96 protein-coding genes, 2 pseudogenes and 2 riboswitches (1 of these 100 running past the window's edge) are annotated in these 115,343 nt (G+C 45.7%); of the genes and pseudogenes, 66 read left to right on the forward strand and 32 right to left on the reverse strand.

The annotated features are described in order from the left end of the window. Positions 1–203 precede the first annotated feature (203 nt). The 16 genes from FQV30_RS00425 (at position 204) to FQV30_RS00500 (ending at position 18,966) form a co-directional block, all read left to right on the forward strand. Positions 204–1,163, forward strand: a complete 960-nt coding sequence (locus FQV30_RS00425; RefSeq protein WP_146498179.1) for a YybS family protein — start codon at positions 204–206, stop codon at positions 1,161–1,163. A 14-nt stretch (positions 1,164–1,177) separates the two neighbouring features. After that, a complete protein-coding gene (locus FQV30_RS00430) occupies positions 1,178–3,154 on the forward strand; it encodes a DHH family phosphoesterase (RefSeq protein ID WP_146498180.1) in 1,977 nt (658 codons plus the stop codon). Then, on the forward strand, positions 3,151–3,600 hold the full coding sequence (gene rplI / locus FQV30_RS00435; RefSeq protein WP_146498181.1) for a 50S ribosomal protein L9: 450 nt from the start codon (positions 3,151–3,153) through the stop codon (positions 3,598–3,600). The genes FQV30_RS00430 and rplI overlap by 4 nt, the downstream gene beginning before the upstream one ends. Before the next feature lie 12 nt (positions 3,601–3,612). Next, positions 3,613–4,968, forward strand: a complete 1,356-nt coding sequence (dnaB, locus tag FQV30_RS00440) for a replicative DNA helicase (protein WP_146498182.1) — start codon at positions 3,613–3,615, stop codon at positions 4,966–4,968. Between the two features lie 131 nt (positions 4,969–5,099). After that, positions 5,100–6,386 (forward strand): adenylosuccinate synthase, encoded by a 1,287-nt coding sequence (locus FQV30_RS00445; protein ID WP_146498183.1) that lies wholly within the window; start codon positions 5,100–5,102, stop codon positions 6,384–6,386. Positions 6,387–6,837: 451 nt separating this feature from the next. Next, the gene (locus tag FQV30_RS00450; RefSeq protein ID WP_146498184.1) at positions 6,838–8,127 is read left to right on the forward strand and encodes a M23 family metallopeptidase; all 1,290 of its coding nucleotides are present in this window, start codon (positions 6,838–6,840) and stop codon (positions 8,125–8,127) included. Between the two features lie 188 nt (positions 8,128–8,315). Continuing rightward, a complete protein-coding gene (yycF, locus tag FQV30_RS00455; protein WP_146498185.1) occupies positions 8,316–9,023 on the forward strand; it encodes a response regulator YycF in 708 nt (235 codons plus the stop codon). 5 nt (positions 9,024–9,028) lie between these two features. Further along, complete coding sequence (gene walK, locus FQV30_RS00460; RefSeq protein ID WP_146498186.1) at positions 9,029–10,858, forward strand: cell wall metabolism sensor histidine kinase WalK; 1,830 nt, start codon at positions 9,029–9,031, stop codon at positions 10,856–10,858. Continuing rightward, a complete protein-coding gene (locus FQV30_RS00465) occupies positions 10,855–12,177 on the forward strand; it encodes a YycH family regulatory protein (protein ID WP_146498187.1) in 1,323 nt (440 codons plus the stop codon). Before walK ends, FQV30_RS00465 begins: the two co-directional genes overlap by 4 nt. Continuing rightward, positions 12,155–12,973 carry a two-component system regulatory protein YycI gene (locus tag FQV30_RS00470; protein ID WP_255473269.1) on the forward strand — a complete coding sequence of 273 codons (819 nt, stop codon included), beginning with the start codon at positions 12,155–12,157 and terminating at the stop codon, positions 12,971–12,973. Before FQV30_RS00465 ends, FQV30_RS00470 begins: the two co-directional genes overlap by 23 nt. Positions 12,974–12,985: 12 nt before the next feature. Continuing rightward, positions 12,986–13,774, forward strand: coding sequence for an MBL fold metallo-hydrolase (locus FQV30_RS00475; protein ID WP_146498189.1), 789 nt, complete (start codon positions 12,986–12,988; stop codon positions 13,772–13,774). A 308-nt stretch (positions 13,775–14,082) separates the two neighbouring features. Further along, entirely contained in the window at positions 14,083–15,300 is a 1,218-nt protein-coding gene (locus FQV30_RS00480; RefSeq protein ID WP_146498190.1) for a S1C family serine protease, read from the forward strand. 230 nt (positions 15,301–15,530) lie between these two features. Next, positions 15,531–16,034, forward strand: a complete 504-nt coding sequence (locus tag FQV30_RS00485; RefSeq protein WP_146498191.1) for a DinB family protein — start codon at positions 15,531–15,533, stop codon at positions 16,032–16,034. Positions 16,035–16,329: 295 nt separating this feature from the next. Next, entirely contained in the window at positions 16,330–16,494 is a 165-nt protein-coding gene (locus FQV30_RS00490) for a CxxH/CxxC protein (RefSeq protein WP_146498192.1), read from the forward strand. A 90-nt stretch (positions 16,495–16,584) separates the two neighbouring features. Then, on the forward strand, positions 16,585–17,064 hold the full coding sequence (gene rlmH / locus FQV30_RS00495; protein ID WP_146498193.1) for a 23S rRNA (pseudouridine(1915)-N(3))-methyltransferase RlmH: 480 nt from the start codon (positions 16,585–16,587) through the stop codon (positions 17,062–17,064). 393 nt (positions 17,065–17,457) lie between these two features. Beyond that, entirely contained in the window at positions 17,458–18,966 is a 1,509-nt protein-coding gene (locus tag FQV30_RS00500) for a DUF1846 domain-containing protein (RefSeq protein ID WP_146498194.1), read from the forward strand. Between the two features lie 383 nt (positions 18,967–19,349). Here the strand turns inward: FQV30_RS00500 and FQV30_RS00505 are convergent, their stop codons facing one another. After that, positions 19,350–19,769, reverse strand: coding sequence for a GlcG/HbpS family heme-binding protein (locus tag FQV30_RS00505; RefSeq protein ID WP_146498195.1), 420 nt, complete (start codon positions 19,767–19,769; stop codon positions 19,350–19,352). Between the two features lie 45 nt (positions 19,770–19,814). Beyond that, entirely contained in the window at positions 19,815–21,029 is a 1,215-nt protein-coding gene (gene fdhA / locus FQV30_RS00510) for a formaldehyde dehydrogenase, glutathione-independent (RefSeq protein ID WP_146498196.1), read from the reverse strand. 219 nt (positions 21,030–21,248) lie between these two features. Here fdhA and FQV30_RS00515 point away from each other — a divergent pair, with 219 nt between their 5' ends. The 3 genes from FQV30_RS00515 to FQV30_RS00525 all read left to right on the forward strand — a co-directional run bounded on the left by FQV30_RS00515 (position 21,249) and on the right by FQV30_RS00525 (position 23,643). Next, positions 21,249–21,620: a winged helix-turn-helix transcriptional regulator gene (locus FQV30_RS00515; RefSeq protein ID WP_146498197.1), complete on the forward strand. Its 372-nt coding sequence runs from the start codon at positions 21,249–21,251 to the stop codon at positions 21,618–21,620. Between the two features lie 279 nt (positions 21,621–21,899). Continuing rightward, positions 21,900–23,090, forward strand: a complete 1,191-nt coding sequence (locus FQV30_RS00520) for a DUF4317 domain-containing protein (protein ID WP_146498198.1) — start codon at positions 21,900–21,902, stop codon at positions 23,088–23,090. A gap of 70 nt (positions 23,091–23,160) precedes the next feature. Continuing rightward, positions 23,161–23,643: a nucleoside deaminase gene (locus FQV30_RS00525; protein WP_146498199.1), complete on the forward strand. Its 483-nt coding sequence runs from the start codon at positions 23,161–23,163 to the stop codon at positions 23,641–23,643. 89 nt (positions 23,644–23,732) lie between these two features. Here the strand turns inward: FQV30_RS00525 and ahpF are convergent, their stop codons facing one another. Beyond that, the gene (gene ahpF, locus FQV30_RS00530) at positions 23,733–25,280 is read right to left on the reverse strand and encodes an alkyl hydroperoxide reductase subunit F (RefSeq protein ID WP_146498200.1); all 1,548 of its coding nucleotides are present in this window, start codon (positions 25,278–25,280) and stop codon (positions 23,733–23,735) included. A 12-nt stretch (positions 25,281–25,292) separates the two neighbouring features. Then, positions 25,293–25,862 carry an alkyl hydroperoxide reductase subunit C gene (gene ahpC, locus FQV30_RS00535; RefSeq protein ID WP_146498201.1) on the reverse strand — a complete coding sequence of 190 codons (570 nt, stop codon included), beginning with the start codon at positions 25,860–25,862 and terminating at the stop codon, positions 25,293–25,295. Between the two features lie 486 nt (positions 25,863–26,348). Between ahpC and FQV30_RS00540 the strand changes: the two genes are divergently transcribed. Next, positions 26,349–26,843 carry an LURP-one-related/scramblase family protein gene (locus FQV30_RS00540; protein ID WP_146498202.1) on the forward strand — a complete coding sequence of 165 codons (495 nt, stop codon included), beginning with the start codon at positions 26,349–26,351 and terminating at the stop codon, positions 26,841–26,843. 93 nt (positions 26,844–26,936) lie between these two features. Here FQV30_RS00540 and FQV30_RS00545 read toward each other — a convergent pair whose 3' ends face one another. After that, on the reverse strand, positions 26,937–27,506 hold the full coding sequence (locus FQV30_RS00545; RefSeq protein WP_146498203.1) for a YdeI/OmpD-associated family protein: 570 nt from the start codon (positions 27,504–27,506) through the stop codon (positions 26,937–26,939). Positions 27,507–27,708: 202 nt separating this feature from the next. Between FQV30_RS00545 and FQV30_RS00550 the strand changes: the two genes are divergently transcribed. Next, the gene (locus FQV30_RS00550) at positions 27,709–28,227 is read left to right on the forward strand and encodes an NUDIX hydrolase (protein ID WP_146498204.1); all 519 of its coding nucleotides are present in this window, start codon (positions 27,709–27,711) and stop codon (positions 28,225–28,227) included. Between the two features lie 51 nt (positions 28,228–28,278). On the opposite strand, the gene FQV30_RS00555 is transcribed toward FQV30_RS00550, so the two are convergent. Further along, positions 28,279–28,821 (reverse strand): cysteine hydrolase family protein, encoded by a 543-nt coding sequence (locus FQV30_RS00555; RefSeq protein ID WP_146498205.1) that lies wholly within the window; start codon positions 28,819–28,821, stop codon positions 28,279–28,281. A gap of 143 nt (positions 28,822–28,964) precedes the next feature. Here FQV30_RS00555 and FQV30_RS00560 point away from each other — a divergent pair, with 143 nt between their 5' ends. The 5 genes from FQV30_RS00560 (at position 28,965) to FQV30_RS00580 (ending at position 36,089) form a co-directional block, all read left to right on the forward strand. Continuing rightward, on the forward strand, positions 28,965–29,753 hold the full coding sequence (locus FQV30_RS00560; protein WP_255473270.1) for a nitroreductase family protein: 789 nt from the start codon (positions 28,965–28,967) through the stop codon (positions 29,751–29,753). Positions 29,754–29,824: 71 nt separating this feature from the next. Beyond that, positions 29,825–30,100 carry a hypothetical protein gene (locus FQV30_RS00565; protein WP_146498207.1) on the forward strand — a complete coding sequence of 92 codons (276 nt, stop codon included), beginning with the start codon at positions 29,825–29,827 and terminating at the stop codon, positions 30,098–30,100. Between the two features lie 440 nt (positions 30,101–30,540). Then, positions 30,541–32,466 (forward strand): PTS mannitol transporter subunit IICBA, encoded by a 1,926-nt coding sequence (locus tag FQV30_RS00570; RefSeq protein ID WP_146498208.1) that lies wholly within the window; start codon positions 30,541–30,543, stop codon positions 32,464–32,466. Positions 32,467–32,841: 375 nt separating this feature from the next. Then, on the forward strand, positions 32,842–34,929 hold the full coding sequence (locus FQV30_RS00575; RefSeq protein ID WP_146498209.1) for a BglG family transcription antiterminator: 2,088 nt from the start codon (positions 32,842–32,844) through the stop codon (positions 34,927–34,929). A 5-nt stretch (positions 34,930–34,934) separates the two neighbouring features. Further along, entirely contained in the window at positions 34,935–36,089 is a 1,155-nt protein-coding gene (locus FQV30_RS00580; RefSeq protein ID WP_146499522.1) for a mannitol-1-phosphate 5-dehydrogenase, read from the forward strand. A gap of 103 nt (positions 36,090–36,192) precedes the next feature. Here FQV30_RS00580 and FQV30_RS00585 read toward each other — a convergent pair whose 3' ends face one another. Then, complete coding sequence (locus tag FQV30_RS00585) at positions 36,193–36,564, reverse strand: VOC family protein (protein WP_146498210.1); 372 nt, start codon at positions 36,562–36,564, stop codon at positions 36,193–36,195. Between the two features lie 208 nt (positions 36,565–36,772). Between FQV30_RS00585 and FQV30_RS00590 the strand changes: the two genes are divergently transcribed. Beyond that, complete coding sequence (locus FQV30_RS00590; protein ID WP_146498211.1) at positions 36,773–38,332, forward strand: histidine kinase N-terminal 7TM domain-containing diguanylate cyclase; 1,560 nt, start codon at positions 36,773–36,775, stop codon at positions 38,330–38,332. A gap of 187 nt (positions 38,333–38,519) precedes the next feature. Next, positions 38,520–40,091 carry a malate:quinone oxidoreductase gene (locus FQV30_RS00595; RefSeq protein WP_146498212.1) on the forward strand — a complete coding sequence of 524 codons (1,572 nt, stop codon included), beginning with the start codon at positions 38,520–38,522 and terminating at the stop codon, positions 40,089–40,091. Between the two features lie 171 nt (positions 40,092–40,262). On the opposite strand, the gene solA is transcribed toward FQV30_RS00595, so the two are convergent. Beyond that, positions 40,263–41,414, reverse strand: a complete 1,152-nt coding sequence (gene solA / locus FQV30_RS00600) for an N-methyl-L-tryptophan oxidase (protein WP_146498213.1) — start codon at positions 41,412–41,414, stop codon at positions 40,263–40,265. Between the two features lie 295 nt (positions 41,415–41,709). Continuing rightward, a riboswitch (SAM riboswitch) is annotated at positions 41,710–41,814 on the forward strand. Positions 41,815–42,085: 271 nt separating this feature from the next. Between solA and FQV30_RS00605 the strand changes: the two genes are divergently transcribed. From FQV30_RS00605 to FQV30_RS00625, 5 genes are all read left to right on the forward strand, one after another. Next, positions 42,086–42,898, forward strand: coding sequence for a transporter substrate-binding domain-containing protein (locus tag FQV30_RS00605; protein ID WP_146498214.1), 813 nt, complete (start codon positions 42,086–42,088; stop codon positions 42,896–42,898). A 21-nt stretch (positions 42,899–42,919) separates the two neighbouring features. Next, a complete protein-coding gene (locus FQV30_RS00610) occupies positions 42,920–43,642 on the forward strand; it encodes an amino acid ABC transporter permease (protein WP_146498215.1) in 723 nt (240 codons plus the stop codon). Beyond that, positions 43,639–44,379 (forward strand): amino acid ABC transporter ATP-binding protein, encoded by a 741-nt coding sequence (locus tag FQV30_RS00615; protein WP_146498216.1) that lies wholly within the window; start codon positions 43,639–43,641, stop codon positions 44,377–44,379. The genes FQV30_RS00610 and FQV30_RS00615 overlap by 4 nt, the downstream gene beginning before the upstream one ends. A 42-nt stretch (positions 44,380–44,421) precedes the next feature. Continuing rightward, positions 44,422–45,357, forward strand: a complete 936-nt coding sequence (gene mmuM / locus FQV30_RS00620; protein ID WP_146498217.1) for a homocysteine S-methyltransferase — start codon at positions 44,422–44,424, stop codon at positions 45,355–45,357. A gap of 415 nt (positions 45,358–45,772) precedes the next feature. Next, positions 45,773–47,044, forward strand: a complete 1,272-nt coding sequence (locus tag FQV30_RS00625; RefSeq protein ID WP_146498218.1) for an OFA family MFS transporter — start codon at positions 45,773–45,775, stop codon at positions 47,042–47,044. A 172-nt stretch (positions 47,045–47,216) separates the two neighbouring features. Here the strand turns inward: FQV30_RS00625 and FQV30_RS00630 are convergent, their stop codons facing one another. Beyond that, positions 47,217–47,756 (reverse strand): ECF transporter S component, encoded by a 540-nt coding sequence (locus FQV30_RS00630; protein ID WP_146498219.1) that lies wholly within the window; start codon positions 47,754–47,756, stop codon positions 47,217–47,219. A 274-nt stretch (positions 47,757–48,030) separates the two neighbouring features. Here FQV30_RS00630 and FQV30_RS00635 point away from each other — a divergent pair, with 274 nt between their 5' ends. From FQV30_RS00635 to FQV30_RS00665, 7 genes and pseudogenes are all read left to right on the forward strand, one after another. Beyond that, positions 48,031–50,091 (forward strand): ATP-binding protein, encoded by a 2,061-nt coding sequence (locus tag FQV30_RS00635; RefSeq protein ID WP_146498220.1) that lies wholly within the window; start codon positions 48,031–48,033, stop codon positions 50,089–50,091. A 69-nt stretch (positions 50,092–50,160) separates the two neighbouring features. Beyond that, positions 50,161–50,295, forward strand: a pseudogene (locus tag FQV30_RS18300) (GntR family transcriptional regulator); the annotation flags it as partial. Positions 50,296–50,710: 415 nt separating this feature from the next. Further along, on the forward strand, positions 50,711–52,240 hold the full coding sequence (gene nikA, locus FQV30_RS00645) for a nickel ABC transporter substrate-binding protein (protein ID WP_146498221.1): 1,530 nt from the start codon (positions 50,711–50,713) through the stop codon (positions 52,238–52,240). Continuing rightward, positions 52,241–53,194 (forward strand): nickel ABC transporter permease, encoded by a 954-nt coding sequence (nikB, locus tag FQV30_RS00650; RefSeq protein ID WP_146498222.1) that lies wholly within the window; start codon positions 52,241–52,243, stop codon positions 53,192–53,194. Next, positions 53,185–54,024, forward strand: coding sequence for a nickel transporter permease (gene nikC, locus FQV30_RS00655; protein WP_146498223.1), 840 nt, complete (start codon positions 53,185–53,187; stop codon positions 54,022–54,024). Before nikB ends, nikC begins: the two co-directional genes overlap by 10 nt. Continuing rightward, positions 54,021–54,815: an ABC transporter ATP-binding protein gene (locus FQV30_RS00660; protein ID WP_146498224.1), complete on the forward strand. Its 795-nt coding sequence runs from the start codon at positions 54,021–54,023 to the stop codon at positions 54,813–54,815. The genes nikC and FQV30_RS00660 overlap by 4 nt, the downstream gene beginning before the upstream one ends. Further along, on the forward strand, positions 54,812–55,576 hold the full coding sequence (locus tag FQV30_RS00665; RefSeq protein ID WP_146498225.1) for an ABC transporter ATP-binding protein: 765 nt from the start codon (positions 54,812–54,814) through the stop codon (positions 55,574–55,576). The genes FQV30_RS00660 and FQV30_RS00665 overlap by 4 nt, the downstream gene beginning before the upstream one ends. A 50-nt stretch (positions 55,577–55,626) precedes the next feature. Here the strand turns inward: FQV30_RS00665 and FQV30_RS00670 are convergent, their stop codons facing one another. Further along, complete coding sequence (locus tag FQV30_RS00670; RefSeq protein ID WP_146498226.1) at positions 55,627–57,282, reverse strand: alkaline phosphatase; 1,656 nt, start codon at positions 57,280–57,282, stop codon at positions 55,627–55,629. 366 nt (positions 57,283–57,648) lie between these two features. On the opposite strand from FQV30_RS00670, the gene FQV30_RS00675 reads away from it, so the two are divergent. Both FQV30_RS00675 and FQV30_RS00680 read left to right on the forward strand, forming a co-directional pair. Next, positions 57,649–58,068 (forward strand): (4Fe-4S)-binding protein, encoded by a 420-nt coding sequence (locus FQV30_RS00675; RefSeq protein WP_146498227.1) that lies wholly within the window; start codon positions 57,649–57,651, stop codon positions 58,066–58,068. Next, on the forward strand, positions 58,068–58,343 hold the full coding sequence (locus FQV30_RS00680) for a GNAT family N-acetyltransferase (protein ID WP_146498228.1): 276 nt from the start codon (positions 58,068–58,070) through the stop codon (positions 58,341–58,343). Before FQV30_RS00675 ends, FQV30_RS00680 begins: the two co-directional genes overlap by 1 nt. 114 nt (positions 58,344–58,457) lie before the next feature. Here FQV30_RS00680 and ytvA read toward each other — a convergent pair whose 3' ends face one another. Continuing rightward, positions 58,458–59,231, reverse strand: a complete 774-nt coding sequence (gene ytvA / locus FQV30_RS00685; RefSeq protein ID WP_255473271.1) for a YtvA family blue-light photoreceptor — start codon at positions 59,229–59,231, stop codon at positions 58,458–58,460. A gap of 552 nt (positions 59,232–59,783) precedes the next feature. On the opposite strand from ytvA, the gene FQV30_RS00690 reads away from it, so the two are divergent. Beyond that, positions 59,784–60,722 (forward strand): Gfo/Idh/MocA family protein, encoded by a 939-nt coding sequence (locus FQV30_RS00690; RefSeq protein WP_146498230.1) that lies wholly within the window; start codon positions 59,784–59,786, stop codon positions 60,720–60,722. Between the two features lie 58 nt (positions 60,723–60,780). Here FQV30_RS00690 and FQV30_RS00695 read toward each other — a convergent pair whose 3' ends face one another. From FQV30_RS00695 to glcT, 3 genes are all read right to left on the reverse strand, one after another. Then, a complete protein-coding gene (locus FQV30_RS00695) occupies positions 60,781–61,572 on the reverse strand; it encodes an endonuclease/exonuclease/phosphatase family protein (protein ID WP_146498231.1) in 792 nt (263 codons plus the stop codon). 111 nt (positions 61,573–61,683) lie between these two features. Beyond that, complete coding sequence (gene ptsG / locus FQV30_RS00700; RefSeq protein ID WP_146498232.1) at positions 61,684–63,753, reverse strand: glucose-specific PTS transporter subunit IIBC; 2,070 nt, start codon at positions 63,751–63,753, stop codon at positions 61,684–61,686. A 175-nt stretch (positions 63,754–63,928) separates the two neighbouring features. Further along, entirely contained in the window at positions 63,929–64,771 is an 843-nt protein-coding gene (gene glcT / locus FQV30_RS00705) for a glucose PTS transporter transcription antiterminator GlcT (RefSeq protein ID WP_146498233.1), read from the reverse strand. A gap of 239 nt (positions 64,772–65,010) precedes the next feature. Between glcT and FQV30_RS00710 the strand changes: the two genes are divergently transcribed. Continuing rightward, positions 65,011–65,877 carry an HAD family hydrolase gene (locus tag FQV30_RS00710; RefSeq protein ID WP_146498234.1) on the forward strand — a complete coding sequence of 289 codons (867 nt, stop codon included), beginning with the start codon at positions 65,011–65,013 and terminating at the stop codon, positions 65,875–65,877. Positions 65,878–65,935: 58 nt separating this feature from the next. On the opposite strand, the gene FQV30_RS00715 is transcribed toward FQV30_RS00710, so the two are convergent. Beyond that, positions 65,936–67,864 (reverse strand): S9 family peptidase, encoded by a 1,929-nt coding sequence (locus tag FQV30_RS00715; RefSeq protein ID WP_146498235.1) that lies wholly within the window; start codon positions 67,862–67,864, stop codon positions 65,936–65,938. A gap of 191 nt (positions 67,865–68,055) precedes the next feature. On the opposite strand from FQV30_RS00715, the gene FQV30_RS00720 reads away from it, so the two are divergent. Continuing rightward, complete coding sequence (locus FQV30_RS00720) at positions 68,056–68,625, forward strand: histidine phosphatase family protein (protein ID WP_146498236.1); 570 nt, start codon at positions 68,056–68,058, stop codon at positions 68,623–68,625. A gap of 219 nt (positions 68,626–68,844) precedes the next feature. Next, positions 68,845–69,819 carry a thioredoxin-disulfide reductase gene (gene trxB, locus FQV30_RS00725; RefSeq protein WP_146498237.1) on the forward strand — a complete coding sequence of 325 codons (975 nt, stop codon included), beginning with the start codon at positions 68,845–68,847 and terminating at the stop codon, positions 69,817–69,819. Positions 69,820–69,965: 146 nt separating this feature from the next. Here the strand turns inward: trxB and FQV30_RS00730 are convergent, their stop codons facing one another. Then, positions 69,966–70,673, reverse strand: a complete 708-nt coding sequence (locus FQV30_RS00730) for a hypothetical protein (RefSeq protein ID WP_146498238.1) — start codon at positions 70,671–70,673, stop codon at positions 69,966–69,968. 204 nt (positions 70,674–70,877) lie between these two features. Between FQV30_RS00730 and FQV30_RS00735 the strand changes: the two genes are divergently transcribed. Further along, positions 70,878–71,843, forward strand: a complete 966-nt coding sequence (locus FQV30_RS00735) for a bile acid:sodium symporter family protein (RefSeq protein ID WP_146498239.1) — start codon at positions 70,878–70,880, stop codon at positions 71,841–71,843. Here the strand turns inward: FQV30_RS00735 and FQV30_RS00740 are convergent. Further along, positions 71,840–73,051 (reverse strand): MFS transporter, encoded by a 1,212-nt coding sequence (locus FQV30_RS00740; RefSeq protein WP_146498240.1) that lies wholly within the window; start codon positions 73,049–73,051, stop codon positions 71,840–71,842. The two genes, FQV30_RS00735 and FQV30_RS00740, sit on opposite strands and share 4 nt — an antisense overlap. 387 nt (positions 73,052–73,438) lie before the next feature. On the opposite strand from FQV30_RS00740, the gene FQV30_RS00745 reads away from it, so the two are divergent. The 3 genes from FQV30_RS00745 (at position 73,439) to FQV30_RS00755 (ending at position 77,225) form a co-directional block, all read left to right on the forward strand. Beyond that, positions 73,439–75,175 (forward strand): DNA/RNA non-specific endonuclease, encoded by a 1,737-nt coding sequence (locus tag FQV30_RS00745; protein WP_146498241.1) that lies wholly within the window; start codon positions 73,439–73,441, stop codon positions 75,173–75,175. A 181-nt stretch (positions 75,176–75,356) separates the two neighbouring features. Further along, complete coding sequence (locus FQV30_RS00750; RefSeq protein WP_146498242.1) at positions 75,357–76,733, forward strand: PepSY-associated TM helix domain-containing protein; 1,377 nt, start codon at positions 75,357–75,359, stop codon at positions 76,731–76,733. 21 nt (positions 76,734–76,754) lie between these two features. Further along, positions 76,755–77,225, forward strand: coding sequence for a FixH family protein (locus FQV30_RS00755; protein ID WP_146498243.1), 471 nt, complete (start codon positions 76,755–76,757; stop codon positions 77,223–77,225). 221 nt (positions 77,226–77,446) lie between these two features. Here the strand turns inward: FQV30_RS00755 and FQV30_RS00760 are convergent, their stop codons facing one another. Next, positions 77,447–79,573: a sensor domain-containing protein gene (locus FQV30_RS00760; RefSeq protein ID WP_146498244.1), complete on the reverse strand. Its 2,127-nt coding sequence runs from the start codon at positions 79,571–79,573 to the stop codon at positions 77,447–77,449. A gap of 59 nt (positions 79,574–79,632) precedes the next feature. Further along, entirely contained in the window at positions 79,633–81,222 is a 1,590-nt protein-coding gene (locus FQV30_RS00765; RefSeq protein WP_146498245.1) for a sensor domain-containing diguanylate cyclase, read from the reverse strand. 409 nt (positions 81,223–81,631) lie between these two features. On the opposite strand from FQV30_RS00765, the gene FQV30_RS00770 reads away from it, so the two are divergent. Further along, a complete protein-coding gene (locus tag FQV30_RS00770; protein WP_370512342.1) occupies positions 81,632–84,709 on the forward strand; it encodes an SNF2 helicase associated domain-containing protein in 3,078 nt (1,025 codons plus the stop codon). An 81-nt stretch (positions 84,710–84,790) separates the two neighbouring features. Here FQV30_RS00770 and FQV30_RS00775 read toward each other — a convergent pair whose 3' ends face one another. From FQV30_RS00775 to FQV30_RS00805, 7 genes are all read right to left on the reverse strand, one after another. Further along, the gene (locus FQV30_RS00775; RefSeq protein ID WP_146498246.1) at positions 84,791–85,579 is read right to left on the reverse strand and encodes a YkuS family protein; all 789 of its coding nucleotides are present in this window, start codon (positions 85,577–85,579) and stop codon (positions 84,791–84,793) included. A 157-nt stretch (positions 85,580–85,736) separates the two neighbouring features. Beyond that, positions 85,737–87,290, reverse strand: coding sequence for a polyamine aminopropyltransferase (locus tag FQV30_RS00780; protein ID WP_146498247.1), 1,554 nt, complete (start codon positions 87,288–87,290; stop codon positions 85,737–85,739). 12 nt (positions 87,291–87,302) lie between these two features. After that, complete coding sequence (locus FQV30_RS00785) at positions 87,303–87,698, reverse strand: DUF350 domain-containing protein (protein ID WP_146498248.1); 396 nt, start codon at positions 87,696–87,698, stop codon at positions 87,303–87,305. Between the two features lie 23 nt (positions 87,699–87,721). After that, positions 87,722–88,270: a DUF4247 domain-containing protein gene (locus FQV30_RS00790; RefSeq protein ID WP_186725480.1), complete on the reverse strand. Its 549-nt coding sequence runs from the start codon at positions 88,268–88,270 to the stop codon at positions 87,722–87,724. 60 nt (positions 88,271–88,330) lie between these two features. Further along, positions 88,331–89,002 (reverse strand): PspA/IM30 family protein, encoded by a 672-nt coding sequence (locus FQV30_RS00795; protein WP_146498250.1) that lies wholly within the window; start codon positions 89,000–89,002, stop codon positions 88,331–88,333. Positions 89,003–89,021: 19 nt separating this feature from the next. Next, a complete protein-coding gene (locus tag FQV30_RS00800) occupies positions 89,022–89,531 on the reverse strand; it encodes a DUF4178 domain-containing protein (protein WP_146498251.1) in 510 nt (169 codons plus the stop codon). 375 nt (positions 89,532–89,906) lie between these two features. Then, positions 89,907–90,725: an aldo/keto reductase gene (locus FQV30_RS00805; protein ID WP_146498252.1), complete on the reverse strand. Its 819-nt coding sequence runs from the start codon at positions 90,723–90,725 to the stop codon at positions 89,907–89,909. 162 nt (positions 90,726–90,887) lie between these two features. Between FQV30_RS00805 and FQV30_RS00810 the strand changes: the two genes are divergently transcribed. Beyond that, positions 90,888–92,066, forward strand: coding sequence for an ROK family transcriptional regulator (locus tag FQV30_RS00810; RefSeq protein ID WP_146498253.1), 1,179 nt, complete (start codon positions 90,888–90,890; stop codon positions 92,064–92,066). 29 nt (positions 92,067–92,095) lie between these two features. Here the strand turns inward: FQV30_RS00810 and FQV30_RS00815 are convergent, their stop codons facing one another. From FQV30_RS00815 to FQV30_RS00835, 5 genes are all read right to left on the reverse strand, one after another. Then, positions 92,096–93,133 carry an aldose epimerase family protein gene (locus FQV30_RS00815; RefSeq protein ID WP_146498254.1) on the reverse strand — a complete coding sequence of 346 codons (1,038 nt, stop codon included), beginning with the start codon at positions 93,131–93,133 and terminating at the stop codon, positions 92,096–92,098. A gap of 12 nt (positions 93,134–93,145) precedes the next feature. Continuing rightward, complete coding sequence (galT, locus tag FQV30_RS00820; RefSeq protein WP_370512343.1) at positions 93,146–94,645, reverse strand: UDP-glucose--hexose-1-phosphate uridylyltransferase; 1,500 nt, start codon at positions 94,643–94,645, stop codon at positions 93,146–93,148. Beyond that, complete coding sequence (gene galE / locus FQV30_RS00825; RefSeq protein WP_146498256.1) at positions 94,629–95,624, reverse strand: UDP-glucose 4-epimerase GalE; 996 nt, start codon at positions 95,622–95,624, stop codon at positions 94,629–94,631. The genes galT and galE overlap by 17 nt, the downstream gene beginning before the upstream one ends. A gap of 14 nt (positions 95,625–95,638) precedes the next feature. After that, positions 95,639–96,808 carry a galactokinase gene (locus FQV30_RS00830; protein ID WP_146498257.1) on the reverse strand — a complete coding sequence of 390 codons (1,170 nt, stop codon included), beginning with the start codon at positions 96,806–96,808 and terminating at the stop codon, positions 95,639–95,641. A 307-nt stretch (positions 96,809–97,115) separates the two neighbouring features. Then, entirely contained in the window at positions 97,116–98,141 is a 1,026-nt protein-coding gene (locus FQV30_RS00835; protein WP_146498258.1) for an alpha/beta fold hydrolase, read from the reverse strand. 163 nt (positions 98,142–98,304) lie between these two features. On the opposite strand from FQV30_RS00835, the gene mnmH reads away from it, so the two are divergent. Continuing rightward, on the forward strand, positions 98,305–99,363 hold the full coding sequence (gene mnmH / locus FQV30_RS00840; protein WP_146498259.1) for a tRNA 2-selenouridine(34) synthase MnmH: 1,059 nt from the start codon (positions 98,305–98,307) through the stop codon (positions 99,361–99,363). 80 nt (positions 99,364–99,443) lie between these two features. Beyond that, positions 99,444–99,737: pseudogene (locus FQV30_RS00845) on the forward strand (zinc ribbon domain-containing protein YjdM); the annotation flags it as partial. A 61-nt stretch (positions 99,738–99,798) separates the two neighbouring features. Here FQV30_RS00845 and FQV30_RS00850 read toward each other — a convergent pair. Beyond that, a complete protein-coding gene (locus FQV30_RS00850; RefSeq protein WP_146498261.1) occupies positions 99,799–100,863 on the reverse strand; it encodes a DctP family TRAP transporter solute-binding subunit in 1,065 nt (354 codons plus the stop codon). Between the two features lie 76 nt (positions 100,864–100,939). Between FQV30_RS00850 and FQV30_RS00855 the strand changes: the two genes are divergently transcribed. From FQV30_RS00855 to FQV30_RS00910, 12 genes are all read left to right on the forward strand, one after another. Continuing rightward, positions 100,940–102,541 (forward strand): ATP-binding protein, encoded by a 1,602-nt coding sequence (locus tag FQV30_RS00855; protein WP_146498262.1) that lies wholly within the window; start codon positions 100,940–100,942, stop codon positions 102,539–102,541. Beyond that, positions 102,531–103,226, forward strand: coding sequence for a response regulator (locus tag FQV30_RS00860; protein ID WP_146498263.1), 696 nt, complete (start codon positions 102,531–102,533; stop codon positions 103,224–103,226). The genes FQV30_RS00855 and FQV30_RS00860 overlap by 11 nt, the downstream gene beginning before the upstream one ends. 178 nt (positions 103,227–103,404) lie before the next feature. Then, complete coding sequence (dctP, locus tag FQV30_RS00865) at positions 103,405–104,703, forward strand: C4-dicarboxylate transporter DctP (RefSeq protein WP_146498264.1); 1,299 nt, start codon at positions 103,405–103,407, stop codon at positions 104,701–104,703. A gap of 462 nt (positions 104,704–105,165) precedes the next feature. Further along, positions 105,166–105,735, forward strand: a complete 570-nt coding sequence (locus tag FQV30_RS00870; protein ID WP_146498265.1) for a class I SAM-dependent methyltransferase — start codon at positions 105,166–105,168, stop codon at positions 105,733–105,735. Positions 105,736–105,891: 156 nt separating this feature from the next. Then, positions 105,892–106,506 (forward strand): NUDIX hydrolase, encoded by a 615-nt coding sequence (locus tag FQV30_RS00875; protein ID WP_146498266.1) that lies wholly within the window; start codon positions 105,892–105,894, stop codon positions 106,504–106,506. Between the two features lie 21 nt (positions 106,507–106,527). Further along, positions 106,528–107,601, forward strand: coding sequence for a branched-chain amino acid aminotransferase (locus tag FQV30_RS00880; RefSeq protein WP_146498267.1), 1,074 nt, complete (start codon positions 106,528–106,530; stop codon positions 107,599–107,601). 14 nt (positions 107,602–107,615) lie between these two features. Beyond that, positions 107,616–108,488 carry a proline iminopeptidase-family hydrolase gene (locus FQV30_RS00885; protein ID WP_146498268.1) on the forward strand — a complete coding sequence of 291 codons (873 nt, stop codon included), beginning with the start codon at positions 107,616–107,618 and terminating at the stop codon, positions 108,486–108,488. Between the two features lie 249 nt (positions 108,489–108,737). Beyond that, positions 108,738–109,949, forward strand: coding sequence for a multidrug effflux MFS transporter (locus FQV30_RS00890; RefSeq protein ID WP_146498269.1), 1,212 nt, complete (start codon positions 108,738–108,740; stop codon positions 109,947–109,949). Between the two features lie 228 nt (positions 109,950–110,177). Continuing rightward, positions 110,178–111,761, forward strand: a complete 1,584-nt coding sequence (locus FQV30_RS00895) for a histidine kinase N-terminal 7TM domain-containing diguanylate cyclase (RefSeq protein ID WP_186725481.1) — start codon at positions 110,178–110,180, stop codon at positions 111,759–111,761. Between the two features lie 120 nt (positions 111,762–111,881). Beyond that, the gene (locus tag FQV30_RS00900) at positions 111,882–112,769 is read left to right on the forward strand and encodes a DUF8171 family membrane protein (protein ID WP_146498271.1); all 888 of its coding nucleotides are present in this window, start codon (positions 111,882–111,884) and stop codon (positions 112,767–112,769) included. A gap of 180 nt (positions 112,770–112,949) precedes the next feature. Further along, positions 112,950–114,329, forward strand: a complete 1,380-nt coding sequence (locus tag FQV30_RS00905; RefSeq protein WP_146498272.1) for an alkaline phosphatase — start codon at positions 112,950–112,952, stop codon at positions 114,327–114,329. A 69-nt stretch (positions 114,330–114,398) separates the two neighbouring features. Next, positions 114,399–115,085, forward strand: coding sequence for a DUF4352 domain-containing protein (locus tag FQV30_RS00910; RefSeq protein WP_146498273.1), 687 nt, complete (start codon positions 114,399–114,401; stop codon positions 115,083–115,085). Between the two features lie 159 nt (positions 115,086–115,244). Next, positions 115,245–115,343: riboswitch (Lysine riboswitch) on the forward strand; it runs 85 nt beyond the window's last position.

The raw sequence follows: 115,343 nt of genomic DNA on the forward strand, positions 1-115,343 counted from the left end.
CTCATATCATGGCACTTCTACCGTTTGTTGCGGAAGAAAGATAAGATTAAAACACAAGAAGGCCGGGAAACCGGTCTTCTTTTTTATTCGCGTTTTTATGAAGAGAAGGCAGTTGTCCGCCGTCGGCTTTTTTGTTCACGTTCCCCAATCATGTTACAATTGGAAGGATGAAATAAACCCGAAAGAAGGGGAAAAATAGTCGAATGCAAAATCAACAAACAAGACAACTTACTAACGGTGCGATGATGGCGGCAGTATTTACTGTATTGCTGGCAATTTCAGTATATGTGCCTCTGTTGAATGTCATCACCACCTTATTCTTGGGATTGCCGATTGCTTGGTACAGCGCAAAATATCCATGGAGGCCCAGTTTGCTTTTAGCAGTCGTCAGCTTGGTCCTATCGTTTATCGTGGGCGGTCTTTTATCTCTGCCGCTGGCGCTTGTCTACGTGCCGCTCGGGGTTTCGATCGGTCTTTCCATTCATTACGGGAAAAGCAAACTATTCATGTTTTTATGTGCAGGAATTGTCCTGCTCATTTCGACCATGCTGCAGTATATGGCATCAATCGTACTGTTTGGCATCAATGTACTGGAAGAATCCATTACAATGATGCAGCAGTCGTATGCGCGGGCTGGGGATTTGCTTGGGCGCTTGGGCGCTACCGCGGATCAAATGGAACAATACAACAAAGCGGTCAGCGACATGGAATTTTTAGTGGAAACACTGCTGCCTACTTTGCTCGTCGCTTCTGTCTTCCTTCTCGTTTGGCTGATGTTGTTGTTCTATTTGCCGGTGTTAAAGCGGCTTGGTACGGCGGTGCCGAAATTTCCGCCTTTTCGGGATATGAAACTGCCGAAAAGTGTATTATGGTATTACTTAATCGTATTGCTGGCTTCCATGCTGTCTGATTTCCAGCCTGGAACGATGGCTTATATGATCTTTATCAATGCGTCCGTGCTGCTTCAAATGCTGTTATTCCTGCAAGGGGTATCGTTTTACCACTTTTACATCAAGCAGGAAGGCTGGCCGAAGTGGGTGGCGGTTATCGTTACCTTCCTTGCTTTGCCGCTGCAATCGTTTACGAGCATAGTCGGAATCGTGGATCTCGGATTTGATATCCGGGGGTGGGTTAAGCGGGCACACGAGTTTAAAGGAAAATGAGGAGCTGAAGAATAATGTCGGCTTTTTTTAGAAAGAGGAAACTTCGATATCCGCTTATTGCGCTATTGCTGCTGGGCTTAGCCGCAGCGATTCTGATTTCAAGCAGGTCGGAATGGATAGCGGGAATTTTTGTCCTGCTGTTTGGCATCGCTTTTGCCGCTGCGTGGGTGATAGAGAAGAAGACTTATGAAGCGACTGAGCAGCATATTGAGACGCTGTCCTACCGGATGAAAAAAGTCGGAGAAGAAGCGTTGCTTGAAATGCCAATCGGAATTTTACTGGTAAATGAAGAATTTGATATTGAATGGGCCAACCCGTATATGACGTCTACATTGGAGTATGACTCACTGATCGGCGAATCCTTGTTTTCTTTATCGGAAGATTTTCTTCCTTTGACAACATCCAATGAAGCAACAGAGACCACTATCACATTGGGCGACCGCAAATATCGGGTCTATTATAGAGTGAACGACCGGCTGTTTTACTTGTTCGATATTACAGAACAAGTGGAAATCGAAACTTTGTATTATGCAGACCGGACAGTGATCGGGATTTTGTTTATCGACAACTATGATGAATTGTCGCAGGGAATGGATGACCAGACCCGCAGCAATCTGAATAGCCTGGTGACATCTTTGATCAACGACTGGGGAGCAAAGCATGGGATTTTCGTTAAGCGTGTTCAATCAGACCGCTTTATGGCGATTTTCAACGAGTCCATTTTGAAAGAGCTGGAAAAATCAAAATTTGCGATTTTAGATGATATCCGCGAAGTGACGTCAAAAGACAACTTGGCGCTGACGCTAAGCATCGGTGTGGGAGCGGGATCTGCTTCTCTCGTTGAACTTGGCAGCATGGCGCAGTCCGGCCTTGACCTAGTTCTCGGCCGAGGCGGCGACCAAGTGGCGATCAAAAACCCAAGCGGCAAAGTGAAATTCTATGGCGGCAAGACGAACCCGGTCGAAAAACGGACACGGGTTCGGGCACGCGTTATCTCGCACGCATTGCGAGACTTGATCCAGGAAAGTGACCAAGTGTTCATCATGGGCCATAAAATGCCCGATATGGATGCGATTGGAGCTGCGGTCGGTGTAGCGAAAATGGCTGCAATGAACAAAGTAAAAGGCAGCATCGTGCTGGATTTCGACGAATACGACCGCAGCGTCATGCGCTTGATGAAAGAAATTGAAGAAGATGAAGTTTTGTTCAATCAATTCATCACACCGGAAGAAGCGATTGCCACAATGACCGACAATTCGCTGTTAGTCATTGTGGATACCCACAAACCGTCCATGGTCATTGATGAACGGCTGCTTCAGCGAATGGAGCGGGTGGTCATCATCGACCATCACCGAAGAGGCGAAGAATTCATCACCAATACGATGCTGGTTTACATGGAACCGTACGCTTCCTCGACGGCCGAACTTGTGACTGAATTGATCGAATATCAGCCGAAACATGAAAAGTTGTCGATGCTTGAAGCGACCGCCATGCTTGCCGGAATCATTGTCGATACAAAAAGCTTTACACTTCGCACCGGGGCTCGTACATTTGAAGCAGCTTCCTATTTACGGGCAAACGGAGCCGATACAGTTCTTGTTCAACGATTGCTGAAAGAAGATATGGAAACGTATTTAGAACGCGCGAAAATCGTTGAAACGGTCGAATTCGTGGCCGATGGCATCGCTATTGCCAAAGGCGAACCCGGAAAAATTTACAGCCCTGTGCTGATTGCACAAACGGCCGATATTTTACTGACGATGAAAGACGTCAACGCTTCTTTCGTTATTGCAGAACGCGGGGAAAATGGCGTCGGCATCAGCGCCCGTTCGCTTGGAGAAGTGAATGTTCAGCTAATTATGGAAAACCTTGGCGGCGGTGGCCATTTAACAAATGCCGCAACGCAATTATCGGATGCAACGGTCCAAGAAGCCGTTGAACTTCTAAAAAATGCTATTGAGGAACATTATGAAGGGGGACAAACCGAATGAAAGTTATATTTTTGAAAGATGTAAAAGGCAGAGGCAAAAAAGGCGAAATCAAAAACGTGGCGGATGGCTATGCACACAACTTCTTGTTGAAAAACAACTATGCCATTGAAGCCAACCAAGCAGCTATCAGCCAGTTGGACGGACAGAAGAAAAAAGAGCAAAAGCTGTCTGAACAGGAATTGCAGGAAGCGAAAGGACTGAAAGACAAGCTTGAAGCTTTGACAGTTGAACTGAAAGCAAAATCAGGCGAAGGCGGCCGGTTGTTCGGTTCGATTACGACAAAGCAAGTGGCAAACGAATTGGAGAAAAAGCACGGCATCAAAATCGATAAACGCAAAATGGAGCTGGATGACGCCATCCGCTCACTGGGTTACACGAATATTCCGGTGAAAATCCACCAAGAAGTAACAGCTACGCTCAAAGTCCACGTAACTGAAGAAGCGTAAGGAGATGCACCGATGAACGAAACAATAGATCGAGTTCCTCCGCATAACCAAGAAGCCGAACAATCGGTTATTGGGGCCATCTTTTTAGAACCGCAGTCGCTGATTACCGTAGCGGAAATCGTCATGCCGGAAGATTTTTATCGCATTGCGCACCAAAAAATCTTCCAGACGATGCTGACGCTGTCAGACCACGGAAAAGCGATTGACGTGGTAACGGTGACCGAAGAGCTGTCTGTGAAAAAAGAGCTGGAAGATGTCGGCGGATTGTCTTATTTGATGGAAATTGCCAATGCTGTGCCTACTGCGGCAAACGTTGCGCATTATGCCCATATCGTGGAAGAAAAGGCGCTTTTGCGCCGGCTCATCCGTGTGGCAACGTCAATTGTGGAAGACGGCTTTACGCGTGAAGATGAAGTAGGCGCATTGCTCGTTGAAGCAGAGAAGAAGATGATGGAAGTATCAAACCGGAAAAATGCCGGTGACTTTATCCATATTAAAGATGTATTGGTCAAAACGTATGATAATATCGAGTTGTTGCACACACGAAAAGGGGACGTTACAGGAATTCCAACAGGTTTCCGGGACCTTGATAAGATGACGGCAGGGTTCCAGCGAAACGATTTGATTATCGTAGCGGCGCGGCCTTCTGTCGGTAAGACTGCATTCGCCTTGAACGTCGCCCAGAACGTGGCGACACGGGCAGATGAAAACGTCGCGATCTTCAGTCTGGAGATGGGGGCGGAGCAGCTGGTCATGCGGATGCTTTGTGCCGAAGGAAACATCGATGCACAAATCATGCGGACCGGGGCGCTTCAAAACGAAGACTGGCGGAAATTGACGATGGCAATGGGGAGCCTCTCCAATGCGGGAATTTTCATTGATGATACGCCAGGGATCCGGGTCAATGACATCCGGGCAAAATGCCGGCGCCTGAAGCAAGAGCATGGCCTTGGGATGATCATGATCGATTATTTGCAGTTGATCCAAGGACCAGGGCGCGCAGGAGAAAACCGCCAGCAGGAAGTATCGGATATTTCCCGTTCTTTAAAAGGATTGGCGCGTGAACTGGAAGTTCCGGTTATCGCTTTGTCTCAGTTATCCCGGGGTGTGGAACAGCGCCAGGATAAACGGCCGATGATGTCGGATTTGCGGGAATCCGGAAGTATCGAGCAGGACGCCGATATCGTTTCTTTCCTATACCGTGAAGATTACTACGACAAAGAAACCGAAGACCAGAACGTGATTGAGATCATCATAGCGAAACAGCGTAACGGCCCAACCGGTACTGTAAAACTGGCTTTCGTAAAAGAATACAACAAATTCGTCACCATCGACTGGAGCCAGCACGAAGGTGGAGACGGATACTAAACACGAACGTTTAATGTGAAAACACATTTTTACGTTCGTGTTTTCTTTTGATTTTGATTGACTGAAGCGCTTTTCATTGATACAATTAACACGGTTTGAGATAGGGCATATGCCTAACGGAGGTGCGGACGATGACATCAATCGTAGTAGTAGGAACGCAATGGGGAGACGAAGGAAAAGGGAAAATCACCGATTTTCTATCTGAGCACGCAGAAGTGATTGCGCGCTACCAAGGCGGGAACAACGCCGGCCATACTATTATTTTCGGCGGAGAAACGTATAAACTGCATTTGATTCCTTCGGGGATTTTTTATAAAGACAAAATTTCAGTGATCGGCAACGGCATGGTCGTGGACCCGAAAGCGCTTGTAAAAGAACTAAAAGGTTTGCACGCACGCGGCATCACGACAGAAAACTTGCGCATTTCCAACCGTGCGCACGTCATATTGCCATACCATATCAAACAGGATGAAGTGGAAGAAGCGCGCCGCGGCGCAAATAAGATCGGTACCACTGGAAAAGGCATCGGGCCAGCCTACATGGATAAAGCAGCGCGTGTCGGCATCCGTATGGCGGACTTGTTGGACCATGAAGTATTCGAAGAGAAGCTTCGCATGAACTTGAATGAAAAAAACCGCATGTTCGAAAAGTTTTATGAAACAGACGGATTTACGGTTGAAGAAATCATGGAAGAGTATTATTCATATGGCCAGGAAATTGCGCAGTATGTTACCGATACTTCAAAAGTGTTGAACGACGCTGTAGACAATGGACGCCGTGTGCTGTTTGAAGGCGCCCAAGGGGTCATGCTTGATATCGACCAAGGTACATATCCATTCGTTACTTCATCCAACCCGGTAGCTGGCGGCGTTACAATCGGTGCTGGAGTAGGGCCAACCGCTATCCAACACGTTATCGGTGTATGTAAAGCCTACACTTCCCGCGTTGGTGACGGACCGTTCCCGACCGAGCTGTTTGATGAAGTCGGAAACAAAATCCGTGAAGTCGGAAAAGAATATGGAACGACAACAGGACGCCCGCGCCGCATCGGCTGGTTTGACAGCGTCGTGGTGCGCCACGCAAGACGCGTCAGCGGCTTGACTGACTTGACTGTCAACTCGATTGACGTATTGACAGGCCTTGAAACGGTGAAGATCTGTACGGCTTACCGCTACCAAGGGGAACTGATCACGGAATACCCGGCGAACTTGCGCATGCTGGCGGATTGCGAACCGGTATATGAAGAGCTTCCAGGCTGGACAGAAGATGTGACAGGATGCAAATCATTGGATGAACTTCCTGTAAATGCCCGCCACTATTTGGAGCGCATTGCACAACTTACTGGCGTGCAAATCTCCATCTTCTCAGTAGGGCCTGACCGCAACCAAACGAACATCGTCACAAGCGTTTGGCGATAAGTAAAGTTAACAAAAAAGCTGAAACCGTTATAGCGGTTTCAGCTTTTTTGCTTGTTGGGGAATTCTTTAGAGGCGCCAAGGGACGAAAGTTATTATTCTGCAAATCAGCTGCGGCTTTCTGGCAATTCTTTTTCTTTGTATAGGATACTGCAACAAAACCGCCACATTTCAAACGCTGTTCCTAATGGAAATATGACAAATATGACAGAAGACAAGCTTGTTTTTAAAGCTTAACAGAAGCGGAAACAGAAATTTTAGGCCTTTGAATGGACAGCAATCTTGTGTTATCCCGACTGAATAGAAATTATTGCCTCCAATAATACGGTTTCTTTACGAATAGCGAGTGCAAGCTGATTCGAAATGGGAACGTGTTAGAGTAGGAAAGGTTATCCGAAAAAGAGGCTTTAAGAGCGGCGCTGCCGCAATTACGGAAGGGGTCACAAAAGAAGCAATGAACTACTTTGACAAAACGGGCATGCCTTTCAGCAGCTCGCTCATTTTGAAAGCGGCCATAGTATTTGTTTTGCTGTTGGCAAGCTTTACTGTCCACCCAGCATCTGCCAAACCGACAAACGAAGATGAGTTGAAAACCATCTTTCATTTATATAATAGCGGCGATTATATCGGCGCTGTGTCACATGAGGAATCGGTCGACTTGTTGATCGAAGAGAAAATTGAAAAAGTGGACGTTCCGGTAGAGAACTTGAATCTTCAGCCAAGTGAAGATTTCAACATTATAGAGGAACGTGTTTTTGAATCGGCTGTCCCGAATGAACAGGAAACAATAGTGCAGCTCAACCAGCACTTGGCCATTAAAGCGGCATCATTCGCCCTTGCGGTCAATGATGAAATTGCAGTCTATTTGAAGGACCAGAAAGCTTATGATGAGACCGTCCGCCAATTGAAGCTGGCGTTTGTTTCTCCAGAAGAGCTTGAAGCATGGGAAGCCGCCCAGGACTCCACTGAAACACTTCCCGAATTGAAAGCGGGAGAGACGCGTGTAACCGGTTTGGCGTTCGGCGAAAAAATTTCCGGCTATTCGCTGCAGGCGGCGCCGGAGCAAGTGATGGCTGTCGAACAAGCGGTCGAGTTCCTGTTGAATGAACGGGGAGTAAACGTCCATGTCAGCAAAGAACAGAAAATCGAAGAAGTTTACAAGCACGATACCGCTGAAAAAGAAGATGGGAACCTTTATATTGGCGAGTCAAAAGTCAAAGTGGAAGGCAAAGACGGCAAGAAAGAATTGACGTTTGCGATTCGGGAAGAAAACGGCCAAGAAGTGGAACGGCAAGAAACCGCTATGGAAATCACCGAAAAACCGGTCGGCGAAGTGGTCTTGAAAGGAACAAAAGAACTGCCATCTGTAGGCACCGGGAAATTCGAATGGCCAGCGGAAGGCGGCTATATTTCCAGCAAGAGAGGAAAGCGCTGGGGACGCTGGCACAACGGCATTGATATTGCCCGTCCTGAAGGATTTGCCATCAAAGCGGCAGACCACGGCATTGTCAAAGCAGCAGGCCCAGCAGGCACGCTTGGCAACCGGGTCATCATCGACCACCAAAACGGCTATGAAACAATCTACGGCCATTTGAAGTCGATTGATGTCAAGAAAGGGCAAAAGGTCCAAGCGGGAACAAAATTAGGGAAGATGGGGTCTACCGGCCGTTCAACCGGCGTCCATCTGCATTTTGAAATTTCATTGGACGGGAAAACGAAAAATCCTCTGCGTTATATCAAATGAAGAAATAGGAGACTGGCCTTATTCGGGGTTGGTCTCTTTTCCATTTCCCCCTTATTTCCCGGGAAATACCTTGAAAAGAGTAAGAGATGCGAAACAGCCTCAACAGTGATAAAGTATAGGGAGATATGAATAAGAAACGGGTAGAATTTCGTGCCGGAAAAGGCCGGGAAATAGAGGGGAGAATAACGATGAGCAAAACGATTTTAGTTGTAGACGATGAAAAGCCGATTGCAGATATTCTGCAATTTAACTTGAAAAAAGAAGGTTTCGATGTGGTATGTGCCTATGATGGAGATGAAGCCATCAAATTGGCCGGAGAAATTCTGCCGGATCTCATGCTGCTTGATATCATGCTGCCGAATCGCGACGGCATGGAAGTATGCCGCGAAATCCGCAAAAAGTTCGATTTTCCGATCATTATGCTGACTGCGAAAGATTCGGAGATCGATAAAGTGCTGGGCCTTGAGCTTGGCGCCGATGATTATGTCACCAAACCATTCTCAACGCGGGAATTGATTGCGCGGGTAAAAGCGAACTTGCGCCGTCAAAGCGTTGTGCCGACGGAAGACGAAAGCCCTCAATCGAATGAAATCCAAGTAGGCTCTTTAACGATTCAGCCCGATGCTTACATGGTCTTGAAACGCGAAGAAACCATTGAATTGACCCATCGTGAATTTGAATTGCTCCATTATCTTGGGAAGCACATCGGCCAAGTGATGACACGTGAACATTTGCTGCAGACGGTGTGGGGCTATGATTATTTCGGGGACGTACGTACAGTGGATGTGACAATTCGCCGCTTGCGCGAAAAAATCGAAGACAACCCAAGCCATCCGACGTGGATTGTGACACGCCGCGGTGTAGGGTATTATTTGCGAAATCCTGAACAGGAGTAGGATAAATGCAGAAAGTTAGTTTTTTTAAATCGATTCACGTGAAATTTGTGCTGATTTACATCTTGCTGATTGTTTTGGCGATGCAGATAATCGGCCTTTATTTTGCGCAGCAACTTGAAGAAACGCTTAGTGAGAACTTTCAAAATTCCATCGAAGACCGCATGAACATCATCGAATTCAGCGTCCGGGAAGAAATGGTCAGAAACCGGACCGATGAGGATTTGACTTTGGAACAAAGCCTTCGTTCTGTCTTGAATGGGTTTCAATCGGATGATGTCAATGAAATACGGGTGATCGATTCCCGGTATAACATATTGGCGTCTTCTGAGGCCGACAACCAAGTCCTGGTCGGCCAGCGCTCAACGCATGAATTGGTGAGGCAGTCGACGACCGAGGAAAAAGTGAAGGAAAGAACGTATGTCACCAAGGACCGGCCGAACGACCGGGTATGGGTCCGTGTCCAGCCGATCAAAGCGGCTGGCGGTGAACTGCTCGGTACTCTTTATAGCGAAGCGGTCATTGAAAATGTTTACGACCAAATGGATGAAATCAATTCCATTTTGGCCGGCGGTACAGCCATCTCGCTGTTGATAACTGCCATATTAGGGGTATTGGTGGCACAAACCATTTCCCGGCCGATATCGGATATGCGGAAACAAGCGCAAGCCATGGCGAAAGGCAATTTCTCCAGGAAAGTGCGGGTTTACGGAGATGATGAAATAGGCCAGTTGGCAAGGGCTTTCAATCATTTGACCAACCGATTGCAGGAATCCCAGCAGTCAACGGAAAGTGAACGGCGCAAGCTGGCGTCCATTTTATCGAATATGACGGATGGCGTTCTATCGACCGACCGAAGAGGGCGCGTTATCCTGATCAATGACCCAGCGCTCCGGCTATTGGATGTTTCACGTGAAACGGTCATCAACCGCCCGCTGACAATGGTGCTGGGCCTGGATTCAGAATATACGTTTGAAGATTTGATTCACCTGAAAGAAACGATAACGCTCGATTTCAGTACGAAAGATCAAACCACCTTGCTGCGGACCAGTTTTTCGGTCATCCAAAAAGAAACGGGCTTTGTAAACGGCCTGATTGCCGTTTTGCACGATAATACAGAGCAGGAAAAAATCGATATGGAGCGCCGGGAATTTGTGGCGAACGTTTCCCATGAATTGCGGACGCCGCTGACGACGATGCGCAGTTATTTGGAAGCTCTTGCTGAAGGCGCTTGGCAAGACCCGGATCTTGCACCGAACTTTTTGAACGTGACACAGACAGAGACCGAGCGGATGATCCGACTTGTCAACGATTTGCTCAAGCTGTCCAAAATGGATTCCAGTGAAACCGAGATGAACAAAGAAATCATTGAGTTCAACCGATTCTTCAACCGGATCATCGACCGCTTTGAGATGTCGAAATCGCAAAATGTCCATTTCGAGCGGCATTTGCCGGAGGAACAGTATTTTGTTGAGATTGATCCGGATAAATTGACGCAAGTAATCGACAACATCATTTCCAATGCCTTGAAATATTCGCCTGAAGGCGGAACCATCCGTTTCGCGATGACGGTGGAAGAAGGGGCGCTGCAAATCCGGATCAGCGACCAGGGAATGGGTATACCGAAAGAAAATATCGAACGGATTTTCGACCGTTTCTACCGTGTGGACCGGGCGCGTTCCCGCGAAATGGGCGGCACCGGACTCGGGTTGGCCATTTCAAAAGAAATGATCCACGCACACGGTGGCTCTATCTGGGCGAAGAGCGCCTATGGAAGAGGGACAACAATCTTCTTCACATTGCCTTTTGAAATAGACGATGGAGGTGAGTGGGAATGAAATACGTTGAACAAGTAAAATCGGTTGTTTTGTTTTTGCTTATTCTTCTCAGTTTCGCTTTGACTTTTACCATCTGGACGTTTACCCCTTCGTTTGACCTGATTGAAACGACACCCGCAGTGGATGTTTCAATCGGGGACAAACGGACCGTCGAACAAGTGGTCCGGCCGACTAAAGTGCTGTACCACCAAGAAGATAAAGTAACTGGGACCACCAACCGAAAAGGCATTGATCCGCTTCTCACTTCGATGAAGTTGTGGCAAATCCATGATGTGACGGAAAAGGAAAAAAAGGCATCGGCGAACACACTGCAGTCCTATATGCACCAGCCGAACCGGGTAATTTTATATTATCCGGGAAGTGTGCCTTTGCCGGTATTCGATGCAATGGTGAATATTACAGATGAGACGATTCCGGAAGCTTCGTTTGACCGGGTTGTCATAGAAATGGCCACTATTGAACAGACCCAGATCAAGATCTATTTTATCAATTCGGTCTCTGGAAGGGTCCATGAAGGAAGTGTATCGGTAAGCGAAGTGGGCCAGTTTGAAACCGACGTTTTGGACAGAGCAAAAGATGTATATGTCACGAACGACGACATTGGTGAGTTGCCGATTTACGTGCCGGAAAAAGCGATGAACAAAGTGGTATATCCTTATCTTTTGGAAGAAGTGACGCATGAAAACTTCCGTTCCGCTTTGTTTGAAAATCCATCCAATGTGAATTCATCCGGCGATGCGACAAATGAAAAATATACGGATGACACGGGCGCAATCATGCGTTTTGACGACAACCGGAAAAGTTTGAGCTATGTCAAACCAAGAGCCGAAACATCAGATCCGGGAATTCCATCGGAACTGATTTTCAGCACGATTGATTACGTCAACGACCACGGAGGCTGGACCAACGAATACCGGTTTTTTGGCATTGAACCGCTCACGCAGCAAGTTTATTACCGGTTATTTTTAGATAACTTGCCGGTATTCAGTACATCAACGGCCACGGAATTGGAACTGAAATGGGGCATGATTGACGGAACCGAGCAAGTTTTCCGTTATATCCGGCCATACTATGTATTGCAGTCGACGGCGCAGACCAGCACAGAAATGCTTGAACCGGGGACGGCTGCACTAGACGCCATCAGCCGCCTGAGTGAAAAAGAACGGAAAAAAGTGACGGACATTTCGCCGGTTTACGAATTGACGCAGACGGGCGAGAAGCTGATCACTTTCCAAGCGGCTTGGTATTACAAAATAGAAGGAACTTGGCTAAAGCTTTCCGAAGAAGCGCTAGGAGGTGGGAAAGTTGGATTGGAGTAAAACCAAAACCATTTTCATCATCGTCTTTTCCATTTTGAATGTCTTTTTGTATTCTTTGTACTTGGACCGTTATACGGAGTATGAAAAAGTAGAAGTTCTTGGGAACGACTCTTCGTCAGTTGAAGAAAAGCTCAAGGAAGATAACATTTCCTACGGCAATCTTCCGGAATCCGTTGAACCCGAACCTTATATCAATGCCCAGATGAACGAATTCGAAAGCAGTGAGATCCCCGCTGGCAATCAGCAGGGGCGCATCATTGGAGAAAATCTTCTGCGTGTGGATTTCAGGCAGCCGATGCCTTTAGGGGCTGAAGCGAACGGAAAAACTTTGACGGCTTTTGTTGAAGAGAACATTGACCAAGGGGAAGCTTATGTTTTTTGGGAGATGAACCAAGCTGAAAACAAAGCCGTCTTTTTTCAAAAGGTCAACGGAAAGACCCTTTACTATAGCGACAATGGCCGCTTGACGCTTTTCTGGAATGATGAAGGCGAAGTGACAGGATTCGAACAAACAATCTATGAAAACGTGGAATTGGGCGAACAGCCGAAGGAATTGATTCCTCCGATCCAAGCGATTTACACGCTTTACACAAGAGGGGTCCTGCCGGCGAATTCAACGATTGATTCCACGGAAATCGGGTATTCGGTGTATGTCCAGGTTTCTGAAAACGCCCGCATGTTCCTGCCTACATGGCGCATAAGCGCAACACTTGCAGATGGCACGAAAGAAGAGTATTTTATAAATGCGGTAAACAACGGCATCGTTGAATTAGAGGCGGAAGAAGCAGTAAAATAAGGAGTTTTTTATATGCGTTTTAGTGTATTAGCAAGCGGCTCAAGCGGCAATGCTATTTATATAGAGAATGACCAGCACTCGTTTTTGGTGGATGTGGGTTTGAGCGGCCGCAAAATGGAGGAGCTGTTTGCATCCATCGGCAAAAAGATGAGCAGCCTGGATGGCATTCTTGTGACTCACGAGCACAGTGACCACATCAAAGGAATCGGCATTGTGGCACGCAAATACAACGTGCCCATTTATGCCAATGAAAAAACATGGGCGGCTATGGACGGGCTTGTAGGTGCCGTTCCGGTGGAGCAGCGATTTCATTTTCCGATGGATACGGTGAAGACATTCGGTTCCATTGACATCGAATCGTTTGCGGTGTCCCATGATGCGGCTGACCCAATGTTTTATGTATTCCATGAAAACGGCCGCAAGCTGGCGCTTATCACGGATACGGGGTATGTCAGCGACCGGATGAAAGGCGTTATCCAGGCAGCGGATTCATTCGTTTTTGAAAGCAACCACGATGTGGGCATGCTGCAGATGGGCCGGTACCCGTGGTCGGTTAAACGGCGCATTTTGAGCGATGTCGGACACGTGTCGAATGAAGATGCGGCGGTGGCGATGAGTGAAGTGATGGCTGAAAAGCCGACGCGCATTTATTTGTCGCATTTGAGCAAAGACAACAATATGAAGGATTTGGCGCGCATGAGCGTGGAGCAGACGCTGCAGACAAAAGGCATCATTGTCGGGGAATATGTCGATTTGCTCGATACGGACGCCAATGTGCCGACGCCTTTGGTGACAGTTTAGAGGTTGAAGAAATCGCTCCAGGCGGACGCTTTCCGCGGACTGACTGCCGAGCCTCCTCGCGCTGCGCACTGCGGGGTCTTGGCAGTCAGTTTTTCCGCTGGAGTCGCCGCCCTCCGCTCTTTCTTTTAAGAGTATTAGGGGAATTCCAGCTGCATGCTATTTAGAAGAATAATCAATAAAAATCAGCCGGAGCATTTTGCTTCCGGTTTTTTCTTTTGTCTAAGTTCACAGAATTGTCGGGCTGTTGGTTGATTAGCGCTGTTGGAATACGGTTATATATAGGTAAAGACAATGGGAGGATGAAGTGTATGGGATATTATAATGATCCGCCGCCCAGCCGCAGCAGGAGATCGGGCCGGGCGGGGACGTTTTTAGCCGCTATTGCCGGAGTTTTAGTTGGGGCGCTGGTCGTGTGGCTGTTATTTTCTTCAGTGCCGGGACTGGCTCCTGGAAACAATACAGCGACAGAGACGGCAGCTGGAAATACGGAAGGCGCTGCCAGTTCAAATTCCGTCAGCATCTCCACTGATGTAACGGAAGCCGTTGACATAGCAGCGGATGCAGTAGTCGGAATAACGAATCTTCAGGAGTCCTCAAATTTCTGGAATGGTTCCCAAGGGCAAGACCAGCAGCAGGAGCAGGCTGTTGGAACAGGATCGGGTGTAATATATAAAAATGAAGGCGGCCGTGCTTTTGTGGTGACCAACCATCACGTAGTGGATGGCGCCAATGCGCTTGAAGTTACAATGTCGGATGGCACTAAAGTCGAAGCGGAACTTGTCGGCAGCGATATTTGGACGGATCTTGCAGTATTGGAAATGGACGGAGCAGGTGTTGAAAAAACGGTTGAATTTGGCGATTCGGATGCATTGAAGCAAGGGGAAACGGTCATTGCCATCGGCAGTCCGCTGGGCCTTGAATTCTCAGGATCGGTGACCGCAGGGGTTGTCTCTGGCACTGACCGGGCTGTACCGGTAGATTTGAACGGGGATGGGCAGGAAGACTGGCAAGCAGAAGTATTGCAGACAGATGCCGCCATCAATCCAGGAAACAGCGGTGGTGCACTTATCAACCTGGCCGGCCAGCTGATTGGCATCAATTCGATGAAGATTGCGACAGACGCCGTTGAAGGCATCGGTTTTTCGATTCCGATCAATTCGGCGATGCCTGTTATCAATTCCCTTGAAACCACTGGTGAAATGGTGCGTCCGGCAATGGGCGTAACACTTGTCGATTTGATTCAAGTACCGCAAAGGGAGCGTCAGGAGACGCTGAACCTTCCTGAAGACGTGAAGACCGGTGTAGTGGTAGATACAGTCGTAGAAGGCTCAGCAGCCGCACAGGCAGGCATGGAGCAATATGATGTGATTGTCGAGATGGACGGCCAGCCGGTCGGCGATATCATCGAGCTGCGCCAGCATCTTTACAACGAGAAAAAGATCGGTGATACGATGACGGTGAAAGCTTACCGGGACGGCGAGGAAATGACGTTCGAACTGAAGCTTGTTGATAACTCGGAGATTTGATGTTGGAGACTTGAAAGCATCTGCTTTCAAGTTTTTTTATTTAATGGGAAGCAAGTTGAATCGTTTTATATCAAAGTTGTGATTCTATAATTGAATCCCATCCTCAGAGCCCTTTTACAAATATAAAAGAATGGAAAGAGAGTTTTCGCTAAGCCCTTCAGTGGCAGGAAAAAAAAGGAGTTGTCTCGAATCAGTTAAGCGACTTTAATTTTTGGCTGAGGAGGGAAAAGATGTACAGAACGGTGGAAGACTTTTTGGGGCACTGGAAACAGGAAGCGGCGATGACGGTGCAGGTGTTTGAGATGCTGACGGATGAATCGCTGAACCAGCAGATCACATTACAAAACCGGACGCTGGGGCGCCTCGGCTGGCATTTGACGACGACACTTGGGGAGATGATGGGCCACGCAGGACTGGAATTTGAAGCGACGCCGGATGATTTGCCTGTGCCGAACTCTGCGAAAGAGATCGCGGATGCGTACCGCAGGTCCAGTGATGCAATGGTAAAGGCAATAGAGGAACAGTGGACGGATGCTACATTACAGGAAGAGCGGAACATGTATGGCGACAATTGGACTGTTGCACAAGTCATGACCGGGTTGGTGCTGCACCAGACCCACCACCGGGGACAAATGACGGTGCTTATGCGCCAAGCCGGATTGAAAGTTCCGGGTCTTTACGGTCCGGCAATGGAAGATTGGGCGGCAATGGGAGCACCGGTTCCAGAAGTGTAAAAAGGAAGAGCTGAAAACCTAAGAGGGTTTTCAGCTCTTTTTCTATGTAAAAAAAGTGTGAAATATTATTTGAAAATGAAAATAGATTTTTAGCTTGAAAGAGTGGATTGTTCGGAAAAACAGAAAAAAGGGTGTGGATAACTTTATATAGATTTAAGAGTTATTCGTTATCCACAGACCCTGAAAAGCTTTTCTTTCCGCTACTCTTTTCTTCTGTTAAAATGAGTTGTGGATAAAAAGAAAAAAATTGTGCATAACCTTGTGGAATATTCGGAATTTGGAAGGGGGAGGAAAAATGATAATAAATTGCTGTAAAACCCACGTGGAGCACGCTTTGGACGTGTTTGTAGCGGAAACAAAAAGCTATCCTATTCTTACAGAATTGTCAGACGAAAAAAAGTTATCCACAAAGTGTGATTACTGCGAAGAAGCTGCATTGTATCTTGTGGCAAATGAATGAGTGGGCACAAGATGTAGGAAAGTATGTGGATATGTTGATAACATTTGGGGATAACTTGTTTGTAAAGGGAATGTAAAAGGGGGATAAGTTGTGAATATCTCAATTATCAGTGTTGGGAAGCTAAAAGAGAAATACTTGAAATCAGGAATTGAAGAATACACAAAACGACTTGGAAGCTATGCGAAAATGAACGAAGTGGAAGTGCCAGATGAAAAAGCACCGGAACAATTAAGCGATGCTGACATGGAAATTGTCAAAAAGAAAGAAGGCGACCGCATCCTCGCAAAAATTCCCCAGGATGCGTATGTCATCGCCCTTGCCATCGACGGCAAGATGAAAACATCCGAGCAGCTGGCAAAAGACATGGAATCCCTCATGACTTACGGCCGCAGCAAAGTGGTCTTCGTCATCGGCGGATCACTTGGTTTGCATGATGAAGTGTTGAAGCGGGCAGATGAGAAATTGTCGTTTTCCAAGATGACATTTCCCCACCAGCTGATGAAGCTGATCTTGGTGGAGCAGGTTTATCGGGCTTTTCGGATTATGAAGGGCGAACCGTATCATAAGTAAATGAGGTTTATACTATTAAATAAACTCTAACTTATACATGATTTGTCCAAATCCTAAAGACACTCTAGTTATTAAACCGAATTCAAATGTTTTCTTTACACCGATAAATCAAATTAATTCAGTTATTAAAACTATCCAAAGGGAAACAGGTTTTAATCATTTGGATTTGCTAAACATTGGTCTAAATTCCGTTATTCTAATTGAATACATCCTTGGTAAGGCCATCGCGCCTATTAGGATAACCCGATCAATGAAACGATTGGACCGATTTTCCTTTTTTTTAAAAGCTTTATAATGATAAAAGATGGATTTTAGTTGGTATTTTCACTTAAGGCGTTTTTATCTATCGGGTTAAGAGAAAGCTTGAAGTATAGAAGACGGGACGGGAATTGAATGAAAAAAATTGGATTTGATTCGGAGAAATATTTGCAAGAACAATCTGCCTATATCCTAGAACGGGTGCAGCAGTATGATAAACTTTACTTGGAATTTGGCGGAAAATTGATAGGCGACAAACATGCAAAGCGTGTCTTGCCTGGATTTGATGAAGATGCCAAAATCAAATTATTGCATACGCTGAAAGAAAATGCGGAAATCATCATCTGTGTGTACGCTGGAGACATCGAACGGAACAAAGTCCGTGAAGATTACGGCATCACTTATGACCAAGATGTCTTGCGCTTAATCGATGAATATCGGGCGTATGGCATTTCTGTCAACAGTGTCTTGATCACTCGTTACCACGGACAACCAACAGTCAAAGTATTTATGACAAAGCTTGAGAGAAGCGGAATCAGCGTCTGTATGCACCGCGAAATCGAAGGTTACCCCACAAACGTGGACGCGGTCCTTGGGGAAGAGGGATTTGCGACGAATCCCTATATTAAAACGACAAAGCCAATCGTGGTCGTAACGGCACCTGGTCCAGGCAGCGGGAAGCTTGCCACCTGCCTTAACCAAATGTACCATGAGAATAAACTGGGGAATAAAGTCGGCTATGCCAAGTTTGAGACTTTTCCGGTTTGGAACTTGCCGTTAAAGCACCCGGTAAACATCGCTTATGAAGCGGCTACCGTCGATTTGAAAGACGTTAATATGATTGACAATTATCACTATGAAGCATACGGGAAAGTAGCAATCAATTACAATCGTGATATTGAGACGTTCCCTGTCATCAAACGGATTATTGAAAGGATTACTGGTAAAGAGTCTGTTTACAGCTCACCGACTGATATGGGTGTTAATCGTCTGAAATCAGGCATTACCGACGATATGGTCGTGCAGGAAGCTGCCAAGCAGGAAATTATTCGGCGCAGTTTCGTCGTAGAGAACGACTATAAAAAAGGGCTTGCCGATGAAGATAGTGTACGCCACATGCAAGTGATTCTTGAAGAGACTGACTTAAAGAAAGAGGATCGGGCACCTGTATTGCCGGCCCGTAATTATGCGAAAGCGATTCAAGAAAGTATGGACAGCACGAATTTACAAGCCATAATTGCGATAGAACTGCCAAATGGTGAGATGATCACCGGTCGAACGACAACTTTGATGGATGCTTCGGCAGCCGCAATTCTGAATGGGTTGAAGAAATTGACCAATATTTCCGATGAAATTAATTTGTTGTCGCCGATGATTTTACAAACGATTCAACGGTTGAAAACCGATGATTTGAACAGCCGAGTCCCGACGTTAAGCGCCAATGAAGTGCTGATTGCACTGGCAATCAGTGCAGTCACCAACCCTACTTCTGAGCTGGCTTATAAGCAACTGCCAAATTTAAAAGATACACAAGCGCATTCCACGGTTATATTGAATAGAGAAAACGAGCAGACCTTTAAGAAGCTTGGAATCGACATCACCAATGATCCGGTATATCCAACGGAGAACCTGTATTACAATTAGGTTTTGAAAACGTCTGCCTTTTTCTTCTTACATAGAAGCCTAGGGCAGATGTTTTTTCGTTTATAGAGTTTACTAAAAAGGTGTAGTCTTCTAATTAGAAGACTACACCTTTTTAGATTAATGGATTAACTGCCGGAATGTCTGTGCAAACACTAATCTTATGGATCTTGCCATAAAACAAGCAATATTGACAGGGTTTAATCTTTGGAAATACTCTCATCAAGACCTCGAAGAAACGTTAGAACAGCTTTTTAAGTTGGCTGAGCAATTTGATATTCGGCCAACAATTGATTCGACGCTCCCACTTAATAAAAATAAAACCGCCTATAAAGTAACCGCAGTGAACCAATCGTACCTAAATAAAAAAGAAAGATAGAAGTCTGCTATTGCGCTAGTTGATTGTTGAATGTATTTACGCCGGCTTCCGCAACTTGAACATCATTAGGCACTGAACTTCCACTGACGCCTATTGCTCCGACTACTTTTCCCTCAACGAGAAGGGGGATCCCTCCACCAAAGACGACAAGGCGTCCATTATTGGTCGTATTTAATCCGAAAAGTTCAGCTGCAGGAACTGTTGCATCAGCCAAGGCTGCTGTAGGCATTTTCAAAGCTACGGCTGTCCATGCTTTATTTTGGGCAATATCAATACTCGCAAGCCAAGCATCATCCATCCGGTGAATTGCAATCAGATTTCCGCCATCATCTACAACCGTAATAACCATGGCAACGCCAAGATTTTTTGCTTCTTCTTCCGCACCCGCAATTAGTTCTTTTGCTAAATCTAACGTAATTTTATACATAAGAACAAACCTCCTTTTCTAATGAGCACATAGAAAATACCTTGCTTATTTAAAAACTCCATGGGGATCAATGACAAACTTCTTGGAAGCTCCCTGATCAAATTCAGCATAAGCCCCAGGTGCCTGATCCAACGAAATCACTGTGGCATTTACCGCTTTGGCAATCTGTGCTTTTCCGCTTAAGATCGACATCATTAAGTCGCGGTGGTACCTCATGACTGGTGTTTGGCCCGTTACAAAAGTATGTGCTTTTGCCCAGCCAAGCCCTAAGCGCACTTTTAAGGTTCCGATTTTCGCATCTTCATCAACAGCGCCTGGATCACCCGTTACATAAAGTCCCGGTATGCCAAGACGGCCGCCTGCGCGAGTAACTTGCATAATGGAGTTCAGCACAATAGCGGGTGCTTCACCAGCTCCTTCGCCATGTCCACTAGCTTCAAAGCCAACGCAGTCAATAGCGCAATCAACCTCTGGCACACCCAAGATTTGAGCAATTTGCTCCCCGAGATCCGGGTGTTCCCTTAGGTTTACGGTTTCACAGCCGAAGCTTCTGGCTTGTGCAAGGCGTTCGCCATTCAAATCACCCACAATTACAACAGATGCTCCTAGAAGCTGGGCGGAGTGGGCAGCGGCTAAACCTACAGGACCGGCCCCCGCAACATAGACGGTAGATCCCGGTTTGACACCAGCACTCACTGCACCATGATAACCCGTTGGAAAAATATCAGAAAGCATCGTCAAATCGAGTATTTTTTCCATTGCCTGATCTTTATCCGGAAATTTCAGCAGCTGGAAATCTGCATAAGGGACCATTACATATTCCGATTGGCCGCCGACCCATCCCCCCATGTCCACATAGCCATAAGCAGATCCGGGACGATCCGGATTTACATTCTCGCAAATATGGGTATCACGCTCTTTACAACTGCGGCAGCGGCCGCAGGCAATATTAAATGGTACAGAGACCAGATCTCCTTTTTTGATGAATTCAACATCGCGGCCGACTTCAATGACTTCGCCTGTAATTTCATGGCCTAGGACGAGCCCTTCAGGAGCTGTGGTGCGTCCGCGCACCATATGTTGGTCACTTCCGCAAATATTCGTTGTAACGATTTTCACAATTACCCCGTGTTCACATTTACGTCCTACATTTAAAGGGTTTACCCCAGGGCCGTCCCTGATGATTAATTCAGGATAACTAATATCTTCAACCGTTACAGTTCCTGCACCTCTGTATACAACCGCTCTGTTTCCTGCCATTCCTGTCATCTCCTATCCTGTTTTTTTCAAATACAAGATCTGATCTTTATGCCCATCCTGCTTTAAAGATGGAAAGCGAAACAACTAAAGGGGCAATAGAATTATTCATTATATTCTGTATATTCTAAAATATAATTCTTTTCATTGGAAGAAGGCACTTTTTTGTGAGAAGGTTACCAAAAGGATAGTTTTAAGCGCCATAAGGAAAGGGGAAGTCCGATGGATGACTTACGGACAGAAATAAAAAGGAAAATTAAAAGCGGCGAATTTAATTGTGAAAAAGAATTGACCTTATCTCTTATTAGCGGAAAATGGAAAATCGTAATTATTTACCATTTAGCAACAGAGGGTGTTTTACGATTTAGTGATATTAACCGATTGCTCCCAAAAATTACACATAAGGTATTAACCACTCAAATTAGAGAGTTAGAAGAGGATGGGATTGTCCATCGGAAAGTATTTCCAGAGGTTCCGCCGAGAGTAGAATATTCTTTAACAAACTTAGGGGAAAGCCTAATGCCGATCGTTCTGATGATGTACGAATGGGGAAAGGAAAATATAAAATACTACACTATTACCAAAAATGTATGAGGATTCCTGCAAGGGAATCCTCTTTTGTTTATAGAAGTATTTGCTAATTCGTGAAGGATGGACTGAAAGAGCTCATTTAAATATGCTTCGGTGAACCTTACCGTAGATGAATAAAGTTCTCATAAAAATATTCTTTTAATAATAAGCAAAGAGTTGTGTTCCTTTCTTCACCTAAAACATTGCTATAATAAAAGAGTGTCAAAAGCTGCACGCTAGCTTTAGATGCTCTTTTTTTTGTGCATCGCACGGATTTTACTTAGCCAGGGAGTTGGAATTAAAATGAACAAGAACGATATAGCGGATATACGCAAACGATTCAAGCTGGATACCGATTTATTGAAAATCGCTGATATTTATAATGTTTATATTAAAGGGGAAACCACTGAAATCTTCCACGAGGAGAGCCGCTCGTTTTCCTTGCTGGACCGGGAGCAGCAGGAGCTGTTTCTTGCCAACTTCAAGAAGGTATTGGGCGGAAAGCTGGATGAAAAGCTGTTTGAGGTAAAGTTTCAGCGACAGGAAGAAGGGCAGGCGGACCATACGCAGCGGCTCCTATACGATGGGCTTGAGGCCGATGACGTTGATGAATGGAAAGAAAACATGCAGCGCATCGCCTTGAAGACGATTGAAGACAGAACGTATGAAAAGGACATGGTCATCACGTTCATTCGCGGAACGTATTTCAAAACGACGAAACGCGAGCCTGATGAAACGGAAATCGACATGCGGGACGAAGTGTATACGACGCCTTTCATCCTTAGCAGCCTGAACCAGACCGAATTGCCGAAAAGTTCGCTGGTGTTTGATTTTGTCGAGCGGGAGTTCAAGTCGAACGTGTTGGCGGATCCCGTCATTAAACTGGCTTCGCCGATCGGTGGATTCCTGTTCCCGAGTTTTACGGACAACGCAGCAGACGTCAATCACATCATTTATGCCGCAAGCAAGGCGAACAACCCGGATTTCCAGTTTATCGAGAGTGTGTTGAACGGCGAAGAAATCATGACTGCCGAGGATGATAAAGCTGTGTTTGAAGAGATAGTCAAAGCGGTAATTGGAGAAGAAGTCAATTCGAGAACCCTTGCCGGTGTCTATGATGAGATCAATCACATGCTGGTCGTGGAAAAAGAGAGCGAGGAAGAAGAGGATACGCCGACTTTGGATACGGTGGAAGTGGCGCGTGTCTTAAAGGCAAGCGGCGTCAAAGACATCAGTACGGAAAAGGTGGAGCGGGCTTTTCAGCAGGTAGTGGAAGACAAAAGCTATGAAATGAAAGCCAGCCATGTCATTCCGAGCTACGCGTCGAAGTCCATCAAGATCAGCACGAAAGTGGCGGATATTAAAATCAGTCCCCAAGATCTGCGGTATGTGAAACAGGTCAATTACAACGGCAAACGCTGCCTCCTGATCGAGGTGGAAGAAGACACGATGATTGAAGGATTCAAGCTGCTTCAGGAAGAGGAGTTGGAATAGGCCGCCCTGATTGTTTTTAAAGCATCCCCGGCGAGCAGGACAGTTGAACAACAAGGAGGAGGAGCCGAACATGATCAGTGAGAAGGATTTGGAGTATTTGCGGCGTTGTGTGGAATTGGCGGAAACGGCTTTGGAAAAAGGGGACGAGCCGTTTGGATCCGTACTTGTTTCAGCTGCCGGAGAAGTGCTTTTTGAAGACCATAACCACGTGGCTGGCGGTGACCATACGCAGCATCCAGAATTTGCGATTGCCAGGTGGGCGGCAAATAACATGGCACTTGAAGAAAGAGGCAGGGCGACGGTTTATACTTCCGGGGAACATTGCCCGATGTGTGCGGCGGCTCATGGATGGGTCGGCTTGGGACGGATCGTATACGCAAGTTCGTCTGGGCAGTTGGCCGGGTGGTTGAGTGAAATGGGCGTTGCGCCATCGCGTGTCCAGAATTTGGCCATTGAAGATGTGATCAAGGATCCGGCAGTGGATGGCCCGGTTCCTGAGCTGGCGGAGCTGGTCCATCAGCTCCATCGCCGGTCGCATGAAGCGAAACGGTAAGCGGGATTTTGTGTCCGCGAACAAAACAAAAAGGACTGTGGCAAGAGATCGAATCTCTTCCACAGTCCTTTTATCTTTTCAGTTCTTCCTTATACCAAAACAGGTACTTTGCTTCTGATGAGATGGTCGAACGCACTCAATGAGGCAGTGGCGCCGGATCCCATAGAAATGATGATTTGTTTGTACGGGCTGTTTGTGCAGTCTCCTGCAGCAAACACACCAGGTACATTCGTTGCTCCGCGCTGGTCGACAACAATCTCGCCGAATTTGTTGCGTTCAACGGTGTCGCCGAGCCAGTCTGTGTTCGGAATAAGACCGATTTGGACGAATACGCCCGACAATCCGATATGTTTTACGTCTCCTGTTTCAAGATCCACATAAGAAATGCCGTTCACTTTGTCAGTTCCTGTGATTTCTTTGGTTTTTGCATTTGTCAGGACCGTTACATTCGGCAGGCTGCGCAGGCGCTCTTGCAGCACTGAGTCTGCTTTTAGCGCTGCATTGTATTCAAGAACGGTTACGTGGTTTACGATATTCGCAAGATCGATAGCTGCCTCGACGCCGGAGTTGCCTCCGCCAATTACGGCTACGTCTTTGCCTGCAAACAAAGGACCATCACAGTGTGGGCAGTAAGCTACCCCTTTGTTCTTGAATTCATCCTCGCCAGGTACGCCGATATTACGCCAGCGGGCACCGGTTGAAAGGATGACGGTTTTGCCTTTTAGGACAGCGCCGTTTTCAAGTTCGATCTCGATGAAATCTTTCTTTTCCAATCGCTTGGCGCGCTGCAGATTCATCACATCAATGTTGTACTCTTTCACGTGTTCTTCCAGGCTAGCCGCGAATTTAGGGCCTTCCGTATGCTTTACACTGATAAAGTTTTCAATGCTGAGCGTATCAAGGACTTGACCGCCAAAGCGTTCAGCGACGATGCCTGTACGAATGCCTTTGCGTGCCGCATAAATTGCCGCACTTGCACCTGCCGGGCCTCCGCCGACTACAAGAACTTCATAAGGCTCCTTGTCCGCAAACTCGGATGCATCTGGAGCGCTGCCCAGCTTGGCAAGCAATTCTTCCAATGACATGCGTCCGCTGGAGAAAGTTTCTCCGTTCAGGAACACAGTCGGTACGGCCATGATGTCTTTGCGTTCAACTTCTTCTTTGAATGCTCCGCCGTCGATCATCGTATGCGAGATATTAGGGTTGAGAACACTCATCAAGTTCAACCCTTGGACAACTTCAGGGCAGTTTTGGCAGCTTAAGCTAATGTAGGATTCAAAATGGTATGTGCCGTCAATGCTCTTGATTTGGTCGATCACTTTCTGTTCGACCTTTGGAGCCCGGCCGCTTACTTGCAGCAACGCAAGCACCAATGAAGTGAATTCATGCCCGAGAGGAATCCCTGCGAACGTGATGCCCGTGTCTTCGCCGATGCGATTGACGCTAAAGCTCGGCGTTCTTTCTAGCTGCGTGCGTTCAACTTGGATGTTGGACGACATAGCGGATAGTTCATCTACTAGAGCTGCCATATCGCGCGAAACATCGTCCCTTCCTGCGCTGACCTTAAGCAGCACATCGCCTTCCAATAATTGTAGATATTGCCCTAATTGTGCTTTTATATCTGCATCTAGCATCATTTTTTGAACTCCTTATATTTTGCCGACAAGGTCAAGGCTTGGCTTCAATGTTGCACTGCCTTCTTCCCATTTTGCCGGGCAAACTTCACCTGGGTTATTGCGGACATACTGGGCGGCTTTGATTTTGCCGACAAGCGTGCTTGCATCGCGGCCAATGCCGTCTGCGTTGATTTCTGCCGCTTGGACGATGCCTTCTGGATCGATGATGAACGTGCCGCGCTGTGCCAGGCCTGCTTCTTCATCAAGGACATCAAAGCTGCGGGTGATTCTTTGTGAAGGGTCGCCGATCATGATGTATTCAAGTGTACTGATAGCATCTGAATGATCGTGCCATGCTTTATGAGTGAAATGAGTATCCGTTGAAACAGAGTACACTTCAACTCCTAGGTTTTTAAGGGTAGCGTATTGCTTCTGAAGATCCTCAAGTTCAGTAGGGCAAACGAATGTAAAGTCTGCTGGGTAGAAGCAAACAACACTCCATTGTCCTTTCAAGTTTTCCTCAGTGACTTCGATAAACTCACCGCTTCCAGCATTGTAAGCTGAAGTTTTAAATGGCTGTATTTCTTTTCCGATCATAGACATATGTAGTACCTCCTAGATATTTTTTAGAATGATCATAGTTATGGTTCCAAAAAAATATCAATCAAAGCTGTTCACCTTAATTAATACAATTATTTAACTATAATGATTCTAATCCTATTTCTATTGTTATATGAATTTATCCATTTGTCAAAGAGAACCCTAAATGTAAACGCTTCCTTAATTTGCGGGAGAAAATGTAGCGTACGCAGCGAAATCGAATCAAAAATCGGGGGCTCCATTCATTATGAAAAATATAAACTTAAAGTAATTTAATTTTTCGAAATAGTTATTATTTTTAATTAGGCCATGAATTTCTCAATAAAAAGAATGACTGCTAAAAGCTCAAGGTTTGGTTCAAGAAACCGAAATTCGCAAAGCAAAGTATTTTAAATGGATTCCGTGAGAAACTTTTGGCGCGGCCAACCGTAAGTAAAGGTAATCTTCAAATATAGAAACTGATGCAATTACAAAAGAAGGAGGCAGGATATGAGACAACTTTACATGAAGCAAAAAGTATTCAGTTTGACCGGTGAATTCACGGTGAAGGATCAGCAGGAGAATGACGTGTATTTCGTGGAAGGCAGTTTTATGCGGATTCCGAAGACGTTTTCCATTATGGATGCCAGAAGGGGCGAAGTGGCGCTCATTACGAAAAAGATGCTCAGTTTGCTGCCGAAGTTTTTTGTTGAGGTGAATGGCCAAGAGGTGCTGACGATTGAGAAGGAGTTTTCTTTCTTTAAAGCACGTTACAGGATTGATGCGGCAGGCATCGAGGTGCAGGGGAATTGGTGGGATATGGACTTTGAAGTATTGCAGCATGGTGAAGTGATCGGTAAAGTGAGCAAGGAATGGTTTACTTGGGGCGACAGTTACCGGATTCAGATATTGGATGAAGAGATGGAGACCATCATTATTGCACTCGTTGTCGCAATTGACCGGGTAAAGGCGGACCAGGCAGCTGCAGCTGGAGCCGCCACCTAAGCCGTACCGATGTAAATCCGGTTCGTTCTTCTTTGGGAATTCACAATAAAACGACAGAAAAGCAGGGGGCCATTCATGGATTTCCTGCTTTTCTCAATAGTCATTTAGGCGGCCATTGTCGTTCCACTGGCCGTACATTTTATTTTCTTTTGTGTTTCTGATGAACTTATCCAATCTTTTGTTGAAAAGATCAAGGTCATTTCTATAACTTTGAATGGTATCAATTCTAATTCTTCTGTAGAGTTCAGGGAAATTGCTGAAGTTTCGATGCACTTGTTCGTCTTCTCTCAAGCGTTCTTCAATTTCTTGGTCTATAGCAAAAGATTCCGGCCGCATGTCAGGGAGAATTCTCAAACCCTCTTCTTTCATCAATCCTAACTTGATCAGCCTTCGTACTCTTTCTTTATTCAATTCGGTCCAGTTGCTTTTTTTCTTTCTTGGAGAAAGCCTTTGGGCAAGTTCAGTGTCTGACATTTTTTTCATCGTGCCGTCAATCCAGCCAAAACATAGGGCTTCTTCAACTGCATCTAAATACTGAATGGCGCCTGGTTGTTCAGCCGTACTGACTATTACCCAACAAGATTTTTCTGTAGTCGAATGTTCCTCAAGCCATTCCCTTAATTCCTGCCTTGTGTTAGCTCTGATCAAGTTCTCAATCTCCATTTTGAACAGATCCTTTCTAACAGGATTATTTGCTTCAAGTATAACTGCCCGAATAATGAAATTGAAACATTAAAGGGATGGAAATGCTTCACTTGATTCACTGGAAATGAAAAGGATCAAGGAAAAGAAGGGAAACGGGGTATATTTAGAGGGTGGCGGTTTTTGTCAGAGGCAAACGGTAACGATTAAGCGGAGGTGCTGCATGGAATTATGGGATCTGTATGATGTGAATCGCAATAAAACAAATCAGACTTGGGTGCGCGGAGAAGTGCTGCAGCCAGGTCACTATCATTTGGTTGTTCACGTGTGTGTGTTCGATTCGAATGGGGACATGCTCATCCAGCAAAGGCAGCCTTTCAAAGAAGGATGGCCGAACATGTGGGATTTGACTGTAGGGGGAAGCGCAGTCGCTGGGGACACGAGCCAAACCGCTGCACAGCGCGAATTGTATGAAGAGCTCGGATTGGATCTGGATTTTCAGCAAATTCGGCCTCATTTAACGATCAACTTTGAAAGAGGCTTTGATGACATTTATTTGATCGAAAAGAATGTGCCGCTGCAAACACTCACGTTACAGTATGAAGAGGTGCAGAACGTGAAATGGGCAAGTAAGGATGAGATTTTGGCTATGATCCGCAACGGGGAATTTATTCCGTATTATGAGAGCCTGGTTCAACTGTTGTTTGATGTGCGAAAGCGTCGCGGTGCCCTTCAAAAATAGCGGGAATGAAAAAAGGATCTTCAATCCGAAGATCCTTTTATTTATAGGGCTTTACTTGATAATCTCCGTGTGAAAACAAGTTTGCATATGGGTCACCATCGTGTCGCCCAAATCGGTAAATGTCGCGACGCCCCGTTTGTGGATGGCGGTTTTGAATCCTTCCGCATCTGCACCGGCAATTGTCAGAAAGTCGCAGATATCAGTACATACTCCTACCGAATGAACCTTTTCCACTCCTAAACCCCTTAGCTTGTCAGCCAAATTTGTTTTGAAGAAAGCGTTGTAGTTCGATTTCGGTGTATAGAGCAAATTGTCATGCTGCTCATTTTTTTTGAACCACTCGTGTAATTCCCCGTACAATTCCTGCCCTGGTGTTCCCACAACATTGTGGGGCGGCCATAGTTCAAAATGCGGATCGTTCGGCTGATGCGCATCCATGGCGACTACAACTATCTTATCCTCTTCCAAAAACCGGTTGGCCACATCTATAATATAAGGCACTATTTCCTGTCCTGGCTTGCCGACAGTCAGTGTTCCGTTATCAGCTACAAAATCGTTGCTCATATCAACAATTAACAATGCTTCTTTTGCCATTTTACAACCCAGCTCCTAAACTCCGGTATTTGATCGAAAAGTATGGTTACACCTTAAATTTAAAAGCTTCTAACTTTTTATAGCAAGCAAAATGAATCATGAATGTCAGAACATTCCTATTAATGCTATAGTTTTATTGAGGAGTGATAAATTTGGAACTAAAAGACGTTATACACGGACACAGATCCATACGCGAATATGAAGACCGGGAAGTAAGCCCAGAATTGCTCAATCAAATATTAGAAGCCGGAATTAGAGCTTCTTCTAGCGGCAATATGCAGACGTATTCCATTGTTGTTACTACAGATAAAGAACTGAAGAAGAAATTATACAACGCGCATATGGAACAATCGATGGTAGTAGATGCGCCAGTACTACTGACATTTTGCGCCGATTTTAACCGAATGAGAAAATGGCTTTCGCTCAACGATGCACCTGTACATTTCGATAATTTCATGAGCTTGATGATCGGCACCATTGACGCTGCGTTAGCCTCACAAAATTGTGCACTGGCAGCGGAGGATGCGGGACTGGGCATTTGTTACATGGGTTCAACGCTTGCAAACTGTGACCAGATTGGCGAACTTTTGAACTTGCCGGAAAACGTTGTGCCGGTTGTCGGTTTTTCATTGGGCTATCCTGCGGAAAACCCTGCTCTGCGGGACCGTTTGCCTCAGCAAGGCATCGTGCATTACAACCAGTATCAGGATTATTCAGACGAAGAAATCCTGGAAATCTACAAAGAACGAAATGAAAAGGGCTGGAACCGCTATATGGCCATTCCCCAGTTGAAGGAAATGACGGAAGAGCTAGGATTGAAAAACCTTGCTCAAGTCTACACCATCGCCAAGTACACGAAGGAATCGCATATGGAATTCTCCCAAACGGTGCTGAATTACTTGGAGAAGCAGAATTTCATGAACAATGAGTAATGGCTTTTTCAGTCAGTGATATAAAACGCTTCGAGAAACGGAAGTGAGCGAAAGTGAAGGGATTTCTTTGCATGATAGTCGGTTCCATGCTGTTTTTGGCGGCTTGTGGAAGCTACAAAGGAACAGTAGTCGGAAAGACAGACTCCAGTTTTATGTTGGAAGCAGCTTCGGCTAACTCAGAAGCAGAACCGCTAGTGCATGAAATCCATCTTATTGATCAGACAACGTTCGACAGAGACATAAGTGCGTTTGAAGAACTGGAAATCGGAGACCAAGTCCGTGTAGTGCCTGCCGATCTTTCGGAAGATTTCCCTTATATCCTTGCTTTAGAAGTAATTACAGAGTAAAGGCGCCAAAACGGTAGGGTTTTAGTGTCTTTATCCGGCTTCAAATCGATCATCTAAGAACATATTAGTTTTGTTAAGGAGTTAGGATATTTATTAGTAATACATATTCGCAAAAGAACGCAGTCAATTTGACTGCGTTCTTTTATCTGATTCTATTAATTGCCTTATTTTTTCTAATTACTCCAAAGAGATGAAGCAAAATAGTGAAATCCACTCGAGCGCCAGTCCCGAGTCCTTTCGGCGCGAGCCCGCGGAAATCGTAACATTTTGCGGAATATTCCCCTTATAAATGCATAAAGTTTAAATTGATAAATCAGAAACACTAGCTTTGTCACGACAAGCCCGACAAAGATGGTTTTCCTTGTTATTGAATCCGTTTACATTTTTCGCCTATGATAAGGAAGGAAATGAAATATCTTTTTTATGAGAGGTGGTTCGTAATGGATCAATCACAATTGAAAGTTGCAGTACAGAAGTTCGGGAATTTCCTGAGTTCGATGGTATTGCCGAATATTGGTGCTTTTATCGCCTGGGGTTTGATTACGGCGTTGTTTATTCCTACAGGGTTTTTCCCGCATGAGGGCTTCAGCTCGCTAGTAGGCCCGATGGTTACATACATGTTGCCGTTGCTTATAGGTTATACAGGAGGACGGCTCATTCATGACCAGCGAGGCGGGGTCGTCGGTGCCATCGCTACAATGGGGGTTATTGTCGGCGCGCCTGATACGCCGATGTTCCTGGGCGCCATGATTATGGGTCCGCTTGGTGCTTTCGTTATCAAGAAATTTGACCAATTGATCGACGGAAAAATCAAAACAGGCTTTGAAATGCTTGTTAATAATTTCTCTGCAGGTATTCTTGGTGCAGCTCTTGCACTTCTTGCCTACATGGGCGTTGGCCCGGCAGTGGACGCATTTACACAGACACTTGTTGCAGGTGTTGACTGGCTGGTTGAAGCGGGATTATTGCCGCTGACAAGCATTCTGATCGAACCTGCGAAGATTTTATTCCTTAACAACGCAATCAACCACGGTGTTTTGTCACCAATCGGTTTGGAGCAGGTCCAACAAGGCGGAAAATCGATCCTATTTCTTTTGGAAGCGAACCCTGGACCGGGACTTGGCGTGCTTTTAGCGTTCATGCTGTTTGGAAAAGGCGTAGCAAAACAGTCGGCTCCGGGAGCGGCTATCATCCACTTCCTTGGGGGGATTCATGAAATCTACTTCCCGTATGTGCTGATGAAGCCGATGCTTATCTTATCTGTCATTCTTGGCGGAATGAGCGGCGTCTTCACTCTTGTATTGCTTGGCGGCGGATTGGTTGCGCCGGCATCTCCAGGAAGCATCCTTGCTATCGCAGCAGTAACGCCGCCTGAAGGAATGGCTTATCTGGCCAACTTCGCAGCGGTTCTTGTGGCAGCAACCGTGTCATTCCTTGTCTCTGCGGTGGTCCTGAAGTCAGGCAAACAGACAGAAGACGATATTGACGCAGCAACGAAGAAGATGGAACAAATGAAAGGCAAGAAAAGCTCTGTATCCCACGCGCTGGCAGCAGAGACAGTAGCAGCTAACGGTGCGTTCCCGGAAAAAGTGAACAAAATCGTTTTCGCATGCGACGCCGGCATGGGGTCAAGTGCGATGGGAGCTTCCCTCCTGCGCAAAAAAGTAAAAGAAGCTGACTTGGATGTGAAAGTTACCAACACAGCAATCAGCACGCTTCCTGCCGATTCGCAAATCATCATCACGCAGGAAAAATTGACGCCGCGTGCACAAAACAAAATGCCGGGAGCTTACCATATTTCAGTGGACAATTTCTTATCCAGCCCTGAATACGATAAGTTGATTGCAAGCCTGCAAAATGGCGTGACGGCACAACAGGCTGAGCTTGTTGAAGATTCCCAAAAGGATGCTGTAGGCGTTGAGCCTGCAATGGGCGGAGAAGACGGCCTTTTGCTCGAAGAAAACATCTTCCTTAACCAGAGCTTCTCAACAAAAGAACAAGCCATCCGCTTCGCTGGGGAAGCATTGGTGAAAGCCGGATATGTGGAGCCTTCGTATGTTGGCGAAATGCTGAAACGCGAAGAAATCACCACCACGTACATGGGCAACAACGTCGCCATTCCACATGGCACGGAAGAAGCGAAAAAGGCGGTCATCAAATCCGGCTTTACGGTTGTTCAAGTGCCAAACGGCGTGGATTTTGACGGAGAAAGCGCAAAATTGATTTTCGGTATTGCAGGCAAGGATGGCACACATTTGGAAATCCTTTCTGGCATCGCGGTCATCTGCGCTGACCAAGAAAACGTCGACCAGTTGGTTCAGGCAAAATCAGCCGAAGAACTGATGAGTATCCTCAATCGCAAATAAATACTACAATAAAAAGGCAGGGAAACCTGCCTTTTTGTTTAATTTATTAAGAAATTTATGTGAAAAAGTTTCAATCAATGTTTCAGCAGCTGCTGTTTCGCAAAACAGCTCTGCTTTCCTGCGGGAGTCTATGCTGTTTTGCTCCATAGCTGTGTTCAATTGCCCTCGTCTTAGGGGCACGCTGAATCTTTGTTCATGCCAGCTTTGAACAGTTCAAATAGAGTGTAAGGTTTCTTTTGAATGAAGCGGCTGAGGCCACGCCTGCGGACAGTGTCCGCCTGGAGCGAAATGAACAGCCAATGAAAGTTTTGATTGAACTTATATATTTCGTATTTTCTTAAAAAAGGTAGTTTAAAAGCGAAATGAGTGAGAAAAATGATTATCACATTTAGGGAAAAATCCATTATAGAGCTGATTGTAAGAACCGCTGGGAAGCATACGGTACACTCCCTTGCAACATATATAAACGTCAGTGCCAGAACGATCCAAAGAGACCTGAAATCCGTGGAAAAAACCCTGAAGCAATTTGATTTGGAGCTCAAGCGCACTGCAAATGAAGGGCTGTTTATCGACGGGAAAAACGAACAGGTCTACAGGCTGGTCCAGAATCTTATGGGCAGCCAGCCGACCGATGAGACGCCTGAAGAACGGAAGCTGAATTTGCTGATCATCTTGCTGCACGAAGGGCCTTCTTTTAAAACGAAGATGCTCGCGAACCAATTGGGGGTCAGCGCCGCTACGCTGTCGGCTTATCTGGACGACCTGACGGAATGGCTCGGCAAATTTTCAATCACCTTGACGCGGAAAAGGGGCGTCGGAGTGGAACTAGGCGGAGAAGAAGCCAACAAACGGCATGCGCTGGCCAATTACTTTTTGGTTTATTTTTATGAGGAGATTGTCGAGCAGCTGTATTTGCTGCAGCAAGGGAAAAAGCTGGGCGAACCGGTTCTCGGGTATTTTTCGCCGCATTATCTGGCGGAAATTGACGGGTTGGTGAACCAACGGATCAACAACGAACAAACCCGCTTGGCCGACAGTGATTATATAGGGCTGGTCATCCATGTTTGCCTGACAATCCAGCGCACCGAACATCACTTTTTGCTGGAAACAGTTGCTGAAGCCGCAACGGAATATTCGGGCGAGTCCAAATTGATGGAAGCCTTATGCGCCGAGCTGAACGACAGGCTTTCCGTCTCTTTGACAACAAGCGACGCGCATTTTCTGTCGGTTGTTTTAAGGGGCTCGAAGGTCCAAGGGACGGACTCGGGCTATTACGACAGCGTTCTGCTCGGCAAGCTGATCCAAAGCGTCATCGGGGAAGTCTCCGCCAATCTGCACGTCGATTTGTCGGATGACTTTTCGCTGTACCAAGGGCTGCTCGCGCATATGGGCCCTTCAATTTTCCGCTTGAACCAGAACCTGGAGCTGTTCAACCCGCTGACCGACGAGATCAAGCGAAAATACCCGGTTTTGTTTATGGCGGTTGCGAAAAGCCTGGAAAAGGTATTCAAGGATATCAACTTCCCGGCAGACGAGATTGCCTTTATCGTGCTGCACTTTGGGTCGGCCCTGCTGATGAATGAAGAAAAAGTGCAGATCAATGCTGTGGTCATTTGCCCGACCGGCATCGGCACTTCCAAGATGCTGGCAAGCCGCATCCAAAAAGAAATTGTGGAGATCAATTCGGTAAAAATTTTATCGATCAATGATTTTCAATCCGCGCGTTTTGATGATTTCGACCTTATCATTTCCACCATCAGGCTGCCGCTTACAGATATTGACTATATCATGGTAAGCCCATTGTTAAGCGACAAGGATATCGGGTATATAGAAACCTATCTGCAAAACAACCTGGAGAAGATCACCAGGAAAAAGCGCTATTTGACTTCTGAAATTCAGCCGGAAGACAGGATGCAAAACAACAAACCGAGCGTCCAGACACTCCTGCAGGAAATAAAGGACGTCCAATCGAGCATGGATGCCATTCTAAACAACTTCCGGGTCTGCCGGCAGCAACAGGCGCCGGATCACTGGAAAGTGTTGAATGGAATGGTGGAACAAGCGAAAGCCGACCGCCTTGTCACAAGTGTTTCTGCTGTTATGCATCAGTTGGAAGAACGGGAAAAGAAAGGCGGACTTGGCATACCGAACACAACAATGGGCCTTTTCCATTGCCGGGATGACAGCGTCCAGAAACTGATATTCCAAGTGGCGCATTTGGAAGAGTTCTGTACAGTCGAAGGAATGGATGGCAAGAGCATGAGGATAAAAAATCTGCTGTTGATGCTCGCGCCGGTGAAGATGAGTGACAGGGAACAAGAAATTTTGAGTATAATCAGCACAAGTTTGATTGAAAGTGACGCTTCGATGATGATTTTTTCGTCCTCGAATGAGAAAATGATCCGGCAAAAGCTGGAAGATTTATTTTTGGACTATCTACAAAATAATTTGATAAAGGAATGATGATGTTGAAACAGACGGTTCATTTTGGAGCAGGAAATATAGGGAGAGGCTTTATCGGGGCACTGTTTTCCGAGTCGGGCTATCATGTAACGTTCGTGGATATTGCCGAGCAGGTTATCAATAAATTGAACGACGAACAGCAGTACGAAGTGAAATTGGCTACAGCGCAAGAAGAAACCACTACGATCAAGAACGTTTCAGGGTTGAATAACCTGACCCAGGAAAATGAAGTGATAGAGGCCATCCAACAAGCGACGTATTTGACGACAGCGATTGGGCCGAACATCCTGCCGCGGATTGCGCCGTTGATTGCCAAAGGCATAGCCAAACGCGCGGGGGCAACAGATGACAAGCTGTATGTGATTGCCTGTGAAAACCAAATAGGGGCAACGGATATTTTGAAGAACCATGTTATGGACCATTTGGATGATGAAACGAAAAAAGCATTAGAAGGGAAAGTCTACTTCTTCAATTCGGCAGTTGACCGCATTGTACCGATTCAGGACCAAAGTTCACTTGACGTGTTGGTTGAGCCTTACTTTGAATGGGTTGTGGAAACTGCGGAAGAAATCCCGCAAGTGACCGGGATGAAAATTGTTGAAGATCTGGCGCCATTCATTGAACGGAAATTGTTCACCGTGAATACGGGACATGCCGTTATTGCTTATCTCGGTTATTTAGAAGGTAAATCGACCATTGATGAGACATTGGCTGATGAAAAAATCGCGGACCAAGTGAGGGAGACGCTCAAGGAGACAGGCGCTTATTTGGTCAAGGAGTATGGCCTTGATCAGGAAGAGCATTTGGCTTACATCAACAAAAACATTGAGCGCTTTAAAAATTCGTACTTGAATGACGGAGTTACAAGAGTGGGCCGTTCACCGATCCGCAAACTTGGGCCTGAAGACCGATTGGTTCGTCCGGCAACCCAAGCGCAAAAAGCGGGGCTGTCATACACCAACCTCGCCCAGGCGATTGCTGCCGCCTTGCTGTTCGATTACGCAGAAGACGAAGAGGCGGTGGAAATCCAGAAAATGATTCAAGAAAATGGGCCTGCCCATGTTTTGAAAAACGTCAGCCAGTTGGATGAAAACAGCGAAATTACACAAGAAGTGATTCGCCAGTATGAATCACTAAAAAACAAAAATAAAAGCAAATGAAAAAGAAAGGATATGGGCCCGGCTTTTTGCTGAGTTCATATCCTTTCTTTTTATTCTTATGCTATGGCTTCAGATTTTTAAGCTTCATTTTCTTGCCGGTCTCCTATCGGTGCTGGTCAAACAAAATCGGATTGCCGTCAGGGTCTTCAATGATAAAGCTGAAGGGGCCGGAACTTGCTTCATCAGCTTCGCCCGAAAATCCTATGCCTTCTTTTTTCAGCTTCTTCTGAAGGTCGCGAATGTCAGTGAAACCTTCGAGATTCTGCCCGTTCTGGTCCCATCCCGGGTTAAAGGTGAGGGTGTTTTTCTCAAACATGCCCTGGAATAGACCGATAATGGTTTCGCCATTCTTCATGATGAGCCAAGGCTGGTCAACGTCGCCGCCAAAGACTTCAAATCCGAGTTTTTCATAGAAAGCTTTTGAGGCGTGGATATCTTTCACGTTCAAACTGACTGAAAAAGCACCTAATTGCATGTTATTGCCTCCTTTTCATTGTCAAAACAAATCATCAATATCCATTCAATAAAAAGAACGGCAATTCCTGCATAGCGGTTCCCCTGACTTCATCGGCACTTTTTCGGAAATACAAACCGCACATATATCTTCTATAAACCTCAACTTTTTCATTTCATATATGCTACATTATAAGAAAAAAATGTTAATCAAAAGAAGGTATTTTCCCGTGCATCCTCAATTGACCACTTATATTACACTCATCAGCACATCAGGTGTACTGAATTTGTTTTTGTGCCTGTACGTCTTTCTGAAGCGCCATAACTACACGGATATCGCAAAGTTTTTTGTTTTTTATACGGCATCGATCACCATTTATTGTTTTGCATCCGCGTTTGGCTTGCTTGCTGAAAATCTTGGGCAGATGAAGTTTTGGACCATAATCCAGTATATCGGCATGCCAGTTTCTTCGCCGCTCGGGCTATTGTTTGTCTTGCATTATTTAGGGATAAACGTAACCAGGAAAAAATGCCTGGCACTTCTTGCGATTCCGGTTGCCAGTTTCATAATGGTGGCGACAAACAGCTTCCACCATCTGCATTATAGGATTTTTGAGGTGGATCCTGTTTTAGGGGCGCCTTATATTTATCAGGAAATCGGCGTTTGGTATGCTGTTCACGGAATTTTCACGTTTGGCTGTATGTTTTTCGCATTTTTACTGATGCTTTTTCAATGGCGGGAAACAGCAAAGGCGTACCGGCCCCAATTGATAGCGCTGCTGTTTGGCCAATTTGTGCCGATTACGACTGCTTTTCTTTATTTGATCGGGGCTACGCCAGCCGGAATCGACCCGGTGCCTATGATTCTTTGGCTGTCTTCACTTTTGTATCTCTGGGCAATCAGCACTTCGCGGCTGTTCACATTGATGCCGATTGCAAAAGATGCGATATTCAACAGCATCAATGACGGAGTCATAGTGTTGGATGAATCCCATCGGCTCATCGAATTCAACCAAGCATCAAAAAACAATTTTCCAAAATTGAACAAAACCATGTTTGGAAGAAACTTTCATGAAGTATGGATCGAACTGTCAGGAAACCTGTTTCCATTAAAGCTGGATGCTGCATCCAGCCAAGAAGTAAAGCTTACAGCCAGCCAGTCAGAGAAAATTTATCAAGTGCGGATTTCGTCTTTGGAAAACAGCAAAGGCCTATTGATCATCCTCACGGATATTTCGGAAGTAAAGAGGCTGCAGCTGAAATTGGAACACCAAGCGTATTATGACGAATTGACACAAATTTATAACCGCCGCGCCTTTTTACGTCAAGCCGAAGCGGATTATGGGGCAGCGAAAAAAAATACTTCGCCTTTTACCGTCCTGTTGATTGATATCGATCACTTTAAACGGGTGAATGACACATACGGCCACGATGTTGGCGACCAAGTGCTTGTGCATGTTGCCAAGTTTTTCAAAGCACAGCTGAAAGAAGGGGCGGTCTTTGCACGGTATGGGGGCGAGGAATTTGTGGTGGCTTTGGATGGACGCACCGAAAAGGAAGCCGAAGAGCTGGCTAACGGGCTGCGAAGGGACTTGGCGCTTCATCCGCTTGTTGCCGAAGAAAAGATGATTTCAGTCACGCTGAGCATGGGAGTGGCTGAAACGAAAGAAGAAGCGGGGGAGACACTTTCTCAGCTTCTTAACAAAGCCGATAAGGCTTTATACGCGGCCAAGCAGGAAGGGCGCGACCGGGTGTGTGTTTATGTGGGGAGCAGGGAGACGGTAAATTGAAAGCGGATCTGGTTTACGGAAAAGCATTGGAAAAACTTCAGTTTAAACAAGTTTCCGAACGGTAATACTGGGCAACTTACTTTATTACCGGCAAAAATTAGTTTATAATTACTAGTTAGTAGTAAAGATTTTAATCTATAATTAGATTCCATAGAGTGCCGTAACGATAGAATATCAAGCAAAAAAGATGCGGTGCGTCTTTTTGCAAATATACAGGATAAGGAAGGGTATAATGAGCAGCAGTCAGAAAAAATCAGACGTTATCTTAATTGGTGCCGGGGTCATGAGTGCGACTTTGGGGGCCATGCTAAAAGAGTTGTCACCAGAATGGGAAATCAAAGTATTCGAGAAGCTCGAAAAGGCAGGGGAAGAAAGCTCTAACGAATGGAACAATGCGGGTACGGGGCATGCTGCACTGTGCGAGCTTAACTATACACCTGAAAAGCCTGACGGATCGATCGATATCACAAAAGCCATTAAAATCAATGAGCAATTCCAGCTTTCGCGCCAGTTCTGGTCGTTTCTTGTAAACAACAAGCGGATCAGCAATCCGAAAAACTTTATCATGCCGATTCCGCACATGAGCATGGTGCTGGGAGACGACGATATCCGGTTTTTGAAAAAGCGTTTTGAAGCATTAGCTGATAATCCGCTGTTCAAAGGCATGGAGTTTTCAGAGGACCCGGAAAAAATGAAAGAATGGATTCCGCTTATGATGGAAGGCCGCAATCCGGACGACCGGATCGCGGCAACAAAAATCGATTCTGGAACAGATGTGAACTTCGGCGCTTTAACAAGCATGTTGTTCGATCATCTGCAGAAGCAAAATGTTGAAGTCAACTACGAGCACACCATCAAAGACATCAAGCGCACAACTGATGGCATGTGGGAAGTGAAAGTCCATAATTTGGCCAACAACAAAATCGAATACCATACGGCGAAATTCGTCTTCATCGGCGCTGGTGGCGGAAGCCTTCCGATCCTGCAAAAAACAGGGATTCCAGAATCCAAACATATCGGCGGTTTCCCGGTAAGCGGATTGTTCCTCGTATGCAAAGATCCGGAAATTGCTGAACAGCATCATGCTAAAGTGTACGGCAAAGCGAAGCTTGGCGCTCCGCCAATGTCTGTGCCGCACCTTGATACACGCTATATCGACAACCAGAAATCCTTGCTGTTTGGACCATTCGCCGGCTTTTCGCCTAAGTTCCTGAAAACAGGCTCGAATATGGACTTGATCGGCTCTGTAAAGCCGAGCAACGTCTTCACGATGCTTGCTGCAGGGGCAAAAGAGATGTCGCTGACTAAATACTTGATCCAGCAGCTGATGCTGTCGAACGAAAAACGCGTTGAAGAATTGCGCGAATTTATCCCGACTGCAAAACTTGAAGACTGGGATGTAGTGGTAGCGGGACAACGCGTGCAAGTGATCAAAGATACCGATAAAGGCAAAGGAACTCTTCAGTTTGGCACAGAAATTGTGACAGCTGCTGACGGGTCGATCGCCGCTTTACTGGGCGCTTCTCCGGGCGCTTCCACTGCAGTTCACGCTATGCTTGAAATCTTTGAGAAATGCTTCCCGCAGGAATTGAAGCAATGGGAACCAAAAATCAAAGAAATGATTCCGTCTTACGGCGTCTCCTTATCCGAAAATCCAGAACTGTTCGAGGAAATCCACGCTTCAACAGCAAAAGCGCTTGGTTTGGACGACACAAACGGGTCTGGTGTAGAAACAAAAGTATTGAGTGAAAAAGCTTAAAAATGATTTTGATTTTATAGAGTAAAAAAGAACCTTCCGTCCATTACTGGATTGAAGGTTCTTTTTTTGGCTCCTTTTGTTCTCCTGCCAATCGAATCATCAAGGAAAAGCTTGCAGCATTAAGATGAAGCTGGTTTAGCGGCAGCACATGTTTGTATGACTTTTAAGTTCTCATTTTCGATCACAATCAAATCTTTTGAGTGAGAATATGGAAATATCAAATTGGCTCTGTCCTTCCAACGCCATTTGGCTTAACACTTCTCCCATCACGCTTCCGAATTTGAAGCCGTGGCCAGAAAAACCGCAGGCAAAAATCACATGGCTATGTTCAGGATGGAAATCAACAATAAAGTCTTGGTCGCTGGAGTTTGTATACAAACAAGTTTTTCCTTCCTTCAAAGTCCCGTTTGCGCCAGGCATATACGTTTCAAGAAAGTGCCTCAAGTCGCCTTCATCGGTTTCATAGAGCCCAAAGTCCTGTGTATGGAGGTTCGGGTCAATTGCCTGTCCGCCATCGGATTTGCCGATTTTAATGCCGGACCCCTTCAAGCTGGGGAAGCCGTAAGCCTTTTTATTGTTGTCCTCTATAAAAAACGCTGGAAAGTTAGCTGCATCATAAAGGCCGGAAGGGGATTCAAACCAACCGACGGCTTTGCGGGTCGGCTGAATCGGAAGGTTTAAATCCGGCAACAATTTAGCTGCCCATGCCCCTGCTGTGACAATTATTTTTTTTGCATAAAATGTCGAGTTTTCGGTCGATATTTTGACGCCATTCTCGCCATTCATGTCAATATGCCGGACAGGTGTATTGATTACAAGGTCTGCCCCGTTTTTAACCGCCGTTTCTTTATAAGCCTGGATGGCAGTCTCGCTGTAAATGATTCCCGATCCCGCTTCAAAGCACCCGATAAAATGATCCGGAACAGAAAAACCAGGCCATCTTTCTTTGATTTCCTTGCCTTTTAGTATTTCTAACGGAAGATCGTACTTTTCGGCAGCAGCAATTGTTTCTTGAAGAAAAGGGGAATCTTCCGGGCCAAGGCCAAGAACTCCGGTTTTTTCAAAGATTTTATAACCTGTCTGCTTTTCGAGGTCTTCCCATAGCTGCTGGGCACGCTTCACAAGTGTAACGTATTGTCTCCCTTCGCCGTATGCATGCCGGATCAAGCGGGTATCCCCGTGATGGCTTCCTTTGGTGTGCGGCGGATCAAAGGCATCGATCAATAAGGTCTTTACTTTTTGCTGCGCTAAAAAGGCGCCGGCAGCCATTCCCATTGTGCCAGCGCCAATGATTGCCACATCATAAACAGTTTCTTTTGTCATTTTATCCCGCTCCGCTCTTCGTTGGCCTTAGGTAAGAAAAGTAATTAAAGTATTATTAGATAGTATTTAAGATTTGAATGGTTGTCAATTTTTCAAAGCGCCTTTTGCCCCTGCGAATTTTGTCATATATGATTCATCTCCCTCTTAAGTCCGGAGAGTTGGATGAAACCGTGGATTCTTACCATAATCCTTCGATCTTCACAAAAAAATATTTTTGCGAATTCAGAATAGAAAAAATGTATTTGACAGGAGCCGCAATGTAAAATACTATCTTTAATATGTAAAAAAAATAAATAACTTATCAAGAGAGACTGAGGGACAGGCCCGTCGACGTCCAGCAACCATCATTTTTTGTGAGAGGTGCTAATTCCTGCAGAGGATTTCCTCTGAGAGATAAGATGTAGATTAAAACCTATCTCCTATCGGGATAGGTTTTTTTGTATATAGGGACATGCATTGCCTTTTTATTTCTCAGAGCGGAAGAAAGGAGAGTTGCTGAATTCAAAAAAGCAATAGCCGGAAGTTAGATCTGCCGGTTGGTTCATCTGCATAACGAATTAAAATAGCGCAAGGCTTTTCTTTTGGTCATCCAGCAAAAAGGCAGCTGCACCATTTGCTTTTCGTATAGGATTGGCTTGCGACTCTCTGTATAAACAAAGGAGTTTTTCAGAATGAAAAGAAAATATTACTTATCTGCATCCCTGTTTTTATTATTAGGTGTAGGGGCATTGAGCGGATGTTCCTCGAAAGAAGCGACTAGCGCAACTGGCGACCAGGTGATTCTGGTGGGAACACAAAATGATTATCCTCCTTTTGCCTTTGCGGACGAAAAAAACGAACTGACCGGGTATGATGTTGAAGTTGTCAAAAAAATTGATGAAAAATTGGATGGCTATACATTCGAATTTGTAGCCGTTCCATGGGACAGTATGTTTCTTGCATTAGAGTCAAACAAAATCCAGGCAATAGCAGATCAAGTGGCGAAAACACCAGAGCGGCAGAAAAAGTACTTGTTCACCGATGAATCCTATTTTGCTTCCCAAACTGTTATTGCTGTGGAAAAAGGAAGAAAAGATATTCAGACACTAGAGGATTTGGAAGGCAAGAAGGTAGGAGCTCTTGCTGGAGATTCTTACACATTGCTTTTGGAAGAATACAACAAAAAAGCGGCGCAGCCGATTGACCTGAAATACAGTGAAAGCGGAAACCCTTCTGAGATTTTGCAGGATGTCCAGAATGGCCGTATAGACGCCTATGTAAACGATCCGATCATGATAAATGCGGTTTTGGAAAAAAATGATTTGGGTGTGGAAGTTGTGGGCCAGCCTTTGGTCAATGATGATATGGGCATTGTACTGAAACAGGAAGAGGAAGGCAAAAAGTTGAAGGCCTTGATTGATCCTGTTCTGGAAGAACTCAAACAAGATGGCACTTTGGCCGAGTTGTCGAAAAAATGGACCGGCGGAGAATACATCCCTGAATAGGTTTGCGGAAGGGAAGAGAATATGGAAAATTTACTGGATATCAATTTTTTAATAGAAAGTATTCCTGCTATTGTTTCACGGCTGCCCATTACGATCGGGATAGCTGTAGGCTCGCTGATTTTGAGTTTGTTTATCGGGGTGGCAACCGCACTCATTAAAATATACAGGGTTCCGGTATTAAGAGTGATTTCCTCCATATACGTATCTTTTATCAGGGGAACTCCGTTGTTGGTGCAGATCTATCTTGTTTTTTATGGAATACCTAAGATTATCTACTATTTGCAGATTCAATATGGCTGGCTTCAGTCTGCGGATGTGAACAGCATCCCTCCGGAAGTATACGCGCTGGTGGCGTTTTCTGTTAATCTGGGCGCCTATTTGTCCGAGACGATCAGGTCTGCTATTGAATCGGTTGACCGCGGGCAATTTGAAGCTGCTAAATCCATCGGGATGACCCCTGCTCAAATGATGCTTAAAATCATTTTCCCGCAGGCTTTGGCAGTAGCGATACCCAACCTTGGAAATATGTTCATCAGCACAATCAAAGACACTTCGCTTGTTTTCATTATCGGGGTTATAGATATTATGGGGCAAGCCAAGATTCTCGGTTCTCGCGGCCTGGCATTTTTTGAAGTATATATCGGGGTATCGATTGTCTACTGGATTCTTTGTATTGCAGTGGAGCGTCTGCTCGTACTGATCGAGAAGCGGGCTCGAAGATATGAAAGAGGGATTGCTTCATGATTAAATTGGAAAACATTCATAAGTATTACGATAGCCAGCATGTGCTGAAAGGCATCGACCTTATCGTCAATAAAGGCGAAGTGGTTGCGATTTTAGGGCCGAGCGGTTCAGGCAAATCCACTCTTTTACGCTGTATCAATTTCCTGGAGCAGCCTACCCGCGGAATCGTGGAGATTAGCGATAAAAGAGTGGACGCTGAATCAGCAAGCAAAGCGGATATCAGTTCTTTAAGAAATTCCACAGGAATGGTTTTTCAGCAATATAACTTGTTCAAAAATTTCACAGTGCTTCAAAATGTAATGATCGGCCTGACCAGTGTGAAAAAAATACATAAAGCTGAAGCTAAAAAGATGAGCTTGGAAATTCTTGAAAGAGTCGGCTTGACGAATCGATTGAATCACTATCCTTCGCAACTGTCGGGCGGGCAGCAGCAAAGGGTTGGAATTGCCCGGGCACTTGCACTCAATCCGGAAGTTTTGTTGTTTGATGAACCCACCTCTTCGCTTGACCCGGAATTGGTTGATGAGGTTTTGACAACGATCAAAAAGGTGGCAAGTGAAGGAAATACGATGCTTATTGTTACCCATGAACTGAATTTCGCACGTGATATTTCTGACCGAGTCATTTTTATGGAAGATGGTGTCATTATCGAAGAAGGGACGCCTGAACAAATTTTTAATCACCCTAAAGTCGAGAGAACAAAGCAATTTTTAGGTAAAGCAATCAGAGCAAAGTAGAAGACGGCGGAACGAATTCGGACAAGGAAAGGATGTTTTGGCATGAACCCGATTGAACAGATTTTAACGGACTATCCTATCCTGATCCTTGACGGCGCAATGGCGACAGAGCTTGAGAATTATGGATGCAATTTGAATGATCGTTTATGGTCAGCAAAAATCGTATTGGAAAATCCGGACTTGATAAAGAAAGTCCACCTGGATTATTTTCAGGCAGGAGCGGACTGCGCAATTACGGCAAGCTATCAGGCGACGATTGAAGGGTATAGAGAAAGAGGATTGACGGAAGAGGAGGCAATCAGCTTGATCGGAAAATCTGTCCGAATTTCCGCGGATGCCCGCGACGAATTTTGGGCGAACCTGAAGGACAAGTCCAATAGGCCGAAACCGTTAGTTGCGGCATCTGTCGGCCCATATGGCGCTTTTCTTTCAGACGGCTCTGAATATCGCGGCCATTATTCTCTGAGCGAAGATGAGCTGGTTGCCTTTCATAAAGACCGGATCAGGGTATTGGTGGAAGCGGGGGCGGACATTCTCGCCTGTGAAACCCTTCCTTGCCTTACGGAAGCAAAAGCGATTATAAAGGTACTGAAGGAATTCCCGGGGGTTTATGCCTGGTTCAGTTTCAGTGCCAAGGATGGATACCACATAAGCGATGGAGAAAGAATCTCCAGCTGCGCTGAATGGCTCGATGGAGAAGAACAAGCAGCTGCCATCGGCATCAATTGTTCAGCCCCTGAATTTATAGACTCGTTGATCAAAGAGGTAGGAAGCCAATCCTCTAAACCGATCATCGTTTATCCTAATTCAGGTGAAGAATACGATGCGGCAAGCAAAACATGGAGCGAAGAGCCTTCGGCAAATTCTTTTTCCGCCAATACAAAACGCTGGCATGAAGCGGGTGCCCAGATTATCGGAGGCTGTTGCAGGACAACCCCTGAAGATATTGCAGCCATCACTGCATGGGCCCGCAAATAAGATAAATCGAAATTGGTTGAAGAGGCGGCGTTCAATACGAGTCGGAATGAGCCACATCCTAAATGAATAAAATCGGTTATTTTCTCTTTTGGAAACAGTCTAATTAGCATAATTAGGCTGTTTTTTATTATGGATTAAGTTGGAACTGGCATGTGTTCGCTGTTTTAACAAGCCGTAATGTGCAAATGTTCTTCGGATGTTTCCCCTGTCCAAATGTTCCAAATGTAATAATTGCTGTTTTTTTATGTACCGAAATGATATATAATGACTTCATTAACTTTCGTAAATAGAGTTAATATTAGGTTTAAAAAATATTTTCTCGTTTAAAAACAACTTAAATACGAACTATTATTTATTAATATTATATATTGTTCGTAAAAAAGAATTTAAGTTGAAAAAGTGGAGGCTCTGTTATATGAATCAATTTAACAACAAGTGGATGCGTGCTGTACTTCCGGCTTTATTGATCCACTGCAGCATCGGCACAGTTTACTGTTGGTCATTGTTCAAGGGGGATATTGCTTATTACATGGGGGAAACGGTCGGTGATGTGGAATGGGCATTCAGTATAGCCATTTTTGTTCTTGGTATGTCTGCAGCTTTCGGCGGCAAGTTTGTCGAAAGGAACATCCAGAAGTCATCCTTGCTTGCGGCGTTATTTTTTATTGCCGGGATGGCAGGAACCGGTTTCTTCATTTACCAGAAGTCATTGATCGGTGTTTATTTTTCTTATGGGATTATTATGGGGATTGGGCTTGGCATCGGTTATTTAACTCCGGTAAAAACATTGATGCTTTGGTTTAAAACACAGAAAGGGCTGGCGACAGGCCTTGCAGTTTTAGGATTCGGCTTGGCGAAGGTTATAGCAAGTCCTTTAATGGAAAAATTGCTTGGAGAAAGAACCGATGAAGGGGTTTTAGTGAACCCCGCAAGCATTTATACAATGTTTTATATTTTGGCTGGTTTATATTCAGTGATGATGGTCATCGGACATTTGCTGTTGAAAAAACCGGACGGCTATGAAAAAGAAAATGCACTAAGCGCAGGATTCAGTTATAGAAATATATTAAAGAATAAAACATTCATCGGTATTTGGGTTATGTTCTATATTAATATTACATGTGGATTAGCTTTGATCTCACAAGAAAAAGGCATTTTAGCTTTCATTGGATTCGGGGCGATTGGTTTAGTCTCTTCGCTAACAGCTGTTTTCAATGCGGGCGGACGGATAGCTTTCTCTTCATTGGGTGACCAATTGAAAGACCGCAATTCCATCTACAAAATCATTTTCGCTTCATCGATCACAGCCATTTTACTGACCCTCGTGCTTGATGGCATCCATAGTATGGTGACAACAGTCCTTATCATCGCCTTGCTTTGTGTTATAAATGCGGGCTACGGTGGAGGGTTTTCATCTTTGCCGCCATTGTTATCCGACCGATTCGGTTTGAACAGCATTTCCACGGTACATGGACTGACCTTGTCCGCTTGGGCATTTGCCGGATTGACAGGCAATCAGCTGAGCACTTTTGTTTTGGAAAAGACGCAATCCTATGACATGGTATTGTATGTCATTATGGCTCTCTTCTCGGTTGCAGCTTTGATTAGCATGTTTGTTGTCAAACCCGAAAAGGTGCGCTTAGAAACTGAAGAATTGAATACGAAAGAAGAAATTTTGGCAAGGTAAGAATGTGATACATAAAATTTCTTGTGGACACGTTACAGTGAATAAACCATAACTTAATAAAGCCAAGGGAATCTAAACTTGGTAACTAACAAAAGGAGAGTGCTTATATAATAAGCACTCTCCTTTTTATGCGGGTATAACCATTGCTTCAACAACTGTTTTTTTTTTATTCTTATTTGAAAAATGGCGTTTTCTTTAATGCGATGGCAACAGGAATCGCTACAAGAAGACCTACCGCATTCTGGACAAGGTTACCTGGAATAGAAGCTGCCGGCACCACGAAGTTGCCGAAGATGATTGCTTCGCCGACGTAATAGATGGCCAGCATGAAAGGAACTGAGACTAAGGCAGCCAGGATATTGAAGCCGACGCTGTTTCCGTTCCGTCCATTCGACCAGGCGATTTTTCCGACCAGATAGCCTTGCAGGCCGCGGGCAAGAAAGGAAATCGGTGCCCACAATGTCCAGCCTGAAACTAAATCGAACAATCCCATTCCGATAGCTCCGGCGATCATTCCTTTTTTAGGGCCGAAAACAATGGAGATGACGAAGAGCATAGCTGTACCCAAATGGACCAATCCGCCATTTGCTGTAATCGGCAATTTTATATTCAATAAGAGCGTAGCAACAAATACAAGCGCAATGGACATAGCGGTCAAAATCAAATCAAAAGTCCGGCCGTTTGAATAAGAGGTGGTTGTTGTTTTTTGCATCGTCCTGATCCTTCTTTCATAGCAGTTTTTTGTGTACTGCTACAATAGCAAATGATTGGCCTAGTTAAAAGCATCACTTTAGCAGAAAACTTAGGGGTCAGTTTAAAAGGAAAGAGAGAAACCACCTTTTTGCCAAAGGTATTGGAAAACATGCCTTTTTTCTATATAGTTCCAAGTATCCGATGTAGAATAAGGGTACACGATCATAGGGAAAATAAAAATAGCTATTGGGCCTTTGATGAATGAGGGACAGTAATGACTGGAGAGTGGAAGAATGTTAGGGGAACAGACGAGATATTCCAGGCTGGCGAATATAACAAAAATCATCAATACCAAATTAGAATTGCGTGAAGTGCTGCAACATGTAACGACGGCAATTTCCGAAGAGATTATGCAATGCAGCGCCGTCGGCATCTTCCTGCCCCAGGAAGACGGAACTTTTAAGGCGTATGCAGGAAAGCCGGAAGTCATAAATGGCGCCTCGCTCCACAGCCAAGTGATTGATCCGAAGACGGATTTGCTGGCCAAGGAAGTTATTGAAACGAGAAGAACCATCTACATCCCTGATACTTTGAAAGACAGCCGGCCGGACCGGACACCGGTTGAAACCCTCTATATCAAATCTTTACTGGGGTTGCCGATTTCGTTTGAGCAGGAGCTGTTCGGTTTGGTTTTCCTGTTTGACTACGACGCACCGATGAATTTAAAAGATTCGGAAATCCAGAGCGTGGAAGCTTATGTGAACATGGCGGCGGTGGCCATAAGGAATGCAAAAACCTTGGCTCAGAAGGAAAGCTTGATCTCTGAAAAGCAATTGCTGTTGGATGTTACGAGTGATTTATCGATGTGCTCGTCGCTGCAGGAATGTATGGATAAATGTTTCTACTATATAGGAAAAGTGCTGAATAACAACAATATGGTTGTTCACCTTCTGGATCCGGTTGAGAAAAAGATCATTCGCGCAACCAAGCAGAGCAACGGCTGCCAATGGACAGAGGCGGAGTGGAGCGAACAAATTGAAAAAGCGCAAAAAGAGCGGCATTATGATGCCGTGATCCAAGAGGCGGTCCGGACACAAAATATTTCTTACGCCGCTGCTGGACCGTTCAAAGGCGCACTGGTAATCCCATTGGCATTGATGCGGGAAGTGCTCGGCGTCATCCTGGTGGCTGACCCTGCAGGGGAAGCTCCTGTTTTTGGCGAATCGCAAATTCAATTGGTCCAATCCATTGTTGATGCCACAGCGCCCACATTTTCAAATCTTTTGTATATGGACCAGCTGGAGAACATGGTGGAAGAGCGGACAAGAGAGCTGGCCACCGCCAACGAAAAAGTTGTCAGTGTTATCGAAAGCATTACAGATGGATTTTTCGCTTTGAACAAAGAGTGGGAATTCATCTATATCAACAAACATCAATATTTGCCGGAAAATAAAACAGCAGCGGAAGTATTGGGCAGAAACATATGGGGAACTTTCCCGGCATGGGCAGAAACGCTCATGTACGAAGAATTTCATCGCGCCATGATAGACAGGGTGCCGGTGCACTTTGAAATGCCGTCCGCTTCCGAGAACTATTGGCACGAAGTTGTCGCTTATCCATATGACGAAGGGATTTGCTGCTTGTTCAAGAACATAGCAGAAAAAAAGAAATACGAAAAGGAATTGCGGCGGCTGTCAAATCTGGATCTGATCGGCCAGATGGCTGCCGGCATCAGCCATGAGATCCGCAATCCGATGACTACAGTCCGTGGATTTTTGCAACTGTTGAAACAAGAGAACAAGCTTGAGAAGCACGACGTCTATTTTGATGTGATGATTGAAGAGCTCGACCGTGCCAATTCAATTATCACCGAATTCCTATCGGTGGGAAATACAAGAACATCCGATCTGCAGATGCTGGATTTGAATGCTATTGTTAATGACATTGCACCATTGATAAAGATTGATACGTTCGGGCAGAATAAAATGGTTGAGTTCGACATGGAAGACGTTCCGGAATTATTGCTAAACCGAAACGAAATTCGGCAATTGGTCATAAACCTGTACCGCAATGCGCTAGATGCGATGGAGGCTGGAAAATTACTGACGATTTTCACGCATCAAGAAGGTGAGAATTGCGTGGTTCTTGGCGTGCGGGACCAAGGGGAGGGAATCCAGCCGGAAGTATTAGAAAAGATTGGCACGCCGTTCTACACGACTAAGGATAATGGCACGGGCCTCGGCTTAGGGATATGCTACGCTATAGCTGCCCGCCACAATGCTAAAATCGAAATCCAGACCGGGCCAGAAGGCACCACTTTCTTGACGAAATTTTATTTGGAATCCAAAGAGTAAATGAGAGCACAAACTTTAAGGGATATAAGTGAATCAAGAAGGAGGGCATAATTTTCTGGCGAATCATGCCTGGAATGCGATATTGGCGCAACCCTGTTCAGGATTTTAAAAATTGCGTTTGACGCCAACGACGAGCCCGTCCATCTTTCTACCTTTATGTGCGAGACGAACAAGGTGAATTTGACCGTTCACCGAGCTAAATAATAGAACTGCGATTTTTATTTGAAATAACCTTGAAGGGAGAATGCCGGAGAAGCCGCATTCTCTTTTTTGTTGGATTAAAACAGCAGAGACAACTGGAAGTCCAGGAAAAGCGCAGAAAGTAAGAGCTGTTTTGGACTTAAATTAAAAAAACGCTTGCGGTTTGGTTTCTGGCATTATATGATGTTAATCGTAATGTTTACTATTTGTTAACAGAACTGGTCACGAATAAATTGATGTGAAAATAAATACGCAACCGTAAGGCAGAAAGTTATATACATAGGAAGCGCAAAAAAATTTTTGCCGTTTTTAAATTGTAATTATTACTCTTTGTGAATTTTGGCTAGTCGAACTTGGAAAATAAGAAAAATGAATGTCTTTTGTAGAAGCAGGGGGCAGGAATTGAGGGGAATTTTTAATGGGGAAATTATCTAAAGCACTTACTGTGCTGATCTTATCGGCATTGGTGCTGGCAGCTTGTTCTTCTGAATCGGGGGAGCAATCGGACAGCGGAAAAAACCATATCAACCTGCTCTTCAATTTTGCGACGAGTTCTCTTGACCCGAATGTGGACACGAGCTATGTCTCGCTAAGAGCCGGGATTACTGAAACGCTGATCCACTTGAATGACGAATCCTTGAAGATTGAACCTTGGCTTGCCCAAAGCTGGGACAGCGAAGACGGACAAACATGGACAATCCAGTTAAGAGATGATGTAACGTTCCAAAACGGGAATCCAATGGACGGAGCGGCGGTAAAAGCCTCTTTGGAGCGGGCCATGAAAGACAGTGTAGCGATCAAAAATGCACTGCGCATTGAGTCGATCAAGGCGGAAGCCAATACATTGACCATCAAAACCGAAGTTCCATTTCCGGAATTCCCTTCCGAATTGGTCCACCCGAACACTTCGATCATTGACGTAACGGAAACGGACTTTGTCAATAAGCCTATCGGAACCGGACCGTTCGCAGTTTCTTCGTTTATCCCTGGAACAGCGGTGAATCTTGTGCGCTATGACGGCTACTGGGACGGTGCAGCTCTTTTGGAAACGGCCAAGTTTTCGTTCAATGAAGATGCCAATGCCAGATCCCTTGCCCTTCAGTCAGGAGACGCAGATATTGTTTTCCGTCCGGAAGTCGAGAGTTTGGATAGCCTAAAAGCAGTAGAAGGCATCGAAGTGGAGTCGACCTCGACTTTCCGTGTTCACCAAATGACGATGAACCTGCAGCGGAAACCGCTTCAGGATATAAACGTCCGCAAAGCGATTGATGCCTTAATCGATCGGAAAATGATCGCGGAAACGATTTTGAAAGGGCACGCTGAAGTAGCTGCAGGACCATTTCCGTCATCATTTTCTTTTGCGCCGGAATATCCAAAAAAACAGAGTGGCCTCGATATCGCCCGGAATTTCCTTAAGGAAGCGGGATACACGGAAGCTGATGGCGTCATGCAAAAAGATGGGAAACCTTTGGAGCTGACTTTGCTGACGTACAGCGCCCGGGCAGATTTGCCATTGATCGCACAAGTTTTCCAATCGGATGCAAAGCAATTGGGAATCCAAGTGACCATTCAGCAAATTGAAATACCGGAAGAATACATGGCAGCGAACCGGGATTGGGATTTGACAACCTATAGCAACCTGACGGCTCCGCGCGGGGATGCAGGCTATTATTTGAATGCGACTTACCATCCGAAAGGGGCATTGAACTTCAGTGGTGCGAATGACGATCAACTTACAAAAATGATCGATCAACTTAACAGTACAGTCGGCCAGCAGGAGCGTTCGGATATCGCGGAAGAAATTGCTTCCTATGTTGACGGGCAAGTGTATAACTCGTTCATCCTGCATCCAAACACGCTGGTTGCTTACAATTCCGGCAAAGTGAAAAATTGGGTGACTTCGCGCAGTGAATACTATATGTTGACGAATGAATTGGACGTGAACTAAGTGTTCCGCATATTAAGCAAAAGATTATTCGAAGTGCTGGTTTTTCTTCTGATTATCACTTTTGTCAGCTTTCTTTTTGCCCGTCTTGCACCAGGAGATCCCGTCCTCTCCATTCTCCAAGTGGACGACCTTTCTGTGACCAACGAACAGATTGAGGAGCTCCGGGAGGACATGGGATTCAATGATCCGCTGCTGGTGCAGTATGGCAACTGGTTTTTGGATTTTGCCAAAATGGATTTCGGAAATTCGTATATTACCAATCAACCGGTAATGGAGATGATTTTCAGTGGAGTTCCCGCAACGCTGGAGCTGACTGCGGGTGCGCTGGTTGTCATGATTTTGGTTGCCGTGCCGCTTGGATCTCTTGCAGCGCTGTATAGAGGCACTTGGATTGATCAGCTTAGCCGGGGCATCTCCTTAATGGGAGCCGCTGTGCCGAGCTTTTGGCTTGGGCTGATTTTGATCGACCTTTTGGCAGTGCGTTCTGGAATGCTTCCTACTATGGGGAGGGACGGCATTATTTCTGCCATCCTTCCCTCTATTACGTTGGGGTTGGCAATTACAAGTGTCTACGTTCGCTTGCTTCGCTCAAGCCTGATCGATTCCCTTGGACATGAATTTATCAGGGCTGCGCGTGCAAGGGGCCTCTCGGAAACCCGCATCTTTTTCGCTCATGCCTTCCGTGCAAGCCTGCCGCCGGTCATCACGGTTTTTGGCGTCAGTCTAGGAAGTTTGATCGGCGGAGTGGTGGTAGTCGAAGTGATTTTCGCGTATCCGGGCATCGGCAAAATGGTGGTCGACGCAATCAGGGGGAGGGACTATCCCGTAATCCAAGGCTATATCCTGATTATGGCCGGGTTTGTTTTCATAGTAAACAGCTTGGCGGATTTGTCGCTGCGCTATTTGAACCCCGAATTGCGCTTGAAAGAAAAGAGGGATGAAGGATGGAATTAACGGCATCGAAATTCAATAAAACAACTTATATAACTGTAGGCTTGGTCATTTTACTCGGCTTGCCCGCTGCAGCCGCAGCTTACACGTTTCTTGTTTTGAACCATGATCCATCTTTCGTCAATCTGAACGAGAGGCTGCTGCCGATGAGTATGGAGCATCCGCTTGGCACCGACCATTTAGGGCGCGACGTATTGACCCGGATTCTGCTCGGTTCGCGGCTGACTGTCGGCTATGGTTTGCTGGCGCTTCTCATGGCCGTGGCCATCGGAGTTCCGTGCGGCATTTTGGCGGGCTTTAAAGGCGGATTTTTAGATCGCTTTTTCATGCGTATAGCAGATGCTTTCCAGTCGTTCCCTGACACCATCGTAGCAATTGTCCTAAGCGGCTTGCTCGGTCCTGGCATTGAGAACCTGCTGATCGCCATCGTGCTAGTCAAATGGGTCAATTATGCCCGCCTCGTGCGCAGCATCGTCATTTCCGAACGCCATAAAGATTATATAACAATGGCAAAAGTGAACGGCCTAAGTCCATGGCGCATTATGTCGAAGCATCTGTTTCCTCATATCATCGGTCATGTGCTTGTATTGGCCAGTCTGGACCTTGGGAAAATCATCCTGTTGATCTCCTCATTGTCCTATATCGGCCTTGGGGCGCAGCCGCCCGCGCCTGAATGGGGAGCTATGCTGAATGATTCCCGCCCATATTTCCAATCGGTACCGTCCTTGATGGTATTTCCAGGGTTGGCCATTGTTTTTGTCGTGCTGCTTACAAATCTCCTGGGTGATTATTTGAGAGATACATTTGATGTGAAAAAGGAATTGAGTTCATGAGTCTTCTAACGATCAATAACTTATCGGTTGCAGCCAAAGAGCTGGAGCTTGTCAAAAAAATCTCTTTTGAAATCGGAGAAGGGGAATGGATGGCTGTTGTCGGCCAAAGCGGGAGCGGCAAAAGCGTCACCGCGTCAGCCATCGGCCAATTGCTTGGACCGAATTTAAAAGCCGAAGGAGAAGTGATGTACAAAGGGAGAAACTTGCTGGCTGTGCCTGCCAAAGAAATGCGCAAAATACGCGGCAGGAACCTCTCGTACATCTTTCAGGACTACCAAGGGTCGTTTACTCCTTTTATGACAATCGGCAGCCATTTTGACGAATATCAAAAGACACATCTTAAACTGTCAAAAAAGGACAGAAGAGAACAAGCACAAGAAGCCTTAGTATCTGTCGGGTTAAAGCCGGAATTGTATCGCCGCTATCCTTTCCAATTGAGCGGAGGCCAGCTTCAGCGTGTGTCGATTGCGCTGGCGCTGCTGCTGAAGCCGGATATTCTGATTGCGGACGAACCCACAACAGCGTTGGACAGCATATCATCATTCAAAATTCTGGCGCTCCTGTCGGATTTGCAAAAGCAGACAGGCTGCTCGATTTTATTCATCACGCACGATTTGCGTCATGTGAAAAATTATGCGGACCGCATTGTGGTGATGAAAGAAGGGGGAATTGTTGAACAGGGGAGGAAGGAACAGATATTGAATCAGCCCAAGCATCCATATACCAAACTGCTGATTGAAGCTGCCCCCATCCTCAAATCACCACTATCTTCTCCGGAGGTTGCGAAATGAGCTTATTGGAACTCAACAATGTCAGTAAAACGTATAAAAACGGAGATGCTGTGCTGAAAAACATTAACTTCTCGCTGGAGAAGAAGGAATGCGTCGGGCTTGTCGGAGAAAGCGGCTGCGGAAAAAGTACGCTGGCCCGCTGCATTTTACAGCTCGCTTCAGTAGATGAAGGCGAAATCCTGTTCAACGGCATGGCGCTGCAAAATAAGAACGAACGGAACTTAAGGGCTTACCGGAGGAATATCCAGACGGTCATGCAAAATCCAGCCACTTCGCTGAACCCCAAACTGAAGATTCGCGACTCGTTGCTCGATCCGTATTTCCAATACGGCGCCCAAGCGGCTTTAAGGCACTTTCAGTATACGAACGAAAGGGATTTCGTGAAGCAGTTGATGGAAGCGGTAGAGCTGCCCTTGGAGCTGGCCGATCGCTATCCGCATGAATTGAGCGGCGGCCAGAAACAGCGGATCACGATAGCGCGTGCCATCAGTTTGGAGCCGGCGCTGGTTGTTTTGGATGAACCGACCTCAAGCTTGGACATCTTGTCCCAAGCTTCCATCTTGCAGCTGCTGGATGGTCTTCGGGAACAACTCGAACTATCATATTTGTTCATATCCCACGATTTGTCGGCAGTGAATGAGATGAGCCAAAAAATACTGGTCATGAAGGACGGCAGCATAGTGGATCGCTTCAAGAAAGAAGAGCTGTTTTCGGAAAGCCGCCACAGTTACACGAAAGAATTGATTTCGCTGTATCAATAAATGAAAAAGTGCTTCCCCAATTGTAAAACTGGGGAAGCACTTTTTTTCTATTATTTTGATAGGTTGAATGCCTCTTTTGACACGAAGAAATCTTCTCCGTTATAAACCGTAACGCCTTCTAGCGTCTTAGTGGACGTCTTTTTGTTCTGTGTTACATGGGCAACGTCCTTATTGACAGGCAGCTCGATTGTCGTGTTGCTCTTTTCTGCAACAAATACCGGATTGTTTTTATCTGTCACATCAATGCGAGTCGTGTAGCCTTTCTGTTCAAAAGCTTCTTTTGCGTTAACGAACAGCTTGTCAGAAGTTTTTTCAAGATCAAAGTCCATAAACTCCGCCATTGTTTTTGCAATATCGGTATTGTCTACCAAACCGTATGGCTTAGATGGGCCGTAAGCATACAAGAAGACATCTTCGCCAGTGTGGCCGCCGGTTGTATAGCCGATATTCGCTCGCTGGGCCAGCATTTTAGTCATATCCGCCTGCAGGTTTTTCGATTCTTTCAACTTTGTGAGTTCCTCTTCAGTCAAATCATCCAGGCCATATAAAGCTGCTGCCTCTTTCAAGTTGGAGCGGTCAGATTTCAATGTCTTCAATGCTCCTTCAATTGTCATCGAAGCTTTCTTCAAAGGTTCGATATAATCGGAAACAGGAGTTTCAGGATAGCTTGAGTTTGTATTCGTATTCCCCATAGTGATTCCGCTGTTGCCGTGGTCGCTGACTGCGATAACCATCGTATTGCCATCCGCTTTCGCAAATTCCACCGCTTCTTTCACAGCGGCATCAAAAGCCAATACTTCGCTTATGATTCCGACTGTATCGTTCGCATGGGCTGCCCAGTCCACTTTGCTTCCTTCGACAAACAGGAAGAATCCATCTTCATCTTTTGACAAAGTATCAATTCCTTTTTTCGTCATTTCCGCAAGAGAAGGCTGGTCATTTTTTGTCGCTTGGCGATCAAAGTCATAAGCAAGAGCTGATGGGGCAAATGATCCCCAGAGCTTCTCGGAATCTGAATTCATAAGCTCATCTTTCGACTCAACAAAGTCGTAGCCATTTTCGTTGATGACATCAATTAGGTTTTCGCCGTCTACGCGGGCATTTTTAGTTGATCCTGGAGCCAGGGATTCTTTTCCTCCTCCAAGCACCACTTCAATTCCCTGGTAAACTTGCTGTTCAGCGATATCCTGATAATTGCTGCGGTGGGTAGCGTGGGCAGAAAAGCCTGCAGGCGTCGCGTGCTGAATCTCTGAAGTAGAGATGATTCCTGTGGATTTCCCAAGCAATTCCGCTCCCTCCAATACGTTAGCAACCGGTTTATAGACATCTTCAGCAGCAACAGGTTCGACACCCGGCGTGTTTACGATTTTAGGAAGAAGTCCAACGACTTTATCATTCGATTTGTTTCCAGTCGCCAAAGCAGTCGCAGCTGGGGCGGAATCGGTAATTGCGGATTCTGCAGAATGCGTATGCATGCCGCCGACAAGCATGCTATCCAATGTAAGGTCTTCACCTTTATACCATTTTGCCAGGTTGGTAGCACCGGCACTGGTTCCATCCATCACCATCATGATGACGTTGGTCGGTTCGTTTTTCTTGTTCTTTGCTTCAATAGCCGGTCCGTTCGTTGCAAGGCCTAAAGAAGAAAGGGCTACAGCGGCAGCGATCGAAACTCCAACCGCTTTCTTTTTAAAATTTCTAGTCATTTAACATGTTCCTCCTCTGATTATGTACGATTTGTTTTACTGTTTTATATGATAGAGCATGAACATTTCACCAATATGAATTTAAAACGAAAGTTTTGTAAAACTTTGTAAATATGGAATGATTCAGCAGATGTCGTCTCCTGTTGGGAAGAAAATAGAAGCCATGAATTGCTATGAAAATCACTGTTTCATGAAAAAACGGATCCGGGACTGATAGTCAAATTTAACATTGTTTAAAGAATTAACTGGCAGGAAAAGTTTAAGGGGCGTCGAATCCTGAGAGAAGAGAAAAAGCTGCCAGACGGAAAGGTCATCAGAAATTGAAAAAGAATTTGTCGGTATTAATGAAGAGGAGGAGATGAAATCATGAAATTGGTTCCGAAAGTGTATACCGGTGAATCAATGGACGTTTCTTTTACCCCAGCCTTATGCATCCATGCAGCTGAATGCGTAAAAGGGCATCCCGAAGTGTTTGATACGAAACGGCGGCCATGGATTATACCGGACGAAGGAGCGGCAGACACAGTCGCGGATGTGATTGCCCGATGTCCAAGCGGCGCGCTGCAATATTTACGGAAAGACCAGAGGCCAAACGAATTGCCGGATGTGCCTGCGGTGATTGGCCCGAACTCTTCCGGACAACTGGTGGCACGGGGAGACTTGCGTATACGCCACGAGGAAGGCGAATTGAAAACTTATCGGGCAACCCTATGCGGATGCGGCCACTCGCACAACCAGCCATTTTGCGACAAGAGTTCGATATGCAAAGAAGGAGGGAATAATTGATGGAAATAAAAACCGGGGAAAATAAATTTTATATAGGGGAAGATGCGGCTGATACAGATGCAGAAGTCCATTATGTCCCGACTGGCCTTACCCGGATTATTGTGGACCATACGCATGTCGCTGAGAACTTGCGCGGGCAAGGGGTAGGGGAAGCATTAGTGAAAAGAGTGATTGAATATGCAAGAGAAGAGAAATTGATGATCGTCCCGCTCTGTCCGTTCGCTAAAAAACAATTTCAGGTGCATCCGGAATACCAAGATGTTTTGGCAAAGTAACTGGCTTAAGATTGGTTCGATGCAGCAGTAAAAAATCTGAAACTTGAATGGGCGTCTTTGAACGTGCCAGCCAAGTTTCAGATTTTTTCATGTTATTTAGTGGGATGAGGCAGATTAGCCCTTGGAAAATTCAATTGCGCTTTGAACAGTAGCAAAAGTTAAGAGGGTCTTAGTCGGTTCACGCATTTCAGCAATTTCGATGGCGGCTTTTGGCGAAATGCCCGTAATGTAAAGCTTGCTTCCCATTAATCTAAGTACATCTTGAATCATCAGCAACTGCGCAGAAAAGTAGCCCTGTTCCCAAAACACACCAGAAATATCAATAATAATATGCTGGGAATGATTGTTTTGCACATATTCACTCAACTTCATGGTCAAGACTTCGAAGCGTTCTTTTGTCATTTCTCCTATTAACGTTACAGCACCCATAGTTTCGCTGATTGATAGAATAGGCAGCAGGAGCCGGTTGATTTCCTCATCTTTTTCAGCCAATGTTTGGCGCTGAAGATATTCCAGCGATACATCGGTTTGGGTTCCGATAAAATACAAGTGGTTCTCGGCGGTCACCGGCTTGATATTTAAGAGGTTCCAAAAAGGGCTGCCGTCCTTGCGGTAGTTTTTGAGGGTGACGGCTACACTTCCTTGGGTTTCAACGGCCCTCTTAATTTTTTCAATTGCCGATGGATCAGTATCTTTTCCCTGTAAAAAGCGGCAGTTATGCCCTAAAACTTCTTCTTGAGAATAACCCGTTAGCGCCTCAAATGTTTGATTTGTGTAAATCAATGGGTTGTCTGGCAGAGAGGGATCTGTTACAGAAGTCGCTACGCGGCTTCCATCCAGCATTGCTTCAAAAAGCGAAAGCTGAGTAGGATAGCTTAAATTTTTCAAAAAAACAACTCCAATTTTGGCCTGGATGCAGTGGACCAAGGAAAATTAAAGAAAGCCGGAGATGGGCATGAGTTAATTTTCCTGATGGCCCGATGTAATTGTCAGACGCTTTTTATAAGCAATTATCATTGTTCGCTTAATGGATGTGCGCATGGATAAACAGCTATTCCAATATTCCTGTATATAAAGTTACTATGAAATTATACATAACTTTACAGCGCTTAACCAATCATCGCATTCTGCTGCCGGAATCTGGCCTTCCCCTTCTTCACTGAAGTTGAAAACATTGACACCCTTATCAATATGACTTATTGTTAAAGACGCGATGAGCTCGTTTGCGTAAGACGGACAAGCATTCCTTTAGGGAACACGTTGTGGAGCGTGGCTTGGAACGCCGCAAATTATCGAGAACACCTTGCCTTTGGGCAAGGTGTTTTTTTGTTTTAAGAAGTATATATAGGACAGATAGGAGACATCTTGCGTTAAAGATGAAGTTGAGGTAGGTTACAAAGGAAGAGAGTTTTAAATTATAGGATGAAAAGAGGGAATGCCATGAGATTTGGAATTGTCGGAACGAATTGGATTACTGACCGTTTTATAAAAGCGGCGCAAGCGCATCCTGAGTTCAGCATCGGGGCTGTCTATTCCAGGACCGAAGAAAAGGGCAGAGAGTTTGGGGAAAGGTACGGAGTTGAAAATGTGTATACGGATATGGCGGAAATGTTCCAAAGCGGAACCGTTGACGCTGTATACATTGCCTCGCCCAATTCGTTCCACGTGGAACATAGTTTGCTTGCAATAGAGCACGGCATCCATGTTCTTTGCGAAAAGCCCGCAGTCGTTACCGTCGAAGAAATGGACCGGGTCATTGCAGCGTCAAAGGCACATCGAGTAACCTATATGGAAGCGATGAAGTCTACGGTAACGCCGTCTTTTCTTAATCTGAAAAAGAATATAGATAAGATTGGGCAGCTTCGGCGTTTTGTTTTCCATTACAACCAATATTCTTCCCGATACGATAAATACAAAGAAGGCATTGTAGAGAATGCTTTCAAGCCGGAACTTGGGAACGGTGCAAAGAAGGATTTGGGGGTTTACTGCATCGCACCTATCGTCCATTTGGCCGGTGAGCCGGAAGCGGTTCTGAAAAATACATATTTGTTGTCTACCGGCGCGGATGGACAAGGCAGCATGATTTTCGATTACGACGGCGTAGAAGCGGTCATCATGTATTCCAAAATATCGGATTCTTATTTGCCGAGCGAAATCCAAGGCGAGGACGGCGTGATCGAAATCGATCGAATCAGCGACCCTAAACAAATCGTGATCAAATACAGGGACGGACAAACAGAAGATCTTTCAATTCCGCATGAATTTGACACGATGTATTATGAGCTGGAAGAATTCATCAAGTGCGTGAACAATAAGCAAGTGGAGTCCGCCATCAATACCCATGACATCTCCAGGAAAGTCGTGAAACTGCTCCAATAAAACGGTAGTGGCGGATAAGAAAGCAAAGACCCTCTTCTGCAGGAAGAGGGTCTTTTTCTTATGCTTCGACTTCCACTTCAACACCAAAGTGGTCAGAGACAACGGGTTTGTTGGCATTGTTAAAAATGACTTTTGAAGAAATGACCGGAAGCGGTTCGCTCATCAAAATAAGGTCGATGCGCAGATCTTCTTTGTTGTTGTTCCAGCCGGTGATTTTTCCTTTGACGGTAATGCCTTCATCTTTGTTCCGGGCGAGAGTGTAAGTGTCATAGAGCCCATGGGCCATCAAATAGTCGTAGCCTTCTCCGGTTGAAAAAGCGTTGTTGTTGAAGTCGCCTAAAAGAAAGAAAGGCTCTTTCTTGTTCACTTGCTGGAAAAGAAAATCCGCCTGCTGCCTGAAAGGTTCTTCCACATCGTGCCACCAGCCTGTATGGCAGGAGTAAAAAGAGATAGGGCTGCCGTTATACTCAATTTTTGCCCCGACAATTTTCCGGGTTTTCCAGACACCCGGATCGATGCCTTTGCTGACGAAGAAAGAGTGTTCTTCTATGATTGGATGCTTTGTTAAAACAGCTAAACCTTCTTCATATTTACCGGAGGTGAAATGGGAAAAATCCCATACGAGTGAATAATCGGCTATACCAAGTTTTTCTAACTGCTGCAGCAAAACAATTGCATAGTTATCTTGTGTAAGGGTTTTGGTGATCCGCTGTTCCTTAATGGATTGGTTGACTTCCTGCAATGCAATCACGTCGTATGATTTTTCTTTGATGGCTTGGGCCAGGTGGGCGATTTTTTCAAGTTGGTTATCCTCCAGCCAAGCATGGCAGTTCAACGTGAGCAGTTTCATATTCATCATCCTCTCTATCTTTATGGCAAGCTCATTTTCGGTTCAGATTAAGAAAAGCCCGGCTAACAGCGAAGTGAATTCGCGGAAAGCCGGGCTTTGAAAGTTGAAAACTTAGCTTAATGCATCTGTTTTCGCAGGAGTGATTAAAATAATGTTTTGGTCGTTGGCTTTTACAATGCCGGATTTTTTGAGTTCAATAGTTTGGCCTTCTTCCAGATTCGTAAAGACGACTGGTGTAACGATAGAGGCCGCATTTTTTTCAATATAATCCAAATCAACTTCCATCAATACTTGCCCTTGTTCAACAAGGTCGCCTTGTTCAATATGCGATGTGAAGCCTTCGCCTTTCAAGTGGACCGTATCGATTCCGATGTGGATCAAGATTTCTGTGCCATTGTCTGCTGCAATTCCGATGGCGTGTTTTGTAGGGAACACAGTGACAACTTTTCCGTTGACTGGTGAAACGACTTTTCCGTCTGTTGGGCGGATTGCAAAACCATCGCCAATCATTTTGCCGGAAAATACCTGGTCAGGAGTTTCGCTGATCGGCAAAATTTCTCCAGTAAGCGGGCTGCTGAATTCCAATGCAGCCTTGCTTACAGCAACATTTTCTTCCTGTTTTGCCGCTTTTGGAGCAGCAGCTTGTGGACGCGGTCTTTTGCCATTGATAATATCTTGCATTTGTCCGCGCAGGCTGTCTGACACTGGGCCGAAGATTGCCTGGATGTTGTTGCCGACTTCCATAACACCGGAAGCACCAAGTTTTTTCAGTCTGTTTTTGTCTACATTGTTTTTGTCTTCTACGCTGACGCGCAGGCGGGTGATACAAGCATCAAGGTGAGTGATGTTTTCCTGGCCGCCCATTGCTGCAAGAATTTCATATGGAAGGTCGCCGACTTCTTCGTCGTCTTCGTCTTCTTCCGTATCTTCTTCACGGCCTGGCGTCATCAAGTTGAACTTCTTGATGGCAAAGCGGAAACCGAAATAGTAAATGACTGCGAAGAAAGCACCTACGATAATGACCCACCACCAATCGGTTCTTCCAGGCATAACGCCGAATAGCAAGAAGTCGATTAGTCCGCCTGAAAAAGTCATACCAATTTTAATATTAAGAATTTGCATGATCATGAACGATAATCCTGCAAAAACAGCGTGGATACCGAAAAGAACCGGTGCAACGAACAAGAAAGAAAATTCAAGCGGCTCTGTAATTCCAGTCAGGAAAGAAGTCAAAGCAGCTGAAGCCATGATTCCGCCGACAACTTTCTTTTTCTCAGGGCGTGCGCAGTGGTAAATGGCAAGCGCTGCCGCTGGAAGGCCGAACATCATGAACGGGAATTTACCAGCCATAAATGTGCCGGCTGTAAATTCGACGCCATCCTGCAGCTGAGCGAAGAAGATCCGCTGGTCGCCGCGGATGATTTCTCCGGCAGCATTTGTGTAAGAACCGAATTCAAACCAAAATGGTGAATAGAAAATATGGTGCAAACCGAATGGGATCAATGAACGTTCAATTGTCCCGAATACGAAAGCGGCAAGTGTCCGGTTGGTTTCGAGCATGAAATGCGAAAGCGCATTCAGGCCGTTTTGGGCGAATGGCCAAACCATGAACATGACAATGCCTAGAAACACCGCTGAAAAAGCAGTAACGATTGGTACAAAGCGTTTGCCTGCAAAGAATCCAAGGAACTGAGGCAACTTGATGTTGAAGAACTTGTTATACATGAAAGCCGCTAATACACCGACGATGATACCGCCGAAAACACCCGTTTGAAGTGTTGGAATGCCCAGCACCTCGGCGTATTTTGGATCAGTTGTCATCTCTGTGGTAATGTCGCCGAATGCTTTCATGGTGACGTTCATGATCAAGTAGCCGATAATGGCCGCAAGGCCCGCTACTCCGTCACCGCCGGCAAGACCGATGGCCACCCCGACCGCAAATAGCAATGGCAAGTTATCAAAGACGACTCCGCCCGCTTCTGCCATAACGAATAATAATTTTTGGATCCAGTCAGCGCCGAAAAATGGCACCGCTTCTAAGAACGAGTCTTGTGCAAAGCTCGTTCCGAAAGCCAAGAGAATACCTGCTGCAGGCAAGAGCGCTACCGGAAGCATTAATGCTTTACCGACCTTTTGCATCGTGCCGAACAGGTTGCTGGACTTTGCAGATTTAGTAGACATGAAAAATTCCTCCTTATTAAAAAATAAAAGCGGAAAACCAATTGAAGCCATCCAATCAAAACAAAAAGGCATGAGCAGAAAAGAAGCGGTTAAAAAAGGAGAGACCTCCCCCTTGAGTAACCTGTACATCTTTTCATACTCATGCCTGATCGAATCAGTAACACGTATGGTTGATTTAAGATTTATGAAGCAAACGTTGAAGATGAATGGTTAAATATAACACTTCAGCTTCATCGACTGGCTTATTCAATTGATTCTGCATAACTTTAATTAGTTTCCAGGCAAGATTATAACATACGGGATATTCTTTTTTCAATAGCTCTTCCAGTTTATTTTCCTCGCCTAAAGGCTGTCCTTGGTGCGCCCGGTCGATTGCCCTGTGAAGATGCTGGATAAGCCGGTGGTAGTCGACATCGTCCCTTTGCAGATGAAGGTTAAGGTTGGCTTCGATAATTTCGACGAGCTGCGAGATGAGAAGGTTATAGCGGTTGATGTCGCGCAGCGACTTGTCGGTTACGGCGCTATGGATATGAAGCGCGATAAAGCCGATCTCGCCTTCAGGAAACTCGATATCCATCTGCTCTTCCACGCGTCTCACCACAGCCTTTGCCACGCCGTACTCTTTTGGATAGAGCGCTTCGATTTCATATAGAAATGGGTTGGAAAACTGCATATCTTTTTTTGCGCGGTTGATTGCGAAGGCGAGATGGTCAGTCAGTGCAACATGAATATGCTCATTGAGTTCCTTGCCCATTTCCTTTTCGATAAACAGGAGCAATTCATGGGTGAATCCGATCAAATTTTCTTCAATATGGGGAACCAAATTAACATACTGCTCTTTTTCTTTTTCGTCCTTCAGCAGGAAGGTTTTATCCGCTTTATCAAATGAGATAGGTTCGCCTTTTGCCCGGTTGAAGCCGAGGCCATTGCCGATCAAGACAACTTCTTTATATATATCGTGCTGAGCGATGACCACATTATTGTTCAGCACTTTTTTTATAGTTAATATCTGCTTCATTTCAGCCTCCATCCGCCAGCAGGCCATAGGTAGCATGACTGGCTTGCGTAAACAGATCTTTATTCGTTAGTATACGTCATTGCGGACACTTCTTCATTCTTCATTATATTCAATATAAGTTTTTAATTCATCCTAATTCTTATTTTTGATTTTGCTTTGATGGGGCATCGTTGAGTTTGGAAATGGCTAAGCGTATACTAGCTAAATACATATCAACTGCAAAACAAGGAGGAAGCGCATTGGCAATAAAACCGAAAGCTGTTTTTTTGGATATGGACGGCACCCTTTTGAACCATTACAACAAAGTAAGCATGAATACGAAAACGATCATTGATGAGCTCCGCAGCGAAGGCATTTTTGTTTTTATCGCAACCGGCAGATCGTCAGCAGAATTGAAGGAAATGCTTCCGGAAGGCTTTTCGGTAGATGGAATCATCACTGCCAACGGCATGTCTGGATATGTCGGGGAAGAAGCGGTGTTCGAGCATTCGCTGTCGCGTGAGCTGGTGGATACCGTCATCGAACGGGCACGGAAAAACAAAATCTATTATGAGCTGTTTCCATACAATGAACCTCGAATGGTGCTCCAGCAAGACAGGGAGTATGTAGAAGCCGAAGTCAGGGATCCCCAGCCTGAAGGGGTTGAAATCAACGAATGGATTTCCCGCAAAAAAGCCATCAATGAAGAAATTGCGTGGAAAGAAACGATTACAGGCACTCATTTTTCAAAATTTTATTTCTTTGCAAGATCCAGAGAACACATCAACAACTGGAAAATAGAGCTTAAGCAGCTCCAGAAAAAGATGGACTTCACGATGACTCCTTCTTCACCGCACAATGCAGAAGTGATGGTGGCAAATGTCAGCAAAGCCAGCGGCATTAAAGAAATGCTTGAGCATTTCGGATTGGCTGGCTGTGAGACGCTGGCCATCGGCGACAGCGATAACGATGTGAAGATGTTCGAATATGTCAGCTATGCCGTGGCCATGAAAAATGCCGCCGGCCACATCAAAGCCATTGCCGACGACGTAACAGAATTCACGTGCGATGAAGACGGCGTCTGCCATTATTTAAAATCGAATGTCTTGGCTGTGAAAACGCAGTAATGGTCCATAGAAAAAGAAAGCCATGACGGCGCACTGTCATGGCTTTCTTTTATCTTTTTCAAAGATTGTCGATCGGCACCGGTTCAATTTCATCCGCAGGGGTGAACCCGAAGACTTTGCTGTAAAAATAGAATTCGCCGTCGATGGCCCGTTTGATGTTTCGGTCTATCCGGAAGCCATGGCCTTCGCTTTCGAATAACACATAAGCGACCGGCAAACCTTTCGTTTTCAACGCTTCCACCATCAATTCCGCTTGATTTGGCGGAACAATCTTGTCGTCAGTGCCTTGAAAGAAAATGACCGGACAGGACAATTGATCAGTGAAATTGATAGGTGAGCGTTCGTAATAGACCTTTTTCGCTTCCGGATAAGGGCCAAGAAGCCCGTCCATATACCGCGATTCGAATTTATGCGTTTCCTGTGCGAAGATTTCCAGTTCGCTCAATCCGAAATGGCTTGCTCCGGCATTGTATACGCTGGTAAAGACGAGAGAGGCGAGTGTTGTATATCCGCCGGCGCTGCCTCCGGCAATCGCCACCCGGCTGCTGTCAGCTTCCCCTTTCTCAACAAGGTGCTTTACAGCATTGGCGCAATCCTGCACATCTACAATGCCCCAATTGTTTTTTAGCCGTTCGCGGTATTCCCGGCCATAGCCAGTGGATCCGCCGTAATTCACATCCACTACCGCAAATCCGCGGCTGGTCCAGTACTGTGTAGCAAGATTAAGTGTTGAAGGGGAGGAACTTGTCGGTCCGCCATGGACATGCACCAATAATGGCGGCTTTTCACCTTCAGGAGCCGTAAAATCAGGATTTGTCGGCCGATAGTAAATGGCGTGCGCCGTTTTTCCGCCTTCAGTCGGGTATTCAATCGATTCAGGAATGGACAAATAATCGGCATCCACGGCCAGGCTGGCCGAAGCTCTGATTTCTTCAACACGTGTTCCTTCGGGATCCATTCGGACAACACGAGGGAATTCTGATGGAGAAGCCGCTATAAAAGCAATGTCCTCCCCGTTCGACCGGATAAAAGAAAAAGAGTTGAAACGGATATCAAAAGGAGCAATCTTCCCGGTTTGCACGTCAATTCTTGCAAGCCGGCGCGTTCCATTTTGGGTGTAAGCGGCAACAATCGCCGCTTTACTGATAAAAGCGTAATCCGACCTGCCGAATATCCAGCTTGGCGAACCGAACTCCGCTTCCATCGGACAGACCGCTTCAATCCCTTCTTCGTTTTGGCGCATAATGTTCCACCAGCCTGACTGGTCGGAAATAAAATATAGCCTGCCGTCCGGTGACCAAACAGGCTGAATGATTGATTCGTCCGCTCCGCCGGCCACCCGCTTGGCATCGGAAACGGAACCGTCGGCATTCAAGTCAGCTACCCAAAGCTCCGTTTCGTCCCAAGGCATGTTCGGATGGTTCCAGGTCAGATAAGCCAGTTGACTGGAATCAGGGCTGATGCGCGGATTGGAGTAGAAATCATTGCCGGAGACGATGACTTTCTCGTTGTTGCCGTCCAAGTCCATGGCGACAATAGTAGTCTCGGCAAAAATCGCCGATTCGGTATGGTCTTCGCGCACCCAATACATGCGGCTTCTCAAAGGATCGGCTGCCGCATCGGCGTATCGGTGGTTCGGGTCTGTTGTAATCGGTTCGATGGATTGATTTTCCTGGCGCCGATACAGCAAGTTGTCTTCGAAATTGGAGAAATACAGATTAGGGCCGTGAACCAAAAACGGGGCACCGCCATATTCATGGACACGGGTCCGGACGTTGAAAGGCGCTGGCGTGAGTTCGATTGGGCTTCCTTCCAATGATTGTTTTATCACAGTATTGCGCCCGGATTCCGAAGGCAATGCTTCTATCCAGTAAAAATCTTGGCCGTCCAACCACACATTTTCGATTCCGACTGCGTCTTGCGTTATCAAATCGGCTGATATCGGGGATTTCCAGCTGCCATATGGGGCCGTTGTTTTTTGAGCCATCCTTTTTCCTCCCGCTCTATTTGAAATCGGTTTTTTCCAGTTTATCATTACGAAAACCGAAATTGTTCTAATATTAAAAATAATTTTATGTCTGGACTGATTTTTTATACCCTTATATTCAAGAAAAAAAGTTTTAGTGGACTTAGTAAACTGGTTATATGGAATACTGACAAGGGAGGCAAAGAGGGGTTATGGAAATATCGCTGATTAGGCATGGGAAATCTCAATTCATTCATAAGGGCCGAGTCACTTTCAAGGAGTTTGAAGAGTGGGCTAAAAATTACGATTTGCATGGAATTTCTGAAGAGCCTGTTTGCCCTCCCGAGACGTTTCAAAAAATAACGGCGGCAAACATTGTTATCACCAGTGATTTGAAAAGATCCGTAGAATCCGCAAAGTTGTTGAACTTAAAAGCAGGGGTGCTCAAGGATGCGTTGTTTCGGGAAACTGAGCTGCCTGCCGGTTCAATGAAACTATTCAATATTAAAGCAAGGCCGGCTTCGTGGGCAATTTTATTGAGGATCCTATGGTTTGGCGGGTACTCCAATGAATGTGAATCGTTAAAGGAAGCGAAACAGAGGGCGGAAAAGGCGGCACAGCATTTAATCGTTTATTCCCGTGAATACCGCTCGGTCGCACTCGTTGGCCACGGATTTTTTAACATGCTGATAGCGAAGGAACTACAGAGAAAAGGTTGGAAAGGCAAAAGAAAGCTGGGCGCAAAGCATTGGAATTGTGTTTCCTACGTTTTACGAAACTAGTCGAAGGCACCTGCTGCTGATGAATATATGTGTATATCGGGTTAATCGGGGAGAAGGCGAAAAACTGAAAAACCGCGTCCATAGGAATGGGGTTGAGCAGGGGGAAATCGGGGTATTTATAAAGAATCTAAAATGCAAAAGCCTTTGGAATCTCGCGGACGGAAGAATAGACAGGCTGTAATAAGTTGAACATTCATTCTAAGTTGGAGGTGCCGATTTATGCATAGAGTAGTGATTCTTGGAACAGGCCCTGCCGGCCTCACGGCGGCGATCTATTTAGCTAGAGCAAATATGGATCCGCTGGTCATCGATGGAGACCAGCCCGGCGGCCAATTGACGCTGACCACTGAAATTGAAAATTTTCCGGGTTTTGTTGATGGAATCATGGGACCCGAATTGATGGACAACATGCGCAAACAGGCAGAGCGCTTTGGGGCGGTTTTCAAAAGCGGCTGGGCGACAGCCGTCGACACGTCGCAGCGGCCGTTCAAACTTCAAGTCAGCGGTTTGGGCGAAATCCAGACAGAAGCTTTGATCTTATCGACCGGCGCATCGGCAAAATTACTGCAGATTCCAGGCGAGATTGACAATATTGGGACAGGTGTCAGCACATGTGCCACATGCGACGGCTTTTTTTACCGCGGGAAAAAAATCATCGTGGTGGGAGGCGGAGATTCGGCCATGGAAGAAGCGAGTTTCCTGACGCGATTTGCATCAGAAGTTGTCGTGGTCCATCGCCGGAGCGAACTGCGCGCATCGAAAATCATGCAGGATCGTGCCCGTCAAAACGAAAAAATATCATGGAAATTGAACAATACACCGGTTGAAGTGTTGAACGATGGGCAAAAGGTGAGCGGGCTCAAAGTGCGGAATGGGGAAAGCGGAGAGCTGGAAGTGATTGAAACGGATGGGATTTTCGTTGCTATCGGCCATACCCCGAATACCGCTTTTTTGAATGGCCAGATCGATACGGACGAAACCGGCTATATCCGGGTGAAGCCAGGCACAACAGAAACGAACATCCCGGGCATCTTCGCTTGCGGCGATGTGCAGGACAAGAAATACCGCCAAGCGGTCACCGCCGCAGGATCCGGCTGCATGGCGGCCATGGACACCGAACGTTTTCTCGAAGGCCAGGAAATTGTGGATTGGAGCCAGACCTTATCGGAACCTTCTTATGACAAAGCCAAATAAATCTTGGCCGGGATTGCACTGCCAAACAAAAAGAACTCTCAGGATGAGGGTTCTTTTTTCTTTTGCATAGAACTGCTTGTCTGTAACCATGATGCGGTGGTATGGGTTTGCAAAATACCACCGCTCCTTCAGGAACTGAGCCAAGGCTATTCATTCATATTTTCAAGGAAACGGTACAAATCATCAACATTATAGGCTTTGAAAAGAAGTTCTTTCTGGTCGTATACAAGAATTGCCGGAAAGCGGTCAAGATCTAGTTCTTCTTTATAATCGACAACGTAATTTTTATCGTATTCTATCCATGCAGCTACAGCGCTGTGTCCTGTACCTTCCAATATATTTGATACATTTTCGTATAGTGGGTCCTGCATTTCCATAGGCAGCTTTTCTCCATTTTCATACATTACAACAATATTGACGCCATCCATATGCGATAAAAAACGTGAATATTTTTCTTCGTAAGACATCTCCAATAGGATGATTTCATCGGGATGCCCTTCAAAGCCAGTTCCTCTTGGCGGATTGACCAATACCTTCTGCCCCTTTTTCACATCATCGATATGGGCTTCAGTTCCATCTTCGTATGTTATTCGTGTTTCTTCCGACAAATTAGCAATATAAGAATAGCCTTCATCTGTCATGCTTGGACCTTTTCTATCCCGCTTTTCCCATTCAGAAATATCAACAATAATGCTGGTTCGGTCTTCACCAATTTCCGATACGGTTCCTATCATTCTGTCATCTTCATAATGTCCGTATGGATATTCTCCATTAGCTCCTGTATTTATGCCGCATGCAGAAACAATGACCCCGATAAACAACAAAATAACCAAGTGAAAAGTCTTTTGCAGCAAATCACTTCCTCCTTTCTGCCAAAGCGGCAGTTACTTCAATAACGTTTTGTTAAGGTTTCGCTAATATTCAAATTTTAGTAATTAAAAGTGAAAGAAGTGAACAAACACTGAATTATTAAATTAATTTCACGTATAATGAGGGCTAAACGGCAGGTGCTCAAACCGTTAGGCTAATGTGTGCCGATAGGAAGGACTGAACCATGTATGGCGTTAATTAAATGGATCTCTGAAAAATTGCCTTTGCTTATTTTACTTGTAGCGGTGAGCACTTATTTCTCACCCGTCTACTGGCAAGTATCTTCGTGGGTGCCTAGTATGCTTTTGGGCGTCGTCATCTTTTTTGCCGGATTATCGATGAATTTGGAAGCGTTCAAAGAAATTCGGAAGAAGACAAAGGAATTGATGCTGTTGATGGGCTTGAAGTGGACGCTGACAGTAGCAGTTTCCATTGCACTGGCATATGGTTTCTTTTCATCACAGCCGGAAATCGCAGCCGGAATGATTTTGGCGGGAACGGTGCCGAGTGCGACAGCTGCCACAGTCTATACTTTTTTAGCGGGAGGCAATGCTTCTTTGGTGGTAGCTGCGTCTTTGCTCGATATTGCAATCAGCCCAATCGTCACACCACTTGCAATGCTGGGGGTGGCCGGTGAACAAGTGGAGATTTCCTTTTTTGATTTGCTTCAATCTTTTCTTCTTATTGTAGTCATGCCTATGGGAATCGGCCTGCTGGCTCAGCGGGGAATGGCAGGATTGAAAGACTATTCCAAAGCTGTGACAAAATTAGGGTCTTCTTTGGCGCTGCTTTTGATTGTCCACACTATTATAGGCAGTGGGAAAGCGGCAATTTCATCGGAAGCGGATTTGATTCCGCTGGTTGCCGGAACGACGTTGATACAAGTTGTCTTACCTATGGGGGCAGCATACTTTGTTGCGAAAAAACTTGGCCTCGAAGAAGGGGACGCGCGGGCGGCCTTGTTCCATGTAGGTTTATGCAATACTGCCCTGGCAGCGATTTTGGCGTTCCGGTTCATTGGGGAACTCGGTACGGTCGCGCCGATTTTTAATATGATTTTCAACTTATCGATTGGGGCATGGATCGCCGACTGGTTTGGCAAAAGGGATCTGTCAGAAGAAAAACGGCTTAGGAAATTACCCGTCCAAGATTAGAACACTGCCGGCTTTTTCTTTTCCCCGCTTAAGATGGGCTTCTTTTTGAAAAAAGCATTCAACATTTCCGAACTCAACAGCATCGCCGCAATGAAAAAAGCGACCACAAAAGGAAAAATGGCGATTGTGGATTGTGAGGCGAGAAAGCCGAGAAGGGGCGGCAATGATAAACTGCCTGTATAAGCAACTGCCATTTGATAGCCCATGATGGATTGGGCATGCATTCTTCCGAAATGCGCCGGAGTTTCATGCAGCATGCCTGGAAAAATCGGAGCCAATCCCAAACCGGTCAAGACAAATCCAGCAAGTGAGAAACTGGCCGGAAATGGAAACAGCAGCAGGAGTGCTCCTGCAAGCGCCGTTAGCTGTCCGGCGCGGATCAACGTTCGGTTGCTGACCTTTAACGACAAAAATCCTGTAACAAACCTGCCGAGTGTTATGCCGCCAAAATAAAGCGACACCCATTTGGCCGCTGTTTCAACAGACAAGCCTTTCGCATTGACCAGAAAGCTGCTGCCCCAAAGCCCGATAGCCGATTCTGCTCCGCAATAAAACAAAAAAGCGGCCAACGTCAATTTGACGCCTTTGATCTGCATCGGTTTTATGGCCTCTGTCCCTTTGCTTTCTTCTTCAGTCTTCTCGGTATCTGAAGGAGAAGCGGCGATCCGATCCCACAAAGGCAGTGAGAAGAACAGAATAATAACGAGAACAAACTGGATGCCGGCAATCGCCAAATAGCCGTTTCGCCAGGAACTGTCCCCTGAAATAACGGAAGCCATGACAACCGGGCCCAAGGTGGCCCCGACTCCCCAAAAGCAATGCAGCCAGTTCATGTGGTGTGCTTTGTAATGCGAGGCGACATAATGGTTCAAGCCGGCGTCAATTGCCCCGGCTCCAAGGCCAAGAGGAATCGCGCATAGGAAGAGCCAGACGAGTGAAGGCGAGAAATAGAAGCCCAGTAATGCAGCAGCCGTCATGAAAGAACTCACAAAAGCGACTTTTCCTGTTCCGAACCTCTTCAGCATGGCCCCGCTTGCCAAACTCGATGCAATTGTTCCTCCTGCCATCGCCATAAAAAGCAGTCCTGCGGTTTCAAGCGGCGCGCCGAACTCCGGTTGCATCACAGGCCAAGTAACGCCTAAAAGCGAGTCTGGCAAACCTAAACTGATAAAAGCCAAGTAAATGATGATAATGAAAAATGCCGCCACCGATAGCCCTCCTTCCAGAGAATCGCGCCCGCTTTTCTATAAATTCGCTTTGAATAATATGCCTTTTCAAGTGGAAACTATTTCCTTTTGCCGTGGTGAAAAGATTATCTATGCTATAATATAAGGCAATTGATAGAATTGTGCGACAAAAAGACGGTTTTTTTGGCAAATAAGGTTTTTTGATGAAAGAAGTTTTATTTCTTTGAATAGACGGGTATGCCGATGGGAAAGCCGCTTCAGCACCTGCGAAAATATGATTGAAGCCTAAGAACCCGAAGAATGCTGAGAAGACGGCAAAAAGCGCTATTGCGCTGCTTTAAGCAGTTTGCTGAAAAATACCCGTACAAAATTCCCCATTTACTACAACTAAAGGAGTGCAGGCAGCATATGGCAGCGTCTAGATTGGAAAACATCGAACAGCAAGCGCTTAGCAGGTACCGGCTATTGGAGAAAGAAAGCAGGGATAAACCGGTCGCCGGCTCGGAGAAAATGGACAAAATGCTCGTGCGTTCAAGCGTCATAAATGCGCAGGATACATTGTCGATAGAGCGAATCATCCATAAAAATGATTTGCTGCCCATCGCTTATCTGGAAGCGGGAACTAAAGCGAGCCGGGCAGTATGCCGAATTGCAGTGCAGGATCGAAATGGCAGAATCCAAGGATATGGCACGGGTTTTTTAGTGTCCCCGACGCTCCTTTTAACAAACAACCATGTATTGGATACAAAGGAGGCGGCTTTATATTCAGTCGCCGAATTCAATTACGAAAATGATTTGGATTTCAAGCAGCGCGAAATCATCAGCTTTAAATTTGAACCCGACCAATTGTTCATCACCGATGAAACATTGGACTTCACGCTTGTTGCCCTTCAAACAACGGCGACAGATGGTACAGAGCTTTCCGGCTTCGGCTATTTGCCGCTTTTATCCCAAAAAGGAAAGGTCCTCGAAGGGGAATTTGTTTCTATTATCCAGCACCCGAAAGGCGGGCTGAAGGCGGTGACCGTCAGGGAAAATGAAGTGCGTTTTTTGGCGCCCGATTTTATTCATTATATCAGCGATACGGAGGCGGGATCGTCAGGTTCTCCTGTATTCAACGACCAGTGGATTGTAGTGGCGCTCCACCATGCAGCTGTAAGCGATCCGGATAACGGCACTGAATGGATTGCCAATGAAGGAATCCGGATCAGTTCCATTCTCGCTTTTCTGTTTGAACAGTATACTGCTGCCCCGAACCCTTTGCTGGCTCCGCTTTTGCAAGGAATCCAAGAACCCGGTTCACCGGCAGGTCCACTGGAAGTCGGACGGCTTGGAGAAGAATGGTATAGCGGTGTGTCGGGATATGACCCCGAATTCCTGGGAGCAGGCTTTGAAGTGCCGCTGCCTGAATTGACGGCTGAAATTTCGCATGACCAAGCACTGACGAAAGAAGGCAAAGCAGTTTTGGATTACACGCATTTCTCCATTGCCATGAGCAAAACGAGAAGATTGGCGTTCTATACGGCAGTCAATATTGACGGCAATGAGCTGGTCGATGTAAAGCGGGGCAATGACAAATGGTATTTCGACCCGCGCCTTGATGAAGCCTTCCAAAGCGGCCCTGAACTGTATGAAAAGAACGACCTTGACCGCGGCCACCTGACCCGCCGCCAAGACCCGAACTGGGGAGTGGATGCGATTCGGGCAAATGAGCACACATTCCATTTCACGAATTGCGCACCTCAACATAAAAACCTCAATCAAAAAACGTGGCTTGGCCTCGAGGATTATATTTTGAAGAACGCGGAAGCACATGGCCTGAAAGTGACGGTGTTTACTGGGCCGGTGTTTCGTGAAGACGATTTGCTGTACCGGGAGGAATTTAAAATCCCTGCTGAATTCTGGAAAATCGCCGTCATGAAAAAGGGTGGCAACGCACTTTCTGTTACGGCATATTTGCAGACGCAACGCGACTTGCTTGGGAACTTGGAATTCGCGTACGGCGATTACCAGACATACCAGGTGCGGGTCGTGCAGATAGAAGCCCTGACGCAGCTGGATTTTGGAAAGCTCGGTGCATACGACGCGTTAGCCGTCGATGTTGCGGGAGTTGCAATCGACCATTTGGAAGATATTCAGTTTTAAACTCCGGCGTCCGGAGAGGCCATTGCGGCCTCTCCGGACTTTTTTATGGAGCCAAAAGAAACCTTGCCATTCATGGGGGCAGCCCTTTACTGTTCATACAATAGTCACTTACAAGCAGAACTAAAAAACGTATACTAATGGAGGCAGTGAAGCGTATCGGGTTGCACCAAAAGGAGATTACATGATGAACGAAGAGCAAGAGAGAAATACTGCAGCAAAAGAAACAGCAAAGACCAAAAAAATGTACAAGACCATTTGGAGATGGCATTTTTACGCGGGTATCATCTTTGCTCCCATTCTGATTTTGCTGGCTGTGACAGGATCTGTTTATTTGTTCAAAGCGGAAATTGAAGAAGCGATCTACCGGGAGTATTATGAAGTAACCCCGCAAGGAGAACAAATTTCCGCATCAGAACAAGTAGAAGAGGCAAGACGGTTGTATCCAGAGGCCCTTGTCACCCAATATCGCCCTGGAGAGGATGAAGAGCGCTCCAGTGAAGTAACCGTAATGGAACAGGGGGAAGCTTTCACCGTATTCATCAATCCGTACACCGGCGAATCATTGGGCCAGTTGAACAACGATGACCGGATTATGGATAAAATCGAGAAAATCCACGGAGAGCTGATGGCTGGAACAATTGGCGACCGTATTGTGGAACTTGTGGCCTGCTGGACGATTGTCTTGATGGCCACAGGAGTTTGCTTATGGATGCCTAGAAGGAAAAAAGGGCTGGCCGGTGTTCTTTTCCCGCGGTTGAACAAGGGCAGGAAAATCCTCAGAAGAGATCTGCATGCAGTCCCGGCGTTCTGGGTGACGGCGGGCTTATTGTTTTTAGTGCTGACCGGCTTGCCCTGGTCCGGATTCTGGGGAAACAACTTTCAGGCGATGATCACGAATTCCGGAGAAGGCTATCCGCCTTCTGTCTGGGTCGGGGATGCCCCGGTTTCCGCAGTACAGACAAAAGATATCGCGGAAGTTCCATGGGCGGCGGAAACATTGGATGTCCCTTTATCGGAAATTCAAGGGCTGGTTCCGCTGCCGCTTGATAAGGTGGTTGAAACGGCGGACCAATTTGGCCTTTACCCTGGCTATACAGTCTACCTTCCGCAAGAAAAAGACGGGGTATACACTTTGTCGATCTTTTCTCCGAAAGCCCAAGATGAGGCAACAATGCACATCGATCAATATACGGGCGCTGTTTTAGCCGATTACCGCTATGCTAATTACGGGATTATCGGGAAAGTGGTGGCCTGGGGCATCACCTTGCATAAAGGGACCCAATTCGGCTTGCCTAACCAGCTCATCAGCCTGTTTGTCTGCTTGAGTGTTGTTTTTGTAGCGGTCAGCGGCATCTATCTGTGGTGGAAACGAAAGCCTGAAAAAGGGCTTGGAGCTCCGGCGGCTCCTGCCCTTGTCCAAAAAAAGCCATTCCTTTTGCTGATGGCCGGATTGGGCATTCTGTTTCCGCTCGTCGGCCTCTCCATTCTATTTGTCTGGATAGTGGACTGGTTAGTGATTCAGCGAATACCAGCTGTTAAAAAGTGGTTGAATGCATAAGAACAGGAGGGAGAGTTTTCGTTGAAAAAATTCCATGCGCTTTCCATTCTATTGGCCGGCCTGCTCCTTTTGAGCGCTTGTTCTGTCCGCAGCGACGCCGCGGAGCTTTATGCACAAGAAGCGCCTATTGGAGCAGAAATCAAGTTGCCGGAAACCATTTCAGCAAATGATAAAATAACGGTTCAAGCTGTGTTGACGCAAGATGGCAAAAAGCTCGAAGAAGCGGACTTTGTCCATTTTGAAATCTGGAAACAGGACGGATCGGCAAGGTATCCCATGCAGGAAGCTGCAGACATTGGGGACGGAGTCTATCGATTAACGGCCAGTTTTGCAAACGACGGGCTCTACTATATCGAGGTTCACGCCGGAAACAAAGGGGCTCTTATCAGTCCGCAAAAGCAGTTTGTCGTAGGGGAACTTTCAAACAGCGATCTGGAAGCGTTAAAGCAGGGCCCCCAAAAAAGTGAAGGGACATCAGGCCACCATCATTAAAAAATCGGGGATTCTCTTCAAGCAAAAAAGGGAATCCGTTTCTTCTGGATTTGCCGGGACGATCTAATCAGAAGTGAAAGGTGAAGCGGGTCAGCTTCATAATCTAAGAAGATAGTGAGCGGAAATAGCAGGCCGGGAAATCTGTTATTGCTTCAAAAACGGGATAAAACAAATCGAGGCGTTCGTAAAGCGGGTTCATCACTTTACAAACGCCTCGATTTTTATTTTTTGTTTTTAGGGCTTTGTGGAATTTTAAACAGGTCATGCAGTTCTGCAGGCAAGGGGCGGCTAAAATAATAGCCTTGGCCTTCATCGCAGGTCTCTTCCTTCAGGAAAGATAACTGGATTTCATCTTCAATTCCTTCTGCAATCACTTGCATGCCGAGTTTGTGGGCCAAAGAAACGATGGTGGATGTGATGGCTTTGCCGTTCAAGTCGCCGGCGATATCACTGACAAAACTGCGGTCGATCTTCACCCGGTCAAACGAGAACTGCCGCAAATAGCTGAGCGACGTGTAGCCGGTGCCGAAATCGTCGATGGACAATGAAATGCCCAGCGCTTTTAGCCGGATCAAGCTTTCTTTCAGCGTCTTTGTCTCTTCCATCAAGATACTTTCCGTCACTTCAAGTTCAAGCCATTTTGCTTCCAGTCCCGTATCTTCAAGCACACGTTGAACGGTCTGGACGAAATTCGGATGCTGCAATTGAATGGTGGAGATATTGACGCAAATCTTAATAGGAGGGAATCCTAAATCTTGCCAAGCTTTGTTCTGTGCGCAAGCTTTATACAATACCCATTTTCCGATTGCGACAATTTGTCCGCTTTCCTCGGAAATCGGAATGAAGTTATCAGGGGGAACCATTCCAAGTTCCGGATGATTCCAGCGGATCAACGCTTCCATGGCGCGCACTTCTTCTGTTTTCAAATCAACGATAGGCTGATAGTGCAGCATGAGCTCTTGATTGGTGATTGCCGACTTCAAGTCTCTTTCAAGAATAAGTTTATAGGCTGTTTTTTGATCCAATTCTTCCGAATAGACCGTATAGTTGTTTTTTCCGTACTTTTTCGTATAGTACATCGCCGTATCGGCCTTCTTGATCAAACTGTCGACTGTTTCCTCTGCTCCGGTGCTAAAAGCGATGCCAATGCTCGCGGATACCGATAGGGAATGCCCCATGATATCGAAGGGCTCGGCCATGACCCTGTTGAGTGACGTTGCCAAGTCGATAGCTTTTTGTTTACTTGAATTAGGAAGCAAAATTGCAAATTCGTCGCCGGCAAACCGGCTGACAGTATCTGTTTTGCTTACATTTTCAATCAGGCGGCTGGAAACGATTTTCAGGAATTCATCCCCTAAATGGTGGCCGAGAGAATCATTGATAAACTTAAAGCGATCCAAGTCAAGAAAGAGGACAGCCGCCGGATTTTCATTGGTTTCTGTCAGTTTGAAGACTTGCATCAATCGGTCTTCGAAAAGTTTCCGGTTAGGCAGCTTTGTCAAAGAATCGAAGAATACAAGTTCTTCCATCAGTTTTTGATGTTCGACTTTTTCTGTAATATCCTTTGCGATGCCGTAGACACCTATCGTTTCTCCCGCAAGTTTCATTGGAAACTTTGTGATTTCGATATTTCTTCTGCTGCCGTCTTTCCGGATAAGTGTAATGTCGTGGATGTTTGCTTCACCGTGTGCAGCTCTTTCAAAATAAACGAAAGCTTCTTCTAAATCCTCTTCTGCTATAAGAGGGGCGAAAGGCATGCTCAACAATTCGTCAGCAGAATAACCCGTCAGTTCCAAACAACCAGGGTTTGCATCTATGAAATTCCCTTGCAGATCAATGGTGAAGATGGCGTCGGGATTATTGTAGAAAAGCGATTTGAATCGCTCTTTATTTTCCTTAAGCTTCAGTGCAGCAGCGACTTCCCCAGTGACATCAATAAGCGTGCCAAACAACACGGTTTTTCCAAACCGATCGATTTTTGTTGAATGGATCTCAACATGGATCAGTTCACCATCTTTTTTGTACACTCTTGCCCGGTAACGTGAGGAACTTTCCAGATTTTCAACTTTCCTCCTGATCCGTTCTTGTACAACAGGCAAGTCGTCAGGGTGAAACAAGCTGCTTATGGTCAGTTCTTCGTTGATCAATTCCTCTTTTGTATAACCGAGAAGGTTGCAGAAATGCTCGTTAACATAGGAGAAACCTTCATTTTCCAATATATACATGCTCACAGGTGCATTTTGGATCATCACATCAAACATTTCCCTGTAAAAAGAATCGTCCATAGTAATGCCTTCCGTCAGCGATTTTTTAGTGAACACTGTCTCATAGTTTTCTATAATCTTCATCTTGTTTCCCCCACACTGATGTCTTGAATTTCAACACTATATATTTCTTCAGAGGCTGATTAGGCAGAGGCTGCCGTAACCCGGTTCCTTCCTGCTGATTTTGACTGGTATAAGGCTTTGTCCGCTATCTTAAAAAGTTCCGTCAGCGAATTCGAATGCAAAGGGAACTCTGATATGCCAAGCGACACTGTAACATTCCTGTCTGGGATCAAAGCGATGTTTTCCACTTGCCCACGAATTTTTTCCGCTACTTGTGAAGCTCCTGCGATATCGGTATCAGGAAGGAGCAGTACAAATTCCTCTCCTCCGTATCGAAAACAATGGTCATTTTTCCGAACGATTTTTTGGACAGTATCGGCAAGCTTTTTTAATGTTTCATCCCCGGTTTGATGCCCGTAGGTGTCGTTGATCGATTTAAAGTGATCGATATCCAAAATTACTAAAGAAAACAGCCGGTTTTCAATGGACCAGTCGGTTAGAACCTCATCCATTTTTCTGCGGTTAGGCAACCCAGTCAATGAATCTGTAATTGCATTTTGTGTAAGCTGGCGGTTGTTCTTCTCAAGTGTTTCTATTGCGATAGCTACAGTTTTGGTCAACAAGTCGGCTTCACGGTTCCAATGCGGTTTCATCAAAGCTTCTCGAAGCGGAAGCGATACTTCTTTTCCTTGGGCCAAATGATTGACCAGATCAGCTAGACCGATAAAGGGGGCTGCCAACTTGCGGGCGATAAAAATCGAAAAAAGAAGCAGCAGCAGAAACGGGAGCCATACATGCATCAGCAAATCTTGAAGCTGGATTTTCAGCATGTTTTGGACATATGAATAAGGGGTCTGCTGAACAATTCCCCATCCTATTTCGGGTATATAGCTGTAAGCTGCAAGCATAGGAATTCCTTTAGTATTGGTGACAAGTTCCATTCCGCTTTGGCCTTGTGTCAATTTTTGGACCATAGAATTCTCTAAGGCACTTTCCCCGATCAATCGGGAATCCGGATGAAACAAACGGGTGCCCTCAGGACCAATGACAAAATAATAGGAGCCATTCTTTTCGACAGCGTCGTTTCCTAGTATCTGGTTCAAGACATTTTTCTCTTGCAGGTAGATTGTTCCGCCTATCATTCCTCTGTAGGATCCATCTTTCCTGTAGAGCGGCTGATTCATTAAAACGATCAAGCGATTTGAGGGCCCGACATAAGGAGCAGTGACCCCGGGTTTTTTGGAGTCTAAAACATCTTTTGTTATACCGGCGGTCAGTTTCTGGCCGGTTAACCCGATGCTGATCGGGCTTATGGCACGGACCACTCCGTTTTCATCCACCCATGAAAGAGAATTGAAATAACCGCTGCTGCTTCTTAAAAGTTCCAATTGCTCAAATATTTCTTTGTCATTCAACTGCTCGTTTTTTTCAAGAAAAGCAGCCGCATTTTCTAGGCTCGTTCTCATTGAACTGAATAGTGAATCGACCGAATGGCTCATCTTTTCCGATTTTGAATAGTTGAGTGATAAATATGTGTTTACTAACGATTCTTTATTTGAATGGTAAGATGAAAAAGTAAGAATCAAGAGAGTAAGAATGACAGAAGCTGAGACAAGAACAGTCAGCAGTGTCGACAAATTCATCTTTCGGTTATAGAATAAACGCTTCATATAGCTAACTCCTTTGTTGATATAAAACAGTGTTTATTTTAATTTTAAAGAAAATGCCTAATAAATATATAAAATAAATTTAAATATAGTCGGTTTAAATAGTAAAAAAGTCTCTAATTCGAAAGTCTAGATATTATTATATATTCTTCTTGTATAAGTTGAAATAGGTATATGAATATAAAATTCGATAGCCAGAGTTGTTTATGGTGTAAAAGGAAGTAAGATTTCCCTATACATTGTAAAGTGTCTATTATAATGGGATTTTTGCCAAAAGAAGTATCAGCAAAATATGAATGTTCCAGAATATAAACTGATCGGAAAGGGTTTTTCGATGAATTTTTCATTAAGTGAAAGAAAAATAAAAAAGTTATGTGGGACGGCGGCATATAAAAAAGGAGAAAACCTTCATATGGCTGGCAAAATCATGCTTCTGAAAGACGCTGCAGAAGATTTGTCGATGGAAGGCAAGGTGCAGGGCAGGACTGAGTTTCGGGTCCGCGTCAAGCAAACTCCGTCCGGAGAAATTCTGGCTTCCTGCAGCTGTCCGCCGGTCGATTTTGTGGCGACATACTGCCATCATATTGCAGGAGTGCTTCTGGCGATTGATGAAATGCAGCAACGGGAAAATCCAATGGCCGCTAAAATGATGGATATGTTTGGAGAAAAGGCTTCTTCCAGAGGCAGCCGCCGTTATTTTGATAAACGCCAGCTGATCCAGGTGGAATTCAGCTGCGTCCCATTACAGCTGCAGGAGAACGAAGCTATTCTTGGAATAGAACTGAAAGCTGGAATTGAGAAGCTGGAAGATGTTCCAAGCACGCAAGGATTTCTAGAGAGCATCAGCAGGGGAGAAGCGTATGCAATTTCAAAAGGCATCGTTTATGCACCGGAGACTTGCAGTTTTGATGATAAAACCGATGCCGTTCTGCAGTTTTTGATAAAAAGCCAACTTCCGAAGAACAAAGTGGAAATTGTTCACGATTTGCTGGTGATTTCACCGTCCGATTGGGACCGTCTTCTGCCTTTGCTGCAGCAAGTCCCTTCGGTCAAGGTGGTGCAGGGAAGCCGGGTTTTTCGCGGCCTTCATCTTGCAAAAGCGCTTCCTCTAACTTTTCGTTTTGATGAAGCGGAAATGGGCAACTACCGGCTGGATGTTAGAGGGCTGGACGGAATAATGGTATTGCCCGCTTATGATATGGCATTTTCTGAAGGTTCGGCAATCCGGTTGTCTGAAGAGGATACAAAGCGGCTGGCGAAGCTGAAAGAGATGATGGCGGGAACGAAAAACCGGCTCTTCATTTCCGCGGAGGCACTGAATCATTTTATGGAAACTGTCACGCCTGGATTGGAGCGGCTGGGAATTGTCCAATTAACAGATGCTGTGGAAGAGCGGCTTGAAGTGGCGCCTCTTCAGGCAAGATTGTATTTGGACCGGCTTAAGCACCGCTTGCTTGCCGGAGTGGAGTTCCATTATGGCCATCTTGTCATCAATCCGTGTGAAGAGGCGGAGGAAGGGGTCAGGCAGTACCCAGGAATCCGCCGGCAGCGGGACAAAGAGCAGCGGATCTTGAGAATAATGGAAGAAAGCGGTTTTGCCCAAACGGACGGCGGCTATTATATGCACGATGAAGAAGCCGAATATCAGTTTCTTTACCATGCTGTTCCTGTTCTTGAACAGCTTGTGCAGGTTTACGCCACAACTGCAGTGAAGTTGAGAGTAACAAAAGCGTATGCTGGACCGAAAATCAAAGTGGAAATCAGTGAAAGAACAGATTGGCTGGAATTTAAGTTTGATCTTCAGGAGATTCCGGAAGCGGAGATCAAGAAAATACTTGCTGCGCTGCAGGAAAAACGGAAATATTATCGCATCCCTAACGGTACGTTAATGTCATTGGAGACATCGGAATTTTTGGCGCTGAGTGATTTCATCCATAACTTTGGCATAACGGAAGAAAATTTCGGTGAACACGATGTCCGTGTTCCACTTATCCAAGGAATGCAGCTTGCTGAATCCTTGGAAGAAGGGCAATTGGCAGAGCCCGGAAAGGCGTTCGCCGAACTGCTGAAAAACTTAAGCCAGCCGGAACAAATGGAGCAAGAAGTTCCGGCACATTTAGCGAAAACCTTGCGTGATTACCAGAAAGCAGGACTCCATTGGTTTAAGATGCTGGCAAAATACAAATTCGGCGGAATATTGGCGGATGATATGGGGCTTGGCAAAACGCTGCAGAGTATTGCTTTCATCGTCTCTGCTCTTCCTGATATCCGAACACGGAAGCGGCCTGTCTTGATCGTCGCGCCTTCGTCGCTTGTCTATAATTGGCTGAGCGAATTGAAGAAGTTTGCCCCTGAAGTCAATGCAGCTGTTATTGATGGCCAGAAAAAGAAACGTATGGCTTTGTTTGCCCAAAGCACGGGGCTTGATGTTATCATCACTTCTTATCCTGCCTTGCGCATGGATAGTGTTCTTTATCGCGATAAAAGCTTTCATACAGTATTTTTTGATGAAGCACAGGCTTTTAAAAATCCAGCGACCCAAACAGCAAAAGCAGCCAAAGCAATCCAGGCGGAATATCGCTTTGCATTGACAGGAACGCCGATTGAAAATTCATTAGATGAACTTTGGTCGATATTTTACGTCGTTTTTCCGGAACTGCTGCCAAACCGGCGGGCTTTCAGCGAAATGAGAAGGGAACGCATCACAAAACGGGTGCGGCCGTTCATTTTGCGGCGCTTGAAACAAGATGTTCTCAAAGAATTGCCAAGCAAATTCGAAACCATTCTGCGTTCTGAACTGCAGATAGAGCAAAAGAAGCTGTATGCGGCTTATTTGGCAGAACTGAAACAGGATGCCTTGAAGCATTTGAACAAAGACAGCTTCCAAAAAAACCGAATCCGCATTTTGGCGGGATTGACACGGCTTCGGCAGTTATGCTGCCATCCGGCTCTTTTTGTAGAAGGATACGCAGGAGGATCGGCCAAATTGGATCAGTTGATGGATATTCTAGAAGAATGCCGGATTTCGGGAAGGCGGGTATTGGTATTTTCCCAATTTACACAAATGCTTGGAATTATCGGCGGAAAGCTGGCAAAAGGAGGAGTTCCTTATTTCTACCTGGACGGACAGACACCTCCTATAGAACGGGTGGAAATGTGCAGCCGGTTTAATGAAGGGGAAGGGAACTTGTTTTTAATTTCATTGAAAGCGGGCGGGACTGGCTTGAATTTGACCGGCGCAGATACTGTAATTCTTTACGACTTGTGGTGGAATCCGGCAATCGAGCAGCAAGCTGCCGACCGGGCGCATCGCATGGGACAAAAAAACGAAGTACAGGTTATTCGCCTAATCGCCAAGGGAACCATTGAAGAAAAGATCACGCAGCTTCAAGAGCGCAAAAAAAACCTGATTGATGAAGTGGTTCAATCAGGGACGGAGCCATTAACAGCGATGACTGAAGAAGATATTCGGGAAATTCTGATGGTGTAGCAAAGTTTTCAGAACATGCAAAGAACCCGCAAGGAAGTTACTGTAAAAAGTAATTTCTTTGCGGGTTCTATTTTTTATTGCTTATTTGTTGTTTTTGGTAGAATCAGAACCGCCTGCAGTACCTGAAGTGCCTGAAGTATCCAAGGTATCTGAAGTGCCGGAACCGAATTTAGTGCCAGAGGCACCTGAAGTGCTTGATGTGCCCGAAGTGCTTGATGTGTTTAGGGCATCAGTCGTTACAACAGTACTAGGTGTTTGAGTAGTAGTAGTTGATGTTGTATCTGTTGTTGTGTCAGTTGATTTATCTTGTTTCTTCTCTTTCAGCTCAGTCACTTTGCCTGATACTTTGCCGGACAATCCAGTTGCCTGTTCTTTGACTTGTCCTGCGATGCCAGCCGCTTTTTCTTTGACTTGGCTTAGTTTTCCGCTTCCGCCATTGCTGCTGTCACCAGAAGAACTGCTGGCGATTTTTTCTTTTACAACGTTCTGCATTTCTTTTCCGCTTTTCGGAGCTAAAAACAGTGCTGTTGCTGCGCCGACTAATGCTCCGGTCAACAGGCCGGTAACAAAACCGCTGCCTCCGGAACTGGTTTCGGAGCCGAAATTGATTGATGTTGCGGGAGCCGTCACTTTTCCGAGGCGCTGAAGGCGTTCTTCCACTTCTTCAATAATCTCGAATACTGTCCGGCCGCTTGTTTCGACGAGGGATCCCTGTGTTTGAAAACCTTCATAGCTTTCCACATTGCGTACGACAACGACGTCATACGTGGCCGCTTCTGATCGTTGGTCGATCAACGTAGCCTGATATCCTTTTTTCTGAAGCGCTTGTTGAATGTCTGTGAATGGTTGTTCCACTGCAATTTTGACCATTTGATCACTCCTCTTTCTTTTTTTACGTATTTTCTATAATTCCCTATTGTGCATCTATTTCAAACATTTTATTTTTTGAAATTGTTCGACTGTATATGAAAAAGGCTTGGAATGTTATTCCTCCAAGCCTTCATCTCTATAAAAGAATTCTGTTGTTTCAATAATATCGCCAGGACTTTTCATAGTACTCGATCAAATTCGGATGGATCAAAGTATTAGGCTCAAGGACAATTTCCTTGCCATTGCCATCTTCAATCACAGCATCTTCATCTTTGCCGAAAGCCGTCAATGCCGGCAGCAAATCGGTTGTGAGATACTGTGTGTCTTCGATGATTTCGAGGTTTTTGGCGCTGATATCGCTGCGCGAAGCGAGAACATAGCCCCATCCGCCGAAACTTGGAATATCGGCATGCAAGTTGTCGGTTTTCAAGCCAGCCGCTTGTATAGTTGTATCAATGGTCCAGTAAACTTCAGGCGCAAATACCGGACTGGTAGCCTGGACCATCATGGCTCCGTCCGGATGCAGCCGGTTACGGACCAGCGAATAAAATTCCTGGGTATATAATTTGTTCAGTGATTCGTTGTTCGGGTCCGGCAAATCGATAATGATAACATCGTAGAAGCCTTCGGTCCCTTCTAAAAAGCGAAATGCATCATCGTTTACCACTTCTACTTTTTCGTTATCCAATGAACCTTCATTCAATTCGGCCAGCATAGGATGGCTGCGGGCAATTTCTGTCATCTTGGGATCCAAATCGACTAACGTTATGCTTCCGGCATCCGGGTATTTCAACACTTCCCGGGCGGCCAATCCATCGCCGCCGCCAAGTATGAGGATCCGCTCATGCCTCGCAGCTGCAGCCATCGGCGGATGCACAAGAATTTCATGATAACGGTGTTCATCGGATGAACTGAATTGAAGCTGGCCATCCAGGTATAGCCGTGTATCTCCTTGCGCTTTTGTTAGGATGATCTGCTGGTACGCGGACTGTTCGGAAAAGACAATCGGATCTTTATACAACCTTTCCTCGAATTGCAGCGCAGCTTCTTCACCTAAAAAAGCACCGGCAATAAGCAGGATCAAAAAGAAAATGCCAAAACCCGCATGCAGCTGGTAGCGCTTCAGCTCATGTTTGAAGCGGAACACGATCCATAACGCTACCGCAACGTTGATGAGCGCTACGAGAAATGCGGTTTTCACAAGGCCAAAGTAGGGGCGCAGCAGGAATAGGAAAAGCAGTCCGCCGACCAGTCCGCCGGCATAATCGGAGAACAGCACTTTTGCTGCGCTTTTTTGCAGAGAGATGCCGATTTCATTGGCTTTGCGGATCAAGATTGGAAGCTCGACTCCAGTCAAAGCGCCGACCAGCAAAATGACGCTGTATAAAAATAGGGAACCGGTGCCGGGGGGCAAGTATGCCGTCACGCCAAATAACAGCACCGCTGAAAAGCCGCCGACCAGCCCGATGCTGTATTCAATCCAGATAAAAGAGGAAATCAAATTTTTGGTCATCTTCTCGCTGATGTAGGCGCCAATGCCCATTCCGGTCAAAAAAAGGGAGATAGTGAGCGTGTACTGCTTCACACCATCCCCTAAAATATATGAACCGAGGGCGCCGAATAACACTTCGAAAATAATGCCGCAAATCGACACAATGCCGGATGCGTAATAAATCGCCCGGCTTTGCCGGACAGCTTCTTGTTCAGTCATGCAAACACCGCCTTATGTAATGGAAGCGCCGATTACGAACGCCAATCCGATTGAAACGGCGCATGAGATGATTCCTACTGCCGTATTTCGTTCTTTCAGCTGCTGCTCCACTGAAAATCGGGGAGTAAGCACTTCGAAAAGGAAATAAGCGAGAAATTGGAGCGCCAAACCGAACAATCCCCAAATGACGGTTTCCATAATCGTATCGTTATGCAGAATGGAGAACGTAAGGATGATGCAGGTGCCGACAATTTTTCCGGCAATTGACAAGGCGACAGCCACGTTGTTGGTATGGATTTCTTCCCAGTCTTTGTATTTTCTCGTCAATAGTTCAAAAACGATCAATCCGGCAACGACTACCGCAATAGCCGCAAGATAATATAAAAAGGTCAATAAGAATGAATTCACTGCTCCAGCTCCTTTGCTATTGGTTATTTTCCTACGCCAGGCCCGCCGCCCCGGAATGTTGAACCGCGCCCATATGAACTGGTGGCCGGGAATGATCTGTACGAACCGCCGCCGGAATAACAGCCGCCGCGGCTGCATCGATTGCCTTGGGTTGTAACCCATGTCGGGCCAAAACGGTTGCTTAAAAACGAACCGACAAACATACCGGTGAAAAAGCCAGGATGATAAGTGTTTCGTACGAATTCTTCCCCAGCCACTTCTACAAGGGTAGTCCCTGGATTGTCGGGATCTTCTGTTAAAATAACAAATTCATCATCATAAACAAGAACTTGCCGGCCTTCCACCACTTCGCCGATCTGATCCGGTTCCTGCACTTGGCTGAGCTCTGTTGCTGTATCGGCCAAGCTTTGTTCGGACCGGTACATCATCGCGCGGTCGTTTGAAGTGCTGCCCGCCACCGCATCGACAAACGTATAGTTCTGCTCAATGTAATCTTCCGCTTGGCTCATTCCGCAAGCAGCCAAAAAAAGCACCATGGAAATCATTCCGCATAGCCATCCTCTTTTTATCATAAAGTAAACACCCCACATGAACAAAAACAGCCCGCCGCATGGAAGCGGGCTGCCGTCCGTTTATTCTTTCTTAAGTTGCTGTTTGAGCGCTGCCAATTCGTCATCCACTGCACTGTTTTTGTTTAGTGAGGCGAATTCATCGTCAAGGCTGCGCGAGCCAGCCCGCAGATCTTCGGAAGTTTCGGCTTCCGCTTCATACTGCATCACTTTTTCTTCCATCCGCTCAAAACCGCTGCGCGATTCATCGCTCCCGACAGAAGACATGGTGCGGTTGATCATGGTCCGGGTTTTTGCAGATTCCGCCCGGGCTTTCAAAGAATCCTTTTTGATTTCCATCTGTTCGTATTCGCGCTTCATTTCCGCCAATTTCTCACGCAGCACCGCTGAATCGGATGCCGCCTGTTCATAGGTGCCTTTTAAATCTTCCGCCTGCTTGACGTAAGTCTGCTTGTCTTCAAGCGCGCGCCGTGCAAGTTCTTCGTTATTGGCTTCAACCGCTTGGACGGCTTGCTGCTGACGCTTTTCGACCATGCTATTTGCGTCGTCATACTTCTTTTTCAGCATTTTTTCATTTGCCAGCTGTTTTGCTACCGCTGTTTCGGCATCGCGGATATCCGCTGCCATGTCCCGCATGAATTGGTCGAGCATTTTTACCGGATCTTCCGCTTTATCAAGTGCTGCGTTCAGTTCTGATTCTACATATGTTTGTACACGTTTAAAAAATTGAAACATATTCTCTCCTCCAATAGTGTTAGCTTCCCGCTAAAATGGTGACTTCGAATTCTTCAATTTCATAGCCGTGGCTGACTTCCACTTCGCCGCCCCAAACTTCCACAGACAAAAAGGATTCTCCCGATTCGTCCACATACTCATAGTAGTCCATTTCTGTTCCATTGACATTTCGGCTTCGGCCTTCTCCTTGAACGTATGCCCGTCCTTGCTCTTCCAGAAAATAAGGGCGTTCTTCATACATGATTTTCTTTGTCCCCGGTTCAATTCCAGGGACGCGCGACTTCTCATAGATGCCCACCTCGAGTTCATCATCCATTTCCACGCTGAGCCAAAGGGTTTTGCTTGCTGATGCCAATTGATAAGCATCCCATGTATAGCCGCTGTCATTGTAATGGATCTTTCCGGTTATTTCGTAATCCACAAGATCGTAAGCCACAAAATCACCGACGCGCAAATTGAGCAGCGTCCGTTTCTCAACTTGGGGCTCTTGTTTTTCAGCGCCGCCAAATAAGCGGTTAAAAAAACTCATTTTCTCACCTCTTTTGTCTATGTGCGTCGCTTTCCCCATCACTTGCCAACAATACAACGGATGATTCTGAAGCTTGAAAGGCCTAAAAGCCAAAAGAGCCCATCCAGGATACGGCGTAGTTAACGAACATCAACTAAAAGCGGGTCCCAAATGAGCTTATGGCCTTATCGTATCATGGGGACTACGAATTATCGAGCCTGATGTTAAGGGAAAAACAAGTTGCTCCAGAATACCGAAAGTCTTTTTTCTTTACCCGGTCCAGCCTGGCATTAAAACGTTTTTGTTCACTTTTGGAGCATTGGAAAATGCCCAGCCCAAAGAAGGAAGACCGCTTCTCGAAGGCAGGGCATGAAATGGTTGGAACTATAGGTTCAATTAATCTTCGCGTACATCTTCAATTGCATCCAAAGTTTCTATGTCTTCTTTGGAGATGGTGAAATCCAGCTGGCTGTTTTCAATGATGCGCGCTTCGTTTGTCGATTTGGGAAGAGGCAGAGTACCACGCTCCAAGCAGTAGCGGATACATAATTGGGCAGGCGTCACGCCGTATTTTTCCGCCATCTCCAGTATCGGCGGACTGCTCAAAATCTGTCCGGTCGCTAACGGCGAATATGCTTCGACGACGATATTGTGCTTGGCGCAGAATGCTAGGAGGCTTTCCTGGTCGCGGCCGATGTAAAATGGAATTTGATTGGCCATCGGCACGATGTCGCAGGCGTCCAGAAGAGCTTGAATATCGGATTCCGAAAAGTTGGAGACGCCAATCGCCCGGATTTTGCCGTCGTTATAGAGCCGCTCCATCGCTTTCCAAGACTGGATGTTGCCTTCTGTGCAATCTTTTCCGATTTCTGTCCATGGCCAAGGAGCGTGGATCAGATAAAGGTCCAAATAATCAACGCCAAGATTGGAGACGGTTTCCTCGAACGCTTGCAAAGTTTCCTCATAGCCTTTGGTTTGGGCAGGGAGTTTGCTTGTGATAAATACTTCTTCGCGTGCCAAGCGGAAATCGCGGACCGCTTTGCCAACGTTTTCCTCGTTCTGATAGGCCAAGGCAGTATCGATATGCGTATAGCCGTTTTCAAGCGCAGTCGTCACAGCCGCATATGCTTCTTCATTTGGAATCTGCCAAGTGCCAAACCCGATGTCCGGGATTTCGACCCCATTGTGGAAAGTGAATATACCTTCTTTTGCCATATGAACTTCCTCCTTTGATAAAGCGCTTACTTTCACAGTGTACCTAGTAAAAAGTGGAAACGTCTAGAAATTAGCCTTGCACCTTATACTTTTTATAATATTAATTAAATTAACTAACTATGTTATAATTGCTGCATCAGTGTGTGGATATGGGGGATTTTTATGCAGCGCGGCACTTTCCAATTGATGAAATCTGTAAACAAATCGATTGTGTTAAACAAAATAAGGACGGCAGAACCAATCTCCAGAGCCCAGATTGCGAAAGAAACCAGTCTGACCCCTCCGACAGTGAGCAGCATTGTAAAAGAGCTGATGGAACAAGGGCTGGTAAGGGAGAGTGTTTTAGGCCATTCAAGCGGAGGGCGAAAGCCGACTATGCTGCATATCAACACGGCGGCATTTTATGTGGTCGGCGTAGACGCAGGGCCTGAAAGCGTGGAATGCGTCTTGACCGATTTAACAGGAGCCATATTTCAGAGGACATCAAAGGTATTGGAGAATCCGCTGACAAATGAGCGGTTCCTGTCAGATGTAAAAGAGGCGATTTCCGCTCTTTTGCAGGCTGGTGGAGCTGAACAAGAAAAAATTATCGGCATTGGTGTCGCCATGCACGGGGTGGTGGACGTCAAAACAGGAACATCGCTTGTCGCACCGATTTTGAACTTGAGGAACATTCCCATAAGAGAAGTGTTGGAAGAAGAATTCAATCTAACGGTGAGAGTTGAAAATGACGCCAGGGCTATGGCATTGGGCGAATCCTGGTTTGGCGGCCATGATGATGCTGACAGCATGGTGGCTGTGAATATTGGCAGAGGTGTAGGGGCCGGAATTGTCATAAATGGCAAACTTTACCACGGCGCCCAAGGCATTGCGGGAGAGTTTGGCCATATGACGGTCGATATCAACGGGGAAATATGCGAGTGCGGGAATCGGGGCTGCTTGCAGACGTTCATAAGTGGAGCGGCCATTGCCAAACGGGCAAAGAGCCGATTGAAAGAACAAGATGGGAAGTTGACCGCTAGAGAGATATTTGAGTTGGCTGAAAGCGGCAGGTCAGACTGCGTCGAGCTTTTGCACGAAACGGGACATATTATGGGAGTCGGTTTAACAAACTTGATCCATGTGATCAATCCGGGCGAAATTGTACTGGGGGGCGGAGTCATGAAAAGCGAGAAATTCCTGATGCCTGCGGCTCTTGCCGCCATCCGCCAGAAAGTTTTAACCCCGGAAGCAAAACAGACGCGCGTAACGGTCAGCCGGCTTGGGGACGAAGCGACTGTGCTGGGAGCGGTATCGCTTCTGCTTGTCGAATTGTTTGATCCGGTGATGAAAACAGGCTGAACCTTCAATGCGAAGGTTCAGCCTGTTTTTTATTTCATCACACTAAAAGCAAAAACGGTTTGTGTTTTATAAACTTCCCCTGCTTGCAAAACGATGTCTGGCATGTTCGCATGGTGCAAGGAAGCGGGGGAGCCTTGTGTTTCAAAACAGACGCCGAGGTATTTCCGCGACTTTCCTTCGTTCAAAAGCAACGAATCGTCCAAGCCGTTTCCCGTATACATGACCATTCCCGGCTGATCGGTTTCTACAGCCATTTGTCGCCCGCTGGCGGAGTCTTGAAGAAGCGCTTTCTGCTCCCGGGTATTGTCAAAAAGAAAGTAATGATCATACCCGCCTCCGGCCAGTTTGTTTTGGGCAAACTTCTCATTGAATCCTTCCCCAAGCATGCGCCCGGCACGGAAATCGAACGGAGTTTCGGCAACAGGAATCAGATTTCCCGTCGGAATAAGCTGATCATCCAGTTCGACGAATTGGCTGCTGTCAATGGCCGCCGCCTGTGTTTCCACAGTGCTTTTCAAGTCGCCGCTCAAGTTGAAATAAGAATGATTCGTCAAAGCCAAAGGCGTTGTTTTGTCGCTGCTGGCTTCATAATCGATAAGCAGCCGGTTGTCATTTGTCAGCGTATAGGTGACTGAAACAGTGACATTGCCGGGGTATCCGCCTTCGCCGTCCGGGCTCTTATGGCTGAGCGTCAAGCCGAGTGAGTTTTCAGTCTGGAAAGGGGCAACTTGCCAAAGGGCTTGATGAAACCCTGCAGAACCACTGTGCAAATGATTAGCTCCCTCATTCGATTCTAGAACATGGGTGTTACCGGAAAGTTCAAAAGATGCCCCTTGGATCCTGCCAGCTACACGGCCGATCAAAGCGCCGAAATAATTAGGGTTTTGCTGATAGTCCCGGATGTTCCTATAACCCAGGACTACATTCTCCAAATTTTCATCGCGATCAGGGACCAAGATTTTAGTGATAATCCCACCGAAATCCAGAATACTGACGGCCATTCCTGCTTCGTTCGTCAAGGTGTATTCTGTCCATTTCTCTGTAACTGGTACTGCTTTTATATTCATATTTGCCGCCACCTAGTCGTTTAATGTATGGATAAATCGATCAAATGCCTGCCGGTCTTTGAAGACTCCGGCATCTTCAAGCACCCGCACAAATTTTTCGCCAAGTTCTTTTTGTAGAACGGCTTCGGCTTCTTCTGCAGTTGAAAGAGTGCCGTATCGCGCTTTCAATTGCGATGCCCATTCCATGTGGTAGTCTTCGGGCCGGCTTGAACCGCCCAATAAAAAGTTTTGGATTTGAGCCAGCTCGTCTTTCAGGCGAGGCGGCAGCACCGCTAATCCCATTACTTCGATCAAGCCGATGTTTTCTTTTTTGATATGATGGACGTCTGCATGAGGATGGAAAATACCGAGTGGATGTTCAATGCTCGTCCTGTTGTTTCGCAGCACCAAGTCGATTTCAAATCGCCCATTTTTGTTTCGGGCAATAGGGGTAATGGTGTTATGCGGTGTTTCAGCCGTAAAAGCCATAACCTCTGCTTGTTCATCTGAATAAGATTTCCATGTTTGAAAAATATAGTCCGAAGCCGCAACAAGGCGGCTGATATCAGTGCCCCGCAGCCGTATCACCGACAGCGGCCATTTTACAACGGCAGCCTCTATTTCAGGATAAGAAGGCAGCTCAAACGAAAAAGCGTCCTCTGCGCGAGTCATTGCAAATTCATAGCGCCCAGCCTGATAATGATCATGGCTTAAGATGGAACCGCCGACAATCGGCAAGTCGGCATTCGAGCCGATAAAGTAATGGGGAAACTTATCCGTGAACGTAAGCAGGCGCGAGAAGACATTCTTATCGATTTTCATATCCCGATGCTCTTCTGAAAGCAAAATGCTGTGCTCGTTATAATACACATATGGTGAATACTGCAAATACCAATTTTCTCCCGACATCGGCACATTGACAATCCGGTGGTTGGCTCTTGCCGGATAGCCGATGCGCCCTGTGTAGCCTTCGTTTTCTTTGCACAATAAACATTTTGGGTAATTGATGGACTGTTTCAATGTGCGCTCGCGTTTGATCTGCTCAGGGTCTTTTTCAGGTTTCGACAAGTTGATTGTAATATCCAGCTGGCCGTACGGACTTTCAACTTTATAAGAAATATTTTTGGCAATCCTGTTCATTTGGATGTAATTGCTGTTTTTGCTCAAATTATAGAAATAATCGGTTGCGGCAACTGGCGATTCCGCATATCTTTGCTGAAAAACCGCATTTACAGCAGAAGGCCTGGCAACAAAGCAATTCATGATATTAGCTGACAAAATCTCTTTGTCGTCCAAAATATCTTCGATGATGCCGCCTTCTATGGCATAAGCGATCAATTTTTCCAACAAGTTCGGAATGCTATCGTGGAATGCTTCAACCGCTTCTTCCGGGAAAGATTCCATTGCCAGCAAGTTCATCACCTGGTTCCGCGCATAAGCGATATCCGCATTTTCAATCAGTTCTGCTTTAAGGGCTTGCTGGATAAGGCCTTCTAAAACTTGGTATGCCAATTGCTCACACTTCCTTTTCATAACCGGTTGGATGCGCAGAATGCCAGGCCCAAGCATCCTCAAAAATTTTCGTTACAGAAGTGCGTGTAGGGTTCCAGCCGAGCACTTGCCGGGCTTTATCGGAACTTGCTATTAAAATGCTTGGATCGCCGGCTCGTCGGGGACCAATTTTAGCAGGAATTTCCTTGCCGGTTACAGTTCGGGCCGTCTCTATCATCTCGCTCACCGAGAAGCCCTGGCTGCTGCCTAAGTTGAAAATATTGCTTTGGCCGCCTTTTCTTAAGTAGTTCAAAGCCAGAAGGTGGGCGTCGATCAAATCTTCCACATGGACATAGTCGCGGATGCATGTGCCGTCCGGCGTGTCGTAATCATCGCCGAATACGGTGATATGTGGCCTTTGCCCAAGCGCCGTCTGCAGAATAAGCGGAACCAAATGTGATTCCGGACGATGGTCTTCGCCTATTGCGGCTCCTTGCCGGGCTCCGGCCACATTGAAGTAGCGCAATGAAACGAAGCGGATGCCATGGGCTTGCTCTGTCCATCTCATCATCTTTTCCATTGTCAATTTTGTTTCGCCGTATGTACTTGTCGGCACTGTCGGCATCGTTTCGGTGATTGGCACGGATTCCGGCTCGCCGTAAGTGGCGGCGGTGGAAGAAAAGACGATTTTTTTCACATCATGCCGGACCATCGCCTGAAGCAGAACCTGGGTTCCATAAACATTGTTGTCAAAATACTTGAGAGGGTTTTCCATGGATTCTCCGACAAGTGAATTTGCAGCAAAATGAATGACCGCTTCAATCGATTCTTTTTCGAAAATGGAATTGAGGAACGCAAGATCACGCATATCCCCTTCATAAAGGACAGCCTTCGGATGCACCGAGCCGCTGTGGCCGGTTTCCAAGTTATCCACGATTACGACATTTTCCCCTTGATCGATCAATTGGTAAACAGCATGCGAGCCGATATAGCCAGCTCCGCCTAATACTAAAATGCTCATAGGTTCACTCTCCCTTAAAGTTCTCTTGCTCCATCGCCTATGGCAGCCGTGTAAAAAGTGGCTTCATAACCGACAACTTCATGGTATTTTTTATTGATATTTGCCTTGAATTCTTCAACCCTGTCTTTCTCGACGATGGCAATAGCGCATCCGCCGAACCCGGCGCCGGTCATGCGCGCTCCTATAACGCCTTCTTGGTCCCAAGCGGCCTGTACTATGGTGTCCAGTTCAATGCCGGTTACTTCATAATCATCCCGCAAAGAAAGATGGGATTCGTTCATCAGTTGGCCAAAGCCGGCAAGATCGTCTTGCTGCAGCTTTTCCAGCGCTTCCAATGTCCGCAGATTTTCGAAAACAGCATGTTTCGCACGCTTCCGGTTGATCGGATCAGTGATCAGCTGTTTGTTTTCCTCAAACTGCAGGGCCGATAATTCGCCTAAACTGCTGATCGGCAATTTTTGCTGCAGCTCTTTTACCGCTTCTTCGCACTGAGAGCGGCGTTCATTGTATTTGGATCCGGCTAGCGTACGCTGCTTATTGGTATTAATGATGACTACCGAATGGTTTTCCAGAACAATCGGGGCATATCGGTAGTCGAGCGTTTGGCAATTCAGCAAAATCGCATGGTTTTCTTTCCCCATCCCAATGGCGAATTGATCCATGATCCCGCTGTTCACACCAATATATTCATTTTCAACTTTTTGGCCAAGCTGGACCATAGGGATGCGCTCCATGTTCAGGCCGAAAAGCCCGTTTACCAAAACACCGGTTGCCAATTCAATCGAAGCGGAGGAAGAAAGGCCGGCACCGTTTGGAATGTTGCCGTAAAACAGGATATCGGCGCCATGAAGAGCGCTGTTGCTTGCTTCTTTCATATAGAGGACCATTCCTTTCGGGTAGTTGGCCCAGCCGGCAGCTTCATCAAAAGACAAGCTGTTCAAATCGCACTCGATAATACCAGTCTCCGGGAAGTTCAAAGAATAAAAACGCAAAAGCTGGTCATCACGCTTGCAGCCGAGGGCGTACGTTCCAAAAGACAGGGAAGCGGGAAATACATGGCCTCCGTTGTAATCCGTGTGTTCACCGATCAGATTCATTCTTCCAGGGGCGAAAAAAACCCTTGGCGTTTCTGCTGACATAAAAATTGCCTGAAATTCTTTTATGAGATTCGTTGTAGTATTCATAATGCCTCCTGAACCGGCTGATGAAAACAGCGATATATTTGAAAGTCTTAACTTAATTAAATTAATTAATTAAGTTAAGACAAGCTTACTATTTTTCTTTTGGAGAAGCAATTAAAATATGTCCTTAATTTTTTAAAAATTAAACTTTTGACAAGACAATATTACGGCACATCTATGGGCATTTTAAAAGTCCAGAGGCTTCAAGCAATTAGGACCGTGGATACTATGTTTAGAACTCGCTATTAATTCAGTATATGAAAGGAGAGCAAAGATGGTCTTTGCTCTCCTTTTTATATCGAAATTAGTATTAAGGCTTCACCTGTTCCATCCGCTCTTTGATGGCTTTGAAAACCAGCTCCGGCTCGTCATCCATTACAAAGTGGCCGCTCTTTTCAGCGACAATCAGCTTGCTGTCCGTAGAAAGGGCAAGCAATTGCTTTTGCTGTTCCTGCCACATATTTTCCATTTGTTCGCTGTTCTCTGCTGGTATCCCGACAGCAGTGGCATCTGTCGGAATTCCGTGGGTGATGATTGTCAAAGGAAGGTCTCCCAATGTTCGGCCACGGATACTGTCCTCTAAATTGGTGAGATTTTTCAATTCTTGTTCCTGAGCCTGAAAAAATTTAGGCTGCATTTCGATGTTCATGATTTTGTCCTGCTCGTCTTCTGGAAGGCCGGGCAAAACAGAATTCTCCATTAAGCGGATAACGCCGAGCCGCTTCAATAAAGTAAGCGTATTGGCAGACGGGATATTCACTGAAGCTGGGTCAAGTCCGGCAGCTTCAAAAAAAGGAGCGGTTTCCCTTGAAAAGTTTTCAGGCCTTGCGTCGAGCAGCACAATGCCTCCGACTTCCTCAGGATAAGTTTGGGCGAACAGGCGGGAATACATTCCTCCCAGCGAATGGCCCACCAAGATGTAAGGCCCTTCAATTTTTTCCTTCTTTAAAGCTGTATACAGTTCCTGAACGATATTGCTGCCGGTTCGTTCGGCAGTTGCTTCTTCACTCCAGGCGTAGCCCGCACGGTCATAAGCCACGACAGTGCCGTATGCTGCTAATTTTTCCGGCAGATCGCTCCAGCTGGTGCTTGCCAACCCACTGCCTGTTTCAAGCAACACAACCGGCTTTCCGGTTCCTTGCTGTAGAAGATGCAGTTTGGTGCCGCCGGCGTCAACCATTTTTCCTTCAGGCGGATACTTTTTGGCTCCTTGATGGCTGGCTATCGCTTCAAAGGCAATTCCTGAAACTGCTAGGAGCACGGTTAAGGCAACGAGCGAAAAAAGAATTTTCATCCACAAAGGCTTGGTTTTCTTCTTTTCAATCGATGTTCCCATATGAAGCTCCTCCTACTTGAATTTTCTTCGATTATAATCCCGTGCCTCTTGGATAACACGGTTACATTTTCCTAAAAAAGAACAAGTATTTAAATCCATAGGGTGCCTCCGGCAGGTGTATACTTGGGATAAAGAAAAAAGTGCATTCCATGGAGGAAAAATTATGTTCAGTAATATTAAAATAGAAAACTTGATCCCGTTGATGGAAAAAGGGGAAATGACTTTGATTGATGTCAGGTCGCCATCCGAATACAAAAATTTCACAATGCCGGGAAGCATCAACATTCCGTTTTTTGATGATGCGGAACGGGCCGAAATCGGCACGCTGTACAAACAAATGAGTGTGGATGCCGCCAAGGAACGGGGGCTTGAAATTATTTCTGCCAAGCTTCCCGGGTTTGTCCGGGAAATCAGAAAGGTCAGCGGCAGCAAAACAGTGTTTTGCTGGCGCGGCGGCATGCGCAGCAGAACAACCGCGACACTCTTGTCGTTGATGGATATCCATGTAAACCGGCTGGAAGGCGGAATCCGCGAATACCGCAAATGGGTAGTCAATCAACTGGAACAGCCTGTAGTTCCGGTTAACGCCTATGTACTGAACGGATTGACAGGAACAGGCAAAACAAGAATTTTAAAGACGCTGCAAAAAGAAGGCTACCCGGTCATGGATTTGGAAGCTATGGCTAACCATAAAGGGTCGATATTCGGCCATATCGGGGCTGAACCACATAACCAGAAGGTGTTTGATTCGCTGCTTGTCCATAAAGTGCGGGAACTGCAGAATTCGCCTTATGTACTTTTTGAAGCAGAAGGCAGCCGAATCGGCAAAGCGGGCATCCCGCCTTGGCTCAGCGAATGGAAAGTACGCAGCCTGCATCTGTTCATCGATATGCCGATGGAAGAGCGGATCAAGGAAATTCTGGAAGACTATCAGCCTGACCAGCATCAGGAAGAATTTATGGAAGCCTTTCTCCGGATCAAATCGCGGATGCCGCAAGAGGTGGCGATACAAATAGAAGCGAACTTGGAAGCAGGAGGATATTCTGCCGCAGTCAGTTTGCTGTTGGAGTATTATTATGATTCCCGCTATCAGCATATGAGCCTCCAATATCCGGAAACGCAGAAAAAGATTTTGAAGGTCCAAAATATAGAAGAGGCCATTCAAGCAGTGAAAGACCATATCCCGAAACTGGGTACTGCAGACAACAAGCAGTCTGTTTAGCTCTTGAATTGCCGGGGCTGCGGGGAACCTGCGCAAATTCCTGCTATAGTGGAGCTATCAAAATGAGATGAGGACACAACGATGATGGAAGCCGGTTTGTCTGTCCGGAATGCGGCCATGAGTGGATGCCGGCAGGAGAACCGGAAAAAGCTGAAGAATCGGTTGTTGCCAAAGACGCCAACGGAAATCCATCAAATAGCGGGGATGCTGTCACCGTCATTAAAGATTTAAAAGTGAAAGGCAGTTCGTCCGTCTTGAAAATCGGGACGAAAGTGAAAAATATCCTGCTGGTCGAAAGGGACCATAATATCGACTGCAAAATCGACGGCTTCGGACCGATGAAATTGAAATCCGAATTTGTGAAAAAAGCGTGATGGATAAACCAGAACAAGCTTGGCTGCTTCCTATGGGAAGAACTGCCAAGCTTGTTCTCGGTTAAGGATTGGTTTTGTGGCTTTTCTGCAGAATTTTCAACTCTTCCAGCATGTCTGCTCCAATCTCCTTACTGAATTGTTCATACAGCGGAACCAGCTTTTCCTTCCATCGCTGTTTTTGTGCCTCGGTAAGTTCATGGATTTGAATAGGGGATTGCTGTTTGATGAGCGCAAGCTGCTCTTCGTTGAGCTTGATGGCGTTCTTATCATTCCAGGCTGTCGTCTCTTCCATGGCTTCCAGAAGAATCTGCTTGGTACCGTCTGATTGCTGATTCCAGACGGCTTGGTCCATCATGACAGCATACCCTAAATAGCCGTGGCTGCTGATGGTCAAATGCTTTTGGACATTATAGAATTTTTTGGAATATATATTGGAAATCGTGTTTTCTTCTCCATCAACTATGCCTGCTTCGATCAAATTATAAGTGGAGTTGAACGATTCCTCGTGGGACTCCACACCCAGCATATCGAATTGTTCACGGATAATTTCATTTGGCATAATCCGGAGCTTTTGCCCTTTCAAATCAGCGGGCTCTGTAATAGGACCGGTATTGGAGGTAATCTGCTTGAAGCCATTGGACCAGTGGGCAAGGCCGACCAACTCATTTTCCTGAAGCGAATCAAGCAATTTCCGTCCTATGTCGCCATGTATGCCGCGCTGCATCGCTTCATGGCTGTCAAAAGCGAAAGGCAAGTCGAGTATGCCCCATCTTGGCGATAATTCGCCAAGCTTGGAAGTGGAAGGTGCGATAAATTGAACTTGACCGTCCTTTAAAGCATTGATTTCTTCGATGTCAGAGTATAAGCTTCCGTTAGGGAAGACAACAATTTGGATTTTGCCATTTGATTTCTCGGCGACAAGTTCGGCAAATTTCGCCGCGGCTTGCCCTTTTGGCGTATTTTCGGCCACTACATGGCTAAACTTAAACACAATTTGTCCGCTTAACCCTTCCTGGTCATCATCATAGGGAGGCTCTGCCTGCGGAAACAGATTGGAATACCCTAAATAAGCGGCAAGGGCGAGGCCGATGCATGCAAGGGCCAGATAAACGGATGTCTTTTTCATGCTGAACCTCCTCTGCAATCGTTACTGTAAGCATAATCAGAACTGTCCGGTTCGTAAAGGGGAAGGAGCACGAATGATGAAGCAGCTGCCAATCCGTTGGAAAATCATGATATTGTCATATGCAGTCGTCATCTTTTCCTTGTTGGTCGGTGGCATTGTCGTCATTGCCAATATCCAGCAAACAGAAGAAAAAGATTTGCAGATACGGGCGATGAACACAGCCAGGACTGTAGCAGAATTGTCCGATGTAAAAAACGCCATCGGGCGGCCAAAGGGTTGGAAAACGATCAATCCGATTGCGGAAGAAATCCGCATTATCAACGAAGCCGACTATATTGTCGTCATGAATATGGAAAAAATCCGCTACTCCCATCCGATTCGGGAAAAGGTCGGAACGCTTTCAGGCGGCGAAGACGAAGAGGCGGCTTTTGCCGAACATATCTATTTTTCCAAAGCCAAAGGGGAGCTTGGTACGGTGATCCGGGCTTTCGTGCCGATAAAAGACACTGAGCTCAACCAAATAGGCGTGGTGGTTGTCGGCAACAAAATACCGAATCTTTTCGATATCATGAGCGGTTTGGGAAAAGCGGTTTTACTAATCGTTATCCTTACGTTAGTGTTTGGTTTGGCCGGTTCTTTACTGCTTGCCAACCATATCAAAAAGCAGATGTTCCATCTGGAACCGTTCGAGATCAAGCGGATGCATGAAGAGCGGACTGCGACATTCCATTCCATGAATGAAGGCGTCATTGCCATAGACAATAGAGAAATCATTACAATCTTCAATGAGAAAGCCAAGAAAGTTTTCAATGTGCAGGGACATTTTGTCGGACAGCCAATCCGTTCCGTTCTGAAAGATACAAGGCTTCCTGAAATTGTCGAGAAGAACCAAGCCGTTTACAATGAAGAAATCAAAGTGAGCGGAAAAGTGATTGTCAGCACACGGATTCCGATCCGGAAAGATGAAGAACTCATTGGCGCTGTCGCTATTTTCCAAGACAGAACGGAAGTGGCGAAACTTGCTGAAGAATTGACCGGCGTCAAAAACTTTGTTGAAGCGCTGCGGGTCCAAAGCCACGAACACATGAACAAATTGCATACCATCGCTGGCCTGATCCAGCTTGGGAAACCCGAAAAGGCGCTTCAGCTCGCTTATAACACTACTGAAGAACAAGAAAATGTCACAAGCTTTTTGAATGAAAAAATCCAAAACGATGCCATTGCAGGACTGCTTTTAAGCAAAATAAGACGGGGGAAAGAACTGGATGTTGAAGTGGTGCTCGATCCGAACAGTTATTTTTCGGATTTCCCGGATGAACTGGACCAGCATGATTTTGTAGTCCTGCTTGGCAATTTGATCGAAAACGCTTTTGGTTCTTTCGAACATGTGAAAACCGGAGATAAACGGATCGATGTCAGCATTGAGCAATCAGAAGGCATATGTGCCGTCTTAGTAGAGGACAACGGCTCTGGCATTAAAGAGGAATACATGCCAATGCTCTATGAGAAGGGCTTTACAGTAAACAAGGCAGCGGGCACAGGGTTTGGCCTTTACTTGGTCAAGCAGATTGTCGAAAAAGGGAGAGGCCAGATCCAAGTATCTTCTGCGCCCGCTGAAGGAAGTTCTTTCTTGATCACTTTCCCGATGGAAGCGGAGGATGAATGGTATGGCATATAAAGAAAAATTCAACGTGTTGTTAATAGAAGACGATCCAATGGTCCAGGAAGTGAATAAAGGGTTTATTGAAAGCATAGAAGGATTCCGTGTTATGGAAGTTGCCGGAAATGGGGAAGAAGGCTTGGCGCTGATCAAGGCGCTTCAGCCGGATTTGGTGATTTTGGATGTGTTCATGCCAAAAAAAGATGGCATCAAAACTTTACAGGAGCTGCGGAAGCAAAAACTGGAAGTCGATGTGATCGTGGTGTCGGCGGCGAAAGACACTGAAACCATCAAGCTGATGCTGCAAAATGGAGCGATGGATTATATTATGAAACCGTTCAAGCTTCACCGCATTCAGCGGGCGCTCGAGAAATACAGAAAACATCGCTTGAGTTTTGATAAAGCGGAGACCCTTTCGCAAGACCAGCTGGACACTTTGCTTTATTCAAGTCACAGCATTAAAAGTGAAGAGTCGCAGTTGCCCAAAGGGTTGAACGAGTTTACTTTGAACGAGATTACAGCCAATATCCAGGTGCAGGACGCTCCAAGGTCTGCAGAAGAAGTGGCGAACGCCATCGGAATCGCCAGGGTCACGGCCCGCCGCTACTTGGATTACCTGGAGAAAAGCGGCGTCATTACATTAGATGTCCAGTACGGCGGAGTCGGAAGGCCAGTAAACCGCTATATCTATAATAGGAAGTAATCATAAAGCAATCAGTGGAAATTTTGGTTTCTTCATTGATTGCTTTTGTGTTGCATAGAAAAGACCAAAAAGACCAAAACAGCCATTATGACCATAAGCTTCTCCTGAATAGATGAAAGCGTTATCATTTAGAACAATTAGAAAATGATGCACTATTCGTAAAAGGAGGAAAAAAGACATGAAGAAGAAATTATATAAAAATCTAACCTTTCAGGTTTTAACTGCTATTGTCATCGGTGTTTTAGTCGGTTTGATTTGGCCGAATATCGGCAAGGAAATGAAGCCGATCGGGGATACATTCATCAATGCCGTCAAAATGGTCATCGCACCTATCATCTTTTTAACAATCGTTCTCGGAATTGCGAAAATGGGCGATATGAAAAAAGTCGGCAAGGTCGGCGGAAAAGCGTTCATTTATTTTGAGGTAGTCACAACTTTGGCGCTTGTCATCGGCCTGGTCGTGGTCAACGTCCTGAAGCCGGGAGCAGGGCTGGACTTCAGCAAGCTTGAAAAAGGCGATGTGTCCCAGTACACGGAACAAGGCGCCCAGGGCATCAATTGGATTGAATTTTTCACACACATCGTGCCATCGAACATGGTGGATGCGTTTGCAAAAGGGGATATCCTGCAGGTTTTGTTCTTTTCCATCTTGTTTGGTACCGGGCTTGCAGCTCTTGGCGAGAAAGGCAAACCGATTACGGAATTTCTGGACCGCCTGTCATTGGTTTTCTTTAAAATTATCGGTTATGTGATGAAAGCGGCTCCAATCGGGGCATTTGCGGCAATGGCTTACACCATCGGCTTTTTCGGATTATCCTCATTGGTGCCATTGGCAAAATTGATGTTTTCTGTATACACCACCATGTTCCTGTTCATCTTCATCGTTTTGAACCTTATCTGTAAAATGAACGGCATCAGCTTATGGAACTACTTGAAATTCATCAAAGAAGAAATCCTCATTGTGTTGGGCACAAGTTCCTCGGAATCTGTATTGCCGCGCATGATGGACAAAATGGAGCGCTATGGAGCTTCAAAATCGGTTGTCGGCCTTGTCATCCCGACCGGCTACTCATTTAACCTGGATGGAACTTCCATCTACTTGTCCATGGCTGTCGTTTTCTTGGCGCAAGTATTCGGTATAGATTTATCAATCGGCCAGCAAATCACAATCATCTTGGTTTTGATGCTCACATCTAAAGGCGCTGCAGGCGTTACAGGAAGCGGTTTTATCGTTCTTGCTTCTACATTATCTGCTTTGCAAGTTATCCCTCTTGAAGGATTGGCACTGCTTCTTGGCGTAGACCGCTTCATGAGCGAAGGCCGTGCAATCGTCAATTTGATCGGCAACGGGATCGCTACATTGGTCGTAGCGAAGAGCGTTGGCGAATTCGATGAATCGAAAAGCAAGCAAGCATACACCGATATGGTCGCTATGAGAAAAGCAGGCAGAGCAGCTGCGATAAATTCAGAAGCTTGATTGGATGCCAATGAAAAGACCTTCATTTTTGAAGGTCTTTTTATTTTTGGGAACTTTGCTATGCCGAACAAAGAAAGCTTATTGACACTTTTAAAAGAAGGTGTTTTAAAAACTGTAAGAAGCCGCCAGTCCACGCCTTTTCAAGAAAAATTTGCGGAATGTTCGTCTTGCTAGAGACAGAAACTCGATCTTTCGTTATGCTAAATAAAAGCATCTTGCCGCTTTCATCTCACAGGAGAAAATTTCTTAAATGAATCTACGGCTGCTTCAATTATAAGCAAGAGGTTTTCTGGACCTTATAAATCTCCTTCTCTTACCAAAAGGAAAATTCAAGTTTAACATTGCAAAGACTGTGGTCAGTTGATTAGCCAGGTTTCGTACAGGGTATATCATACAAAAATCTTGAAAATTCAAAAGCTTGATTTTCCATTAAAAGTTGCTATTCGGGGAAGGGGCGGAAAAATGAGTACAGTCGAGTATGTGAAAAACTTCATCAAAGATCCCAATATCGCATCCATTACACCCACATCGCAAAAAGGGGTGAGGGAAGTATGCCGCAAAATGGATTTAAGCAAAAAAGTGGTCATTGTCGAATACGGTCCGGCGACGGGGGTTTTCACCAATTATCTGCTGAAGCGCATTACACCGGATTCCATAATCATTGCCATTGAATTGAATGCGAATTTCGTTGATTATTTGAAGAAAAACGTCAAAGACCCTCGCTTGAAGGTGCATCAAGACAGCGCTGAAAATATTATCGGCATTGTCAGAAGCTATGGTTTGGAAAAGGTGGATTATGTCATTTCAGGCATCCCATTTTCATTGTTGGACGAAGACACCCGCGAGGATATCGTAAAAAGAACAAGCCATATGATAAAAAAAGGCGGGAAATTTTTGCTTTATCAAACCTTTTTCCAAAAGGATGAGCACTTGAAAATGCATTTGGTCGATTATTTTGAAAAATCCAATGACCAGTACTTTTTTAGGAATATTCCGCCTTTGCGGTTATACGAAGCCATCAAAAAAAGATAAGCTTTGCAGTTCCGGAACTCTATTCCTGGTTAAGAAAATATGTTGCGTGCCCTGAAATTCGGACTATCAAGTGAACGTCCAAATTCAGGGTTTTTGTCTAAGCTGTTTGCTCTCCCAATAGAAGAAACGATAAATGCGGAACTGGATGGTGATGCTATGAAACCGAAGACTATTTTAAGCAAAGTGAAAACACGGACACCTTCCATTCTCGGCAGTGAAGATTTCTCCAAATATGCCATTCTTTTGCCGCTTATAGAGAAAGAAGGGGACATCCATATTCTTTTTGAAATCCGTTCCCATAAGCTGAGGAGGCAGCCGGGGGAAATCTGTTTTCCAGGGGGAAGGATCGATGCCCAAGATAAAAGCGAAAGAGACACAGCTCTCAGAGAGACTACAGAAGAGCTTGGCATTAAGAGGGAAGATATTTTCGACGTTTTTCCGCTGGATTATATTGTCTCCCCGTTCGGTATGATGGTTTATACTTATGCAGGATTCATCGATCCGGCTGTTCAATTCAAGCCCAATCCTCCGGAAGTAGACAGCCTCTTTACAGTGCCTTTGGCATTTTTCCTGGAAATAAAACCGAAAATTTACCGGATCAATTTTGATGTGCAGCCGGAAGAGAGTTTTCCCTACAACTTGATTGCCGGAGGAGAAAATTACAATTGGCGGACCAGAACTTTGGATGAATACTTTTACATCTACGAAGATAAAGTGATCTGGGGATTGACCGCTCGCATTTTAAGCCACTTTGTGGAAATCATTCGCTAAAAAGCAGGAGGAACAGTAAAAATGACAATAGACCAAATATCCATAACGACCACTCTAAACAAGAAACCGAAGCCTTCACAAGACCAAGTGCCTTTTGGAACAATATTCACTGACCATATGTTCATGATGGATTATATTGAAGGGGAAGGGTGGCATGATCCGCGGATTGTTCCGTATGCGCCTATTTCTTTGGATCCTGCTGCCATGATTTTTCATTATGGACAAACAGTATTTGAAGGATTAAAGGCATACCGGGCGGAGGACGACCGCATTCTGCTTTTCCGTCCGGAAAAGAATTTTCAGCGGTTGAATCTGTCAAGCGACCGGTTGAGCATCCCGCCGGTTGATGAAGGCCGCGTATTGAACTGTTTGATGAAGTTGCTTGAAATCGAAAAGGACTGGGTTCCGTCCACGGAAGGCACTTCTTTATATGTTCGTCCATTCATCATCTCGACAGAGCCGAACTTGGCTGTTGGGCCTTCCCGCACTTATACGTTCATGATCATCTTATCGCCTGTCGGCTCTTATTTTCCAGGCGGCATCCGTCCCGTCACAATCCACGTTGAGGAGCAATTCACGCGCGCTGTAAAAGGCGGAACCGGGATGGCAAAAACAGCAGGAAATTATTCTTCCGGCTATCAGGCGCAAGCCCTTGCAAAAAAAGAAGGAAATGCGGACGTGCTATGGCTGGATGGGGCAGAGAAAAAGTATATAGAAGAAGTCGGCAGTATGAATATCTTCTTCAAAATCAACGGAGAAATCATCACTCCTGCATTGACCGGCAGTATCTTGAAAGGGATCACCCGCATGTCGATCATTGAACTGCTGGAGAGCTGGGGCATGCCGGTTGTTGAACGGAAAATATCAATCGAGGAAGTGTACCAGGCATTTGCGGACGGCACAGTCGAAGAAGTATTTGGCACAGGTACAGCCGCAGTAATTTCTCCAGTCGGCGAACTTAATTGGCAGGGGCAAAAAATAGTCATCAACAACCGGGAAATCGGTGAAGTATCACAAAAATTATACGACACAATCACAGGTATTCAGCGAGGAAAAGTGGACGATCCGTTTGGATGGGTAGTTGCATTAAGCTGAAAGGGGTTAGTGAAATGGAACATGTGACAGAAGGATACATTCCGGTGCTAGGAGGGAATGTCTGGTATCGGATTACGGGAGATGGATTGGGAATCCCTCTTTTGGTATTGCATGGCGGACCGGGTGGCAAAAGCAGCGGCAAAGACCCGCTTCGGAATCTTGGCAATGAGCGCCCTGTTATACAGTATGACCAGCTGGGATGCGGAAATTCTGACCGGCCGGCCGATCTTTCATTATGGACAGTCGAGCGGTATGTCAAAGAATTGGAGCAGGTTCGGGAAGCGTTGGGTTTGGATGAAGTACATATTCTCGGTCATTCCTGGGGAACGATGCTTGCTTCCAGTTACCTTCTTACAAAGCCATCCGGTGTCCGAAGCATTGTCTTTTCAGGTCCTGCGCTCCATTCACGTATGTGGGAGCGGGATCAGCGGGCATACTTGAAGCAATTTCCCCAAGAAATGCAGGCTGTCATTGAACGGCATGAAAGAGAAAAAACGACAGAGGCAAAAGAGTATCAAGATGCGATGTATGCTTTTTACAAGCGCCATGTCTGCCGGCTGGACCCATGGCCCAAAGAGATGATGGAAGAGTTTGAAAAAATGAACCATCAAATCTATAACTATATGTGGGGAGCTTCCGAATTTACAGTGACCGGCACCTTGCAGGACTTTGACGTTACGGAAAGGTTGGAGGAAATCGGCTTGCCTGCCTTGTTTGCGTGCGGCCGGTATGATGAAGCCACTCCAGAAACAACAGCCTACTACGCCAGCCTATTGCCGGGTTCTGAATACTTTGTGTTTGAGAATTGTTCGCATACCCCTGGCGAAGAAGATCCGGATGCCTATGAGAGTAAAATACGGGAATTTTTGAACCGGCAGGAAAGGTGATCGGGAGAAACAGCGCTTTTTCGTACAAGGCCGTACCGAATAAAAAGTCGGATTCAAGCGGAAAAGACCTTTATAATCTGTAAAGGTCTTTTTTTGTATATGGGGGAAGCCTTGATGTTAAATCCATGGCTGATGAGCAGAATAAGCCAAACTATAAAGATCTTGTGTTAACCTAGAAAACAGTTGTTTGAAATAATGCAGTAAACCCTGTATCCGAAGTTTAATATACATAAAGAAAGGTTTTGACAGATGGAAAATATGACAGGATTCAAAAGAGCGCGATTTGTGCTTTTGCTTGGAGCGCTTACTTCTCTTATTCCTTTTACCATTGATATGTACTTGCCGGCATTTCCGATTCTTGCCGAAGTTTACGCCACTACTGCTTCTTCCGTCCAGTTGAGTTTGACAGCTTGTTTGATGGGATTAGGAGTCGGTCAATTAGTGGCAGGCGCACTAAGCGATATGCACGGGCGTCGCCGGCCATTGATTGTTTCATTGATTATTTATGTTGCAGCATCTCTTGCTTGTATGTTCGCTCCCAATATCGGTATTTTGATTGCCATGCGCTTTGCGCAAGGGTTTGCTGCTGCGGCAGGATTGGTTATTTCCCGGGCAATAGTACGGGATTTAACAAGTGGTGCAGAATTGACCCGGGTGCTGGCGCTGCTTATGGTCATCAGCAACGTCGTTCCCTTATTGGCTCCTTCTGTCGGAAGCGGTGTTTTGCTTTTTGTTGATTGGAAAGGCATTTTCCTTGCTTTGGCAATTGTCGGTTTTGTCCTTTTGGTCATCACCGCTTTCCGGATGAAAGAAAGTCTTCCGGTCGAAAAACGGACTCCAGGCAATTTGAAATCAACGTTCGGCAATTTTGGAACCATCATAAAAAATCGGCAGTTTACCGGGTATGCGCTCGCTCAAGGATTTTTAATCGGTGGAGTATTTGCTTATGTAGCGGGAACACCCTTCATCTATCAGAACATTTACGGTGTTTCTCCCCAAGTGTTTAGTCTGCTTTTCGGAATGAATGGCTTTGGCCTGATTTTTGGCAGTTATGCTGTGGGGCGTTTTTCATATATCTATTCTGAAAAACGTTTTTTGGAAACGGCTTTGTACCTTGCTACTGTTTCCGGGGCGGTTTTGTTGGCAGTCGTCGGAACCGGGGGCCCATTGTGGGCAGTCGCAGTGCCGATTTTCTTTTTTGTCACTTCGGTTGGCGTTGTGGCTCCATCTTCTTTCGCATTGGCGATGGAAACCCAAACTTATGCAGCAGGCAGTGCATCTGCCCTGCTGGGTCTTGTTCCTTTTGTTCTTGGAGCTTTGACCGCCCCGCTCGTCGGAATTGCTGGAGAAGAAACGGCGGTGCCGATGGGCCTTACCATTTTTTCAATGAGCTTGATCGCTTTGGTGGCTTATCATTTTCTTGTTAAAAAAGCAGTAAATCCTGCCTCTGTAAAAAATTAAATCAATCCTCTCAGACAAAGGCCTTTTTCTCTTGCAGAAAAGGCCTCTTCTTTTGAGTAAGAAAGTTATGGAGAAGTTGCCTGGCAAGTGTAAATAAACGGGAATGATAAAAAAATAATTATATAACTTTTTTTATTAATTTTTTATGGGTGATTTAAAATATGCCTAGTCAAAAAGATATAAAGGGCTATATAATAAGTGAATATTACAGGGATTAGTGGGGAGAAGATGGAGATAGCGTACGAATTGATAAAATATATTTTAGTTGTTGCTTTAGGCGGGGGAATAAGTCTGTCTTTAGCTATCTATGCGTTCCTGAAACTCAGCAATGCGCCAGGGGGAAAGTATTTTGTTTTAGCAACAGCCTCGTCTGCTGTTTTTACACTTGCCTATGCGTTTGAATTGGCAAGTACGACGCTGGAAGAAATCAAGTTTTGGCTGAAAATTGAATATATCGCGCTGCCATTTTTACCGCTATTCATATTGTTGATGTGTTTTGACTATGTGGGGCAGAGGGTGAAGCGAGAGGTCAAAAATACCCTTTTTGCAATCGCGGCATTAACAGTTTTTATGCAAACTACAAATGATTTTCACCATTTCTATTACACGACAGTGGGTTTAAAGGAGGATAGCCCTTTTGCGATAGCCGATCTTGTGGGAGGGCCTTGGTTTTATGTGCATTCCCTTTTTCTGTATGGATGCATTGGGGCGAGCATGGCGATTTTGTTCAAACAGATAAAAAATAAAGTTTTCCAATTCCGGATGCAAGTTCTATTGATGATGGCGGGGGTGCTCGTTCCTGTCATTGCCAGCTTTTTTTACCTGTCTGGCGTAAGTCCTCACGGAATTGATCTAGGGCCGGTCTTCATGAGCGTTTCTTTTATCTTGCACGGAATAGCCCTTTTGCCGCTTCAAATGTTCAATGTAGCGCCAATTGCCCGGGACACCATATTTGAAAGTATGGAAGAAGGGGCCATTGTGTTAAACCGGGATAATATCATTGTCGATTATAACAAAGCGAGTTTAAAAGTTCTGCCTGTACTGCAGAATCGCGCAATTGGGAAGCGGATTGGGGAAGTGCTGTCTGGAAGCCGCTTGCTTGAAAGAATTATTTTGCGTGAACAGAAATGCGATTATGAGTTGTATATAAACGAAGAGCTGCTGCATTTCCAAATCCGGTTTTCGCCGGTCCGAAACAAAAACGATATTCTCGTCGGCAAAATTGTCACCTTTGTTAATGTAACAGAAAGAGTGGAAATGGAGAGGGCGCTGAAGCAGCTGGCAAGCATTGATGGGCTCACTCAAGTGTTCAACCGGACTTGCTTTCTTGAAAAAGCGGAAGAAGCGTTCGGACGCCTGTCGCACCAGGGAGGCCTTGCCTCTGTCATCATGTTTGATATTGATCATTTCAAACGTGTCAATGATACATATGGACACGCGACAGGAGATACTGTATTAACCTATATCGCCCAATCTGCAAAGGAAAGCTTACAGGAAACGGATATCCTTGGACGATACGGGGGAGAAGAGTTCGTGATCTGTTTGCCTAACACTTCTATGGAGGCGGCGCAGGAAGTGGCAGATGATTTCCGGAAACAAATTTCAGAAAGCTACCTTCTCATAGATGGGAAACGGATTGACTTGACCTTAAGCTTTGGAGTGTCCGAAGTGCAAATTGAAGCAGGGGATTTCAGCAATTCCATACAAGCTGTCATGGGAGAGGCGGACCAAGCGCTTTATCTGGCAAAGGAAAAAGGAAGAAACCGAGTTGAACTTTTCAAGAACCGGCTCTGCTCATTTGAAAAAGCATAAGACCCGCGAGGCAAAACGTCCGCGGGTTTTATGCTATTTACAGCTTTTTTACATAAATCCTATACGCCCTTAAAACTGTTGGTCTATTTTGAAAGTAACCAACTAAAGGAGGTATAGAAAATGGAAGGAATTCAAAAACGCAATGAGTTGACTCAATCGCAAAAGTTGCTGGTATTTACTTTATCCATGTCTTTATACGGGCTTTCTAGTTTGGCTGAAGAGTTGCTGCCGGCGCTGGCTTTAGGGCCTCTTATTCTTTCGGCAAAATATTTTGCATTTGTTCCAATAGCTTTGTCCATGTTATTCAGTCCATTTTATACGGCGATAGGAGCTGCGACGGGTGCTTTGTTATTCGGTGGAATTTTAGCCGGGCAATTCGGCGGGTTCGGTGAACTTGAACAATTTATTGCACTTTCCCTTGGGTTGTTTGTTGCTGGAAGTTTGGTGAAAGATCCTAAAAACAGAAAGCAAATAACAATTGCAGCTTTGGCGGGTGCATTCATTTATCATGGGATCGGCAGCGCTACCGATATCCAGCAAGTGCTGTTAGGCGTAAGAGAGCTGCAGACAGTGCCGGGCTTGGCAGGCATCCTGATTCTCGCGGAAATCGGTTCTTTTATCAGTGCAATCATCATCTCAGGCCTGCTGTTCGGCTTGTTCCCTGTTCTGTTCTTGGTGCCGTATCTAAACGGCAAAATAGAGCCGGCATTGGGGATGGACGCACGGGGCCAGTCAGCACTTTTGGCGGCAAAAGAGAAAGTTTCGGATGCACGGTTCATTGTGGCGTCTATGCTTTTGGTGGGCATCGCTTTTGTCTCCGATTATTTGTATGAAGCGGGTTTGAACCTTGAATGGCAGGCAAACTTTGCCGAGGCTTTCGGCAATTGGGTGCTTTGGCTAAACCTTATCGCTGCTGCCCTTGTAGCGGGCATGACCATGACTTTGATGGCGAAGCATAAACGCCGTTCCTTGACTGCACATTACCATGAAGACCATTTTATACAGTAAAAAATCATCCATGAATAATGAGTGAAGGAATCTTCGAGGTATCGAAGATTTTTTATTTTGCTTTGTAAAGTATATTACGATAAATTTTTGTTATTTTACTAAAATGAAAACATTGCTTAATTTCTGCTCAATAATTCGGACGTATACTAATCAGTGAAAGCAACCAAGAGGAGGACGAAAATGATTAACAATATTTTGAAAAAGAAGATATTCCCCTTTGCAATTGCATCGGCTGTAGCAGTTGCAGGGTTTTCAGCTTCAGTGCCAAACGTTGATGCTAAAGGAAAGAACGACGATAACGGAAAAGTGAAAAATGTCATTTTCTTGATTGGCGACGGCATGGGGGTTTCCTATACCTCTGCATACCGCTATTTGAAAAATGATTCAACTACGAAATTTGTGGAAGGCACAGAGTTCGATAAATACCTGGTTGGCCAGCAAACCACTTACCCGGAAGATCCTGAACAAAACGTGACGGATTCAGCATCAGCCGCAACAGCTATGTCAGCAGGAATCAAAACATACAATAATGCAATTGCGGTCGATAACGACGAAACTGAAGTGAAGACGGTGCTTGAGGCTGCAAAAGAAAAAGGAAAAGCAACAGGTCTTGTTGCCACTTCTGAAATTACACACGCAACCCCAGCTTCATTCGGTGCACACGACATCGCCCGTAAAAACATGAATGCAATTGCCGATGATTATTTTGATGAAATCATTGATGGAAAACACAAAGTGGACGTTCTCTTAGGCGGTGGAACAGATTTGTTTGTACGCCAAGACCGTGACCTTACGAAAGAGTTTGAAGAAGATGGATACAGCTATGTAACTTCCCGTGAGGAATTGTTGGAGAATACGGATGAACAAATTCTTGGGCTGTTTGCTCCGGGCGGAATGCCGAAAATGATCGACCGCGACAGCGATACTCCTTCATTAGAGGAAATGACAACATCGGCAATTGATCGCCTGAAGCAAGACAAGGATGGCTTTTTCTTGATGGTGGAAGGAAGCCAAGTTGACTGGGCTGGGCATGATAACGATATAGTGGGTGCCATGAGTGAAATGGAAGATTTTGAAAAAGCTTATAAAGCTGCGATTGAATTTGCAAAGAAAGATAAGAACACCCTTGTCGTTGCAACAGCTGACCATTCAACAGGTGGATTTTCAATCGGATCTGATGGCATTTACAACTGGTTCGGGGAACCGATCAAAGCGGCTAAACGTACTCCTGATTTCATGGCCCAACAAATTGTAGATGGTGCTAATGTTGAAGAGACTCTCTCTGAATATATTGATCTAGAACTAACTTCCGAAGAGATTGATGCGGTTAAAAAAGCGGCGGAAAAAGGGAAGTTGACTGATATTGATAATGCCATTGAAGCCATTTTCAATGAACGGTCGCACACTGGATGGACAACTGGCGGACATACGGGAGAAGATGTCCCGGTATATGCTTACGGTCCTTCCAGCGGCAAGTTCGCAGGACAGCTTGATAATACAGACCATGCGAAAATCATTTTCGAGTTGTTGAAAGCGAAAGTGGAAATCAGCGATAACTAATTAACATGCAAAAAGCTCCCTTTGCTGGCTTATCCCACTGGGAGCTTTTTGAATGACGGAGGTCCAATGATGAAAAAAGCGATTTATTTTTATTTAGCGGCAATCTTATTGTTAGCCGGCTGTTCCGGGCAGGCTGAACCGGCGGCTTCTGCAGCCGAAAACCAAGCTGAACAGACGGCTGCCGATACTGCCGAGGTTGCTGAAACTACTGAAACTGCTGCAGCTCCTGCTTATTACGATGGGTATGTGAAAAATCCTCAAGTGGTGGATGATCGCCTGCTTCAGGAAGTTGGGCAGTCGATGCGTGACAGCAAAGGCGAAATCAACCTGACAAATGCCAATACGGAAGCCCAAACTGCGAGCGTCGGCGAAATCAGCCTGACAATAAGAGAAGCGAAAATATTTCATTTTCAACCTGACTACAGCTTGATCGATTTTTACCATTCGTATACACACGATGCTGAATTCGATATGGTGAAATTTTTTGTGGAAATTGAAAACACATCGGATGCGCCGCTTCACTTTGCGCCAGTAGCATTGGTTGAAACAAGTGCGGAAGAAACGAAAACATGGGAAGATGATATTTACTTGGAAGAGTTGGGCGGAGAAATCGCGCCAGGAGAAACCAAAAGCGGCAATGTCGGGTTTATCATTGAAAAATCCGATATCGATTCTTTAACCGTTACAACAAGCGATGTTTTCGATAAGGAAGAAAACAAATTGGAAGATGCCAAAAAAATCGATATAAAATTCTAAGTATAAACGAATCGAAAGAAGCCGGCTCATGGATAGAGCCGGCTTCTTTTCATTATTTGCCCCTTTTGCAGCAAATGAATATTTACGTTGTTGACAGCGCTAAATTGCTTCATGTAAACTAAAAGACAGAATTGAATAATATTTAACCTCACTGCTTTCAAGTGAGGTAGAGGCGCGGTATTTAACAGTCCTAAGTGGAGTTTGAGAAGCTATGATGCTCAGGAGAAGGAACTATCGCCGAAGCTTTTAATATTTCTC

Origin of the sequence: Planomicrobium sp. CPCC 101110 (assembly GCF_007859395.1) — a bacterium.
GTDB lineage: Bacteria > Bacillota > Bacilli > Bacillales_A > Planococcaceae > Planococcus.

Coding starts and splice junctions, on each gene's coding strand:
- FQV30_RS00445 (WP_146498183.1), top strand. CDS start 5,100: ATGACATCAATCGTAGTAGTAGGAACGCAATGGGGAGACGAAGGAAAA.
- FQV30_RS00815 (WP_146498254.1), bottom strand. CDS start 93,133: ATGAATATAAAAGCAGTACCAGTTACAGAGAAATGGACAGAATACACC.
- glcT (WP_146498233.1), bottom strand. CDS start 64,771: ATGAAGCAGATATTAACTATAAAAAAAGTGCTGAACAATAATGTGGTC.
- ptsG (WP_146498232.1), bottom strand. CDS start 63,753: ATGTCTACTAAATCTGCAAAGTCCAGCAACCTGTTCGGCACGATGCAA.
- FQV30_RS00465 (WP_146498187.1), top strand. CDS start 10,855: ATGAAATACGTTGAACAAGTAAAATCGGTTGTTTTGTTTTTGCTTATT.
- FQV30_RS00565 (WP_146498207.1), top strand. CDS start 29,825: ATGATAGTCGGTTCCATGCTGTTTTTGGCGGCTTGTGGAAGCTACAAA.
- FQV30_RS00680 (WP_146498228.1), top strand. CDS start 58,068: ATGGAAATAAAAACCGGGGAAAATAAATTTTATATAGGGGAAGATGCG.
- FQV30_RS00515 (WP_146498197.1), top strand. CDS start 21,249: ATGGATGACTTACGGACAGAAATAAAAAGGAAAATTAAAAGCGGCGAA.
- FQV30_RS00450 (WP_146498184.1), top strand. CDS start 6,838: ATGAACTACTTTGACAAAACGGGCATGCCTTTCAGCAGCTCGCTCATT.
- nikA (WP_146498221.1), top strand. CDS start 50,711: ATGGGGAAATTATCTAAAGCACTTACTGTGCTGATCTTATCGGCATTG.
- FQV30_RS00675 (WP_146498227.1), top strand. CDS start 57,649: ATGAAATTGGTTCCGAAAGTGTATACCGGTGAATCAATGGACGTTTCT.
- FQV30_RS00805 (WP_146498252.1), bottom strand. CDS start 90,725: ATGGCAAAAGAAGGTATATTCACTTTCCACAATGGGGTCGAAATCCCG.
- galT (WP_370512343.1), bottom strand. CDS start 94,645: ATGAAAAGGAAGTGTGAGCAATTGGCATACCAAGTTTTAGAAGGCCTT.
- FQV30_RS00890 (WP_146498269.1), top strand. CDS start 108,738: ATGGAAAATATGACAGGATTCAAAAGAGCGCGATTTGTGCTTTTGCTT.
- mnmH (WP_146498259.1), top strand. CDS start 98,305: ATGTTCAGTAATATTAAAATAGAAAACTTGATCCCGTTGATGGAAAAA.
- FQV30_RS00585 (WP_146498210.1), bottom strand. CDS start 36,564: ATGCAATTAGGTGCTTTTTCAGTCAGTTTGAACGTGAAAGATATCCAC.
- FQV30_RS00760 (WP_146498244.1), bottom strand. CDS start 79,573: ATGAAGATTATAGAAAACTATGAGACAGTGTTCACTAAAAAATCGCTG.
- FQV30_RS00795 (WP_146498250.1), bottom strand. CDS start 89,002: ATGTTTCAATTTTTTAAACGTGTACAAACATATGTAGAATCAGAACTG.
- FQV30_RS00690 (WP_146498230.1), top strand. CDS start 59,784: ATGAGATTTGGAATTGTCGGAACGAATTGGATTACTGACCGTTTTATA.
- FQV30_RS00670 (WP_146498226.1), bottom strand. CDS start 57,282: ATGACTAGAAATTTTAAAAAGAAAGCGGTTGGAGTTTCGATCGCTGCC.
- FQV30_RS00475 (WP_146498189.1), top strand. CDS start 12,986: ATGCGTTTTAGTGTATTAGCAAGCGGCTCAAGCGGCAATGCTATTTAT.
- FQV30_RS00660 (WP_146498224.1), top strand. CDS start 54,021: ATGAGTCTTCTAACGATCAATAACTTATCGGTTGCAGCCAAAGAGCTG.
- FQV30_RS00540 (WP_146498202.1), top strand. CDS start 26,349: ATGAGACAACTTTACATGAAGCAAAAAGTATTCAGTTTGACCGGTGAA.
- FQV30_RS00780 (WP_146498247.1), bottom strand. CDS start 87,290: ATGACTGAACAAGAAGCTGTCCGGCAAAGCCGGGCGATTTATTACGCA.
- FQV30_RS00800 (WP_146498251.1), bottom strand. CDS start 89,531: ATGAGTTTTTTTAACCGCTTATTTGGCGGCGCTGAAAAACAAGAGCCC.
- FQV30_RS00750 (WP_146498242.1), top strand. CDS start 75,357: ATGATGAACGAAGAGCAAGAGAGAAATACTGCAGCAAAAGAAACAGCA.
- FQV30_RS00570 (WP_146498208.1), top strand. CDS start 30,541: ATGGATCAATCACAATTGAAAGTTGCAGTACAGAAGTTCGGGAATTTC.
- yycF (WP_146498185.1), top strand. CDS start 8,316: ATGAGCAAAACGATTTTAGTTGTAGACGATGAAAAGCCGATTGCAGAT.
- trxB (WP_146498237.1), top strand. CDS start 68,845: ATGCATAGAGTAGTGATTCTTGGAACAGGCCCTGCCGGCCTCACGGCG.
- FQV30_RS00615 (WP_146498216.1), top strand. CDS start 43,639: ATGATTAAATTGGAAAACATTCATAAGTATTACGATAGCCAGCATGTG.
- FQV30_RS00860 (WP_146498263.1), top strand. CDS start 102,531: ATGGCATATAAAGAAAAATTCAACGTGTTGTTAATAGAAGACGATCCA.
- FQV30_RS00555 (WP_146498205.1), bottom strand. CDS start 28,821: ATGGCAAAAGAAGCATTGTTAATTGTTGATATGAGCAACGATTTTGTA.
- FQV30_RS00430 (WP_146498180.1), top strand. CDS start 1,178: ATGTCGGCTTTTTTTAGAAAGAGGAAACTTCGATATCCGCTTATTGCG.
- FQV30_RS00870 (WP_146498265.1), top strand. CDS start 105,166: ATGAGTACAGTCGAGTATGTGAAAAACTTCATCAAAGATCCCAATATC.
- FQV30_RS00485 (WP_146498191.1), top strand. CDS start 15,531: ATGTACAGAACGGTGGAAGACTTTTTGGGGCACTGGAAACAGGAAGCG.
- FQV30_RS00765 (WP_146498245.1), bottom strand. CDS start 81,222: ATGAAGCGTTTATTCTATAACCGAAAGATGAATTTGTCGACACTGCTG.
- FQV30_RS00480 (WP_146498190.1), top strand. CDS start 14,083: ATGGGATATTATAATGATCCGCCGCCCAGCCGCAGCAGGAGATCGGGC.
- FQV30_RS00505 (WP_146498195.1), bottom strand. CDS start 19,769: ATGTATAAAATTACGTTAGATTTAGCAAAAGAACTAATTGCGGGTGCG.
- galE (WP_146498256.1), bottom strand. CDS start 95,624: ATGAGCATTTTAGTATTAGGCGGAGCTGGCTATATCGGCTCGCATGCT.
- dnaB (WP_146498182.1), top strand. CDS start 3,613: ATGAACGAAACAATAGATCGAGTTCCTCCGCATAACCAAGAAGCCGAA.
- FQV30_RS00715 (WP_146498235.1), bottom strand. CDS start 67,864: ATGGCTCAAAAAACAACGGCCCCATATGGCAGCTGGAAATCCCCGATA.
- FQV30_RS00550 (WP_146498204.1), top strand. CDS start 27,709: ATGGAATTATGGGATCTGTATGATGTGAATCGCAATAAAACAAATCAG.
- FQV30_RS00695 (WP_146498231.1), bottom strand. CDS start 61,572: ATGAAACTGCTCACGTTGAACTGCCATGCTTGGCTGGAGGATAACCAA.
- walK (WP_146498186.1), top strand. CDS start 9,029: ATGCAGAAAGTTAGTTTTTTTAAATCGATTCACGTGAAATTTGTGCTG.
- FQV30_RS00885 (WP_146498268.1), top strand. CDS start 107,616: ATGGAACATGTGACAGAAGGATACATTCCGGTGCTAGGAGGGAATGTC.
- FQV30_RS00545 (WP_146498203.1), bottom strand. CDS start 27,506: ATGGAGATTGAGAACTTGATCAGAGCTAACACAAGGCAGGAATTAAGG.
- ahpF (WP_146498200.1), bottom strand. CDS start 25,280: ATGATGCTAGATGCAGATATAAAAGCACAATTAGGGCAATATCTACAA.
- FQV30_RS00745 (WP_146498241.1), top strand. CDS start 73,439: ATGGCAGCGTCTAGATTGGAAAACATCGAACAGCAAGCGCTTAGCAGG.
- FQV30_RS00880 (WP_146498267.1), top strand. CDS start 106,528: ATGACAATAGACCAAATATCCATAACGACCACTCTAAACAAGAAACCG.
- dctP (WP_146498264.1), top strand. CDS start 103,405: ATGAAGAAGAAATTATATAAAAATCTAACCTTTCAGGTTTTAACTGCT.
- FQV30_RS00665 (WP_146498225.1), top strand. CDS start 54,812: ATGAGCTTATTGGAACTCAACAATGTCAGTAAAACGTATAAAAACGGA.
- FQV30_RS00810 (WP_146498253.1), top strand. CDS start 90,888: ATGCAGCGCGGCACTTTCCAATTGATGAAATCTGTAAACAAATCGATT.
- FQV30_RS00520 (WP_146498198.1), top strand. CDS start 21,900: ATGAACAAGAACGATATAGCGGATATACGCAAACGATTCAAGCTGGAT.
- solA (WP_146498213.1), bottom strand. CDS start 41,414: ATGACAAAAGAAACTGTTTATGATGTGGCAATCATTGGCGCTGGCACA.
- FQV30_RS00425 (WP_146498179.1), top strand. CDS start 204: ATGCAAAATCAACAAACAAGACAACTTACTAACGGTGCGATGATGGCG.
- FQV30_RS00875 (WP_146498266.1), top strand. CDS start 105,892: ATGAAACCGAAGACTATTTTAAGCAAAGTGAAAACACGGACACCTTCC.
- FQV30_RS00720 (WP_146498236.1), top strand. CDS start 68,056: ATGGAAATATCGCTGATTAGGCATGGGAAATCTCAATTCATTCATAAG.
- FQV30_RS00490 (WP_146498192.1), top strand. CDS start 16,330: ATGATAATAAATTGCTGTAAAACCCACGTGGAGCACGCTTTGGACGTG.
- FQV30_RS00625 (WP_146498218.1), top strand. CDS start 45,773: ATGAATCAATTTAACAACAAGTGGATGCGTGCTGTACTTCCGGCTTTA.
- FQV30_RS00910 (WP_146498273.1), top strand. CDS start 114,399: ATGAAAAAAGCGATTTATTTTTATTTAGCGGCAATCTTATTGTTAGCC.
- ahpC (WP_146498201.1), bottom strand. CDS start 25,862: ATGTCTATGATCGGAAAAGAAATACAGCCATTTAAAACTTCAGCTTAC.
- fdhA (WP_146498196.1), bottom strand. CDS start 21,029: ATGGCAGGAAACAGAGCGGTTGTATACAGAGGTGCAGGAACTGTAACG.
- FQV30_RS00855 (WP_146498262.1), top strand. CDS start 100,940: ATGAAGCAGCTGCCAATCCGTTGGAAAATCATGATATTGTCATATGCA.
- nikC (WP_146498223.1), top strand. CDS start 53,185: ATGGAATTAACGGCATCGAAATTCAATAAAACAACTTATATAACTGTA.
- FQV30_RS00500 (WP_146498194.1), top strand. CDS start 17,458: ATGAAAAAAATTGGATTTGATTCGGAGAAATATTTGCAAGAACAATCT.
- FQV30_RS00850 (WP_146498261.1), bottom strand. CDS start 100,863: ATGAAAAAGACATCCGTTTATCTGGCCCTTGCATGCATCGGCCTCGCC.
- FQV30_RS00905 (WP_146498272.1), top strand. CDS start 112,950: ATGATTAACAATATTTTGAAAAAGAAGATATTCCCCTTTGCAATTGCA.
- FQV30_RS00630 (WP_146498219.1), bottom strand. CDS start 47,756: ATGCAAAAAACAACAACCACCTCTTATTCAAACGGCCGGACTTTTGAT.
- FQV30_RS00610 (WP_146498215.1), top strand. CDS start 42,920: ATGGAAAATTTACTGGATATCAATTTTTTAATAGAAAGTATTCCTGCT.
- mmuM (WP_146498217.1), top strand. CDS start 44,422: ATGAACCCGATTGAACAGATTTTAACGGACTATCCTATCCTGATCCTT.
- FQV30_RS00770 (WP_370512342.1), top strand. CDS start 81,632: ATGGCTGGCAAAATCATGCTTCTGAAAGACGCTGCAGAAGATTTGTCG.
- FQV30_RS00790 (WP_186725480.1), bottom strand. CDS start 88,270: ATGATAAAAAGAGGATGGCTATGCGGAATGATTTCCATGGTGCTTTTT.
- FQV30_RS00775 (WP_146498246.1), bottom strand. CDS start 85,579: ATGGTCAAAATTGCAGTGGAACAACCATTCACAGACATTCAACAAGCG.
- FQV30_RS00595 (WP_146498212.1), top strand. CDS start 38,520: ATGCGGTGCGTCTTTTTGCAAATATACAGGATAAGGAAGGGTATAATG.
- FQV30_RS00830 (WP_146498257.1), bottom strand. CDS start 96,808: ATGAATACTACAACGAATCTCATAAAAGAATTTCAGGCAATTTTTATG.
- FQV30_RS00835 (WP_146498258.1), bottom strand. CDS start 98,141: ATGGGAACATCGATTGAAAAGAAGAAAACCAAGCCTTTGTGGATGAAA.
- FQV30_RS00605 (WP_146498214.1), top strand. CDS start 42,086: ATGAAAAGAAAATATTACTTATCTGCATCCCTGTTTTTATTATTAGGT.
- FQV30_RS00735 (WP_146498239.1), top strand. CDS start 70,878: ATGGCGTTAATTAAATGGATCTCTGAAAAATTGCCTTTGCTTATTTTA.
- FQV30_RS00575 (WP_146498209.1), top strand. CDS start 32,842: ATGATTATCACATTTAGGGAAAAATCCATTATAGAGCTGATTGTAAGA.
- FQV30_RS00895 (WP_186725481.1), top strand. CDS start 110,178: ATGGAGATAGCGTACGAATTGATAAAATATATTTTAGTTGTTGCTTTA.
- FQV30_RS00525 (WP_146498199.1), top strand. CDS start 23,161: ATGATCAGTGAGAAGGATTTGGAGTATTTGCGGCGTTGTGTGGAATTG.
- FQV30_RS00900 (WP_146498271.1), top strand. CDS start 111,882: ATGGAAGGAATTCAAAAACGCAATGAGTTGACTCAATCGCAAAAGTTG.
- rplI (WP_146498181.1), top strand. CDS start 3,151: ATGAAAGTTATATTTTTGAAAGATGTAAAAGGCAGAGGCAAAAAAGGC.
- FQV30_RS00635 (WP_146498220.1), top strand. CDS start 48,031: ATGTTAGGGGAACAGACGAGATATTCCAGGCTGGCGAATATAACAAAA.